The sequence below is a fragment of the Marinifilum sp. JC120 genome, from assembly GCA_004923195.1.
Lineage (GTDB): Bacteria > Desulfobacterota > Desulfovibrionia > Desulfovibrionales > Desulfovibrionaceae > Maridesulfovibrio.
This window is the reverse complement of sequence record RDSB01000002.1, coordinates 1-115,343: the sequence shown is the minus strand read 5'-3', so window position 1 is coordinate 115,343 and position 115,343 is coordinate 1. Positions and strand designations below refer to the sequence as shown.

Below are 115,343 nucleotides of genomic sequence, written 5' to 3'. Positions count from 1 at the left end.
AACACGGAGGTTTTTATGTCTTTAGTAATCAATAACAATACCGTTGCAAATGCGACCGCTAGACACCTTAATGATTCCTACAGTGCACTCAGTTCTTCTACTGAGAAGATGTCTTCAGGATTGCGTATCAACTCTGCTGCGGATGATGCAGCAGGGCTGGCTGTGCGCGAACTCATGCGTTCGGATATCTCCACCCTGCAACAGGGTGTGCGAAATGCCAATGACGGTATTTCCATGATTCAGACCGCTGACGGTGCCCTTGGTGTTGTGGATGAAAAGCTCATTCGCATGAAGGAACTGGCAGAGCAGGCTGCAACCGGTACTTACACCTCATCTCAGCGTGCCCTGATTGATCAGGAATATCAGGCCATGGCTTCCGAGATTACCAGAATCGCCAGTGCTACCGATTTCAACGGTATTCACCTGCTTAACGGTAATGTTTCCGGTGATAACGCTGTTACCATTCACTTCGGAACCGGTAACGATAGTGCGGAAGACAAGTATGATGTTGAGATCGGTAACTGCACCGCATCTTCTCTCGGAATCGGCAATAACAGTGCTGTGAATGCCGGGTACACCGTATCCACTCAGGAAGCGGCTCAGGCGTCACTCGAAGCTCTCGATAATGCCATTACTTCCAAGGATAAGATCAGGGCAAATCTCGGTGCTCTTGAGAACAGGCTTGAGGCTACTATTTCAAACCTTGAGATTCAGGGTGAAAACCTGCAATCAGCAGAATCTCAGATCTCTGACGTTGATGTGGCAACCGAGATGACCAACTATTCCAAGCAGCAGATTATCACCCAGTCCGCTGTATCCATGCTCGCGCAGGCGAACTCTCTGCCCCAGATGGCATTGTCTCTCATCGGTTAATTAGACAGTTTTAAGATCTTGATCGACCCGGTTTATACCGGGTCTTTTTTTGGGCGGGAAGTTCAAGGCCGTACTCCTTAACTGCTGGGATTACGGCCTTTTTTGTGTTCTGCGCCGGGGTGAAACATGCGGCAAATAATTCCCTTTCTGTCGATTCGTGCTGCTGAAACTTTCTTCAATTATCTGAATGGCTTTCTCGACTTAAGAATCGTTAATTTCGGCCATTTTTTATTAATTCTCCTACAGCTATTTAACAAACCATAAATCCAATCTGTTCTATTCTGAATGTAATATGTTTCTAAGTTAATGTTGAATGGAATGTAGGTTGCTTCTTTCTAACCATTAGGAGGAACTATGAATACTTACATTGAAAACAAATACGATTATATTTCTGAAAGAGAAGTTAATTGTTTTTTTGATGGCAACATTAACTATATAAAAAATGTGGTTAATAAATTTTTATTTTCTAAATATATTGGTGTTAATAAAAGTGATGTAGATGAAGTATGTCAGGAAGTAGCATTAAAGATTTTAAAAAATAATTACATATCAAAGTATTCCTCTAAGAAAAGTTCACTCAATACATGGCTATATATCATAAGCCGCTCTGTCGCTGTCGATTATATGAGAAAAAACAATCGCATATATATTAATGTAGAAGATTTAAGCGATATTCCTGAATTAGAAAAAGATAAAATTGATTTTAATCTACCTGAAGGACTTTTGTCTAAACGTCAGGATGAAGTGGTCAGGATGATTTTTTGGGGAGATTTAAAGGCTGTTGAAGTTGCAAAACAGTTGGGGATCACCTCCTGTACAGTACGCTGCATTAAGCATCAGGCAATACAAAAGCTCCGCCGACACTTTTCAGCGGCAAGTGAGAGGAGGGTTGTATCATGACCATTGAAGGCATCAGCTACACCACCGACACAACAACTTCCACTGCCACAGCCAGCGACAATACCTCTCTTGATCAGGTCGATTTCCTGACTCTGCTGACAACTCAGCTGGAATATCAGGACCCTACAAACCCGGTGGATAACACGGAAATGGTCAACCAGATGACCAGCTATTCGATGCTCGATGAAGATGTGCAGCAGAACGAAAATCTGGAGACCATCATTAATAAACTGGATGCCATCTCCGCTCTGAGTACTTCCAGCTACATCGGCGAGGAAGTCATGGCCGACGGCGGGGTCATCACTGTTGAAAGCGGTGATGCCACTAACGTGACCATTGATCTTCAGGAAGACGCATCCACGCTCGGTCTCAATATTTACAACTCTGACGGAACCCTCGTGGACACCGTTTACTACACCGACCTCGAAGCTGGTGAGTTTGAAATTTTCGGCAAAGACCTGCTCAGCGATAGCAATCTCGAATCAAACGGAACTTACGTAGCTATGGTCTTCGCCAATGATGCCAATGACGCTTCCGTACCTGTCTACATCAAGTCCCCCGGAACCATCACCGCAGTGAACCAGGATGATTCAGGCAAGACCACTCTTACCCTTAATGACGGCCGGGAAGTTTCCATTACCGACGTTTCATTCATTTAAATAAATTTTACAAACACAGGAGCATAAAAATGAGTGTCACCAGTTCTTTGTACACAGGTATTTCAGGCCTTAATGTCAACTCTCAGGCAACATCCGTGGTTTCCAACAACCTCGCCAACTCTTCCACCGTAGGGTTCAAGAGTTCGGACGCAGTTTTTGAGGATGTCTTTTACTCCACCATCACCACAGGAGGAGGGCTTTCACAGGTCGGTAACGGGGCCGGGGTTTCCACTATTAATACCGATTACACTCAGGGATCTTATGAAGATTCCAGCATTTCCACCAACGTTGCTCTCAATGGTGACGGTTACTTTGTAGTAGTGGACCCGGACACCAGCACAACCTACTACACCCGCGCAGGGAATTTTGATTTCGATAAAGACGGCTATCTGGTCGATCCCTACGGTAATCAGGTGCAGGGTTGGGAAATCGAAGACGGAACCGCATCCGGTTCACTGACCACAATTCAGCTGGACCAATCCCAGTCACCGCCGAAAGCTACTTCTGAAATCAGTCTGACCATGAATCTTGATTCCCAGAGTGTGGATGAGGCTAAAACAACCAATCCTTACACATCCCTCTTCGAGCTTTATGACGGTACCAACAATCCTCCACTTGATGATTCGCAGTACAGTTATTCAACCACCATGACTGTTTATGATGAAAACGGTTCCGCCCATGACATGACCTATTACATGGACCCGGTGGATGTGGATTCTGACGGTAATATTATCTGGGAATATGTGGCTGCTACTGAAGCTGAAGACGATCAGCGTACCGGATCGGGGGGCAATGCTTTGAATACTACCAGCGGTGCAGGTCTGAGTATGACCGGAACCATGACCTTCAATTCTGAAGGGCAGATGACTTCCATGACTGCTTTTACTCTCTCCAATGCAGCCACTTCTGCCGACACCAAGGACCCCGATCAGTGGGGCTTGGCTGACCTCAGCCCCGAAGGCTACCCGGAGGTAAATCTCAACTTTACCGGAAGTACCAGCGGGCAGGATGTTGCCATAAATTTCGGCATGTCCAGCGATGATGCAACATGGGATACTTCCGGGGGGATCAATACCCTTGGCGATATAACCGCAGCCACCGCTTATTCGGATCTGCCTTCATTTTCTGATTACACCCTCGAGCTAGGAGCGACAACCAGTTACAGCGACAGTTCTTCCGCCACCTACAGCGTAGGGCAGGACGGTTATCCCACCGGGTCCCTCGTTTCCGTGGAAGTGGACGAAAACGGTATCCTTGTGGGTAATTATTCCAACAGCCAGTCCATCGAACTATACCAGCTCGGTCTTGCTGATTTCACCAACGAAGGCGGACTGACAGCCGAAGGCGGAACCCTGTTCCGGGCCACCACCGAGTCCGGTGAAGCCATCATCGGCACAGCCGGGTCCGCAGGGTTCGGAACCGTTGTTTCCAATTCACTCGAAGCTTCCAACGTGGATCTCGCAGCACAAATGACTGAGTTGATCATCATCCAGTCCGCCTATCAGGCCAACAGTAAGGTCGTAACTACAGCAGATACTCTGTTACAGACTGCGATTTCATTGAAGAGTTAGTTGATGGGTTGATTAGCCGGAGGCATAAAAAATGAGTTTATCAAATGCAATGTCCATAGGTGAAAAGGCCGTTGCCAACGCGCAGGTCTCGATCAACACGACCAGCAACAACATCGCCAATGCCGAAACCGAAGGGTATCAGCGCGCCGATGCTGTTTATGACAGCACAGGCAATATTAATGTTTACGGCGACAGCCTCGGTACAGGCGCGGATATTGTTGCAATTCAGGCCAATTGGGACAGCTTTATTGAAAAGCAATACCTTGCGGCCTCGGCGGATCTGGCCTCCAGCGAAGCACAGAATAAATATCTCACCCAGATGGATTCCATATTCAACCAGAGTGAAGGGCAAGGGCTGGCTGCGGCGCAAGATGAATTCCTGAGCGGCTGGAATGACCTTTCTACCTACCCGGATTCTCTTGCCGAACGTGAAGCTCTGTTGGGCGAAACGGATTCATTAATATATGCACTTAATTCCACATCCTCGGAACTTAAGGATATGTCTGCCAGCGTGGAATCGGAGATCGTCGATCAAGTTAATACCGCCAATGAACTGATTGATTCCATCGGATTGCTAAATGAGCAGATCGGGGCCAACCCGGATAATTATGAACTGGTTGCCAGCCGCGATCAGGCCATACGTGAACTGGATGAACTCATCGGTGTGGAAGTGCTCAGCTACAGCGACGGGCAGACCAAGATTTATACCGAGACCGGACAGCCGCTTGTGGAAGGGGAAGAGACTCATTACCTCGCAGTCGCATACGATGATGATACTTCAAAGACCGGGCTGTTCTGGGAAAGCGGCTCCGGCGGTCTGGTGGAGATAACTCCCATGACCGATGATAGCGGCGACCCGGTTTCCGGGCGTACTACCGGAGGCTCAATTGCCGGATTATTCATCACTCGCGACGAATACATTGAGCCTACTCTGGACAGCCTTGACGATTACACTTCGGCCCTGATCTGGGAAACCAATGTGGCTCATTCACAGGGCGCAGGGCTGGAATCACATACTGCTGTTGAGGGAACTTACGACGTGAATGACCAGACCGCAGCCCTTTCAAGCAGCGGGCTGGATTATGAAGACAAGATCACTTCCGGCGAATTCTCCATCTACACATATGATGTCGACGGCAACATGACCGCTAGTTCCGCCATACCCATCGATCCTGCAACGGATTCCTTGGATGATGTTGTGGCAGATATCAACGTAGCCTTCGGAGGAACCCTGACCGCTTCAGTTAATGCTGATGGGGAGCTCGAAATTCAGGTCGTGGGTGATGCCTCGTTTGAATTTGGGGATGACAGTTCCGGTTTTCTGGCTGCTACCGGGATCAATACTTTTTTTGATGGCAGCTCCGCGGGAGATATCGGGGTTAACGATTACGTTGCTTCCGATCCTTCGCACCTCAATGCCGGGGAGGTTGGGGATGACGGAACAGTATCGTCAGGTAGCAATGATACTGCCAAGTCCATAAACGATTTGCTGAACCGGACCGTATCAATAGGTGAGGGCGTGTCATCTACAGATGCATCTCTGACTGAATATCTGGCTGCAATTGTTTCCGGTGTGGGGGCAGCTGCGTCTAAGGCTGAAACTCAGGTTACCTGCGACACTGCCGCTGCCCAGATTTATGCTGATCAGCAGGAATCCGTCAGCGGTGTGAATGTGGACGAGGAGCTGGTTAACCTTACCAAGGCCCAGCAGCAGTATTCGGCAGCCTGTCAGATTATTTCCGTTACCCGCGATATGATCGATACCATTTTGGGCATTATGTAGGGAGGCATTCATGAGAGTAAGTACATCACAGATTTATGACCAGAGTATGGGTAATGTCAGTAAGTCGTTGTCTGATTATATGAATGCCACCAATCAGGTAGCGACACAGAAAAAGATTAACGCTCCTTCTGATGATCCTGCGGGCATGGGTAATGTGGTTAACCTGCGCAGTTATGACCAGACCCTTGAAAGTTACCAGAATAATGCCGGGCTGGCCGGGAGTCTGCTGGGAGCGGCTGACGGTTTGCTGGGCGAAGCCAGTGAAATCATGATTTCAGCCAAGGAACAGGTAGAGCAGGGGGCCACGGGAACTTATACCGATGAACAGCAGCAGGCCATGTCCATAAATATGATCGGCTATCAGGATTCCATGCTGGCTATTGCTAATTCCGAAATGGGCGATGATTATCTTTTTTCCGGTCAAGCGACGGATGCCGCTCCTTATGAATATATACCCGGAGTGACCGTTACCGGGGATTCTCCCACCAAGAGTGATTTTGCTAGTTTTGAAGGGGAGCTTGATGATCCGGTCATCGTAGAATTTACTTCTGATGGAACTATTGGGACCGATGCCGTGGATTATAGTTATTCCCTTGACGGTGGCAGCACATGGTTGAGCGGGACTATGGATGGTACGGCTGTTCCGCCTGATACAACTATGGAACTGGGCGATGTGTCTGTGGAAATGAATTCCGGTACAGCGGTCACTGCCTATGATTCGGATGCCAAGACGGGCGGGCAGTTCGTGGTCCGTAATTCCCTGCAATACAACGGTGCTGACGAGGCCATATCCATCAATATTTCTGAAAGTACGGATCTGGAAGTTAATTCCGTGGGCAGTGATATCTTCGGAGGTGTGGACCCGGATACAGGAGAGCCGTACCCGGAACCCAATCTTTTTGAATCCATGAGTGATTCCATTGCCTACATGTGGATAGGGGATGAAGAGGGGACAGCGACTACCCTTGAAACCATTGACGACGGCTATAACCGGATGCTGATCGAAACCTCCAATGTGGGTGCCCGTGAGGAAAAGGCGGATTTTACCTCTCAGAGTATTACGTATTCCCGCGAGCGGGCGGCAAGTGCCATCAGTGATGAGGAAGATGCAGACAGTACTGCGCTGACCTTGGAATTGAGTAAGACTCAGTACGTTTATCAGGCAGTGCTCAGTTCATCGTCTGAAGTGATCAATATGTCCATTATGGATTATTTGTAGGAGGCTGTTATGGCTGTCGCTTCTGTTTCAACTACCAATTATTCTTCCAACACCACTTCCGGGGGCTTTACCATTAACGGACTCGGTGACGGGACGGACTGGACTGACTTGATAAATGCCTCTGTGGAGGCTGAAAGTTATGAGTTGGATCAATATCAGGATGATCTGAAAGAGGCAGAAGCTGTCTCAGAGCTTCTTGAGGCATTGAATGAAGAAGTGATTACTCTTTCCGGGATGTTACAGGGTATGGATGAAATGGATGAGTTTTTAGCCTATTCTGTGTCTACTACCGGGGATGGCGAAGTTCAGGCGTCCATTGAGGACGGAGCCACCGAAGACTCCTACAATGTGGTGGTGAACCAACTGGCCCAAAAAGATATCTGGATTTCTGAGGGAATATCCATAAATTCGTCGGATCAGACCATAGTTTCCGCTGATTCATTCGTCACCCTTTCCTATGCCGGAGAGGATATAACCATGGATGTCACTGCCGGAACCACAGCACAGGAATTGGTCGATCAGATTAACAGCGACCCGGATTTTGATGATAAAATAACCGCTTCTCTGATCAGCGACGGCGATAATTATTATATTAAGTTCAGCGGACAAGATACCGGAGCAGATAACGCTGTGGGTCTTACTGATTTGAGTGCCATTGACGGATACACTGCCGGATCATTCACTAACACACAGACTGCCCAGAATTCACAGCTGAAGGTGGATGGTTTTCCTTCCGGTGCGGATGAATGGATAGAGCGTGATTCCAATACTGTTGATGATGTTATCGACAACATGACTATGACCCTCAACACCACTACGGATTCTGCGGGGATCAACATTGGGATCTCCTACGATACGGATGCCATGGTCGAGACCATTGAAACTTTTGTTTCCGAGGTGAATCAGCTTTTGTACGATTTGCTGGATATTACCGGGGAACTGGCTGCTGAGGATGATGACGATAACGGCACGGTTTATATTAAAGATCCCACTCTTGATCTTGTTTATGACTCAGTTAAAGACTCACTTACGTCCGCCGGGTTGGGTTTTTTGTATTATGACAGCGAGACCGGGGAGGGAGATAAATATGCTTCACTGTCAGCTATTGGGATAACCACGGACAGTACCGAAGGTTCGTCCACTTTCGGCCAGCTTGAAATAGATTATGATGAGTTGGAAGATGTTTTGGCTGGTGACCCTGAAGCGGTTGCCATGCTTTTTGCTGCAAACGGCGAGGCAGAGACCGACAGTTCGGATCTGCGGGTAATCTCCACCATTTCAGGATTAACCGGAGCCGGGGAGTATAATGTGGAATATACGATTTCAAGCGGGACTATAACGTCAGCCACCATTGACGGGCAGGAAATGTTTATTGAAGGTAATACCTTGCTTGCCGGGAGTGACAGCAATGCCAACGGACTTTATCTGGAAGTCTCGGATTTGACCGATGGATCATATTCCAGCACAGTTACAGTAAAGCAGGGCAAGTGCGGACAGATTGCTGATTTGTGTTCAGACCTGACCGATGTCTCCACCGGGAGTATTCCGCTGCTCGCAGCAAGTTATGATGATCTGACCGTGAAACTCGAAAATGATATTTACAACGAAGAAGCAAGACTGGATACTTATCAGACGAGATTGGAGGAGAAGTATTCTGCTCTAGATACAATGCTGGCTTATTATTCAGGGGTAGAAAGCCAACTTGAAATGACTCTCGCCTCCCTTGATTCAAGCTAGCAGAAACGGTTTCCATTTATGACATGAAAAATGACGGAAAGATTATCTATTCTTCGCCCGTGGAGGGGCTGGAAGTGCTTTCATGCAGTAGTGGGCGGGAATTTAAAAGCCACCTGCATGACGGCTACGTGCTGTGGCTTAATTCCGAGTCCGGGGAAAATTATAGCCTGAAAGGTTGTTCCGATGTTTTGCAGCCCGGTTCCGTAAGTATAATCGAACCGGAAACCGTCCATTCCAACAGTCCCTGTTGTACCGAGCGCAGGCATTTGCGCAGCTTTTATTTTTCTGAAAAATTCGTCCGTTCGCTCAATCTGAAATTGCTGGGCAGCGAAACTGCATCCTCTCCGTTCCGTAACAAGCTGCTAAAAGATAAGCGGCTCTGGCGTGCTTTATCCGGTTTGCATCATAATCTACTTTATCCCGCTGATCAGTTGGGAGTGGAGGAAGGAATCCTTTCGGTTCTTTCCGGGCTTTACAGCCAAGCAGACGGTAGAGCAATTCTGCCCGGAAGCGAAGATGAGCGGGTAGCAATGATTGTCGATTACCTGCACGCCAATATAGATCGCAACCTGAGTCTTGCGGAACTGGCCGAGCTGGCCGGGTGCACTGAATTTCACCTGATCCGTATTTTCCGCAGCCATAAAGGATTGCCGCCGCACTCTTTTTTGATCCAGTTGCGTCTTGAAAAGGCCCGCGCTTTAATCGCTGCGAATTCTTCAATTGCCGATACCGCCGCACAGTGCGGTTTTTCCGACCAAAGTCATCTGACCCGGCTGTTTAAAATCAGGTACGGACTTACGCCTCGCCAGTATCAGAAAGCATTTTGATGCGCTTCGCGCTTTTTGATAATTTGATTTTGCTTCCGGCGGCTTAGTTCTTTTTGATTCGCCCCGTCCTGGGGCTCACCCCTACGGGGCGTTGCCTGTTCGGCAACGTCCAAATCCGCTTTCCTGTGGATTTGTGTAAAAAAGTTTTTTTGGACTCTTCAAAGTTTTTATTCAGTTTCACTACCTGAATTTTTATAATCGTCCTCTATGTCAATTTTATTCAAGATTCATGATGCCGATACAGCTATTCTTTCCTCACGATAACAATTTCTGAGGAGGAAATAATGGATACAATCAGTTGGAATGATTTTGAAAAGGTAGAACTTAGGGTCGGTAAGATAATCGAAGCGTGTGTTTTTGAAGAAGCGCGAGTTCCCGCTTATATCCTGCATATAGATTTCGGCCTCGGCATCGGGCTGCGTAAATCCAGTGCCCAGATCACTAAACTTTATTCAGTAGAAGAGTTGCCCGGTAAATTAGTCGTAGGTGTGGTCAATTTCCCCAAAAAGCAGATCGGGCCGTTCATGTCCGAATGTTTGGTGACGGGATTTCATGATGAAAATGGAGACGTGGCTTTATGCGTGCCGGATAAGAAGGTGCCGCTTGGTGCCAAGCTTTGCTAAGAAGGTCAAAACTTTAGTAGGCTTTGCCGTTCGTATATTCGAAGGTCGTTTTATCGCGCTATATGCGAAGCAAACTGAAAGGTTCTGAAGGGGATGGGGTCTGGGGAAGGGGAAACTCTTGCAAGAGTTTCCCCTTCCCCAGCCACCGGAGGCAAAGTTAATTAGCAACAGCCAATTTCTGCTGCTTGGACGGTTCCCACCATGCTGAGTGGGTGCTGGAACCGGGGATGCTGATCTCACCCAATTGCGGGGTCAGCAGATTAATCCCTTGTTCTGCGGCCAGAGCAGATACTCTGCGGATGGGCTCATCCCACTTGTGAAAAGCTAAATCGTAGGCTCCCCAATGTACCGGGAGCATGTGTTTCCCACCCAGTTCAATATGTGCCTGTACGGACTCTTCGGGCATCATGTGTACATCCTTCCAGCCTTTGTCATAGGCACCGGACTCAATCATGGTCAGATCGAATGGTCCGTACTTCTGACCGATTTCCTTGAACCGTCCGTCATATCCGCCGTCGCCGGAATAATAAGCGCGATGATTGCTGCCTTTAAAGACAAAGGACGCCCAGAGGGTCTTGAATCTGTCTCCTAGCCCACGCCCGGAAAAATGTTGCGAAGGGGCAGCGATGATTTCCACATCGCGGATGATGATGGATTCGTTCCAGTTCAGCTCAACAATCTGCTCCGGCTTGCAGCCCCACTTGCGCAGGTGGGAACCAACGCCTAATGGGACGATGAACAGCTTCACTTTCGAGGCCAAGTACTTGATGGTACTCATTTCCAGATGGTCGTAATGGTCGTGGGAAATTACTACCGCGTCCACTTCGGGAAGCTCCTCCCGTTTGATGGGCGATGGCTGAAAACGGTTCACCGTGAATGGTACCGGAGATGCGTTTCCGAAAACCGGATCGATGAGCAAACGCACCCCGTCAATGTCGAGGATCATGGATGAATGGCCCAGCCACGCAACCTGTAAATCAGCAGGATCAGGAGAGAATGAATCCTTGGTCAGGTGATAGTATGGCAGTTCTTTGTCCGGGGTGCGGCTCAGGTCAAAGAAAAAATTTATTGCCTTGGCAAAAGTAAATCCTTCGACAGTCATGTTTACCGGGGTCTCGTTGGCGAAGGTCCCATTATGGTAATTGGCTGATTTTTCGTACATTGTGCTTTCCTCCATAGAAGGTGCATGTCCCATCTTGGAGCAGGCCGGGATTCCTATTGAGATCCCGGCCGCTGCCAGCAATGTGAATATGTAAAGTATTATTTTTTTCATTTTTGTGCTCTGCCTGTTAAGTTAATCAATATGAATTTAACAGGTAATTAAACTATGCTCATCATACATTACTCTAATTCTGGGGCTGCGCTGCCAATTTAGCGGCTTTGCGTCTGGCGACCCGTTCCTTCCAGCTTTCCTGCAAAGAACAGAGTGTGGGTACGACCACCAGCGTGAGAACAGTGGCAATTGCCAGTCCGAAGATTACCGCTACGGCCATGGGGCCCCACCATTGTGAGGTTTCGCTACCCATATCGAGGCGCATGTTGATGAAGTCGAAGCTTATTCCGGTTGCCATGGGGATAAGTCCCAGCACGGTGGTGATGGCGGTAAGCAATACCGGGCGGAAGCGGGTCAGTCCGGCTTCAATGAGTGCTTCACGGGCGGAGCGGCCCTGTTCCTTGAGTTGTTCAAAGTAGTCGATAAGCACGATGGCATTGTTGACCACAACCCCTGCAAGGCTGAGCACTCCGACTCCGGTCATGATAACCCCGAAGGCCGTCCCGGTTATGAGCAGCCCGACCATAACCCCGCCAAGGGAGAGGATGACCGCAGTCAGGATGATAAACGGGGTGGCAATGGAGTTGAATTGGGTGACCAGTACTATGAAGATCAGGAACAATGCTCCGGCAAATGCTCGTTCAAGAAATGCCGAGGCCTTAGCCTGTTCTTCCTGTTCTCCGGTGAATTTATATGAATATCCGCGCGGAAGTTCGATGCCGGACACTGCCTTGTTGATGTCTCCAATGACTTCCTCGGCAAGACGGCCCGATACATCGGCGGAAAGGGTAACGACCCTTTTCTGGTCAATGCGGTTGATACCGCCAAGTCCGCCGCCCATGGTCACTTCTGCAAGACTGGTGATGGGCACAGGTTCACCCTTGGGGCCGGATACGGTGATGCGCTTGATGTCCTCAAGGGAATCGCGGTCATGCTTGGGCAGACGGGCGATGATGTCGTATTCGTCCTTGCCTTCGCGATATACCCCGACCTTGAAACCGTTGATGGCGGTCTTTACTGTCTGCGCGATGGTGAAGGCGTCGAGGCCCATTATGGCCGCTTTTTCCTTGTCCACATCTACGCGGATTTCCGGCTTGGCCGAGATGTAGTTGTCCTTGAGGTCAACAAGTCCGGGAATATCCTTGATGCTCCGTTTGAATGCGGCGGCAATGGTTCCAAGCTGACGCAGTTCCTTGCCGTATATTTCCAAGTTAATGGCACTGCCTGTGGGCGGTCCCATTTTTTCCGGCTCGGCACGCACTTCAGCACCACGGATTGAATTCTGCAAGCGGTCACGGATTTCATTGGTGATCTCAGATGAAGGGCGGCTGCGGTCCTGAATGTCTACGTAATCAAGCTTCACAAGGCTGTAATGGGTTCCGATTTCATCGGACTGCCCGGATTCCCCGGTATTGGCGATAACGTATTCGATATCCGGGTATTCAGAGGCTACTTTTTCCACCACTTTTACGAACTGGTCCGAGGCTTCAAGATTCGTCCCCACCGGGGCTTTTATTTTTACGTCGGAACGCTTGGGTTCAGTTTTGGGCAGGAATTCCACGCCGCGCCCGAACATGCCGAAGCTGACCGTGGAAGCGATAAGGAAAACAAAGGAGAAAAGCACCACCAGAAACCTGTGGTCCAGCGACCATTCAAGGATAGGGCGGTAAATTGCTTTGAGGGATTCCATCATGCGGTCGATAAAACCGGGCTTCGTGTTTTCGTCCTGCTTAGGGACACCCTGGAATTTTGCTGAGAGCACCGGGTTGATAACCAGCGCCACGAACAGCGATGCAATCAGGGCGATGATAACGGTTATGGGCAGATAACTCATGAATTCGCCCATGATTCCGGGCCAGAATATCATGGGAAAGAATGCGCCCACAGTGGTCAGGGTGGAGGCGATAACAGGCCAGGCCACCTCGTCTGTGGCATCCATTGCCGCCTGATAGCGGGATTTTCCCATACCCATGTGGCGGTAGATGTTTTCAACCACCACGATTCCGTTATCCACCAGCATACCGAGGCTCAGGATCAGGGAGAAGAGGATAACCATGTTCAAGGTGTAGGAGAAAATATCCAGCACGGTGAAGGTTATCAGCATGGACAGCGGAATTGCCAGCGAGACGAACAGGGCCGAGCGTCCGCCGATAAAGGCGAAAACCACAATGAGTACCAGCAGCAGGCCGGTGATGATGTTGTTCTGCAAATCCGCAACCATCTGGCGGATTTCATCAGACTGGTCGGCGGTGAGGTTGATTTTGAGTGTAGGCGGCAGAATCTGCTGCTCTTCTTTCAGGATATCCTTAACCGTATCAATGATGCGGATGATGTTTTCCCCGGCTCTTTTTTTGACTTCAATGGTTACACTGCGGATTCCGTTGAAGCGGCTTTTGGAGGTCGGGTCTTTGTAATGGTCGCGGATACTGGCGATGTCGCGCAGGTAGATGGGACGTCCGTCTTTCTCGTAGACCACGATTTGATCAATCTCATCCGGGTGCTTGAAATCTTCAGGCACACGTACAAGGTATTTTGATTTGCCGATTTCAACTGATCCGCCGGGGGTGTTCACGTTGGCGTTTTTCAGCGCATTGAGCAGGCTGGAAATAGGAATATTGTAGAAGGCCACGCGGTCCATATCGAATTCCACGTGGATTTCACGTTCAAGACCGCCGATTATTTTTGCATCAAGCACACCCTGCACAGATTCAATGCGGTCTTCAAGCTGTTCGGCAAAGACTTTCATCCGTTTAAGGGAAAACGGTCCTGAGAGAACAACGTTCAGGATGGGCTGTTCCGAAAGGTTGACCTCGTTAATGACCGGTTCGTCAGGCAGGTCTGAGGGCAGGTCCGGCTTGGCCTGATCAACTTTGTCACGCACTTTCTGCAAAGCGTCGTCAATGTCTATATCCGGGTTGAATTCAACCTTGATAATGGAAACTCCGTCATCGGAAATGGAGGAAATCTCCTTGGTCCCGGAAAGTCCTTTCAGTTTGCGCTCAATGGGCATGGTGATCAGGGTCTCCATGTCCTCCGGAGCCACTCCCTCAAAGTTTGTCTGCACAAAAATATAGGGAATGGTGATGTCCGGATCGCTCTCGCGGGGTAGGGATGCGTAGCTTGATATCCCGGCGATGATGATGAACACAAGCAGGACCATTACGGTGGACTGCCTGTTCAATGCTGCCTTGTTGATAATCACTGGGTCACCACCTTGGTACCGTCTTCAACCATGGTGTGTCCGGCTGTGATCAGCTTTTCACCGGCTTTAAGTCCTTTGGTTATCTGGGCACGGTTGCCTTCGATGACACCAAGTTCGATGGTGCGCACTTGGGCTACTCCGTCTTTTTCCACGTAGATGATCCGCTCACCGCCCTGATTGATGATGGCGGATAAGGGAGTGGTTACAGCACCTGTCACAGTGCGGCGGAGCAGGGAAACACGGGCCAGCATGCCAGCGCGGATTTCCCCGTCGGAGTTGTCGGTGATGACTTTTGTTTCAAAGGTTTTGGAAAATTTATCAGCTTTGAAGGATACGAAGTCGATAACTCCGTCCCATGTTTTACCGGGCAGGGCGTCAACGGATACGGTAACCTTCTGACCTTTTTTGATATAGGAAATGTCCATTTCCGGCACGTTGATGAAAGTTTTGATGATGGAAGAATCTACAATATCAACGACCTGAGAACCGACTTCCAGACGTTCCCCAGGGTCAATGTAACGTTTATTGACCACACCGGAGATGGGAGCACGAACAATACCGTACTCCACGTTGACCAGCATTTCCTTGAGCGAAGCTTCGCTCTGTTCAAGCTCGGCCTTGATCTGGTCGTACTCTTCCTGCGCCAGTACTCCTTTGCTAAGCAGTTCTTTGCGGCGGCGCAACTGTCCGGAAGCCAGTTTTTTGGCTGCCTTGGCCTTGTCAAATTTTGCTCCGCTGGAAGCTCCGTCAAGACGGGCAATGAGCTGACCTTTCTTGACGTGATCACCTTCTTTTACGCCCAGCCAGACCACAGTCCCGGCTGATTCGGAAGAAACGCAGACGTCTTTGTCCGGCTGGGTTTCTCCGGGCAGGATCAGCATATCCTTGATGGTCACCGGCATAACTTCAATAGTGCCGACGCGGACAGCTTTTTCCGGGGGCGCGGTGTTGGCTTCGGTCTGTTTATCAGACTCGCAACCGCAGAGGGCCAAAAGAAAAATAGCCAGTGTAAGCGGGATGAAATATTTATTTTGCATGATATGCTTCCTTGATGGCTTTCAGAGAGCCGAGAATGAATGTGGTATAAAAATCGGCCATGAATTCCAGTTTCTCCTCGGATTCAATTTCACCTTCCGGGTAATGGATGATTCCGAGAAAATGGTGAACCAGCACTCCGCTGGCAGCTATATGGGCTTGTCGAAGGATTTCTTCATCTTCGATAGGAGCAAGAATCTCACGAATGATCGGGGTTAGCAGTTCCCCATCAATTTCTTCATGGCACTTGAATAATTCCGGGTCACACTCTTCGGAAACATATTCTTCAAAAAGCAGGCGGATTTTGCTTTTTTTGATTTTCCCCGGATCATCATAGGTGCACAGTGCCCTGAGTTCTCCATAAATATAGGCACGTAAACGTTCTTCAAGTGTTGATGCTTCAGTTATTCCATTGAGTCTGTCCGCGTCCTTGAACATCCCGTCCATCCAGGATTTCAGGACCTGAATATAAAGTTTGCGCTTGTCCCCGAAGTGGTAGTTGATGGCCGCCACATTGGCGTCAGCTTCGGTGCAGATATCGCGCACAGTGGTGGCCTTGAATCCTTTTTCGCAGAAAACCCGGCTGGCGGATTCCAGAATTCTATCTTTGGTGTTTTGGTCGCTCATATATTATCTCCAACAGTGATTTAAACTTTGTTTGAAATCTTGTATGATTGTCGGTTAAGCCAGTCAAGTAAAATCTTAAACAATGTTTTAATCTGTGTTTAGCAATATTGTAAGCATTGCCGGGGTGAAATGTTTGTGAATGGTAAACTGATAAAAAACTGGTCTGCCATGCTGTTTTCAGGTTGACCTGAATTTCTGTCGGGAATAAAGTCTGAATTCATTTTGAACTTCACTCCCACCAGAAAAATCTATTTCCCCAATTTATTTCCTCCATTTATCTGAGTTGATCAGAGCCCATTTAATTTAAAATCGGTACAGTACAGTTATGCCAAATTTTTTGTTTATCACCATGCTGGCGGCTTTCCCCGCCCTTTCCACGGATATGTATCTTCCGGCACTGCCAACCATTCAGGAGCAGTGGGGGATTTCCCTTGCGCAAGTGAACCTGTCGCTGGTCCTGTTTTTCATCCTGTTCAGCTTTTTCATGCTCATTTACGGTCCGCTGTCTGACAAATACGGACGCAAACCGGTGCTTATCTGCGGTGTGGGGATATATGTGCTGGGCAGTCTTCTTTGTGCTCTTTCAACCAATATTTGGTTTCTGGTGGCGGCCCGTATTGTTCAGGCAGCCGGGGCGGCCTCGGCGTCGGCCCTTTCCATGGCATTGGCAAAAGATCTTTATACCGGGACAGAGCGTCAGAAAGTACTGGCCTATATTGGGGTAATTATTCCCCTTTGCCCCATGGTGGCCCCCATGATGGGTAGTATGATGCTTGAATATTTGTCTTGGAAATGGATTTTCGGATGTCAGGCCGTGCTGGCTTCCATGGCATTTTACGGCACTCTTGTGTTCAAAGAACCCGAGTTTGAAAAGACTTCAGGTGGTATCTTGTCCATGTTTTCCCGCTATTTGGTGGTGCTTAAAAATGTTGAATTCAGCACTTACTGCTTTGCTTTTTCTGTTATCGGGGTCGGATTTTTCGGGTTTCTGGCTGGCTCAGCGGATATCTACATTCGCGGGTTCGGGATGAATGAGCAGCAGTATGCCATGTTTTTTGGATTCAATGCCATCGGGTTCATGACCGGATCATTCACCTGTTCAAGGCTTTGCGTTGGCTACTCATCCATGTCTATCCTCAAAGTATCACTGGTCGGGGTAGTGCTGGCCGGCATCGGATTGCTGTTACTTGGCGGGTCGGAATACCTCTTTGCTGCGCCCATGTTTTTAATGACTTTTTCCATCGGGGTCAGCAGGCCAATCAGTAACCATATGATCCTTGAAACTGTGGACCGGGATATCGGTGCGGCTTCGTCATTACTCACCTTTGCCTATTTCATATTCGGTGCAGTTGCCATGGAGCTTATTTCTTTTGACTGGCCTTCAAAGATCAATGTGATTGGTGAAATGGGAATTGTCGGTGGCCTTGTTCCATTGTTTGCGTTGCTTTGGATGGCGCGGAGAAAGCAGAAGGCGTAACATTTTTCTAGGCAAATCAAAGGATATTTGTAAACAAAAGCCCGCGTATGTTTGCGCGGGCTTCGTTACGTGTTTTGTAAATGAAGCAATTATTCAGGAATAGAATCAATCAATTCCATCATTTCAAGTTCACCTTCACCTGCGCTTAGTTCACCGATTTTTTCAACGGCTGCTTTGAAATGTTGGGAATTGGCATGAAAGTCGAACGCAGCCTGATCCTTGAATTTTTCCACAAAGCGGAAAGCACCGGGGGTATCTACCACCCTGTGAAGCCTGTATTCTACTGAACCTTCTTCGGTTGCGGTGGCTTTGACCAGTTCGCGCAGGACTGCTTCAAGTTCCTGCTCCTTGCCTGCTACTGCCTGTACTTTTGCGGTAAGAGTTATCATTTTGTTCTCCATGTTGAATGTTTCATTTCTTGTATGTCAGTTTGTAGAAAATTATGCCATCACATAGATCAACAATTTAGCTGAAAGGGGCGGTTTATTTTTATTTGCATCTTGCAAAATGTTATTTAGTGTCAGTTTGAATATAATTTGCGGAAAAAGAGCAAAAGTAAATAAGGGCAATTAATAGTTATGACCACATTCTATACAAGATTCATGACCCCGCTTTGCGAAATTATTTTGGCCGGAAACGAGGAAGGGCTATCTCACCTGCATATGCAGACCGGAGAAGGGAAGCGAGTTTTTGATATTGCCCCTGATTGGATGCTTAATGATGATTTTTTTATTGATGTCAGGACCCAGATTGAGGCGTTCATGGCGGGGCAGCGGACCGAGTTTGATGTGAAATTGAATCCGCAGGGAACTGATTTTCAGAAGCGGGTCTGGGCGGAACTTTGCAGGATCCCTTGCGGTGAGACACGATCATATAAAGAGGTTGCTATTGCGCTGGGTAATGAAAATGGGAGCAGGGCTGTGGGGACGGCAAATGGGAAAAATCCTGTGCCGCTGATTATTCCTTGCCACCGCGTGATAGCGTCCAATGGCAGTCTGGCAGGATTTGCCCACGGCACAAAAATCAAGCAAAAGCTGTTGGATCTTGAGAAATCAAATTAAGGTCTCGAAATTATTCCTCAAGTTCGTCGTCAATTTCTACTTTCGGATAGTTTTCTTCCGGGGTGGGATTCTCTTTCTCCTGTTTTTCAATCAATTTGACGATCTGTGAATGCATATTCCTTGCGGGTTCGAGACTGGAATCAAGACGCAGGCTGAGCTCTGTGTAATTCAGTGCGCTTTCGTAGTCCTCAGCATAAGTGTATGCACGGGCCATGTTATAATAAAGATTGGCGTCATTGGGAGTAAAGGTACAGGCCTGATGGTAGGCTTTGATGGCTCCGTGATAATCCCCGTCTTTGCGGAGTTTTACTCCGAGGCGGTTAAATGGGTTTACTGCGTCAGGTTCGTTTTTAAGAATTTCAATGAACAGATCCTTGACGTCATCAAGCTTGTCCTGAACAGCGTATATATCCGCAGCCTTGGTCAGGAATTCCTGATAATTGCCCATGTCGCCCTTGCCTTTGTATGCATCGGCAATTCCTTTGTAAGCCTCGGCATACATTTCATTGAGGGCGATGGCCTTGTTAAAGGCGATGATGGCCTTGCCGAATTTGTCCTGTGAAAGGAAATTTAAACCCTTATCAAAATATTCTTCAGCGGGGTTTTTATCCGCATCAGTTACTTCATCAATGATTTCGGAAAAACTGTCGATAGCTTCATCAAAACTTCCGTTAGCTACGAGATCCCAAGAGGATGTAAGCAGTTCTTTTTCAATTTCATCGGGACTGACACTCATGTACGCGGCAAAGACGTGACGTTTGAGGGTCTCCATGCTGTAGGGGCGCAGCACATAGCCCCCGACTCCGGCAGCAATGGAGTTGAGTACGGATTCCTTGCGTTTATCCGGGGTGACCATGATTACCGGAAGTGAGCGCATGGCATGCTTGCGCATCTTCCTTACACAGTCCGCACCGGACGCATCATGCAAAGATTCGTCAACAAGTGCGACATCAATTTCTCCATTTTCCAGTGCGGTGATAGCATTATCCCACGTGGAATAAACATATATATCAGATGCTCCAAGTCCGACCAAAGTCAGTCTGTCATTGGATATGTGCTTGGAATTATTGGAAAAAATACCATAGCGAAGTTCTTCAAGCATTCCCCGCTCCTGAAGTGGTTAATTTAACAATATATTACCTTTTCGTCAGGTTTGATTCAACTAAATTTCTATTATATTTACGTGATTTTGTTTTTAAGTGAGTAAAGGCCCGCGTCCCTTTGTGGCGGGAGCGGGCCTGATTTGAATCAAACACGATAAATTACGCTAACTTAGGCTGATGGAAAGCGGAATTACATGTAGTTCTCTGCTTTTCTCTTGGGTGGCACCAAGTTTCCAGCTTACATTTTCCGGTTTGCCTAAAGTTTCGCCTACTTTTTCAGCTACACCCTGGATGTTGATAATCGGATGGCGTGAGAAAACCTGCGGCAATCCGTAAGTCAGATTGCAGGCCAGACAGCAGCCTGGGCGCTGCTTAAGCTGTAGTTCGAAATGAACTGTATCGCCGTTATCACCAGCGTAAGCGAGTGAAATATCATAGCTACCTTCCTCGGCATCGCCGAAAAGAGCTTCGAAAAAATCATTGGTTTTGTTTTTCGGGAAAAGGGTAGTCATCATTTCTTGATTAAAAACATCGGCATATTGAGTCATAATAACTCCGGTCATTTGTTTTCGTTCTATTTGAGTAATCCGCCAAGTTACAATAGATGCCTTTGAAAATGCCTTTGTGTCAACTGTTTCAGGAGGTACTTCTGGCTGACTGAACGGGTTAAGTCCTGCGTGCTGTTCCTGCAAGAATTTTTTTTAGATCATCCATTTCATACGGTTTACAAAGGTAGCCATTGACTCCGGCCTCAAGGGCGGAATATCTGCTCTCCTTATTCGCATGGGCGGAAAGGGCAATGATGGGGATTTCTCTAACTTTAATGAACTCTGTTGATGTGCGGATGGTCCGGGTTGCTTCAAGGCCATCCATGACCGGCATCTGAATATCCATGAGGATTACATCAAAACGATTCCTGCTTAAGGTGTTAAGGCAGTCGGCTCCATTTTCTGCACAGCTGACTTCATGCCCCATTCTTTCGAGCAGTTTGCGGGCCATCATTCTATTGACCGGTTCGTCTTCTACCAGCAGGATTTTGAGTTTAGATATTTTTTCGGTACTGTCTGTCTGTTTGATCTTTTCGGTTTTGTATGATTTTGAGATTTTGAGGGGAATATTAAAATTAACAGTGGTCCCCTCGTCAGGTGAGCTTTCTATTTCTATGGACCCGTCCATAAGTTCAATAAGTCTTTTTACAATGGAGAGTCCTAGTCCTGCACCTTTGTAGCGGCGGGAAAGTGAGCCGTCCACCTGTGTAAATGAATCAAAGATCCGCTCATGATAAGTTTTGGGTATACCCACTCCCGTATCACGCACCGTGAAAGAAATATTGAGTTTTCCATGGCAGGTTACCGGGGCAGGTTTTACTATAATTTCCACGGTCCCTTGGTCTGTAAATTTAATACCATTCCCGATCAGGTTGAACAGAATTTGCCTGATGCGACCTTCATCTCCTAAATAGAATCCTTCCACTTCTGGATGGATGGAATATGATAGAACAAGGCCTTTTTCATCGGCTTGAAGCTTGAATAGGTTTGCACTTTCCAGCAGTAGATCGTTTAGGGAGAAGTTTTCTTCAAAAAGATCAAGAGTACCCATTTCCACTTTTGATAGGTCCAGAATATCATTAAGAACCCGGAGCAGATTTCGTGATGATTGCAGAGCCACATCGATGCAATTCTTGTGTTCTGGCTTCAAATCCGTTGAGTCCATGACCTGTAGCATACCCATGACTCCGTTGAGTGGAGTCCTAATCTCATGGCTGATATTAGCCAGGAATTCGTCCTTGGCCTTGTTGGCTAGTATGGCTTCTTCTTTGGCCTCGGAAAGCTCTTTTTCATCTTGCAGCCGTTTAGTTATGTCATGGATTATGGATATGAGGAGAGTTTTTTCTTTGTGTTTGAAAGGACCTGAGAATACTTCAACATCCTTTATCGTTCCGTCTATGCAACGGTGCTTAAATATGTATTTGCTCAATTGCTTGGATTTGGCTTTGTGCATTCTTGCCTTGAGTTCATCCCGCGGCAGTTGGTTTAGATCGTAAACAGTTTTTGTTTTTAGTTCGTTACGGGAATAACCGTAGAAGTTGGCTGAGGCCCTATTGGTATCGAGTATTCTACCGTTTTCAGGGTCAATGATGAACATTGCTGAGTGGTTGTCCTCAAAAAAAGCGCGGTATTGTTCTTCACTTGCCCTGATGGTGGAATCATACTTTTTTCGTTCTATGGCCAAGGCTATCTGGTGGGAGCAGGCTGAAAAAAGCTGAATGTCTTCTTCTGAAAAAATGTCGGGATCATTGTAGTCCTGAATAACCAACACTCCTATGGGGGTATTATGAACTTGCATGGGAACCCCTATCCATATTTCCGGAATCCGGCCGGCTACTTCCAACGCACCGTCTGCAATATAGTCAGTTATAGTTAGGCGGTCCAAGCGGATAATTTCGTTTTTCTGGATAGGCAACAGGCTGATTCTGTTGTTCGTCGGATCGTAAATATTTTGAATAGGCGGATAGTCAGCAAATCCCTCGTCAACGCAATAAGTGAAGACCAATTTATCCTGTTCCGGCTCAATTAGGGCGATGTAGAAGTTTTTAGCATTGAGCTTTTCAAGCATTATTACATGGATTGAGCGCATCAACTCACTTAAGGTATTGGCCGAATTGAACTGACAGGTAATTTCATGGAGCAGAGACTGGAGCTGTTTGCTGCGTTCAAGTTCTCTTTCTTTGAGAGTTCTTTCGGTTATATCTTCAGCGTAAATGGCCACCCGCACGACTTTTCCATCTTCAAGAATGGGGTAGTGGGAGTGTTTTATAATCCTGTCGCCTCGCATATCCTGAAATTTTGTGGGCTTCCCACTTTCAATTACTTGGTCAAAGAATTTTCGTCTTGAGCTGGCCAGTTCAGGTGCTAGGTAGCTAAATATATTCTTTCCGGTCAGTTTTTGGGGGGTTGTTTTTAGAATTTTTGCAACGGTACGATTGACGTGGATAACTGTTCCGTCACTTTCAAGAAGAAGTATGGACTGAGTGTTTGCGTCAAGAAGTGCTTTTAAGTTTCTTTCCGCGTCTAGAGCCTGCTGCCGGGCTTTTTTCAGTTCTTCCTGTGATGACATAATATTTACCGAACCATCCATGAAAGCAATTGCGTTTGGAGAAGTTGCCGTGAATTTTTATAATATTATATAATTGAGTGATTTTCCATTAAAGACTTGAGAAAAAGTATTTGTAAAGTTCCATTATTTAGGATGGTTTTCATTTTGTATATGAGTTATTTTGCATAAAAGATAAATTCTTAATTGCGGAAGTCGGTGATTGTCCGGTTACCACGCTTAATCATTCTGTCCGTAAAGATGAAAAGGTGTATCTTATTTAAATCCGTATTCAGCTGAACTCATGCTGAGGAACCATGTCTGATCGTCAAAATAATTTGATTTGCGTGTTAGGGGCCACCGGGTATGTGGGTGGGCGTCTTGTTCCGCAACTTCTGGATAAGGGTTGGAAAGTCAGAGCCGTGGGGCGATCAAAAGCAAAACTACGTACCCGTCCGTACAGTTTTCATGAAAATTGTGAACTTGCCGAGGCCGATCTTTTTGATAGCGAATCCTTGCGGGCAGCTTTGCAAGGCTGTTCCGCTGTTTATTATTTGGTGCACTCAATGCAGCCGGGCAGTTCTGATTTTGCAAAACAAGACCGGATTGCCGCTCAGAATACCGTTTCTGCCGCAGAGCGGGTGGGAGTGAAGAGGATAATTTATCTTGGTGGTATGGTGCCTGACGATCCGAACATCAGCCTTCACCTTAAATCAAGAGCCGAGGTTGGCGATATCCTTTCCAAGGGAAGTGTCTCCTGTACCACATTAAAGGCGGCAGTCATTCTCGGGTCCGGTAGTGCTTCATTTGAAATTCTGCGTTATCTGGTGGACCGCCTTCCTGTAATGATCACCCCACGCTGGGTGCGTACCGAAAGTCAGCCTATCAGTATTCGCGATGTTTTGTTTTATCTTTCCGGATGCCTTGAGCATCCTGAAACTGCCGGTGAGAGTTATGATATCGGCGGGCCGTTTTTCGAAACATATGAAAAGTTATTTCGCATTTACCAGCAGGAGGCCGGGTTGCGTAGGCGGCTTATCCTCCCGGTCCCATTTGTTTCACCTAAGTTGTCATCATACTGGCTGGGGTTTGTTTCTCCGGTTCCTGTCTCACTTGCGGTTCCGCTGGTTATGGGGTTGCGTAACCGGGTTGTCTGTAAGGATTATCGTATCCGCGAGATCATGCCCCATGAATTGACTGATTGCCGCACCGCCATCCGTCGCGCTCTTAATAAAGTACAGCAGGAGGTGGTCGATACCTGTTGGTCTGACGCTGGGACTATTGAAACCCCGGAGTGGGCCATCTGCGGTGATGCCGGATATTCCGGGGGGACAGTTTATCATTCCGCGTACAGGATTAAGTTGGAGGGATGTGCGGACGACCTTTGGAACAAGATTATCTCCATCGGCGGTGATGAAGGCTGGTATTGCTGCAACTATCTCTGGTCCCTGCGGGGGTGGCTGGATAAGTTTTTTGGAGGCGTGGGCTTGCGGCGCGGTCGCAGACATCCTTCAGAGGTCAGCATTGGCGATGCCCTTGACTTCTGGCGGGTACTGGATGTTCAGCCCTGTGAAAGGCTGCTTCTACTTGCTGAGATGAAGTTGCCTGGAGAGGCCTTGCTTGAATTCAGTCTTGAAAAGACATTGGTCGGGGATACCGAATTGACAATGACCGCACGGTTCCTGCCTCGCGGCTTGGGGGGAATTCTTTACTGGTGGGCGGTTTATCCGTTTCATGCGCTTGTTTTTAAAGGGATGGCTCGTTCGTTGGCTGAGAAAAGCGGTTGTCGTATAATGGAAGGCCCGGAGCTTCTGGAAGGCCCGGCTCCGCGCTGTCGTCTTCCCGGTAACAAGGGCGGGGTAAATGATTAAAGTAGACGGCAGGAGAATTCATCAGCTCAATTCTGCTGAAAAATCTGATGGGCCGATAATTTACTGGATGAGCCGGGAACAACGCGTTCGTGACAATTGGGGGTTGCTTCATGCTTATGAACTTACCGAGGGCAGAGTTCCTCTAATCGTTGTCTTTTGTCTTGCTCCGTCATTTTTGGGAGCGACCCTGCGTCATTATGACTTTATGCTTAAGGGATTGCAGCAGGTTGAGAGGGATTTGAGGTGTTTGGGCTATGATTTTGTCCTGCTAAGCGGAGCCCCGGATAAAGTATTGCCGGAATTTGTCAGTAAGGTCAGGGCAGGGGCGGTGGTTACTGACTTTGATCCTCTGCGCATCAAGCGACAATGGCAGGATAATCTTAGTCGAATCATTAATATTCCGTTAATCGAGGTAGATGGGCATAATGTGGTGCCGGTTCGTTTTGTTACCGACAAGCGGGAGTATGGAGCACGAACTATCAGGCCGAAGATTCATAGACAGCTTCCAGAGTTTTTGGAGGAATTTCCAGAGTTTGGTCCAAACGGGATAAGAGGAGATAATTTTCCTGCCGTAGATTGGGAGCAGGTAAGAAAATGTATTGTCGTTGACGAATTAGTCGGTCCCGTTGACCTTCCTTCCGGCGAAGCTTTTGCCCATGCGGCATTAAATGAGTTTGTGGCTTACGGACTTGGGGATTATGCCGATAAACGAAATGACCCTAATGCCGAAGCAACCTCACGACTTTCAGCCTATTATCATTTTGGGCAGCTTGCTCCGCAGCGGGCTGCATTGATTGTCGCTGACTGTCTTCCGGGAGAGGGAGCGCAGTCATATCTCGAAGAACTCATCGTCCGTCGTGAACTTGCGGATAATTTTTGCTTGCATACTCCGAATTATGATTCGCTGGATTCAGCCCCAGAGTGGGCGTTGAAGACTTTAGCGGAGCACTCTGCCGATGCTCGGGCCTACCTTTATACTTATGATTATTTCGAGCAGTCCCGCACCCATTCCGCGCTTTGGAATGCAGCCCAGAATCAAATGGTGCGATCAGGATTCATGCATGGTTACATGCGTATGTTTTGGGCCAAGAAGATTTTGGAATGGTCAGCATCACCGGAAGATGCTTTAAAAATCACCATAGCTCTTAATGATCGTTATGAACTGGATGGGCGTGATCCTAATGGTTACGTGGGGGCGCTTTGGTCCGTTGCGGGTCTGCATGACCGAGGATGGAAAAAACGTCCTGTATTTGGTTCTATCCGCTATATGAATGAGCGGGGGTGCCGCCGGAAATTTGATGTTGATACATATATTGAGAAATGGAACTCTGTTGTATGAGAAATAAGAGCTACGTATTGGTTTGTAGTGCGTGCCCGCTTTTTTTGAGAAGATAAGTTCAGTAATTATGAATATTTATCAGAATGGGTGTTTTTTTAAAAAATAATGTGGATATGTGTATTCTATGTTAGAATTAAGAGGTTTCTAAATCTATTATTTGGAGGTCTCTTATGGCTAATATGGACTATCCCGGACCTTGTCCCAGTTGTGTCGGTATTGACGGTTGCAGCACTGAAGAAGCAAAAAAACAGGCTGTAAATCATTACTGCAAGGGCTTGGAAATGGAGCTTAATTCTTGGAAAGCTCGTCTTTATGATGTTTTGGCTGATGATAAGTCCGAAAGTCTCAAAGATCAGATTATAATGCTCAAGTCGACTATGAGAGAACTGGAGGCAGTAGTGGAGCAAATGCAGGAGATTTGTCCTACCAGTCTTGGAGAGCAGGAAAAAATGATTTCCGGTAAACTGGAAGATTTGCGGGTCCATTACACCAAAGCCATGGAAGTTCTGGCTCCAGGCTGGTTCGGTGGCTGATTGCGGTTAAAGTCTATGATTAAGAGGGCCGGTCTGTTGTTGACTGGCCTTTTTTATTTTCAGATTTACGCTTTTATCAGTTAAAGCAGATAGCGCAGTGGGATTTTTCATCTGTAGACAGTTTTCGCAGACAGCGCAGGGTTAAAGAAAGCTCTAAATTGTCTTTGGTTATTATAGTTGTCGGGCTTTCCATTTGTTTTGGAATATTTATGCCATTGATCAGATCAACTGCAGTTTTAATTCCGAAGTAGCCCATCGCGTATGGTTTTTGAGTGATCAGGGCTTGAATTTTATTATTTTTGATCCCTTGGAGAAGTTTCTTATTATAATCGGAAGCCACAAAAGGGATATTCTGTTCTATTTGTTTTTCCAGAACATGAAGAACTCCATCGGATGTGGGTTCGTTAACCGCAAATATTCCAGCAATATCGGGGATTGTTGATAAGATTTCTTCTACTGCAATTCTTGTTTCTCTTGCACTGCCGTCTCTCATATGCAGCCTGATAATTGTCCTGCCTGGATCTAGCTGGGCAATCCTATTTATAAATCCATTTTCCCGAGAAAAAGAAGCTCCGTTTGTTGATGCATGTCCTACCAACAGTAGCGAACCTTTGTTTTTTATATTTTCGAAGAGCAGTTCAGCTCCATGTTCTCCTGCTTTGTAGTTGTTTGTCGCAATATAGCAATGTGGAGAGTCTGTTGTTACCGGAGAATCTATGACAATTACACTTATTCCTGCATTGACAGCTTTCTCAATGTCTTTATTGAGTGCTGTTTTGTCTGCCGGGGCAAGAACAATAGCGTCCACTTTTTGTTTAGTGTAGTGTTTAAGCAGGTATTGCTGCGCCTTAGCTCTGTTTTCAACTCTGGGGCCGCGCCAGATAAGATTGATGTCGTGATCTTTTATGGCTTCGTGGGCGCCGGTGCAGACAATTTTCCAGAAGTTGAGGATAGTGGCTTTGGGAATTACTACTATTGTTTTTTGCGCATGGCTTGCACATGGAAAGCACAGTATGTAAATAGCAAGTATTAAGCTCGTAATCAGTCTGCATATTGAAACATGCTTATCGGGGTGGGCCTGTTGAGTTGATTTTCTCATTCTAATTGGAACCATCTTTGTTGAACTGACTGATTTATAAAAAAAGTATATTCATTTGGGTTTTCCCGCAACGGATTTTGTCAGGATTCATAGTTGTTGTGGGAAATAGGAGGGTTGATGCGTTTTATAAAAAGGATCATATTGTTTGTTGTTCTGAGTGCGCTTTTGCCGGTGGCGGTTGCTTTTAGTGGTGGAAATGAGTTGCCGGATGAGTTTTGTTATCTTGATAAAATTATTCCTGATGCTGTTTATGATGCCCGTTATTTCAGCAGCAATAATTTTGTCGGTGAACCTATCGACGGTTATCATGTTTCGCGCATCATCCTCACTCGTGATGCTGCCGCAGCCCTTGCCGGGGTGCAAAATGATCTTGCTCCGTTCGGTCTGGGGTTGAAGATTTTTGACGGCTACCGCCCACAGGATGCTGTGCTTCATTTTGTGCGCTGGGCAAAGGATCTGGGCGATATCCGTATGAAGCAGCAATACTACCCGGATGTGCAGAAAAAGAATCTTTTTCGAGACGGGTACATTGCTGCAAAATCCGGCCATTCCAGAGGTTCCACTGTGGACCTGACTATTATTGACCTTAAGACTGGGCAAGAACTGGATATGGGGACGGGTTTTGATTATTTCGGCCCCAAATCATGGCCGAATAACAAAGATATGAGTTTGCAAGTACGGGCCAACCGCGCTCTACTGCGCGAGACAATGGTCCGTAACGGATTCAAGCCTCTGAAGGAAGAGTGGTGGCATTTTACACTTGAATTTGAACCTTTTGCAGAAACTTATTTCAATTTCTCAGTCAAGTAGCGGAACTTCAAAGATTGATTCAGTAAAGCGCAGTCCTTCCGGGCTGCGTTTTTTTTATTGAATTGACACTTTTTAGTAAGAACTTATTTTGTTAGTAATAATTCCTAGTAGAGGGGTGTTTATGATAAAATTACTGTCAGTACTTTTACTTGTTGTTTTGGGTGCGGGTCAGGCGTTTGCCACTGAAAATAAGGGGGAAGAAAATATGCAGAAAGTAGTGGAAAACCATGAAATTGCAACTCTTGCCGGGGGCTGTTTCTGGTGCGTTGAGTCTGATTTGGAAAAAGTGCCCGGTGTGCTTGAAGTCGTTTCCGGTTATTCCGGCGGGCATGTAGAAGACCCTACCTATGAGCAGGTCAGTGCCGGGAATACTGGACATCTGGAAGTTGTTCAGGTTCGCTTTGACCCTAAGCAGGTAAGTTATGAAGAAATCCTGCGGATATTCCTAAAGCACCATGACCCCACTGATCCGGGGGGATCATTTAACGACCGGGGCAGACAGTATACGTCGGCTGTTTTTTATCACACCGATGAGCAGAGGGAGATTGCCGGGCTGGTGTTGGCAGATATGGATGATTCTGGTGTTTTTGATCGTCCTCTTGCCACAAAGTTACTGCCTTTTGAAAAGTTTTACCGGGCCGAGGAATACCATCAGGATTACTACAAGAAAAATCCTGTACGCTACAATTGGTACCGCTTCATGTCCGGTCGGGATTCATTTATAGAGGAGCATTGGAACGAAAAGGAAGGCCGCAATGATTCTGCTGGCGAAGTTGACGGTTACAAGCGTCCCGATGATGCACAGCTTAAGGAAATATTGACGCCAATACAGTTCAAGGTGGTTCGCGAGGATGGCACTGAGCCTGCGTTCAGCAATGAGTTCTGGGATAATCACCAAGAAGGCATTTACGTGGATATTGTTTCCGGTGAGCCTCTTTTCAGTTCGCGTGATAAGTTTGATTCCGGTACGGGCTGGCCCAGCTTTACCCGGCCTATTGCAGAGCAGGGTGTGGTTGAAAAGAAGGACCGTTCTTTTTTTATGACCCGCATTGAGGTTCGTTCCCGCAAGGCGGATTCCCATCTGGGGCATGTTTTTGATGACGGACCCCAGCCCACAGGATTGCGTTATTGCATCAATTCCGCATCTCTCAGGTTTGTTCCAGTAGGAGAGCTGGAAGCCGAAGGGTACGGAGAATATTTGAAGCAGTTCAAGTAACAGACAGCAGCCCGGAACAATGAATGTTTCGGGCTGATTGATTTTAAACGGTTTCCAATTACAGTCGGGTGGTGTATCTATTCTGAAAAAGATCTTCCAGAATGGATATATCCGAATGACCCTGCTTTCCATCATCATACCTAATTATAATTACGGACGTTTTGCTGACCGTTTCTTCGGTTCTCTGGCTGCGCAGACCATGTCTCTTGCGGATGTGGAAGTCATTTTTGTGGATGACGGCAGCAGCGATGATTCTCTTAAACAGGCCCGTAAATGGGCTCTAGAGATTGAGTGCCTTGAATTCAAAATCCTGACCCCGCCGAGGTCCGGCAGGCCCGGTCCGGTGCGCAACCACGGTTTGGAGCAGGCCACGGGCAAATATTTGCTCTGCTTTGATCCTGATGATGAGCTGCTACCGGAATTTCTGGCAACCTGTATTGGTTTTTTGGAAGCCAATCCGAAAATTTCTGTCGTTTTCAGCGACTATCTTGAAACCAGTCCGCATAAGTCCTTCCATCGTTCCCTGCCGGATTTTAATCCTCTTCATTTGCGGACCCAGAACACCATTGCAACAGCCGCACTTTATCGCCGGGAATTGTGGGACGGAGGCGTTCGCTACCGGGACAACACCGTTTATGAAGATTGGGAGTATTGGGTGCAGTGTTTGATGGCCGGAGGCAAATTTAAGCGTATTGGACAGCCCCTCTATATTCATCATGTGCACGAGAGCAATTTTTCCCATCAGGCGGAAAAAGAGGACGGCGCAGCCAAGGCCCGCATTGTTTTGAATAATCCCGGATTTTTCCACCAGTCCGTAGTCCTGTGGGCCAATGAGCATTTGCGCGGGCGTGCCCATGCTCCTTCTTTTCAGCGAGGCTACATTCCTACTGCTGACGATCTCCTGAAGCTTTCAGCCACGATCAGGAACAGCGAGATATAAACGTATTCACGGAGATTTTAATGCAGATTATCCTGACCGGAGTTCTTGCGGCTTTGTTCTTCAGCACCACTTTTGTACTTAACCGGGCCATGAGTATTGAGGGCGGGCATTGGGTTTGGTCAGCCAGCCTGCGCTATTTTTGGATGTTGGGATTTCTTTTTGTCGGTCTGGGGATTTTTCGTCGTAAACTGTTAGTCCGTTCTTTCAAACTTTATCTTAAACATTTGAAGTTCTGGACTCTTGCTGGTGGGGTCGGATTCGGTGTTTTTTACGCCCTGATCACCTTCAGCGCGTCATACACACCCGGCTGGGTTGTGGCCGCCACATGGCAGACCACCATCCTTGCCACACCGTTGGTTTTGTTGGGATTCGGCAAGAAGATCCCCTTGCGGGCAATGTTGTTGACCCTGATAATCTTCGCCGGAGTGCTGCTGGTTAATATTGAGAGTATGGAGCAAAGTTCGTTGAACGCTGTCCTGTTTGGGGCGATTCCTGTGTTTATCGCCGCTTTTGCCTATCCTTTCGGGAATCAGCTGGTCTGGGAAGCACGTAACGGCGGTAGCGGGCGCATTCCAGCTCTGGATGATCCGGCTATGGATGATCCGTTCTGCCGCGTATTATTGCTGACTCTTGGTTCCTTGCCTCTCTGGGCCGGGCTGATTCTTTTTACCCAGCCTCCATTGCCCCAAAGCGGGCAGATTTTTAATACCGCTCTTGTTGCTATATTTTCCGGCATTGCCGCGACCAGTCTGTTTCTCTACGCCCGACACAAGGCCCGGAACGCAGCTGAACTGGCCGCAGCAGATTGCACTCAATCCATGGAAGTGCTTTTTTCGCTAGCCGGGGAGGTCGTTCTTCTACATGGAATCCTGCCCGGAATGCTGGGCTGGTCCGGTATCGGACTGACCATGCTGGGACTCGTACTTTATATTCGGGTCCAGAATGTGCGCTAAGCTATAAATTCTTCCGCGCTGACCATTTGCGCATAGAACATACCAAGTGAACCCATAAATCCTGCATGGACTTCAGCTGCCCCGGCTTTCACTCCATCAAATTCAAGGCTGGCCCCGCAGCATGCGTCATGCACAACTGTGCATTTGTAGCCCATGTCCGCAGCTGCCCGGGTGGTGGCGTCCACGCACATGTTGCTCATCATTCCGGTTATCACCAATTCTTCTACTTCCAGCGCTTTGAGTTCAGCCTTAAGGTTGGTTTCCCGAAAGCTGTTGGGAAAATTCTTAAGAATTACAGTTTCGGTTTCCTGCGGTTTGACGCAGTTGTGGATTTCAGCCCCTTTGGTTTCAGGCAGAAAGAAGAATGCTCCTTCTTTTACGGAAATATGCTGGATGTGGATTACTGATTGTCCGGTATTCCTGAAATATTCGAGGGTTTTTGCAGCCTTGGCCCCGGCTTTTTCGCTGTTGTCGAGGGGGAATTTTCCGCCGGGGAAATAGTCGTTCTGGATATCAATGATGATGAGTGCTCTTTTGCTCATTATATTCTCCTTGGTGAAGATTTGCGTTCAAGTTGATTTCATGCTGACAGAATCGCCATAAATATTAAGTGGCAGTATTGACAATAACCATGCTGAAAAGGACAATGCGGACATTATGAATGTTGCAGTTCTTGCTTATGATAATTGTCTGGTCAGTGCGGTTTCCGGGGTGCTTGAAATTCTGAGTATCGCTAATTCACTTGCGCTGGAGTCCGGTTGCGACGAGCAGTTTAGCGGTTTGGAAATAGTCAGCCCGGACGGGAAAAGCGTAACCGGATATGTGGGGATTCCTTTGCTTGTCAGCGGGAGTATTCAGGATGTTAAGCCCGATATTCTGGTCATTCCTCCGGTTTTTGGTGAAGTCGGGGTGCTGCTGGAAAACGTACCGCTCATAGAACGCATTACTGAGCTTGCGAGGAAAGGGACTGTTCTTGCCTCGGCTTGTGCCGGATCATTTCTTATTGCGCAGGCCGGATTACTGGAAGGCAAACCTGCCACTACTCACTGGAAGTTAGCCCCGGATTTTGAGAATCGTTTTGAAAACGTGAATCTTCAAGCCCGGCGCATGCTTATCGACGGTGGAAGCTATATCTGTGCCGGGGGAGCAATGGCTTGGCAGGATCTTGCCTTGCACATAGTTGCCCGGTTTATGAGCAGGGAAATCTCCTCAGCTTGCGCCAAGGTGCTGGTTATGGATTCCACCCGTGATGTGCAGACTCCCTATTTTATGTTCGAAAGCAAGTCTGTGGAGGGAGGTTTTGCGGATAAGGAAATTATCCGGGTTCAGGAGTGGATGCAGGAGAACTATCAGTTCGCATCAAATATAAAGTCTTTGGCCGTAAGGGCGGGCCTTGGTGAGCGAACATTTCTACGCCGTTTTAAACGGTCCACAGGTATGACTCCCAACAATTATTTACAGCAGTTACGTATTGAGGCTGCCCGTCACTTGCTTGAGGTAAGCTCCAAGGGAGTGGAGGAAATTACCTCGCTGGTCGGCTATGATAATCCATCATCATTTCGTAGGTTGTTCAAGACTATGACGGGCTTAAGTCCACGTGAATACCGCAGCCGTTTTAGCAGATTGGGCTAGTCCTATCTTTTATGTCGAATAGAGAGTTAGTGTTTAGTCCTTGAAAATGAAAACGAATTTCGTTACCTGTCACTAACCTCGTGTAACTGTAACAAGTAAATTAGGATCGACAGATGTTTAAAAAATTGCTCTCATTTATTTTGGTTTTCAGTGTGCTTGTTCCTGCTGCGGCTTCAGCCCATTCCTTGTATATTCAGGCTGGGCGTTACCATGTTGACGAAGGAAAAAAGTCACCGCTGTTTTTTTGCTACGGTCATCATATCCCGGTTGATGATGCTGTGCGCATGAAAAAGCTTAATCACATTACGGTGCAGAAGCCTGATTCCAATACTTACGGGATTAAGCTTCGGGATGAAAAATCATTGCACTCATATATTATTGATTACGACATGCCCGGAACATATGTTCTGACCGCTGCCACTAATCCCGGTCATTTTACAACTTGGCTGGATAAGAAAGAGCGCAAGCGTCATTCCATCAAGCCCATGAGCAGCGTGGCTGATCGGGCTTCAAAGATTGTGACCAGCTTGCGCAGTAGTCAGTGGACCAAGACTTACGTGGTCTGCGAAAATCCTTCCGCAGTGTTCCCGGCAGTTGTGGGTATGCCCATGGAACTGGTCCCTGCACAGGATGTGTCTATGCTCAAGAAAGGTGAGGTGCTGGAAATGCAGGTCTACATGGACGGCAAACCCTACCATGGTGACGGCTATTGGGATGCAACCTACAACGGTTTTTCCACTCAGTCTGAGGATATGTACATCCAGCGTCAGGAGATTTCAGATGGCAAAATAAAGTTGCCCATTGATGTGACCGGAAGATGGTTTGTGCGTTTCTTCACCAAGAAGAAGCCGGCAAAAGCAAGCCCAGATTTCTTACAGGAGAAGAAAACGGCAACTTTGGTTTTCGAAGTGCCTAACGAGCGTATACGGTCTAAACTTGATAGTCATTAAATAAACTTTCCAGCGGCGATGCCCTAATAAAAGTTTTAGGAGAGTCCAGAGAACCCTTTTTCAAAAGGGTTCTTTGGACGCCGGAGGCATCTTATTGTTTAACTGGCTCTCGGTTTCTGCGAGGGGTATCAAATTCCTTTTTCATGTACGGCTTGCCCTCGGTGGAAGAACCCAATTCTTCGCGTTCCATATCAAGCTCACGTTTCTTGGTGTACAGGAAGCGGACCAGATCGTACTCAAATGGTGAACCTGTCTGGTAGTAGCGGAAAGGTACGTTGGCGCGCAGGTTCAGCCCGCGAATTGTTGATTCCCCGATACCTATGGCTGTACGTCCTTCTTCAACCCCGGCAAGATCGTAGACCCAGTTCATTTCGTACCATAGCAGGGCAAAATCACCCAGTGAACCGCCAGTGTCTCTCACGCTGGAAGGACCGAGCAAGGGAAGAACAACGTAAGGCCCGGGCGGAACTCCCCATACGCCGAGGGTGTCCGCGAATCCGGTTTCCATTCTTTTTATGTCCCACATGGTGGCTACATCGAATATCCCCAGAAGACCTATGGATGAGTTGATCACGAAACGGGAGAAGGCCCGTGTGGTCTTGTCTCCATTAAATTGCAGGATGCCATTGGTGAAAGACTTAACTTCGTTCAGGTTATCTACTGCATTGGTCACGCCCTTACGTACCGGAGAGGGCAGGATGGTGGTATAGACATCCACCGCCGGAATGTAGATGGCCCGGTCAAAGCGGGCGTTAAAAGAATAAATGTGGCGGTTCATGGAATCCCACGGGTCATAAACATCAAGAAATTCCAGATCCGCATTCTTGGTTTTGTGCTGCCCTGCTATGGGGGCATGGGAGACCGGAGCAATGAATCCTTGCGGTTTCAAGTTTAGCGACGGATCATTTTTGCTGATTGTGGCGCACCCTTGAAGCAGAAGAAAGAGCAGAGCTAAGCTGAATAATTTTCTCATCGGAGCAGCTCCTGCGCTTTCAGGGCATATGGTTTAAACATCATGTTGCCGCAATGTCCTCCGCGGGGAAAGAGAATAGCCCGGTCCCCGAAAGTTTCCCGCAGGAAATCCACATCCGCGCTGTTCAGAATTATATCGTCCTCATTTCCCAGTACGAAAATTTTATCCGATTTGCTCAGGTACTCCTTAATACTGCCGAGATCGCAGTTTCGGACCAGTTCACCTTTTGTGCTCCCCGGCTTGAGGAATTGCAGGTAGGGCAGCAGATATTCATCCACATAGTCATTAAAGGTGATGGCCGCTGCTACCCGTGTGTAAGGCATGAGGTTGTCGCCCACACCAAGCTGTTTGTTTACCGGGACGACATACCCGGCATTGAGGCAGACATCGGAACTGAAGATCATGCTTGAGGATGACATCCTGAACGCAGCGGCAATAATTGCTTTCATGTCCATATCGGAGAAATCAGTATGCTGTGAAAGCGCGTAGAGAAAGTTATCATCAAGGTCGACAATGTCGGAATGGACGTAAATTTCAGAAAAAGCTTCGATGAGGTCGTCAATGACTTGGCGGGGTGTCTTGTTGCCGAGATTTTCCGGGCTAAGCCATGAATCAAAGCGCAGGGCGGAAGTATACAGGCTTACCGGAGGGTTGAGCATCAGTACCCGCCGGAAACGGAAGTCTTTGCGTTCTTCATCCAGCTTGGCGAGGAAGGCTGAGTGCAAGGCTCCGAGGCTGTATCCGGTGATACTGATATTTCTGATTTCGTAATCCCTCTCGAGATCAGCCTTGATCCATTTTATGGCCCTGTATAAGTCTTCCACATCGTGGGGAACGTAGCCGGGGGCACCGTATTTAGAAAAACTGACTACGAAATTCATATGTGTTGGAGATGAAAGAGCGACTACGTGGAATCCGGCTTCGTGGAAAAGCTGGGTAAGGAAACGCATTTTCGTGGAGTCGTGCTCCGATCCTGTTCCGGCAATGATGAAAAGCAACGGGGCTTCTTCTTCCTGCATGGCCGTGGAATAGTAAAATTTTTCATTATACCAGAAAATGTCCGGAATATTGCGGTCTTCAATGACTATTTCGCATTCATCCGGCTTGGTCGGCTCTTTTAATTTATACATTAATTCCGGCGGAGTGCCGAAGATAGTAGCCTTGTACGGGTCGGCAATGGGAAATTGCACCGTTTCAGCTGCTACAGGGCGGACCATGCATAGTAGCGGAATCAGCAATATTAAGAATAAAAATAAAATTCGTTTTTCCAGACCCATAAATGCTTTTTTCATGCTTTATTTGTAGCAATAGTCACTGGTATTGTAAATTCGCAGTTGACAAAAAGCTGTTTAGCTACTAAACACTGTAGTTGTGAAGGACATTGAAGAAATAATTCCCCATATGCGCGAGTTCGGCAGGGTGCTGGTCAAGTACAATATGGTCGAGCGGAAAATTTTTGATTTTGGTGTTGGTGTAAAACTATACCCATCAGAAATTCATACTCTTTCTGCTGTTGATCAGTTGGGGGGCTGCGGTGTAACTGCGCTGGCCCGTGAGTCCGGGGTAACTAAGGGAGCTACTTCTCAGTTAGTCAGCAAGCTGGTTAAAAAAGGGCTGCTGCTCAAAGAGCCTGACCCGGAAAACGGATCAAAGGTGGTTTTGCGTCTGACTGAGCTGGGCAAAGAAGCCAGCGACAACCATTATAAATTTCATCTGGACCATGATCGGAAATTTATTGATTTCCTGCGGTCAATGTCTGAGGAGGAGCTTGAAATGTTCGACGGTATCTGTAGTAAAATGAATGATTGGATGGACAGTTACTTGAAATAATTTTTTTTAACTACGGTGTTTAGTTGCTAAACGCTGTCGGAGGATGTAATGAATTATCCTAAGCCTGAACAAGATTTTTCCCCTATTCACAACTTGATCATACAGAGTGTTTCATCGCAGGTTGTAATGGAAGCGGTTAATTTCAAATTATTTGATACTCTTGAATTGAAGCCTGCCAGCGTGAAGGATCTGGCTGAGTATTTCGAGTTTGATGAGTTGAAATTGAGCTCTATGTTGGATCTGCTTGAATCCTACGAACTGGTGCAGAATGAACAAGGACTTTATTCGAATAGCCACCTAGCCACGGAATATCTGGTCAGCTCGTCTCCTCTATATCAAGGATTGGCTATGGGATTGACCATGGATTTCTGCTCCGAGGTAATTCAGGATATGCCCGAACTACTAAAAGGGAAGAAAAGCCAACGGGATGACAGCGATAAAAAATGGGCAGCCACAGATGCCATGGAAGGGACTGCGCAGGAATCACTTAGCGGCGGATTGCATGCTACTGTCGATGCCATTTGCGAACTTCCCGGTTTCGATGATTTCAAGCTTATGGGCGACCTTGGCGGTAATCACGGAAATTATACTATGTCTGTGCTTGCCCGAAATCCGCAGTTAGAAGGTGTTATTCTTGATCTGCCTCATGTGGCCCCTTTAGCGGAACAGCGTTGCCGGGATAATGGGTTCGGGGAGCGTGTGTGCGGTATTGCTGTTGATATGCGTGAAGAGGAGCTTCCGCTTCTGGATTTTGACTTGATTTTCGCCTCCCACGTACTTTATGCCTGCCGTGGAAACCTGAAGCCTGTGCTGGAAAAAATCGCCAAATCCATTAGGCCCGGCGGCTGGTTCTGCGCTAATCACTACGCCAAGACTGGCAGCCCCATGTCTACTCAGACCATAGCCTCGTTAGAGGTCATAACTACTTTTGCTGGATATTTCTCTCATTTCATTGAGCCGGATATTCTTGAGAAGGAGTTGGCAGAGTGCGGATTCGGTAATTTCCGCAGAACGTGGAGTGATTCAAATAAGGGCATACTGCTGGTTTCAGCTCAGAAGATTGGATAGTGGTTAAAAATAAAACAGGCCCGGTCCCGTAATTGGGTCCGGACCTGTTCAAAGTTACAGGAAAAATGCTTAGCTTACTCTTCAAGGTCTACCAGCATACGCGGTTCGGGTAGATATTCGATAAGCCACTTGGTCCATTGTTCGGGTTTGACCAGTTCCAGAATTTTCTGGGCGACTTCGTGTCCTTCAAAAGGTTCCTTGTAGTCATCTAGCACTACCGCACCTTTGAAAACTGGGCAGAATTCTCCTTTAATGTAGTGCTCTATTGTGAAATCAAACATGTCGATAAGATAACCGTCCAGATTTCCTTTTGCCACCCAGTCAAAAATTATTTCATAGCCCGGTTTGCTGTGACGGGAAAAACCGTAGACCTCAGCAACTTTTTCTATCTCTCTGTCCTCATCACCCATATGAAAATTTTCAGCAGTTACTTCCACATACGGCTCAAGAGTGATCATTTCCAGTGTAAGGTCTTGAAATTGCTTTAAAGTAAGAACCTTATTCATCATTGGTCCTTTTTATATATTTTGCTGCGTCAAGCAGGTCGTCAGCGATGTAGTCAGCTTTATCAACGCATTTGGGTTCTTCTTTCATCCCCTTGCCGGTACGGACTAGAATTGAACGGGCCTTACGAACCATACCCAGTTCCACATCGCAGATTTTATCACCAATGACAAAACAGTCTTCGGGGTTCATGCCGAACTGCGCAATGGCCTGATCAAACATACCGGGAGTGGGCTTGCGGCAGTCGCATTCCTGATCCGGGGCGTGCGGGCAATGGTAAACGGCCTTGAATTCAATGCCGTATTCAGCCAATAGGTCTGCCATACGTTTATTGACTGCTTTCATGTCTTCTTCAGAATAGTAGCCCCGGCCGATACCGGATTGGTTGGTGACTACAATCAGGCCGTATCCGGCATCCTGCATGGCTTTCAGACCCTGTCCGGCATTAGGGCATAATTCAACGCCGTCCGGGTCGCACAGGTAATGCTTGTCCTCAATAATAGTCCCGTCACGGTCCAGCAAAATATATTTCATGCTTAGTCTCATTAAAAAAGGAGGACTGAAAAACAGTCCTCCTTTTGAATTTATTTTAAAAGACGCCTAGCCACGCTGGTAGCGATAGCTCACTAAAAGTTTTAGGAGAGTCCAGAGAACACTTTTTCAAAAGGGTCCTCACCTATAGCCGTTAGGCGAGAGCTTTTTGCTCGAGTCTTACGGATATAGAGAGCATCGCTGGCCCCCGGAGGGCCGCCGGAGGCATCTCTTTTATCACATTTTCTTCTGGGCGAACTTAAGCATCTTCTCAGCTTCAGCAAAGTTGGGGTTGATGGCAAGGGCTTTTTGAGCTGCCTTGGCCATGCGGTCCCACTTTTTCCAGTCGTAATAGAGGCGACCGGTATTGAAGTAGAGATACTCATCTTTGTTGTTTATTTTGAGGGCTCTGAGATAGTATTTTTCAGCAGCCTCAAAGTCCTTCATTTTGCGCAGTACAATTCCGATACGGTTATATAGAAATATCGCATTGGGATCGTTTTTCAGCGCATCTTCCAGATACTCAAGAGCTTCATTGTAAAGCCCGGATTTAATAAACTTATCGGCAATCTCAGCGCGAAGTTCAGTGTCATCCTTAAATTCTTTGATCAGAGCATTAAACAGTTTCTGCGCTTCAGAAACATCATTCGCTTCAATGAGTGCCTGACCTTTTTCCAGCTGCTCTCTTTTGCGCTTTTCCATGGCTTCAAGAAGCTGCTGGGCCCCTGCACTGACGTTCTTCTGCAATTCCTGCAAAATTTCCCGCAAAGTTTCAAGCAGCCCTTTTTCTTCGCCGTGAGCATAATTGATGATAAGCGGATAGTCTTCCCGGAGCTTTTTATCGCTGTTGAGAATATGGACGGTGCTGTCTAGCAGCTCCTGAAACTCCTCTCGCTCAGCTTTCATCAGAGAGCCTTTAAGCATAGCAAGCACAGCATCATAGGCAGACTGAACTGCTGCCATAGCTTTCTGCTGTTTTAGCAGGGAAGGGACGCTGGCCAGTTTTTTTCTGGCATTGGTAAGTTCACCGGACATATTTGTCTCCGACGTAGTTATTAGCGCAGTTTATTTTCCGGTAGCTTCTTTTACCAAATTACGGAATCTGGCGAAGAAGTAGCAGCTGTCATGCGGACCGGGAGCTGCTTCCGGGTGAAACTGGATGGCGATGACCGGCTTGGTTTTGTGAGCAAAGCCTTCAAGCGTTTCGTCATTCAGATTCTTGTGGGTAATCTTAAGATCGGAACAGTCGGAAATGTCAACGCAAAACCCATGGTTTTGTGAAGAAATTTCAATTTTTTTACTTTCCATATCCATAACCGGGTGGTTGCAGCCGTGATGACCGAACTTCAGCTTAAATGCTTTACCACCGAGAGCCTGTCCCAGAATCTGGTGTCCGAGGCAGATTCCAGCCACGGGCAGATCTTCGCAATAGGACTTGGCGTTCTTTACTGCCTGATCAAGGACAGCAGGATCACCGGGGCCGTTGGAAAGGAAAATAGCATCAGGGGCAAGGGCTCTGACCTGTTCTTCGCTGTAGTGGGAAGGAACGGAGAGGACTTCAAAACCCTGTTCATCCAACAGACGCAGGATGTTCCATTTTACACCGTAGTCAACGAGCACAAGACGGGGGCCTTTATCGCTCCATTTGTAGCCGGAGGAAACATCAACCGGAACGGGTTTGTTGTCCTGCCATGTGTAGCAGGTTTCAGATGTTACGGTATCAGCGAGGTTCTGGCCTTCCATGGTGGGCAGCTGTTTTGCTTTTGCCGCCAGCTTTACCGGGTCCAGTTCCTTGGTTGAAATAATGCCGCGCATGGCACCGTTGATGCGCAGGTGGCGGGTAAGAGCACGGGTATCGATGCCTTCGATTCCCATGACTCCGGCTTTTTTTAGGTATTCGGGCAGAGACATAATCGACTGCCAGTTGGAAGGATGCTTACAGCATTCCTTGACGATAAATGCGGCAACGTGGATTTTTGATGATTCGATATCTTTTTCGGTGATGCCGTAGTTGCCGATAAGTGGGTAGGTCATGCAGACCATCTGTCCGGTGTAGGAGGGGTCGGTTAGGACTTCCTGATATCCGGTCATGCCGGTATTGAAGATAGCTTCACCGCCGGATTCGCCGGGGCCGGTAAAGGAAGTTCCTTCGAACCAGGTGCCGTCTTCAAGTGCCAGTATGGCTTTCATATTTTCTCCCTCTCAAGAATCTTAATGGCTGTATCCAAGTCTTTGGGACGGTCCACTCCGTGGCAGGAGTGTTCAGTGATGGTGACATGGATGGGTATTCCGTTTTCCAGCAGTCGGAGCTGTTCCAGCCGCTCTCTTTTTTCAAGAGGCGAAACATCCGTGCCGGCAAAGGTTTCAAGGGCTTCCATGCGGAAACCGTAAAGGCCGATATGTAGAAGGTAATCCCCGTCACCCTGATGGGAAAATGGAATGGGTGAGCGGGAAAAGTATAACGCCCGACCATCTTTTGCAAGCGCTACTTTTACCCGGTCGGGACTTTGCGCTTCTTTTGCGCTGATGGGAGAGGCCAGCGTTGTCACTCTGACCCCGTCTTTGGCAAAGGGGGAAACCAGCTCGGAGATCATTGCCGGTTCAAGGCAGGGTTCGTCGCCCTGAATATTGACCACCACGGAATCCGCAGGAAGATCCAGCTTGCGGGCCGCTTCCAGAACTCGGTCGGTGCCGCTGGTGTGGTCCGCTGCGGTCATCACTGCCGGGACACCATGTTTTTCCGCTGCTTCCATGATGATTTCACTGTCCGTGGCCAGAACCACCTTATCCATTTCCGGGCATTTGGAAGCCCGGTTCCAAACATGCCAGAACATGGGCTTACCGCAGATATCTGCCAGCGGCTTGCCGGGAAAGCGGCTCGAATCATAACGGGCCGGTATGATTCCGTAACATCCGTAAACTATACTCATTTAATAATTAGCTCTCTTAACTAATAAGGATTCTTAAGGGGCTTAGCTCCTTAAGCCGCCGGAGTTGAAGTCACCTAACAAAAGCGCGAAGCGCATCGAATTTATAGGTTTCTCTTAATAGTCTCGCAGGAAGCTTCGGTTCCGCCGCGCATATCTGCGAGATATTTTTCAAAATCTTTTTTAACTTTTTCAGGCTTGAAGGCTTTTTTGCTGATGTCGAGAAGACCTTTCAGCACACCTTCCCAGTCCTGTTCCTGACGGGCCAGCTTCTTTTCGAAAATTTCTCCGCCGACCCATGTGAAATTGGACCAGTAAGGCCCGATTACCGGAGTGACGCCGTATGAAAGCGGCTCAAGGAAATTCTGTCCGCCCACCGGGGCCAGTGAACCTCCGATGAAAGCTGCACGGGCGAGTGAGAATGCGGACTGCATTTCACCGAACACATCCCATAGTACCACATGTCCGAAGGGAGCGGTGGATTCAATTTCAGAGCGCAACACCCAAGGCAGACCCGCGTCTTCGAGCATCTTTTTCCATGCCTCAATGCGATGCATGTGGCGCGGGAAAAGGCCGATTACGGTTTTGGGTCGTTCTTTTTTCAGTCCCTGAACCAGCTTGAGTACCTGCGATTCCTCTTCTTTACGTACTGACCCGAGGATAATGAACGGGGTCTTGGGGCGGAAGATGGAGGAGAGCGGGTTGGCGGTGTAGGGTACTGGCGCAGCTGTCCCGGTGCTGTCAAACTTGACATTGGGCATGGTCGAAACTTTTTCAATTTCAAAAAGGGTCTTGAAACGGGTGGCATCGTCTTCGGAGATGGCGAGGATTTCTTCAGGGGCCACGGAGCGGAAAAATTCAGGCAGGGCCATATATCCGGCAAGGCTCTTGGTGGTCATACGGGCATTGATAATGATCACTTTTACGCCGAGTTCTTTGCAGGCGGAAAGAAATCCGGGCCAGATTTCAGTCTCAATGAGCACTACCAGCTTCGGGCAGACAGCTTCAAGGGCCTTGCGGGCGATCTTCGGGCTGTCAAATGGGAAATAAGTTGCGGATGCGGAAACATTGCGCGGATTGGGATTCAACCTGTAAGCAGTCCGTTCAAGTTCGGACATTCCCTGCTCGGTGTTGGTGGTCAGCAGGAATTTTGTGGGGCTGCTCATGGAAATATTCTCCATGATCCGGGTGGCTATTTTAGCTTCACCGGCGGAGGCGGCCTGAATCCAGACATCCGCGCGCGGCGGCAGGCTGTGCTTGAGGGTTCTGCGGTCAAATCCTTCCCTTAATCGTTCATTTTTCTTGAGAAAAGGGAGAGCGGCTTTCCAGCCGAGGCCGTAAAGAAATGATGCAGCTTTGAGTTTGAGAGATACTGACATGTGTTGATCCTGACGTTTCCGTTTGAAAAAGTTACTTCCGCTTGCGCTGTCCCAGTTCGATAAGCTTGGCAATCAGCTCATTGAAAGAATAGCCGGCTTCCTGTGCGGCTTGCGGGACCAGACTTGTAGGAGTCATGCCGGGGAGTGTATTTACTTCCAGCAGGTAGGGTACTCCTTCAGAAATGATAAAATCAGCCCTGCTGTAATCGGTGAGACCCAGCAACTTGTGGGCCTTTACGGTTATCTGCTGAATCTGTTCAGTCAGAACCGGGTCGATGGGGGCGGGGCATATTTCTTCCGCCCCGTCTAGGGCGTATTTGCTGTGATAATCAAAGAATTCAGCGTTATCCGGGGGATTGATCAGGATCAGCGGCAATGGTTCTCCGTCGAGAATGCCGCAGGTAACTTCGATTCCTTTGGTGTATTCTTCCACAAGGGCGCTGTCGCCAAGTTCGAATACGGTATCAATCCCTTTTTCCAGTTCTTCGGTGGTCCGGGCAAAGGTCATGCCTAGGCTGGAACCGCCGGAATTGGGCTTGATAAAAACCGGAGGCTTAAGCTCTTCAAGTCCCTTGCAGTCTTCTGCCGGACAGACCAGTTCCCAACGTGGGGTAAGGATGGAATGCTGATCAAAAACAGTTTTGGTCGCAGCCTTGTTGAGGGTCAGGAAAGAGCTTTCCGGCTCTGCGCCCTGATAGGGGCAGTTGACCTGATTGAGCATGGCCTGAATCAGGCCGTCTTCGCCCGGTGAACCGTGGAGGTTGATGAAGGCAAAATCCGCATGTTCAGCAAGCGTGAGAATATTCTTAAAATCTTTTGCAGGATCAAGGAATTCAACATCGTGCCCAAGTTCGAGAAGAGCTTGTTCAATGCCTTTTGCTCCGCTTAGGGATACTTCCCTTTCCTCAGACCAGCCGCCCGCAATCAAGAGAACATGCATTCAGATCAACTCCGATAAGTTTACCGAGCCGTTCTTCAAGATGAAGTGCCTGCTCGTAAGTTTTGTGAATTCTTTGTTTGATTTTTTCAGTCTTGCCGTAGCGGACCTTCAAATCATTGAATCGTTTTTCAAGCGTAGTGAATGTGTCGTGCATTACGCGTTTATCAGCGTAACTTATGACCAGCGGAAGGAAATATTTGTCAGCTTCCGGCTCAAAAGGCCAGAATACGTGGTGGAGCACGCCCATGGATATTGCCGGGTTTCCGGTTAGCTGCATGGTCCATGCGGCTCCGATCTGGCTGTGGTTGCCCCCGTGATAAATACAGTAGCTCTTGGCAATGTCGTGCAGTAGGGCAGAGGCTTGTATAGTGGGGATATCAACATCAACACCTGATTTCAAAGCCATGGTCGAGGCTTCAACCGCTACTTTGGCCACAAGCATGCTGTGGGATTTGATATTTTCCAGCATCTCGTAATCATCCCACCATGCGATGCATTGCTGTGCGGATGGAACTGTCCACGACGGGTCTATTACCACAGGTGGCGGAGGAGTCAGGGCGGACTCCATTGGCGGGTATCCGGGGGTAGGTTTGTCCGGAGATTTTATCAAGTTGATTTTATTCATAGAAAATTGTCGTAACCAGTTATGGGCTGAAACTTCCTTTCATTACCATTTTGCGTACAAAAAGGCAAAGCCCCGAATACAGTAAATTCGGGGCTTTGCCTTTTCAAAAAATTGAACCGCTATGTTCAATGAAAATCGTTTTGAGGAATGACTTTTTATTCCGGAATATCTTCCTGAAGCAACGGATCGGAAAGAAGTTCCATGATTCGTGCCATGTTAAAATCGTGTGCTCCGTCAATAGCACCTTCCTGTGCGCTGGCCTCTACGGTCTGTTCCAGCAGCTGGGTTGGATCTTCTTCGGCTGATTTGAGACCGGCTCTTATGTTTCCGGAAACGGAGTCAAGTTTTTGCTCGCGGGTAACGGTAGCCGGGGCGACCTGAGCGGAATGTTCATTTCTGAGAGGCGTATTTGCTGATTTGTTAACAAAACTGATTTCCATTTTATTTCCTCCTGATTTTATGGAGAACTATTCAGCAGGAACTGTTCCTATGAAAAAATATACAGTTATTTTAATGTGATAGTCTTTTGTTGAGGGATATAAATTCCGCTTTTTGCCATTAAGCCAGAAAAAGAAGTGTAAAGATTTTCCGCTTTTTGCTTAAGAAGGAATTAATTTTGAACAGGAAATTGTGCCTAATGGAGTGGTTTGCCGCTCCCGGTTTGGACATTTTTGTGTGAAATATGCAAACTAGCACAATATTTTTCTTGAAATTTTCTTGCCAAGGTTTTAATTGGCACGTTGGGTGAGTGAGAAATTTTCCTCGGAATTGGATTTCGGGAAAGTCACTATATCCTGTTGTTAAAGTGCCAGGTGCGCTTTTACGATTAATTTTTTTTAGGAGGTTTTACATGGCAATCGTTGAATTCATGGGAAAAAACTTTGACGTAGATGAAGATGGTTTTCTGCTCAAGTTTGAAGACTGGTGCCCCGAGTGGGTTGACTTCTGTAAAGAAGGCGAAGGCATCAAAGAACTGAACGAAGAGCACCAGAAAGTTATCGACTTCTTGCAGGACTACTACAAGAAGAACGGTATCGCACCTATGGTCCGTATCCTTTCCAAGGTTACCGGATTCAAACTTAAGCACATTTATGAGCTGTTCCCCTCCGGTCCCGGTAAGGGAGCTTGTAAAATGGCTGGTCTGCCTAAGCCTACCGGCTGCGTATAGTTTTATAAGTTAATTAGTTTGTGAATTGTGAAGCAGTCACGTTGGCTGCTTCACAGCGAGTCCAAAGTCAGAAAAACCCCGGGGATCGGCTCCGGGGTTTTTTTTGTGCATTCCAGTGTTTTTCTTGCGATTTGTAGTTGGTACTTTCTAGTGCTGAATGAAATTATTTTTAGATAAGAAAGTGAGACGATTCTAAACCATTCAGCGCACTATCTTATCAATCTGTCGATTCAAAGGCAGAAAATCCGTGAATGTATACCAAGGGTCTTCAAGAATCACGGCATTCTCTATCTTCTCTTCCACATCGCCTTGCTGATACTTATTCATGATAAGTACGGTCTCTGCTCTCTTGTCAAAAGCGGCGAAAAAATCTTTCTGCGCCTGAGTCAGTCCACCGTAATTTGATGAACTGAATAGTTTTTTAGTCAGGGCTGGATCAACTTTTCCGGCATAGCCGATGGAAATTTTTTGTGCAGGGGATATCAGTTTGGTACATATACGCACTGCCGTGTATCCGGGCAGGGAGGCCAGACCGCTTTTTCCTGAATCGGGCGGGACGAGAAAGGTGCGGCAGTAGTAGCTTTCATTTGCTATTTTCCGCGTATAAATGCCTGTATTGGGCAATTTCTCGCCCGGCACTTGCTTGGGGCGTACAGTCCAGCCCTGTCGCATGTTGATGATCTCAACCCATGCTCCGTTCCCGCCGTCCCGGTCAGAATAAAAATAGGTATGGACGCTGGCTTTGCTCTTGTTCTCTTTGTACTCACCCTGATATTCCAGACCATTGAACTCTATGGTCAAAGCTGGTGATTTGGTCGAATAAAAACCATGCTTGCCGGGAACTTTCTGGGCTACGCATCCGCAAAGGATGAGGTTTGCCAGCAAAATGAATATCAGGAAAAGTTTTTTCATAGTGATTATCCGGTGACTCTCTTTCAGGTTGTGGTTCTACAAGTTTTTTAAATCCTGCAAAATCGTTTCTGCTGTCCGTGCAGCCACTCCCGGTTCTCCTATCATTTCACGCAATTCTTTTAATTCAGACCTTACTTTTTCCGCTGACTCAGGAAAACCCACCCACTGGCGGATTTGTTTGTAGAAGTTATCCGCAGTGGCGTTTTCCAGCAAGTACTCTGGAAGGATCAGCTTGTCCGGGATGATGTTGGCAAGGCTGACGTATTTTATGTTGACTATTTTCTTGGCCAGAAAACCACTCAGAGCGGACATCTTATAGGCCACCAATGTGGGGGTTCCGATGAGGGCGCATTCCAGTGTGGCGGTTCCTGATGCAGCCATTATTACATTGGAATTGCGCATTAGTCTGTATCTGTTTTCCGGCTGATTGATGGTCACCGGAATGTGTTCCGGCCAGAAGTGGCGCAACTTTTCTTCTTTTACTCCCGGCGCGCGGGCAATGGAAAACTTTAGTTCCGGGAAATCTTTGGCAAGCCTTTCTGCTGCTATGGCGAATTCCGGTAACAGAGATGAAATTTCCTTGCTCCGGCTACCCGGCAGGATGCCCACCAGATTCGGGTCCGGGGTGATGGCATCCAGTTCATCTAGGGGCATGAGGTCCAGCAGGGGGTGACCCACGTACTGGGCATCAACCCCGCGTTCTTTGAAGAATTGCTGTTCAAAAGGCAGGATGCACAGGATTTTACGGACATGCTTTTGCAGGAATTTTGCGCGTCCCTGCCGCCATGCCCAGATTTGCGGGGTGATGTAGTAGTATATTGGAATATCCAGTTTGCGGGCAATTTTGACCAGCCTGAAATTGAAGTCCGGGCAATCGATGAGGATGATTGCTTTGGGGCGTTCTGCTTTGAGAATATCCTCAATCTGGCCGAAAAGTTTCAGCAGCCGGGGCAGTTTGGGCAGGACTTCGGTCAGTCCCACCAGTGAAATAAGCTGCATGGGGTAGCGGATGTCGCAGCCCGCATTTCCCATGGCCGACCCGCCCATACCCATTACTTTCAGGCCGGGGTCGCGCTCCATGAGTTCTTTTGCCAGCCGTGCTCCGTGCATATCGCCGGAAGCTTCGCCTGCGTTGATCCAGATACTATTATTTTTAACGGTCATTTTTAGTTCTCATAATGGTGGTTTAAAGCGGAACAATACGTTTGCAAGAATGAAAAAGCAATGTTTGTGGAGATCACGAAAGTCTGCTGAGATTTATTTGCGAATTTAGCCGTTATAAGGGGAACTGCTTGCAATGATGGATTAAATAGTGTTAATGCCAAATATGGTTGTGAGGTAGTTTTTTTAGAATTTCATTTTATTAAGGAGTATTAGATGGCTCAAAAGAACGTAAAAAATATGATGGGCGTTCTGTCCGGGGTTTTTGCCCATACCGGTCACCTTTCTAAAGAAGAAGCCATGAAAATGGCTGGCATGGACGAAGCTGAGTTCAAAACAGTTTACGACAAAGCAGCAAATGTTGTTAAAAAGCTGGAAAGCTACGACAGTGCAGCTGAAAAATATGATAACTTTTCAGAGCATCTCTGGGAAGAACTTCAGGAATACGTTAAGAAGTTCGGTCCCTTCGGTGTGTAATTAAATTTCCGTTTTTACGGGATAAAGGGGAGATCATGCGATCTCCCCTTTTTTTATATTAAGTACCAGTTCCAGAACGGTTCAGCGTAAAGAATTGTCAGCATGGAACCCAGCGCGAGGAATGGTCCAAAGGGGATCATTGAACCGTATTCCTGATCTTTATCAACCACCATCATGATCACCCCGGCTACAAGTCCGGTGAATGCTGAAACCGTGATCACCAGCGGCAGGTTCTGCGGTCCGGCCAATGCTCCGATCATGAACATGATCTTAACATCACCTAGTCCAAGGCCTTCAGTCCCCTTCAGTCCCCGGTAGAGCAGCCGTAGAGACCAGAACAATCCTCCGCCGATGCCTGCGCCGAGCAGTGCGCCCTCCCAGCCCACCTGGGTGAACATGGCTGCGCAGGGAATAGCTGCAAGCGAACCGGGGATGGTGATAATATCCGGCAGAATGAAGGTTTGCAGGTCGATGAACGAAGCCACAATCATCAACCCTCCGAAAAACATGTAGACCAGCCATTCTGTGGAAGGTCCGAAGGTCAGCATAAGCAGCACTGCCCATGCAACGGAAACTAATTCGATCACAGAGTAGATGGGGCTGATATTTTGTTTGCAGGCGGAGCATTTGCCGCGCAGCAGCAGGTAGCTGAACAGGGGAATATTTTCGTACCAGCGGATGGTATGGCCGCATTCTGGACAGGTGGAGCGGCGTGGATTGGTCAATGTCTGACCGTTGATGTAGCGAAATACTGCGCAGCCGTAAAAGCTGCCCAGAATTGCTCCGATTAAGGCTGCTGCCGCGATCTGAAAAATATTTATGGAAATTAGATGCATGTTGACCTTGGATAACTTGAAGATTTAGGGTGTCCCTGCAAAACAATTGCGTCTGACTTATTAGTAAAAAAGTGGATACGACACTTAAGATAATTGAACAAGCTTTCTACGGAGACATAAAATGGGCGGCAAATATAGATTCATACCGGAACTCAGTACTCAGGAACTGGCTGATAAGCAGCTGGAAGGATTGAAATGGACCGTAGCGCATACTGACGCAAACAGCCCTTTTTATCAGGCGCAGTACAAAGAGCAGGGAGTTGCACCGGGCGACATCAAATCCCTTGATGATTTGCAGAAGCTTCCCTTCACTACTGCCGACCATCTCAAAGAAGGCTATCCTTTGCCGCTGCTTTCCGTGCCTGAAGAGGATGTTGTGCGTATTCACGGCTCCAGCGGAACCACTGGGAAACGCAAAATTCTTTCCTACACCCGCAAGGATATTGAGACATGGAAAAACATGTTTGCCCGCTGTTACGAGCTTGCCGGATTGACCACTCTTGACCGGGTGCAGGTCTGCGTGGGCTACGGTTTATGGACTGCCGGGGCTGGATTCCAGCTCGGTTCAGAGCATTTCGGGGCCATGACTCTGCCTGTGGGGCCGGGAATGCTTGAGATTCAGCTCCAGATTTTGGAAGATCTCGGTGCTACCTGTCTTTGTTCCACCGCATCAATGGCTTTGTTGCTCGGCGAGGAAGCACAGAAAGCGGGTATAGTGGAACGGCTTAAGCTCAAACGTTGTATTTTCGGCGGTGAAGCCTGCTCCAGCAAGATGCGCAAGCAGTTCGAGGAATCCCTCGGACTTGAATCAAGCCATGATATTTCCGGTATGACTGAACTTTACGGTCCCGGTGCGGGGATAGAATGTAACGCCCACGAAGGTATTCATTACTGGGGAGATGAGTACATTGCCGAGATTATTGATCCGGTGACTCTAAAACCCGTACCTGACGGTGAAGTGGGTGAGCTTGTCGTAACCACGCTGAACAAGGAGGCCTCGCCACTGGTCCGTTACCGCACTCGCGACCTTACCCGGATCATTCCCGGTGAATGTTCCTGCGGTTGTGCCATGCCTCGTCACGATACTATTTCCGGCAGAAGTGACGATATGTTCATTTTTCGCGGGGTTAATATTTATCCCGGTCAGATTGCGTCGGTGCTGGAGTCATTCCCGGAAGCAAGCTCCGAGTATCAGATTTTCCTTGAGCGCAGGGAAGGTCTGGATCATATGTCTGTGCGAGTAGAGCGCATGCCCGGTGTATCCGAGGCAAATGATGCCAATCTCGCCAAGGCTATCTGCGATGAGATTAGGAAATTCATCCTCGTGCGGGCTAATGTGGAAATTCTCAAGCCCGGGTTGCTACCCAGAAGTTTCGCCAAGACCAAGCGTGTCTTTGACGAAAGAGGTTAAAAATTAAACGGGGATGTCTAGCGCATCCCCGTTTTTTTATTTCAACCCATCATAAATTTTATCAAGATTTTCCGAATATAATCCCAACAGCTGCTCTTTAGCAGACTGACCCGTTGATCTCGATGCAATCAGCGTGCGTAGGACAACTGGCTTTGCTCCGTTACTGACGATCGCTTCATATATTTTGCCTTGCGGCATGCGATTGCAGAGCACTGATTTAATTTCGTTTTTGCGGATGGATTCTTCCAAGATCGCAATATCCGATTCATCCCAATCAATCTGCTGTTTCAGGAAATTCTCCACTATTTCAATTCCGAATTCAGAGATCAGGTAATCGAAATTCCCGGTTATACTGATGGCTTCAACTGATTCAAGTTCACTGAATCGTATTTCGTAATTTGTGCGTAGCTTGAAAAGATCCTGTTTCAGGGATTTCAGGTTGCTGTCGATTTTTACGGCCTGATCCGGATAAAGGGCCATGAGGTCTTTGGCTACGAAGTCCGCCATTTTGGTCAGGTTGCCGGGGGATCTCCAAATGAAGGGGGAAACATGTCCGCTTTCCCTCTCTTTTATCAGCTTGACCCCGGCCTGTGTTTTATCCACCGGGGCGGAAGCATCGATTTCGACGATGCGTACATTGCCCCTTCTGGCGTAGGGATACAGATCATCATCCTGCCAGATAGAGCGGATAGTCACGCAGGCTGCGGCATTTACGGCTTGCTCGTTGAATTTTTTGGCGTGCTTCTTAAGGTATCTGGCTTGGGAATTCATGGAGTAAGTCGCAGGTACAGTCTGAATTATTTTAATTCCAGTTCCCTCGATCAACGTCTGGCTAAGCAGCTTAGTGGCTTCAAGCGAAGTCAGTATTTGCATGCCTGAAGTTTGAGGATGGTTGGTCGATTGCTTGGCGCATCCCATGAGGCTGAGCAGCATAATTAAAGTAAGTATTTTTCTCATAATGTATCCTTATTCTAAATCGCAGCTTCCCGAAATGAGGGAAGCACAGTGCGCACCAACGAAGTAAAAGCAAAAAATACCGCAGCCACGATGATAATCGCCCCGCCGGATGGAACTGGAATCTCGTACTGCATGGGAATCAGCACACCCAGCAGGCAACTGAGGGTTGCAAAGATCATGCTGTAAAAGAAAAATCCGCGCATGGACTTGCTGATGTTCCGCGCTGCCGCAGCCGGGATAATGAACAGTGCCTCCACCAGCACAGCACCAACTATTTTCAGTGCTGCCACGGTTATGACCGTTATGATGAGGATGAACATGTAATCCACCAGCTTGACGTTGATGCCGCGCACATGGGCAAGACTGGGGTTGAAGCTGGCCAACAGGATTTTATTGAACATGGGCAGGCAGATAGCAACGCATAGGGCGCAAATTATCGCCAGTACGTTTATGTCGGTATTGTTCACGGTCAGGATGGAGCCGAAAAGGATGTTGTCGAGTACGTGCATGTTGACCTTTCCGGTCACGTAGAGCAGCACGCAGGCACCTACGGCAAGGGATATGGACAGAAACACCCCTATGACCGTATCCGAGGACATACGGGTCCGGTTGCGAGTGTAATTCATGAGCAGTCCGAAAAGGATGCAGAAGCCGAACAGGGATACATAGGGCGCGGTGTAAGGCTCGCCTAGTACTATCCCCAGAGCCACCCCGGTCAGGGCTGCCTGTCCCACGGCCTGTGAGAAAAAAGCCAGACGCTTGGCGACCACCATGGTTCCGATGCTACCGAGGATGGGCCCGGCCAGCAGAGAGCAGATCAAGGCATTAATAACAAAAGCATATTGGAAATAATCGGGCAGGACACCGCTTCTGCCCATCTCCATGAGCGGGGTTCTGATGAGGTCGTAGATAAATTCCATTATGCTGCCTGCCTTGCTGAGCTGAATATGTTCAGAATGCGGTCCGGGGTGAGCTCTTCTGTGGGGCATCCTGAGAAAAGGACTTCGCGGTTGATGCAGGTCACGCAATCACCGATCTCCTTAACTTCCATGAGATCGTGATGGATGATTATGATGGTTACGCCTTTCGTCTTCAGCTCTTTCAGGAGTCCACGCATGATGGCTGCTCCGGCCTTATCCAGTCCGGTGGTGGGTTCATCAAGGATCAGCAGGGAAGGTTCCGGGAGCAGGGCCTGTGCCAGCAGCACGCGTTGCCTTTCCCCGCCGGAAAGCTGTCCGAAAATGCGTTTTGCTTTCCCGGCCATATTGACCCGTTCAAGGGCTGCTCCGATAAGTTTGCGGTCCTTTGCGGATGGATTCATGAAGGCGGGCCTGTTCTGACAGGTCATGGACATGAAATTTTCCACGGTAACGGGCAGGGTGGTATCGTAGTTAAGGGTCTGGGGCACGTAGCCGATTGTGCGGTTTTCCTGCCAATCTATATTGATATTCCCCGAATGAGGCATCTGGCCCAGCAGCGAACGGAGCAGGGATGTTTTGCCGCCGCCGTTGGGACCGATGATGCAATGCAGGGCCCCGGAATATATTTCAAAGCTCAGATCTTTAAGAATCCGGGTGTTGCCCAGAGTCAGACTGACGTTCTCAAAGCTGATTGAAGGTCCGTATTTTGTATCAACCATGGTGTTCATCTATTTTCTTCTTTGATTTGGTTAGCCTCGATGAGGGCATCAGTCAGGGCTTTCATATTAGCTTCGATTCCCTTTTCAAAGTCTTCAGGAGAATATGAACCACCTGTAAGATGGGAAAGGTGGCGTATGCGTATGCCGGTTTCGTCGTGGATGGTTTCCACGTATTTGTCCGGGAAATGCATTTCCGTGAAAATTACATCCACGTTGAGGGCTTTGATTTTTTTGATTGTCTTGGCAAGCTGGTTGGCGGTGGGCTTCAGGCCGTGGTTTGGTTCGATAACTGCTGTGACCTGAAGACCGAAATCCTGCAACAGATAGTCGTAGCCGCCGTGGATAGTGGCGCAGCGGAAATCCATATCTGGCAGGTCGGCGATGCGCTTCATATATTTGGCTTTGAGCTTACGCAGCTTGCGTACGTATTTGCGCCCGTTTTTTTTGTAGAATTTAGCATTCTCCGGGTCGATATCAGCCAGCGCAGCGGCAATGGTGTAAATCTGCTGGATGGAGGTGGTCACGGATATAAAAGTATGCGGGTTGACGATTTTAAGATCATCCATGTTGCCGGCCACCGGGATGAGTGAAACATCCTTGTTGGCGAAGATGAGTGGAATTTTGCCTTTCATCTGGGCTGCACCAAGGATTTCCATGGCGAATTCATCATGGCCGATGCCGTTGAATACCAGTACGTCAAGATTCATGACCCGCTTAATGTCTTCGGGTTGCGGGCGATAGTTGTGCGGGTTGAATCCTTCGCCGATGAGTGGTTGCACAATTGCCCGGTCTTTAACGATGTTGGTCACAAAGCTGTAATAGGGATGGAGAGTGGTGCCGATGACCAGCATTTGGCTTTGAGTCCGGGCATGGGCCTGTGCTGAAAATGAGAGGAGCAACAGGGTGGTTAGTACGAAAATTTTTAGGCGAGACATGGTTTATCCTTTTATCCTTTTGACTTCATCTTCTCCGCTGTAGGCGATGACTTCTTTCCAGCCGGCTGAGATGAAACCCTGATCGGTTGCGATTTGCGGAGCAGGTTTGCCTGCTGAGGTGTGGTACCAGATTTCATAGGGGGCGTGGCTCGGCTCTGTGCGTGCGTTGCCTTGTTTTTGGGTATGGTTGTGAAGGAAGAGTAGGATGAAGGAACCCGTCTCCTCTCCTTGCTTCGGATGTCCGGTGTAGAGGGCAATGTCCATGGAACCTGACGGGCGCAGTGAACGGGTCCAGTTGAAGCGTCCATTGTTTTTCCACGAGGTGTCCTTGGTGAAGGGGGGCATCAATTCCTCTTCCAGTTGAGGCACAGTCAACCACTCTTCTTCCTCGCTATGAATTGCATTGATTTCCACCGCAGCGGTGTAAAGACCGTTGAATACCGCCAGTTCTTTTTCATTCAGATCGCTGAAGGCCCTGATCTGGAAATCTGCCAGATTTGCTATCTCAGACTGCTTTTGGTTCACCAATATGAGAGTCGCGCAGCTCACAGTAACCAGTATGGCCGTAAGCAACACGTACATGGTTTCTTTGCCCTTACCGGATGGTGAAACCAATTGTCTGGATGATTTATTCATATGAAATCCTATTGATTTGATAGTGGGGATGAAAACCATTATCGCTATGTTGCAGGCGCGTCAAGAGAGGAGTTCAATTATAAGCTGTGTTGACAAGGCACAAAAAAAGCCACCGGGGAAATACCCGGCGGCTTTGAAGATGGTCTGATTATATTAGATTAGAGAGATTTGTATCTCTTGTATTGTATTAATTTAATTTGTTATTTTTGAGAATTGTTTTTATTGTTTCATCCAACGCTTTGTTGAATTCGTCTGGGCGGGCGAGCATAAGAAAGTGAGCAGCTCCCTTCAGTGTTATTGCTTCAAAGGAACTCATGTGCCTGCGGTTAGCTTCATAATTAATGGGCCACAGTTCGCCACTTACGCAATAAACTGGCTGGCGAACCTCGTCAAAAATAGTAGCAGCCTCTCCTGTTATATATCGATCGAAATACGCGTGGTTGGCACTAAGTGCGACTTTTGGCGGGGCGGATGACATATCAGCAACTACCCAGTCCCGAATGCGCTGTGAAGTAGAATTTGAAAACATCATGTTCACCATCCTGCTGCTTCCTGAAGGGAAGTCTTCTTCAAGTGGGGCGAGGAACTCACGTTTCCCTTTTTCATCAAGTGGATATTCGATATTTTCGAACGTATCTATTCCTATCAGTGCGATTACCTTATCTGGCATTATTCTCGCGGTTTCAGCTATGACAGGACCGCCCATGGAATGTCCGATCAAGATTGCTTTATTGGCATTGATAGCAGTGATTACAGCTGCAACGTCTTCGCCGAATGACTTCATTGTATAGTTTGAACGCTCAGCAGAAGAGTGCCCATGTCCAGCGAGGTCAACAAGAACGATTCTGTCTTTTTTTGAAAAAAAAGGAACCTGTTTTCTCCAGTATCTACTGTCACAACACCAACCATGTACAAAGATGAGGGGGATCTTTCCTTCACCGTATATCTCATAGGATATAGTACTTCCGTCTTTAGAAGTAGTTGTTCGCGGTATATCGTTTTCGGCCTGTACATTTCCGGGACTGACATTGAGCCAAAAGAGGCAAAATAAAATTGTTGTTAATAGTTTGAGGTGTGAAGATAAAAACAATTTTTTTAAAATTTTTCTCTGTGATTTCATCATGGTCCTCATCAGTCTGTGGTGATGCGATTATTAGAATTGCAATACTTTTGTAGGTATATTTATTGGGTTGGTCAATAGGTGGGATATCTTATCGTAATCCAATAAAAAAGCCGCCGGGTGAAATACCCGGCGGCTTTGAAGATGCTTATGTCTGCGGTGTCTATCTGCGACGTCCGCCACCGCCACCGCGTCTGTCGTCGCGGCGACCGCCATCACGTCCGCCTCTGGGACCACCGGGGCGTCCGCCGCCCATCTTGAAAGAGTCAAGATTGACTTCCTGTCCGGCCTGCTCCATGAGCCATGCCTTACGGGAAAGACGGATACGTCCGTTGGGCTGTACTTCAACAACCTTAACGGTGATTTCCTGACCGAGCTGGACAACATCGGTAACTTCAGCGATGCGTTCAACGTCGATCTGGGAGATGTGCAGGAGACCTTCGAGACCGGGCAGGATTTCAACAATCGCGCCGATTTCGAGGATTTTCTTAACAGTACCCACGTAGTTTTTGCCCAGTTCTGCGGTCTGGTCGTAGTACTTAACCATCTCCACAGTTTTCTTGAGGGACTCAAGGGTAGGTGCGAAGATGGAAACCTTACCGGAATCTTCAATGTCGATATCGGCTGCAGTTTCAGCAGTGATTGCTTTGATGTTTTTACCGCCGGGTCCGATGAGGTCACGGATCTTCTCGGGGTTGATCTGCAATACTTCCATCTGCGGAGCGTTAACGGAAAGTTCAGCTCTGGGTGCTTCAATGACTTCCTTCATATCATCAAGGATGATCTGACGGGCTTCTTTAGCCTGACCGAGTGCGTTGCGCAGAACCTGAGCGGGAATACCGCTGATTTTGATATCCATCTGGATTGCGGTGATACCTTCTTCAGTACCGGCAACCTTGAAGTCCATATCGCCGAGGGCATCTTCGTCGCCGAGGATGTCGGTGAGAACGTAGTATTCATCGCCTTCCTGGCAAAGACCCATGGCAATACCTGCAACAGGCGCGCTGATGGGTACACCGGCATCCATGAGGGACAGGGTGGTGCCGCATACGGAAGCCATGGAGGAAGAACCGTTAGAGTCCATTACTTCGGAAACTACACGCATGGTGAAGGGGAACTTCTCCGCAGCGGGCAATACCGGGGTAAGAGCGCGTTCAGCCAGTGTTCCGTGGCCGATTTCACGACGGGAAGGAGCACGCAGGAACCTAGCTTCACCAACGCAGTACGGAGGGAAGTTGTAGTGGAGCATGAAACGCTTGGTGTCTTCACCGATCAGGGTTTCAAAACGCTGCTCATCACGGGTGGAACCCAGTGTGCAGACAGCGAGAGCAGAAGTCTCACCGCGGCGGAACAGGGCGGAACCGTGGGTCATGGGCAGGCTGCCCACTTCCATGGAAAGATTACGGACAGTGGTCAGGTCGCGACCATCGATACGTACGCCGTTATCCACAATGCGCTTACGCACGATTTTCTTTTCAAGGTCGCCCATTACATCGCCGACAGCTTTAACTCTGGCAGGCTCTTCGGGGAATTTTTCCTCGACCAGTGCCTTGGCTTTAGCTTTAACCTGAGACTTGGCGTCTCTACGTTCCATCTTAGCAGGAATGGTCAGGGCTTTGTCGAGTTCATCAGCGAAGTTTTCAGTAACGAGAGTGATGACTTCTTCGTCTTTTACAGGCGCAGCCACTTCCATCTTGGGGCGACCGACTTTTTCGCGCAGTGCGTCCTGAAGGTCGAACATAGGAGCCATCTGTTCGTGACCCCATTCCAGTGCTTCTGCAATGGTGTTCTCAGACAGGAACTGGGAGCTACCTTCAACCATGATCACTGCGTCGCGGGTTGCGGCGAAGACGAGGTTGAGATCGCTCTGTTCAGCAACACCCTTGTAGGTGGGGTAGAGTACGAAGTCATTGTCCACAAGGCCGACGCGGGCTGCTGCAACAGGACCGTTGAAAGGAAGGTCGGAGATGTGCAGTGCTGCGGATGCACCGGTCATTGCCAGAACATCGGGGTTGGTGTCGGTGTCAGCGGAAAGAACGGTTGCGATAACCTGAACTTCATCGCGGTATCCTTTGGGGAACATGGGGCGTACAGGGCGGTCCATGAGACGGGAAACCAGTGTTTCACGGTCGGAAGGACGGCCTACTTCGCGGCGGAAGTAACCACCGGGGATGCGACCCGCGGCGTATGTTCTTTCAAGGTAGTTACAGGTCAGCGGAAAAAAGTCGCGCGGGCCGTCAGCGGGCATGCCTACGGCAGTAACGAGAACAACGGTGCCGCCGGACTTGATCAGAACGGTTCCGTTGGTCTGGTTCGCCATACGTCCGGTTTCCAGTGTGATGTCGAGATTACCGACACGACCGGTTACGGAAGTGGGTTCAAAAGGTACTAACATTTAGATTCCTCTCTAAAATAAGTTGTAATAATGGAACCCGATGCTGTCCGAATTTTCCAGCCGGCTAAGGGAGGATTTCATATCGGGGATGAACCCCTTCCTCAGCCAACTAAAAATCCATTGCAGGAGAGCACGGATCCCTTCGTTTAATCAGATCTAACTACCATCTATATGATGTAAAGTCAGATGAAAACACAAATGTGTGAATATAATAAAAAGGGGAGGGCAAGCCCTCCCCTGAAACTGCTTATTTGCGCAGACCAAGTCTTGCAATAAGATCGCGGTAACGCTGAACGTCTTTAGACTTCAGGTACTTGAGGATGTTTCTGCGCTGGCCAACCATTTTCAGCAGGCCGGTGCGGGAGTGAAAATCCTTTTTGTGGCTCTTGAAGTGGTCGGTCAGGTACTTGATTCTTGCGGTAAGAATAGCAACCTGTACTTCAGGGGAACCGGTGTCACCAGGTTTGGTCTGGTATTCTTCAATTACTTTTGCCTTGTCTTCAGCAGTCATAACCATAGCGTTATCCTCCAATTCACGTTTTGAACGCGAATGTTTAGTTTGTGCTGGAAGTTGAAATTCCCGCGGGGAATCAACCCCACAAGCCGCGAAGTATTACCCAGAGAAGCTTGCCGTCGATCTGCTTTGTCTCCATAAGAGCCAGAGCTGTACCGTTGGTATCAAGGAACATAGCCCTCTCGCCTTCGATAATTTTCTGATCAGCAGCTACATCCTCAACAGGGATTCTTGTTCCGTTCTTGATGGCTCCTGACATGATTTCCGAAACGGTAAACCTGTGCCAGTGAGGCAGGGCTTCCGCAAGCGGAATTATCCGTGCCTCGAATCCTTCAGGATCGGCAAGAACCTCATCGAGGTTGTGCGCTTCGCTCAGCCGATATGGCCGGCTTTCTTCGCGCCTAAGTGATTCCATTACCGCGCCGCATCCGAGCCGCGACCCCAAGCTATGGACCAGGGAGCGTATGTAGGTGCCGGCAGAGCACCCAACTCGGAAATGGGCCAGTGGCAGACTCACTTCCAGCGGTTCTGCATCAAATATTTCAATGCTCTTGATTTTGACCGGGGTTTTTTCCCCTTTTCTGGCCAATTCATAGAGCGGTTTACCTTTATGCTTTGCAGCCGAATAGGCAGGAACTTCCTGACTAGTCAAGTCATTCCAGTGTAAAATTTCGTTTTCCACCATTTTTTCCGTGATCTCGGAAATATCTCCGGTGGAAGTCTCAGCACCTTGAATGTCATAAGTATCTGTAGTTCTTCCGATACTCAAACTTCCGGTGTATACTTTATCATGTCCCAGCAGATAAGGCCCGAGTTTTGTGGCCTGACCGAGCATTACCAGCAGTACGCCTTCGGCTAAAGGATCAAGTGTTCCTGCATGGCCAATCTTGGATTGCTTCAGCTCACGCTTAATAGAATTGAGGCAGTCGGTTGAAGTCGGACCGGATGGTTTATGTAAAACCAGAACACCGTGTTTTTGAAAAGGACTTTTTTTAGGTTTTCTTCCCATAATCTAATAAGCTTTTAATTTATAACTTTATCACCGATAGCGGAGATGAGTCTTTCACGTACGGTATCGGGGTTGTTTTCAATGAGTCCGCCGCTGGCATTCTTGTGTCCACCGCCTCCGAAGAGAGAGGCCACAACCTGAACGTTGTCGCGGGATTGTGAGCGTAAGCTGAATTTGTAGCGCATAGGGCTGTCTTCACGGATGAGCACGGCAACGCGTACTCCCTGAATGCGGAGGATAAAGCTGACCAGACCTTCACAATCAGGTCCTCCTGAACCGGATTCATCAAGCATTTCCTGCGGGATGAAGAGCAAGGCGGTCTGCCCGTCATGATGCATCTCAACCTTGCCCAGTGCTGTGGCCCAGAGATTGATGCGTTTCATGGTCCACTGGTTACGGATTTTGGGTACAAAATCACCTAAATCAAGACCATAGCGAATGATATCTGCGATTATTTCGAGGGTCTCAGGTTTGGTGTTGTTGTAGGTAAAGAATCCGGTATCAGTGGCAATGGACAGGTAGATGGATTCACCAAGCTTGCCGGAGAGGGAAATATTAAATTCACGGGCAATAAGAGTTACCATCTCGCCTACTGCAGGGCGGTTGGTGTCTACCCAGTTTACGGCAGCGAACCCGGAATTGCCCATGTGATGGTCAATGTTTATGGATTTTTCCTGATCCATGGCGTTCATGAGCGTTTCGCCCATGCGTGGTGCATCACCGCAATCAAGGATGATATACCAGCCATCAAATCCTTTGGGGATTTCAGTGAGAATAGGGGAGGGAGTCTCGAACCAATTCATGGCTTCGGGCTTGCCGCTCTGGTTGTAGAGGCGGTAACGCTTACCGAGCTTTTCGAGGATATAGCCCATGGCGGCGGTTGAGCCTAAAGCATCACCGTCCGGATTAAAATGGGCTGCTACGAGAAAGTCGTCCTCTTCTTTAAGAATCCGACATATCTCTTTTAGTCGAGCTTCCATAAACCATCTCCTCAAGGAAGTTGTCGTGCACGAACCTGAGTTCGGGGATTTGACGGACGCGGATACGTTTGCTCAGTTTACTGCGAATGAAACCCTTGGCTTTATCCAGAGCCTTGACCGCAGCAGTGATTTTATCCTTGTCCCCGGCCATGGTGAACATCACCTCGGCTATATTATTGTCTTTATTCATACGCACCCCGCTGATGGAAACCATCTCGAGGCGTGGGTCGGCAATCTCTTCAATGAGCATTGTCGCAATTTCGCGCATGATCTGGTCGCCCATTTTAACGGAACGGCGTGATGTCGAAGTCTTCATTTTATTTACCTCTAAAATCTGTTTGCCTTCAGCGGCTTAAAACCTTTTTACATGGCTTTACCGTCGTCAGCACAAAAGCGTATTTTAAAATTCTTTCAAAAAAAGTAATCCTGACCATAGTGGTCAGGAACTGAAAATTTCTGTTTCGCAATGAATCAATTCAGCCGGGGCCATGGCTTCGATCATTGCCAGTGCTTTTGACAAAGTTGATTCAACCTTGCGTGTTTCATTGGCTACAGTCACTGCGGCGAGTATGAGCCTTTCGTGGGAGTCCATTGCTTCAACTTCAGAAATCGAGAGGTTGAATTTGTTTCGAAGCTTTTGCTTCAGGCTGAGGGATATTTTACGTTTTCCCTTGAGAGATCTGTTTCCGTGCAGTCTGAATTCCAGTGACAGTACGCCGATTATCATATCAAATTTATAAATCAGGGGCGGAAACAATGCTTCCGCCCCTGATGTTTTATTCTTATTCGAGGGTTCTTGCTACTTCCACAACCTGGAAGGCTTCGATAAAGTCGCCTTCCTTAATGTCGTTGAACTTCTCAAGACCGACACCGCATTCGTAGCCTTTGGCAACTTCTTTAGCGTCATCTTTGAAACGTTTCAGCGAGGTCAGGGTTCCGGTGTAGATAACTACGCCGTCACGCAGCAGACGAACCTGAGCATGTCTGGTCAGCTTGCCATCCGCAACCAGACAACCGGCGATAACACCGACTTTGGGTACAGAGAAGGTCTGGCGAACTTCTGCCTGGCCGAGGTACTCTTCCTTGATATCCGGAGAGAGCATGCCGCCCATGGCGTCTTTGATTTCGCCAACCAGCTTGTAGATGATGTCGTAGAAGCGGATTTCCACTTCTTCGCGCTCTGCGATTTCCTTGATCTTCACAGTCGGTCTTACGTTGAAGCCGATAATGATTGCCTGTGAAGCGGAAGCCAGCAGGATGTCGGATTCAGTGATTGCACCGGCACCGCCGTGGATGACTTCAACCTTGATCTCATCAGTAGCCAGTTTGGCAAGAGCTTCGTTGATCGCTTCAAGTGAACCCTGTACGTCAGCCTTGAGGACAACGTTAAGAGTCTGTACTTCCTGGTTCGGTTTGGAAGCGAGGAAGGATTCAAGGGTAACCTTGGATTTTCCTGCCAGTTCGCGTTCGCGGTGCTTGAGCTTACGCTCCTGAGCAATGCGGCGGGCGATTTTGTCGTCTGCTACGCAGATAAACTCATCACCGGCTTCGGGAATACCGTCAAAACCCTGAATCTCGACCGGGAAGGCCGGGCCTGCGCTGTTGATCTTTTTGCCGCGGTCATCAAACATGGCACGAACACGTCCATGGTAGAGGCCGCAGACAAAAGGGTCGCCCTGATTGATGGTACCTTCCTGAATGAGGACGGTTCCGACCGGACCACGGCCTTTGTCGAGTTTTGCTTCAACAATGTTACCGCGTGCTGATTTGTCAGGGTTGGCCTTGAGTTCAAGAACTTCAGCCTGCAACTGAACCATTTCAAGCAGAGTATCGAGTCCGGTACCCTCTTTGGCGGAAACCGGAACGAACATGGTATCGCCGCCCCAGTCTTCGGGAACGAGGTCGAAATCGGACAGCTCACGCTGAACTCTTTCGGGGTTGGCTCCTTCCTTATCCATTTTGTTGACAGCAACAACAATGGGAACGCCGGCAGCTTTAGAGTGACTGATAGCTTCACGGGTCTGATCCATGACGCCGTCATCAGCTGCAACAACGAGGATAACAATATCAGTTACCTGTGCTCCACGCATACGCATGGTGGTAAACGCTTCGTGACCGGGAGTATCGAGGAATACGATCTCACCGCGTTCAGTGGAAACATGGTACGCACCGATATGCTGAGTGATGCCGCCTGCTTCTCCGTCGGTAACAGTACTGTGACGAATGGCGTCGAGCAGTGATGTTTTACCGTGGTCAACGTGACCCATAATGGTAACGATGGGCGGGCGGGCTTTGAGATTCTTCTCTTCATCCACTTCGCTGGTAGGCACAAGCAGCTCTTCTTCGGAGTAGGATACGTTTTCAACTTCGTATTCAAACTCTGCTGCCAGCAGGGTGGTGGTATCAAGGTCCAAGGACTGGTTGATAGTCGCCATTACACCGAGACCGAAAAGGGTCTTGATGAGTTCCTGAGCTTTAAGTCCCATCTGGTGGGCCATATCGGAGAGGCGGATAGCCTCGTTGAACTTGATTTTACGTTTTGCAGCCTTGAGAGGTTTCTGAACAACAGGAGCCTGTTCAACACGGTTCCTGCCTTTCTTGCCTCTTTTCTTGCCGCGAAACTTACTTTCAAGATCTCTTTCCTGATCAGTCTTGCGACGATCTTTGCCGAACTCAACGACGCGTCTGTCCTTCTTGAATTTCTTCTTCTTGCTCTGATCATTACCGGGAGCTGGTGCACCGGGAACAGGTCTTCCGCCACCGGGACCGCCGGGACGTCCTCCTCCGGGACCTCCGGGACGACCTCCACCGGGACCGCCGGGACGACCTCCACCGGGACCGCCGGGACGACCTCCACCGGGACCGCCGGGGCGTCCGCCACCGGGACGACCACCGCCGGGTCTACCGCCGCCGGGACGACCACCGGAGGGTCTGTCACCGTCGGTAGGACGACGTCTTGCTCCACCCGGGCCTTCTGCTGCACGCTGGGCAGCCTGAAGGTTGGGATCAGGTCTGGAAATAATTTTTACTTTGGGCGCTTCGATTTCTTTTTTCTTCTTGCGCTTTTTCTTCTTGGGTTCGCCTTTTGCTTCAGCTTTACCAGCAGGTTTCTTTTCCGCTTCGGCTTTAGGGGCTTCCGCGGATTTTTCTTTTGCTGCCTTGGCTGTTTTTTCAGCCGGAGCTTCTTTAGCTGGCTCTTTGCTTTCAACTTCCTTTGCGGCGGGGGGAGTGTCCACTTCGGAGGCTTTGGGCTCTTCAACTACGGGGGCTTCTTCTTTCTTTTCAATTTCTTCAGGCTTGATCACTTTGACCATGGGCTTCTCGCTTTTAGCGGGGGCCTTTTTGGCAGGTTTTTTCTTCGCTGGAGCCTTTTTCTCTTTAGCTTCCTGCTTTTTCTCTGCCGGAGCTTCTTTTTCTTCTTCTTTTGCGGGAGCCTCTGTTTTTGTTTCCGCTTCTTCAGCTTTCGCTTTGCCGCGACCGCCTTTGCGACGGCGCACGATTACACCGGGCTGAACCTCGCGCTGTTCAACTTTGCCGGACTTGCCGGAAAGTTCCTTGCGGATGGTATCTGCCTGTTCCGCGTCAATATTGGCTACAGTGCTTTTTGCCTGTACGCCAAGGTCGCGGAGTTTTTGAAGGATGTCTTTGGTATTAACCCCGAGCTCGGTGGCTAATTCCTTTACTTTGATTTTTGAAGCCATATGGTGCTACCCCCTGAAGTTCTTCTTCCGTGGTCGAAAAAATTTTAATCTTTCAAGGCATTTTTCATTGTCGCAAATATAGTATCCGCGACCCTGCATTACCTTTTTTTCATCCGGAATAAGCTCGCTGTCGGAAGCCCCCTTGCCCACAACGAACCTGAACAGTTCTTCTTTGGCAAAACGCTGCCTGCAAATGACACATGACCTAGTGGGTACATGTTTTTCTGTGCTGTCCATTCCGGTCAAATACAACTGCCTTTATCGAGTCTCCGGGGTTTCCCCCGGAGTGTATTATTCATTTTCTGAAGTCTGAGTTTCAGACTCTTCGTTGACAGAATCTTCAACCTGTTCTTCCACTTGTGCAGAAGTTTCGGTTTCAGGTTCTTCTACCGACTCTTCTGTTTCTACAGGAGCTTCGGTTTCTATTTCTTCAATCTCTTCAATTTCTTCATCTTCAAGATCGCCGATACCCAGCAGCATGATTGCGGACTTCATGTCGGAAACTTTAGAGGAAGTCATGCCGGAAATAGACAGGAGAATTTCCTCGGAAGCGTTGGCTACCTGACTTACGGTTTCGAAACCGGCGGAGAAAAAGTTGTCCACCGGAATTTCGGCAACACTTGCCAGCTGGTCAAGGCCCTTGCTTGCGGCGTTTATTTCGCCGTAGCGGCTTTCAGTAAATACGTCTATTTTCCAACCCAGCAGCCTTGAAGCGAGTTTTACGTTCTGCCCTTTGCGTCCGATTGCAACAGTCAGCTGATCGTCGGGAACAACCACTTCAAGGGTCTTCTCGTCTTCATCCACTGCGATTCTGGTGATGACCGCAGGGGAAAGTGCGTTCTGGGCGTACATGGCTATATCCTGACTCCAGACAACGATATCAATGCGTTCGCCGCGCAGTTCCTGAACAATGTTCTGGATGCGGGAACCGCGGATACCGACGCATGCGCCGACAGGATCGACATCACGGTCAAGGGAGTTAACTGCCACTTTGGCGCGCAGTCCCGGATCACGGGCAACGCCCATGATTTTGACGGTTGCGTCATCCACTTCAGGTACTTCCCTTTTAAAAAGTGAAGTCATGTACTCGGGGTGGGAGCGGGATACTGTGATCTGTGGACCACGGGATTCTTTCTGGACATCAATGATGAATGCCTGAACCCGGTCGCCACGTTTGTATCTTTCACGGGGAATCTGCTCGCCCTTGGGCAGGACAGCTTCGGTGCGGCCGAGGTTGATGATCCAACCGGTACGGTCACGACGCTGAATGATGCCGCTGACGATTTCATGCATGCGGTTTTTGAATTCATCGTAGATGATTTCCTGTTCCGCATCACGCATACGCTGGATGATGACCTGCTTGGCTGACTGAGCGGCTATTCTGCCCAAATCTTCGATTTTGAGCTTGAAGCCCATTTCGTCGTCAAGCTGCACGTTGGGATCATGTGCCTTTGCTTCCTCGAGGGTGATCTCGCTGATCTCGTCTTCAACTTCCTCGGCAACTACCTTGAACTGGTATACTTCGATTTCACCGGCATCTTCATTGAAGTTGACTTCGATATCCATGGCGTCGCCATATTTGCGGGCCACTGAAGAACGTACCGCTTCTTCAAGGGTATCGATGAGCAGGTCTCTGTCGATCCCACGGTCCTTGCTGATCTGGTCAATCGCTTTTTTGAGTTCAGAACCCATATCGCTCCTCCGCTTCGGCACAATTTCCATGGCACATAATTTGTGCCGGCTAGCCGAATGACTGCCTTATTAATTTATTTAAACTCGTGGATGAGTTTTGCTTTCTTTATTCTATCCCATTCTATTTTGATGGGATCTTCCTGATCTTCCAGCTTGAGCAGGAGCCCTTCCTCGTTAGTTTCCTGAAGAAGTCCTTTGAACTTTTTACGGCCTTCAATAGAAAATACGAGGGCGATGTCCATTTTCTTACCGATGTAAGCGGACATCTGCTCCGGTTTGAAAAATTTTCTTTCCAGTCCGGGAGAGGAAACTTCAAGAACGTATGCGCTGTCGATTACTTCTTCGGCTTCAAGCATGAGACCTACGTCCCTGCTTACTTCTGCGCACTGTTCAATGCTTACGCCTTTTTCGCTGTCAATATAAATGATAACAGCAGGGCGGTTGGCGGAAGTCACTTCCACGCCCCAGAGGGTCAGCCCCATTGATTCAATGGTAGGCTCCACGAACTGGCTTACTTTTTTGGCTAATGAGCCCTGTTCCACGACTTACCCCGTGTTTCAAGTTTTCAGGCGGACAAAATAAAAAAAAGTGGACCCGAAAAAGGCCCACCTCAGCATCTTAACCCAACGAAAGGTTGCAAATTGAGGCTTGATGCGAATGTATGAGGCTCGCCTGAAACTTCATAAAGTCAAGATGTATACCCGTTGGGAACACTGAGATACACCCGCACCGAGTTCAGCAACTTAGGCGTAACCAGATTCAATGTCAAGTGCTGAATGAGTGTTTGCGAAGGGGAAAGGGAAAACGATTTGGAACTGGCTTCGATTACGGGACCGTAAATGAATATCATTATATTATAACACTCGCAAGTCCTGTAGGTTTTGACTTTGCTTGTTCATGCAGGTAGATTTGACTTATCACGTTCCGAGCTTATCATTAAACTATAAGGAACATATAAACAGGATAAAGAAAATGCCGGTACTTACTGACAATATCGTTGCAGGCCCCGCAGGGCACGTACAAGCTGCTCCGGCGGCGACCTTTAGTGCCGGTCCGGCAGGCTCAACTGTTCCCGGTCCGGCCGGTCATGTGGAAATAACTCCGGCTACGCAGGGAATACGTAGTCTTGATGCAACTGTTGCTTTTGAGGTTGAGGATGCCACCATAGGGTATGTTTCTCCCGACGTAACTCAGGGCATCGTCCCTGAACTCAGGGTGGGGGTCGTGGTGCATCACACCGCATAGTCTCACATACCGATATAATTGAATATGTCCCGGTCAAGCTTTTTGCTTGGCCGGGATTTTTTTGTCTCTATGTTTTTTTGGCCTGCACTTTGCATTGATAGAAGCAGCAACTAATGCGGAGTAAATCCTCTTTCAGGAGAAAAGACATGCGATCCAGTATTTTCAGTGCCCTTTTTGGGGCCATGTCCAACGAACATAGGATTGATATTAGCGCCAATAATTTGGCGAACGTCAATACTACCGGCTTTAAACGTGACAACTGTGCTTTTCAGGACACGTTTATCAGGTTCGCCCATGACAATGTGGCTGATGCCAAAACTTATCTCAGGGATAAAGACCTATTGCCGGAAGCAAAAATCATGGCCCGTCCCAGACTTTCCGAAGAAGTGATCGACATGTCTCAGGGTTCTTTTCAGAAAACCGAGAATCCTCTGGATCTCGCCATCCGTGGTGATGGTTTTTTCAAGGTCCAGAAGGGCGACGGAACCTATCTTACTAGAAGCGGTGCCTTTACTCTTACTCCTGAAGGAACCCTTATAACCGAACAGGGCTACCCGATCATGGCTAACGGTGGGGAAGTCAACCTTCCGCCACGTTCCAATGTGGTGATTGACGGGGAAGGTGTGATTTACGCTGACGGCCAGGAAGTTGCCAAGCTCGATTTTGTACAGCCCGCAGATTACCGCGAACTTAAGAAGAACGGGGAAAACCTTTTTGTGAATGAAGGGGACGAAGTTCCCGCTGAAGGCGAGGTTGTGCAGGGCTACATTGAGAAATCCAATGTTGAAGTCGTTAATGAAATGGTTGCGATGATCGAGTGTCAGCGCAGCTTTGAAATGTACCAGAAAATGATTACCACCACCGACCAGCTTGACCAGAAGGTTATCCAGCAGGTTGGTCGTGCAATGATGTAATAAATTAAAATAGGGGGATACAATTATGATGCGCTCACTCTGGACCGCGGCCACAGGTATGGTTGCCCAGCAGTCTCACATCGATGTTCTTTCCAACAACCTTGCCAACGTGAACACTCAGGGGTTCAAAAAAAGCAGGGTGGAGTTCGAAGACCTCATGTACCAGACCATGAGAATTGCCGGTTCTGAAACTCAAGGCGGCAACAAGCTACCCACAGGTATGCAGATTGGTATGGGTGTAAAAGAGGTCAGCATTCACAAATTCTTCAGTCAGGGATCTTTTGAAAGTACCGGGAACCCCCTTGATGTCGCTATTGAAGGACAGGGTTTTTTCCGCATCGACCGTAACGGCGAAGAGGCATACACCCGTGCCGGTGCATTCAAACTCGACAATGAAGGCCGCGTGGTCACTTCCAATGGTTATGCCTTGCAGCCTGAGTTTATCGTTCCGCCGGAAGCCGTGAACGTGGTTATTTCTGAAAACGGCCATTTCGCCGCTCTGGATAAAAACGGTATAGAACTGGCTGCTGTTGATATTCCCATTTATGACTTTATCAACGAAGCCGGGCTCAATGCCGCAGGTAAAAACCTTTATCTGGAAACCGAAGCTTCTGGTGCTCCAGTAGAAGGAACTCCCGGTGATGACCGTTTCGGTACTCTTGCTCAGGGTTACCTTGAAGGCTCCAACGTTGAACTGGTTGATGAAATGGTCGGACTTATTGTCGGGCAGAGGGCTTATGAGACTAACTCCAAAGCCATTACCACTTCAGATTCCATGCTTCAGACCGCCATTAACGTGAAACGATAGCAAGTAGCTGACAGGACGGTTTATCATGACTAAGGCAGATTTTATAAATATGGTTCGCAGGTTTGCGCTGATGTTTGTTGTTGTGGCAGGAGTGGCTGTTTTTGCTGCTGCTCCGGCTTCGGCCACAAAGCAGAACACCAACTGGCGGATCAAGATTAAGTCTGCCGCCGTAGTCAAAGGTCCGAGAGTGGTGCTTGGCGATGTTGCCGAATTTTACGGCGACCTCCCGGCGCAGACCAAGGCTGACCTTTCACAGGTTGAGCTGTGGAATGCTCCTGTCAGAGGACGTAAGCCGGTCACAGTGAATCGCAGTAAGCTCAGGGTTATCTTGCAGCATTATCTTGGTGAATTGGTCGGTAATTGTATTATTCCCGCTACTTTGACCATGCAGACCGGCGGCAAGGTCATGACTCAAGAGCAGCTTAAAAGGGCGGTTGTCAAAGTCTTGACTCCTCAGGCAGCAGCTTTGGGTGGTGACCAGAAGTTCAGAGAATTCAAAATTCCTACCCACCTCTTTTTCAATGATTCCATGGATAGTTTGAGGGTCCAGATCCCCCGGGCCCTTAAGCCGGGTAGTAATGGTTTCAGGATGGAGGTGGTCAGTGTGGACGGACGGGTGTTACGGCAATTATCCGGTTCGGTTTTCGTGGATATCTGGAAGCCTGTACCCTGTCCGATTCGTCCTCTGAACCGGAAAGAGATTGTGACCCCTGATTTAATTACTTGGAAGAGTAAGAATATGGCTCATCTGGGCAATCGGGTCTGGGATGGAAAGGGCGGGCCGTGGCGCATTAAGATTCCCATAGGGACCGGGCAGCCCATCATGCGTTCATCCATTGAACCCGCACCCGTTATCGCAAGGGGTGATAAGGTCACTCTTTTGTTTAGAAGTAAGCATCTGAAGCTTACTGTTCCGGTGGAAGCCCTTGAAGACGGCGGTGTTGGTCAGACTATCACGGTACGCAATTTGCAAAGTAAGCGTAAAGTGGTTGCGACAGTTGTCAATGCCCAGACTGTTCAGGTTAAGTAATTAAGCGGAGGAATGAATAAAATGAAAAAATCAATGCTGGCAATTATGCTTCTTTCAGCCGTATGCGCTGGGTGTTCTCCTGCCAAGCAGGCACCGACCCCCATGCCGGTTATGACTCCGCCTGTCCAGTACGAACCGGAACCCATGAACAATCCCGGTTCTCTTTTTGCGTCTACTGATTCCGAATATCTTTTTGATGACAACAGGGCGCGCCGGATCGGCGATATCGTAGTTGTCACTGTTACTGAAACCAGCAAGGGTAAGCATACTTCGAATTCAAAGGCTGAAAAAGAGAATACTACGGATCTGAGCGTATCCAGTTTTAGTGCCGGTCTTGCTACTGCAGTTGATCCTTTCAATATGAAAGGTGGTGCCGGGAATACACCGCTTATCGGTTCCGCACAGTCCAACAAATTTAAAAGTACCGGTGAAACCAAGAATGAATCGACCCTAACAGCTTCTGTTGCTTGCAGGGTGGTCAGGGTTCTTCCCGGTAATGTGATGCAAGTTGAAGGGGCACGTCAGGTTCGTATTAACGATGAAACACAGGTGCTGGTCGTACGCGGCCTACTCCGTCATCGTGATATCGGTCCCAGCAACACCGTGGCATCAAGTTATCTTGCTGATGCACACATCGAAGTCTACGGGCGCGGCATTCTTGCTGACAAGCAGAGACCCGGATGGCTTTCCAGAATTCTTGATAATGTCTGGCCCTTCTAATTATTGGGCAAGGTATCTATAAGGTTTTATAAGAGTCACTCGATTAATGGAGGAAAGGATGAAATTCGTTAACAGGATGAACAGCACAACAGCAGGGCTTGCGGCAGCCGCATTGCTTTTGTTCATCGTACTCATGAGCGCGCAGCCCGCTGAAGCGGTCAGGCTGAAAGATATTTCATCTTTCAGCGGCGTCCGTGACAACGATCTGGTCGGTTACGGTTTGGTTGTCGGTCTTTCGGGAACAGGTGACGGAACCAACTCCGCATTCACAATTACTTCCATGATCAACATGCTGGAAAAAATGGGTGTTCAGGTTGACCGTGCTTCCATCAAGCCGAAGAACGTTGCCGCAGTTATGGTTACCGCCAAGATGCCTGTTTCTGCCCGGCCCGGTGCACCACTTGATGTTACTGTCTCATCTATTGGTGACAGTAAGTCCCTGTTTGGCGGCGTACTGCTGATGACTCCCCTTAAAGGTATTGACGGTAAGGTTTATGCTCTTGCTCAGGGCGCGCTTACTGTTGGTGGTTTCTCAGCAGGCGGCGAAGCTGCCAGTGCATCCAAGAACGTGGTTACCGTGGCGCGTATTCCTTCCGGTGCCACCATCGAACGTTCTGTTCCTTTTGATTTTAATCGTCAGCAAAAAATAACCATTAATCTCGGTATTTCTGATTTCGGAACTACCATGCAGGTTGTGAAGAGAATTAATAATGTGGTCGGTGGTTCTTATGCCAGTGCAGTGGATGCTTCCACAGTTGACCTGGCTATTCCTGAGCATTTCCGAGGTAATATGGTTCCGCTCATGGCCTCTCTTGAGAATATTGAAATTGCTCCTGACTCCAAGGCTAAGGTTGTGGTTGATGAGAAAACAGGAACTGTGGTTCTTGGTCGCAACGTGCGCTTGAGTAAGGTCGCCATTGCTCACGGTAATTTGCAGGTTGTCATTGCAGAAAGCGTGGACGTAAGTCAGCCCGGACCCTTTGCTCCTGAAAATGCTGAGACTGTGGCTTCTCCCGAAACCGATCTTCAGGTTGAGGAAGATAACAACAAGTTAATGCTTGTCGAAGGCGCAACCTTGCAGGAACTGGTCGACGGACTCAATGCCATCGGTGCAACTCCGCGTGACCTCATCTCGATTCTGAGAACAATGAAGGTAGCCGGAGCATTGCATGCAGAGCTTGAGGTAATCTAGGGTAGATACCTCTTTCAACTTACAACAGTTTTTAAATCATGAAGAAGCCCGGCATTAACCTGCCGGGCTTCTTTGCTTGGAACAGATTTAATTTATAGCGGACCAGTCAAAGTCCTGACTTGGCATGATGGAGGCGGCTTCTCATAGAAAAAAAATATTCGTGAAAGCGGGCGTTAAGCAAGAGTTTTCAAAGGTCTGTTCAGGACGGTACGCTATTTGCAAAATTGGAGAGAAAGCGGTTGTGGCAGTCGTCAGGACTCAGGCCGCGTATGAACTGGAGGTAGTTTTAGATGATAGACAGCACAATGAATACAGCCAATGCACAGGCCAAAGCTGAAAGCAAGGAACTACAGGGATTCAAGCGTAAGCTTAACTCCCTGAATGACCGTCTTTCAGGTGGGGAAGATCAGGAAAAGTCCCTGCGTGATGCGTGTAAGAAATTCGAAGCAGTCTTTATGGGTAAGATCTGGCAGCAGATGCGTAAGAACGTACCCAAGAGCGGTTATCTGAGTAATCGTTATGAACAGCAGTATACTGCCATGTTCGATAAAGATTTTTCCGAGAAGCTGGCTGAAGGCGGCGGCATCGGATTGGGTGACATGCTTTACGATCAGTTACGCGCCAAGCTTGAAAATGCCAGCAAATCTACCTTGCGTGGTACAGGCAACTCCACTGCACTTAAGACTCTTGATGAAGTAGGGCGTCAGGGTTCCGTTCATGGCACTCATCTGGCTGCCGTTAATAATGGGAAAGATGGCATGCCCGGAATTCCCTTGCCCAAACCCGGAATCTCACTTGAAGATGAAGATTTCAGTTTTGGGCAACGAGTCGAGCGTAAGGTTGCCCGTGAGAATCCAGCAGGTTCCGCTTCTACTTCCACTGCTTCCAAGCCCATGAGCAGGACCGAGGCCATGGCTAAGATTGAAGAGTTGGCTCGTAAGATTGAGCAGGAGCACGACACAAAAGTTTATGTGCAGGGTGTAACGGCTGAAGAAATTGGCAAGAAACTTGCTGGTATATAATCAAGGTTTTGTTAAGAAATCTTTGAGAAATATAAAATTTAATAAATATCAGGTTGTTAAGTAGGGAGGAGAGGGAAATGATCAAGCTTATACAGGCAAATCTTGACAGGCAGTCGAAAGCGGTCTTGTTGCTATCTATGCTTCTTCAGGAAGAATTTTCCTTACTTATGAGCAAAGATCCGCACGGAGTTACCGGAGTAGAACTGGTAATTCAGGAACTTATGAGACAAATTTCCGCAGAGCGCATGTCCATGAGAGCTTTTGTCCAAAAATTTGACCCTTCCGCTCAGCGGCTCGGTCAGATTCTTCCCGCTATCGAGGACGGGCAGCGTAAGGATATTGAAAAACTGCTCGCTAAAATCGATGAATATGAACAAAAGTGCGGCATGCAGGCCACCAAGAATCATCAGCTTGCTCAGGCCCTGCTTGAACAGTCTTCTTCCATGCTGGATTTTCTGCACAAGGAAATCACTCCCAAGGAAAAGAATGTTTACTCTGCACGTGGTCGTTATTCTAATCCCAAGCCTCAGGCTTCATTAATTAACGGGAGGCTGTAATGCCCGGTGTTAACTCTCTTCTGAATCTGGGCACAGGGGCCCTTTTTGCCTCACAGTCGGCGATTGCTGTAACCGGTGATAACATTTCCAATGTTAACACTAAAGGTTACTCCCGTCGTAATGTGCGCCTTGAGGAAGGGGTCAGCATTAACTATAATCCGGGCCAGATCGGTACCGGTGTCCGCGCTGCTGAAATCTACCGCAACTTCGACCAGTTCGTAGAAAATAGTTACAATGACAAAGCTACCAAGCGTGAACGTTGGGATACTCTTCAGAACACCTTGAGCAGTGTTGAATCCCTTTTTAATGAATCAAAGGGATACGGCCTTAACTCAAGCATAACCAAATTTTTCAATGACTGGCAGGAACTCAGCCAGCGTCCTAACGATGCTGCTTCCCGCCAGCAGTTGCTCAGTGATACCACTAACCTTGTCAATTCTCTGCACTCCATGCAGAGCGACATGACCCGCTATCAGCAGCAGGTTGAGGATTACATCAAGCAGGATGTGAGCAAGGCTAATGATATTATGACTCGCATTGCCGAGATCAACCAGCGCATCAATGTGGAGCAGGTTGACGGGCAGAACAATCCTAATGCCCTTTATGACGAAAGGGCCACTTTGATCCGTAATCTTTCCGAGATCATGGATACCAAGATGATCGATAACGGAAGGGGCGATGTCACCATCACCACCGGTGCAGGACAGACTCTGGTGGACGGTGATAAGCACTTCAGTCTCTCCTATGATGGACCGCAGAGTCAGAATAACCTGACCCCGGCTTCCAATTTTGACGGTAAGGCCTACTTCGATGGCTCCAGCGAGTTTGAATACACTCTGGAATGTGTCACTGCGGGTGGCGTCGGCGGTGCAACCCCTGCTGAGTATAGGGTTTCCCTTGATGGCGGAACCACATGGCTTAAAAACGACGATGGTACCGTAAAAACTTTTACTGCCAGTCCTGAGACCGGAGCCCTTCAGGTCGACGATCTTAAAATCTGGTTCGGAACCGGTTCGGACGCTTCTGTTACGCCTGCTAACGATATGTCTGTGGGTGACAAGTTTAACATCGTGCCCAAGAGCGCTTTGTACTGGGTTGAGAATACCTCCACCAAAGAGAACATCACTCCGCAGATTAACTTCGCAGGGCAGGACAATACCAGAAGGGTTACCGGTGGTTCGCTGGCCGGATATTTCAACTTTCGGGACAACGCAGTGGGTAGATACAAGGAACGCATGGATGCCCTGACCAATGAACTCGTCTGGCAGACCAACCGTATCCACTCACAGGGTGCCGGACTCAAAGCCCATACTTCTTTGGAAGGAACTTACGGAGTGACTACTGACAGCGCGGCTCTTGGTGGCGGGACATCCGGTTTACCTTTCGCTGACAGACTTCAGTCCGGTAACTGCATGATGTATTTCTACAACTCCACTACCGGGGCCATGGAAACTTCCGGGCCAATCGATTTTGATTCCGGTACTGCCGGGGTGCAGCCTTTTGATCCGGCTACACATTCTATTGAGGATGTCCGGGATGCCATCGATGATACTTTCGGTACCTATGTGGATGCTTCCATAGTGAACCATAAGCTGCACATTACTGCTCGAGATGGATATAATTTCCAGATGGGGACCGATACTTCTGGTCTGGCTGCGGCTCTTGGCTTGAACACTTATTTCAGTGGCTCGGATGCTTTGGATATATCGGTTAACGGCGGGGTTAACGGAGATATTGATTTCATTAATGCCGGGCATGTTAACGGTGCTGGTGAGGCCAATGAAGGTGACAACACCAATGCTCTCAAGATGAAGCAAATGGGGATGACCGATCTGGATATCACTACTTCATTTGACGGCACCACCAAGCAGACTCTGGTTGAATACTACGACGGTACGGTAGCAGTTGTCGGCGCAGATACCGGAACTGCTAAGTTTAATAAAAATTTTCAGGAAACACTCGCATCTGATCTTGACGACAAGCAGCAGGCTGTATCGGGTGTCAATATTGATGAAGAGATGAGTAATCTGATCAAGTTCCAGCATTCATACACAGCAGCTGCAAAACTGATCACAACCGCTGACCAGATGCTTCAGACCCTGCTTGGGATGAAGAACTAAGGTTTTTAAAGGCTGAGGGAGAAAGGCTATGAGAGTATCACAGCAAATGCTTTTCAACACATATGTGTCCAATATGAATACGTCTTTGACCGATCTGGTGGAGACTAATATTCAGGCACAGACCCAGAAGAAGGTTAACAAGCCTTCTGATGATCCTGTGGGCATGGCCCGTATTCTTGACCATCGTGAGACATTGGCTACAGTCAAGCAGTACCGGGATAATGTCGATACTGCCAAGGGTTGGCTTTCTCTTTCCGATTCCACTCTTACTCAGGTTTCTACTATTATCACCCGCGTCAAGGGATTGGCAGAGCAGGGTGCGTCAGGAACCATCACTGCTGACAACAGGGAGCAGATCAGTTACGAAGCTCGTCAGCTTTTTCAGCAGTTGGTGTCTCTTGCCAATACCGAATATGAAGGCAAGAGTATTTATGCCGGGCACAAGGTGGAAGACAATGCCTTTGTTGAGAAGCTTTGGATGACCACCAACGACGCCAATGTTTCTTCGCGTAATTTCTCCATTACCGGAAGTGCGGACAAGACTATAGTGGTGCAGTTTCTTGACTCCGGTGATATTGGTGGCGGTGCAGATCTTGATTACCGCTATTCCAAGGACGGTGGAAAGACTTTTACCACCAAGACTCTGGCTGCCGGTGCTACTTCACTTGATTTCGATGGTGTGGACATGGATTTCGACCTCGGTACTCCTGCGGTCAATATTCCGGTTGTTGCCAACGCGGCTGACAATACCAACGATTCTTCCGGTACCTGGATGTGGGTTCGTCCCACAGCCCAGTACATGGGTGATGATGCAGATCAAACTAATGTTGTCGGGTTGAATACCACCCTGAACGGTCCTTTGAATCAGGCTGAAGGTGCTTTTACTAAAGATGTGGTTGTCCGTATTGATAATACCACTGATCTGGCCAGCCAGATAGAGTATTCCTACAGTCTTGATGGTGGGGTTAACTGGGTTGGCGGTAATGTTAAGCCTGCTGACGGGGTTACTTCCAATGCAGTATTAACCATTCCCGGCGGAACTTTGACTATCCACTCTAATGGTGGCTCAAATGCTCTGGGATCAGGGGCGCAGTTTCTCGTTCATCCTGATACTGCGGCGATGGATGTGCAGATTCAGGAAAATGAATTTGTGCGCATCAACGATGTTGGTAAGGATATTTTTGGCGGTGTTTATCAGCAGCCCGGCGCAACCGGAGCCAGTGTTGTTTTTAACAACAACAGTACGCTCACGGGTGATGGCAATTCGCCCACTCAGAACCTGCTTGAAACCATGGGGAATCTTGTGGCCTTTCTGGAAACCAACAACCAGAGCGGCGTACAGGAGTGTCTTGATAGTTTGAATTTATCCCATAAGCACGTATTGACCAAGGCTGCCGATGTCGGTGGCAGGGAGAACAGGCTTGCGGTTGCGGATCAGGTTCTTTCAAGTCTTGAACTGAACGAAAAGGAACGTATCTCGCACATTGAGGATGTGGATGTGGGTGAACTCATGACCAGGCTTTCCCAGCAGCAGATTGTATACGAGGCTGTGCTTAAGAGTTCCTCCATGATCATGAAGATGAACCTGCTCAATTATGTTTAAGAAATTTATTTAAATGTAGATAGTTGTGCTTGCCCGCAACCCCTGTCTTGCGCTACTACTTACCCAGTGCTGAAAATATTTTCCATGGTGGCGGATGTTTTCAATTAAAGCAGAAACGATCCAAAGGATTATTTACACACATATTTATATGCTTATTTTGACCCGGAGACCGGGGGAAGCCCTTTACCTGGATGACAACATAAAGATTACGGTATTAAGCGTGCAAGGCCGACAGGTTAAGCTAGGGCTTGAAATACCGGCTGAAACTACTGTCTATAGGGAAGAGGTTTACCTCAAGATTAAAGAACAGAACCGTTTGGCGCTTGAAAACACAGAGCAGGACCTTCTTGCTGCGACCGAGTTATGGCAAAAGAAAGACAAAAAATAATCAGGACCCGTATCGGGGAAAGAGAGATTACCGAGGAAGGTATCATCTACTTTTCCCGTGGATTGATCGGCTTTGACGATAAAAGGGATTTCGCTTTGATTCAACTTAGCGAGGATTCTCCCTTTCTCCTGTTGCAGAGTCTCGAAGATCCGGGTCTTGGGCTGCTGGTGGCTGATCCCTACAGTTTCATGGACGATTATGAAGTTCGTTTAAATGAAGCGGAGAAGAGAATTTTAAGAGTGGAAAATGTCCGCCAGCTTGCAGTGCTGGTTACAGTTACCATTCCTCCGGGAAGACCTACTGAGACTACTCTTAATCTGGGTGGTCCCATTGTCATCAACTCTGAGGCAAGACGCGGCATGCAGATTCCGCAGGTAGACTCCAAGTACCCGACACACTTCCGCCCGGCTAACGATTGATCCTTCGTAGTTTCGGGGTGTCAAATTAATAATTTTAATTTGATGTGTTTGAAACTTCAGGCGTTGCCGGGACAGCGTGCGGGAAAACTCCCATATATTTAGTCACTAAGACGGTGGAATCCTTAAGCGGGTTTCACCGTTTTTGTTATCTTAAGAAATCAACTTCGTCGCGCACGAGGTTCATGGCCGTCTTGCGAATATCCGGCTTGTATGTACCTGAGCGAACCTGCTCTCTCAGCTCTCTTACCTTTTGTTCTCTGGTGTCCGGGCTTTCGGTGGCAGCTTGACGTGCTGTGCCGAGAAGCTTCGCCTGTGACGAAACATTAACCACGTCACGGGTGGCGGCTGAACTTTGCTGCTGGCTCTGGGGCTTACCTGCAATGTCCTTTGCCCGGTTGTCAGAGTAGGCCTTGAGAGGGGTCTGGCTATACTGGTTAATCTTCATAATCCCCTCCGGGGTTACCAAATTTACAATAGTTTGAGGTTATGTCGAACGGCTCGTATCAGAGCATGGTCCGATCTACCTTGTCCAGCGTGATTTCCCAGAGACGGTTCATGACCTGCGCTTTTTCCTCGCGCGGCAAATCAAAAACACCTTCCGGGGTCTCTTTTAGAACTTGTACATCGCTGCCATCGAGCGGGTACTCGAAAACAAAGCGATCACCAAAATCAAGCTCCAGCTGTTCTAGTATATCGGACACTACTGGATTTTCATTACCCGAGACGATGAGATTTTCGATAATTTCCCGAGAAACTTTTTCGATCAGTTCGCGACGCCTTGCCTGTCTCGAAATAGTGACCGTGTCAGGAGACTCGGACCTTTTCAGGGCACGCCTGAATCGGGCCAGTCGTTTGGCGCTGGTCAGCTGCTTTCCATAGGTGCGCAGCATATTTCGTATTTCAGCAGGGTAGTGAGCCACGATACATAATCCTCCTCATACCCTGTATCGGCTGGTTTCAATATATTCTTTAGGGTTATTTAACAAAAAAAATGAAAATAAATTGATACATTTTTCAGGTAGTTATGCCTGGATGGAGAAATAAGCTTAAAATTTGTCCCAAAAAAAGTATAGTGAGGCTGATTATTTTCTTTGTTTTTTTAAAAAAGCAGCAAACAGTTGAATCTTGGGCCTCTTTCTAATAGGAGAGTTGTCTATGTCAGATAGTCAAGGTTCTATTTTAATTGTTACCAAGTCCGGGGGAGGCTCCGCGGCTGAATTGGGTGGAGAAATTGCGCGCTGGCTCAGCTTGCGCGGTGTGGACTCCGATATTGTCGAGCACCCTTATCCTCCGGCCCGGATCAATGTTTCCGCATATCGGGAAAATACCATGCTGGTTCTCGTTCTGGGCGGAGACGGCACATTTATCAGTGTTGCAGGTAATGTTCTTGATTGGGAAGTACCGGTGCTGGGTATCAACCATGGTCGGGTGGGATTTCTTGCCGAGGTCCTGCCGGAAGATTGGGAAACTGCGTTGGAAAGATTTTTCAGTAATGAACTGGATATTTCTCCACGAACCGCCTTTGACTATGAAGTCCAGCGCGGAAACGGCATTGTAGCCCGTGGGGTAGCCATTAATGATCTGGTTATTTCCCGTGGTGCTGTGGCCCGGATAATCTCCCTTGATATAGGTCAGAAGGGCCAATGGATCAGGAATCTTCGTGCGGACGGGCTTATTGTTTCCACTCCCACCGGGTCTACTGCATATAACGTTTCCGCAGGAGGTCCGTTGGTGCATCCTGAGCTTGCGGCCATGTGTGTGACCCCGGTCTGTCCTTTTCTCAATGGCATCAGGCCTATGGTTCTGCCTGTGGACACCCCGTTGACCATCGATATCGGGGAAACCTCCGGTGATGTCTACCTCACCGAGGACGGGCGTGTTCCTTATCCGCTTAGTCAGGGTTACCGGGTTATTGTTTCCCGGCATAAGAAAGAGCTTACCCTGGCTCGTATCCGCAGTAATACTTTTTTTGAAAAATTGAGAAGCAAAGGCTTTCTTACGGAGTAACCCATCAGTGAGCATCCTGCCTGATTTTACATCTATTAAAGATCTCAAGTACGGTGAAGATCCGGTTTTTGACGCCTGGCTTCTCCATTTTATGACCGCCAACCATCTGGAAAGCATTATTGATCCGGTTAAGAATGCTTCTCCTGAGCAGTTGCGCTTCATGGTTGCCCTTGATGAGAATCAGGTTTTTGCTCCCTGTTCGGACTGGCAGTTCAACAGGCTGGTCACTCCGGGGCTGGAGTCGGACCTGCTTGATGTCTATGTTTTTGTCTGGCGGTCTTTGGTCAAGCTGGTCAAGAATCATGTTGCCGACCGTTATCAGCGCAGGTTGATTCTCAATCTCTGCCGCCACAAATTCAAGCAGGCACTTGATTCATCCATCATGATTCCTCTGCGTTTGCTCAAGAACATGATTACTATTTTTCTTTCCCGCAGCGGTCTGGACGACCCTTACCGTAATCGTAAGGAGTTGCTCTTCAGCCGGGGTAAGGCTTTTGTGGAGAGTGATTTTTTTAAACATGCTATGGAGTCCTGCCCATATCCTGTGCCGGACTGCAAAAATCTTGCTGATATGCGTTTCGAGCTGGACATGATCGAGCTGGAACGTGTTTTTCGTCTTTCCAGTTTACCGGATCAGTGGAGTCAGGCTTTATTCGCTGAAGATTACAAACTTTATTCAAAGATGTATTCGCGGGATAAAGCTGATTTTACCCCGGTACGCGAAGCCTTTCACGGCAACGAAGGCGGCCTGAAGATTCTTTTTATCCCGGATGAAACCGGGGGCTTGATGGCCGATCTGCTGATGATCAAATCTTTGCTGCGTCAGGGACACAGCGTTATTTTGGCATTGAAGGAAGGGTTCTGGTTTGATTCACCTACATTTTGGGATCGTGAGAGCAACCACCAGTTAGCTGAAGCCCTTAAAGATGCACTGTTTATTTCTGAAGAGCGTATTTCCAAAAATGACTTGCTGTCCAGTCTGCGGGAGAATCCGTTTGTGGTCATCTCCGACGGCACAAGGGAGCGGCTGAACCTGATCCGGTGTAGCGTGACCTTTGCCCGGGCATGGAAAGAGTCCGACCTGATTATTGCTAAAGGGTGGGGGAACAGGCGCAGGCTCATCGGCAACAGCAATCTTTTCACCCGTGATATTATTTGCTTTTACCGCAATCTTGAAGGTGAATTTAAACTTGAACTTAAGGCCAAGTCGCCCAAAGTTCATAAATTCACCGAAGCGGGAATTTCCGCCAAGGCCAATGAGATCATTGCCGAGATGCAGCAGGCCCGCAGTGAGCGCAAAGCTGTTATGTTTTACAGTGCCGTCGTTGGCAGTATCCCCGGTCAGGTGGATACGGCAATCAAGGTTTTGAATACTTTTGTAGGCCACCTGCGTGACAGGCTTGCTGATACTTACATCATCAATCCGGCTGAGCATTTTGAAGAAGGAATGGATGCCGACGATCTCATGTTTATGTGGGAAAAGGTGCAGCGCAGCGGTTTTATTACCATCTGGCGTTTCCAGACCTATGCTGATATCGAGAAGAGTTTCGAGCTTATGGGCGAAAAAGTACCTCCGGTCTGGGCAGGTAAGGATTCCACTTACTCCACCGGATGTACCAAGGAAATGCATATTGCGCAGGATGTACAGAAACGTCACCGCGAATTGCAGATCATCGGTCCCGGTTCTGAGAAATTTTTGAGACGGCGTGAATACGGAGTCGGAAGATTTAGCGACGTGGTTATCGAACCATAAATCAAAATGAAAAAAAATATTTCTATCATTAGATTGCTGGTGGTGTTTTGCCTGTTTTCAGTCCTTCTTTGCGGGTGTGCTACTAAGATCAGCTCTTTTCCTAAAAAGAAAGTTGTCTCTCAGCGCACTAAAACCAAGGTCTGGAAAAGCAAGAAGGCCAGCGGGAAATTTATTTCCGGTCCGGTTCGTTATGCAAAGCTGCCGGAGCAGTCCTCGGTCTTGGCTGCACGCAGGTTATCCATAAAAAGTCAGAGCATGCGCACATGGCGTGATCTGGGACCTCAGATTCGTAAGTCCATTGAATACGTGCAGCGAAACCCTTCCGGGGGATTGGCGCTCAGGCGCAAGGAACTCAGACTCACTTGGGGACAGCTACGTAAGTCACTGGAAGATCTTGAAAGATTACTGCCCCGTCTGGACAGAAACCCGGAGTTGCTTGGCAAGTATTTTGTCTGGTATGAACTCCAGTCCGGTGCGGAAATGACCGGTTATTACACTCCGGTTATTGAGGCCAGTCTGACCAAAAAAGGGCCATACAAATACCCGATTTACAGACTTCCTCCAGATTTGCGTAAAGCCCGTCCGGGGCAGACTCATCCGTGGTCGGAACAGTTGCGTAAGGCTTACCGGGTTGAAAACGGAAAGATACTTCCGTATCATTCCCGCCGGGCTATCGACGTGAACAAGGTTCTCGCAGGGCGGGGACTTGAAGTTGCTTGGTTCAAGGACCCCGTGGACTTGTTTTATATGCATGTGCAGGGGGGCGGTGTTTTACGGCTTCCTGACGGACGGTTGCGGACCGCAGTTTTCAGCGGTAGTAACGGCAGGTCTTTCAAGGGACTGGGCAGCATAATGCTTCATAGCGGAGTGCTCAAAAAGAGCCAGCTTTCCCGTGAAAAGATTAAAGCATGGCTGCTCAAGCATCCCAATCAGATGTGGGAGTTGATGGCCAAGAACGAGAGCTATATCTTTTTTAAGGTGACCCGCGGACAGCCGCAGGCCGCTATCGGCAAATCATTGAAATCAATGGTCAGCCTTGCCACAGACCCCCAGTTGATTCCGCTTGGTTCTATTGTGGGATTCCGCACGGATATTTATCCGAAGAAAGGTCGGCCGTCACGCAGGGTTAACGGTGTCGGTTTGGCTCAGGATACCGGGAAGGCAATCAAAGGGGCGCGGCTCGACTACTACATCGGGACCGGGAACGATTTTAAATATCCGGCGCATCACCTGAAGACTCACGTGCCTGTATACTTATTGATCAGTAAATCTGCTTTGAGAAGATAGATCAAAATTTAAGGAGCTTATATATAATGACTCAGTTTGAAACAGTAATCGGGCTTGAGGTTCACGCCCAGCTTAAGACTAAAACCAAGATTTTTTGTGGTTGTTCCACCGAGTTCGGTAAAGACCCTAATGAGAACGTTTGTGAAGTTTGCTCCGGTATGCCCGGTGTGCTTCCGGTTCTTAACGAGAAGGTCATGGAATACGCCGCTAAGATGGGGCTGGCAACCAACTGCACCGTGAACCAGAAATCCATCTTCGCCCGTAAGAACTATTTCTACCCCGACCTGCCCAAAGGGTATCAGATTTCCCAGTTCGACCTGCCTATCTGTGAGCACGGTCATCAGGACATTGTTTTTGAAAATGCGGACGGCGAACAAGAGTCCAAGCGCATCGGTATTACCCGTATCCATATGGAAGAAGATGCTGGTAAAAATATTCACTCCGTAGCTGAAAATGCGAGTTTTGTAGATCTGAACCGTACTGGCGTGCCGCTTATCGAAATTGTCAGCGAACCGGATATGCGCAGTGCAAATGAAGCTGTGGCCTATCTTAAAGGGCTACGTTCCATCCTGCTTTACCTCGGCATTTGTGATGGTAACCTTGAAGAAGGCTCCTTCCGCTGTGATGCAAACATTTCTGTTCGCCCTGTCGGTCAGGAAGAATTCGGCACCCGTGCGGAAGTTAAGAACCTCAACTCTTTCCGCAACATTCACAAAGCCATCCGTTACGAAGTGGCCCGTCAGATCGACCTCATCGAGGATGGCGAGAAAGTTGTTCAGGAAACCCGTCTTTATGACGCGGACAAGGGTACCACCCATTCCATGCGCGGCAAGGAAGAAGCACACGATTATCGTTATTTCCCGGACCCGGATCTCGTGCCGCTGGTTATCGCTGATGAATGGATGGCCGAGTGGCAGGCTTCTCTTCCTGAACTGCCCGCAGAACGTAAAGCCCGTTTCATTGATGACATGGAGCTGAGCGAAGATGATGCGGAACTGGTCAGCTCGGAAAAAGATGTGGCTGATTACTTTGAAGCTGTTCTTGAGACCCATGATGCTCCCAAGAAGGTGGTCAACTGGATCAAGGGCGACTTCTTACGTGAACTTCACCAGTCCGAAATGACCGTGGCTGGCTGTAAGTTTAAACCGGAAATGATGGCTAAGCTGATCCAGCTTGTTGATAAAGATGTGATCAGCATCAAGATCGGTAAGGACATTTTCAGCGATGTCTTCACCGAAGGTCTTGATCCTGAAAAGTACGTCAAAGACAAAGGGCTGGTTCAGATTTCCGACAGCTCCTCCCTTGAAGCTGTGGTCGACAAAGTTCTGGCTGACAACCCGGATGAGGTTGAAGCTTTTAAGGGCGGCAAGAAAAAGCTGATGAGTTTCTTCATGGGCCAGATCATGCGTGAGACCAAGGGTAAGGCCAACCCCGGTATGGTCAGCAAGATGATTTCCGAAAAACTTTCATAACTAAAGAGAGATAGTAGATGACCGAACATATTCAGTTTTCCTCTGAGAAAGACGCCCTCGTACTGCTGGACCAGCGTTACCTGCCCACCCGCGAGGATTGGTTCGACTGCAAGACCACTGACGATATTGTTGAAGCACTCATAGTCATGGTTGTGCGCGGTGCGCCTGCTATCGGCGTGACTGCTGCTTACGGTTGCTACCTTGCTGGTCGTGAAGTTGCCGGAAGTGCGGACTGGAAAGCCGATCTGGAAAAGAACCTTGATAAGATTGAAAATGCCCGTCCTACCGCAGTAAACCTGCGCTGGGCTGTGCGTGAAATGAGACGTATCTGGAAAGAAGCAGGGGATGTTTCACTTGATGAGCTCTGCGCTATCTGGCTGAAGCGTGCCAAGGAAATTCACGTGGATGATATCCGCATGTGCGAAGACATCGGCAAGTTCGGTGGCGCGCTCATGGATGACGGTGACACCATCATGACCCACTGCAATGCAGGGGCACTGGCTACCGCCGGTTATGGTACCGCACTGGGTGTTGTGCGCGGCGCGGTTGATCAGGGCAAGAAGGTCTCCGTTATTGCCAATGAAACCCGTCCTTTTCTTCAGGGCGCACGTCTCACCGCATACGAGCTGCATCGTGATGGCATCCCGGTAAAGGTTGCCTGTGATAACGCCTGTGCACTGCTCATGAAAAAAGGTCTGGTCCAGAAGGTTGTTGTGGGCGCGGACCGTGTTACCGCCAACGGTGATGCTGTGAATAAGATCGGAACCTACGGCGTAGCTCTGCTGGCCCGTGAGTTCGGTATTCCGTTCTATGTTGCCGCTCCGGTTTACACCATCGATCCCGAAACTCCCACCGGTGATGATGTTCCCATCGAAGACCGCACCCCCACCGAAGTTACCCACGTGGGCGATCACCGCATCACCCCTGAGGGCGTGGAAGTTTTCAACTTCGCTTTCGATCCAACTCCCAACGAACTCATCGCCGGGATCATCACCGAAAAGGGCGTGCTGAGACCTCCTTACATTGAGGCTATTAAGAAGCTTTTTGAAAAAGAGTAGCCTTTGGCGGGTCTGCCGACGGCCTTAAACCCTTTTAGGAAAAGGGTTTAAGGCTTCCAAAACTTTTTATTAGGGCTTCGCCTGTAGCGCGATTAAATTTGTTGTAAAAAATAAAAACGCAGTGTCGAAAGATACTGCGTTTTTTTATACGGCTACTAATAACCCCCAATAAACTCTTTACAGCCCCCACACCTTGTGACATAGGACTCCTTTAAGAAGATTTTATTAGCGGGAAGCGGATGTCTTCCCGCTTTTTTTGATATATAGTGCTGTTCACGGAGACTGGAATTCCAGCGGACCGCATGCTCATATTTTTTCGGAGGCCAGCCATGCTGCCAACTATTGCACTTATCGGACGTCCTAATGTAGGAAAGTCCACATTATTCAACAGGTTATTGAGAAAGAAAAGGGCAATCACCCATGATATGCCCGGCATTACCCGTGACCGTATTTACGCTGAAGGTAATTTCAATGGTGTACAGTACGCCTTGATCGATACCGGCGGTCTGGTCATGGAAAGTGATAATGATTCAGAAGAATTCCAGGGTGATATCTTTGAGCAGGCCCGCGAGGCCATTGAAGAAGCCCATGCCCTTATTCTTGTTGTTGACGGCCGGACCGGACTTACCCCGCTTGATGAGCAGGTTGCCGCATATATCCGTCAGAGCAACAAGCCTATTTTACTGCTGGTCAACAAGATTGATGGTTCGGAGCTTGAAGCCCCGGGTACTGCTGATTTTCATTGTCTCGGCTTTGAGATCCTGCCTGTCTCCGCAGAACACGGGTTCAATCTTCTTGAACTGCGTGAAAAAGTAGCTGACATGGCCCTTGCCACCGGGATTGAACCCGAAGACGAGGAAGACGAGGAAGCCAAAGGCCTCAAGATTGCCATGCTTGGTCGTCCTAACGCAGGGAAGTCTTCCATGGTCAATGCTTTGACCGGGGAGCAGCGGGTAATTGTCTCTGATATCGCCGGAACCACCCGTGACAGCGTGGACGTTACTTTTGAAAGCGGCGGTAAGGTTTATACTTTTGTAGATACCGCCGGGGTGCGCCGCCGGACAAACATCACCGATACTATTGAGCGGTTCAGTGTTGTCCGTGCGTTGAGGAGCAGTAGCAAGGCTGATATCACCATCATGGTCGTGGACGCGATTGCCGGGATCACCAAGCAGGACAAGCGTCTGCTTGAGTATCTGCTGCGCGAAGCTATTCCTTTTATTATCACCGTAAACAAGGTCGACCTTGTTTCTAAGCAGGAACGGACCGCACTACGTGAAGGTTTTGAACGTGCACTGCGCATGGCGCATCACGTCCCTGTTGTTTATACTTCTTGTATTTCCAAGTCCGGTCTGGGCGGGATTCTGGCTCTTGCCAGTCGGCTGAAAAAAGAATGTGCCATCCGTATCTCCACCGGACAGTTGAACCGGATAATGAAAGATATCGTAGAGAAGCATCAGCCTCCTGTCGTGAAACGAAGAAGGGCTAAGTTTAAGTATATCACTCAGGCGGACGAAGAGCCGCCAACCTTTATTTTCTTCATTAACGACGAGAAGCTGATCAAGCCTACTTACCATCGTTTTCTGGAAAACAGACTCAGAAAGCTTCTGAATGTGAAGAATGCACCGCTTAACGTCGTCTTCCGCTCAACTTTTAGAAAGAAAGAAGACATAGTTCATAAATAATTGTAGAAAAGTAGAAATTGTTGTTGACAATCAAGAGGGGCGGAGATATTACAACGCTTCCTGAGTGAGTGAAGCGGATTACGCTTCTTCACCACATATACGGAGAGGTGGCCGAGCACGGCTGAAGGCGCTCGCCTGCTAAGCGAGTATAGGGCTTAAAACTCTATCCGGGGTTCAAATCCCCGCCTCTCCGCCACATGAAAGTTTGAAGGCAGCTGGAGTAATCCAGCTGCCTTTTTGCTTATGTAGAGTTGAATGCGTAAATCATTTGAATGCGGGTATTGGTTGCTATTAGTTATGCTTTCCTGCTAAGAATGAATCTCAATTGTTGTGGCTTTTGTTTTTACTTATTTATTCTTTTCAGGTGCTTAATGCTAAATTTGGTAAAAGTTATTATTGCTGATGATCATGCGCTGGTCAGGGAAGGGTTGAAGACAATACTTAAGTCTCAACCGGGAATCAGTGTACTCGGTACGGCCGAGAATGGTGAGGAGGCAGTGCGCCTTTGTAGGCGTTTGAATCCGGATGTGGCGCTTATGGATCTGTCTATGCCTGTTAAAAGTGGAGTACAGGCTATTCAGGAACTCTCCGGGGAAGGTAAGACAAAGTTTTTGGCTTTAACCGCTCATGTTGAATCTGATCATATCTTTTCTGCCCTCGATGCAGGGGCCAGTGGGTACGTGCTCAAAACGTCATCCAGTAAGGAACTGGTAATGGCAATTGAAACGGTCATGGAAGGCAAGGTTTATCTTGCGCCGGATATTTCAGCTGAAGTTGCCAAGGGCTTCTTGCAAAAGGAAAGAAAGAACAGTTGTGAAAGTCTGGATTCCCTGACAGGGCGCGAGCGAGAAGTTTTAAAACAAGTCCTTGCCGGGTATAAGAATCGGGAAATCGCCGACCTTTTGGTTATTAGTATCAAGACAGTAGAAAAGCATCGTTCCAACTTTATGAGGAAGCTCGGCATGCGTTCCAAAACAGAACTGAAGACATACGGCGCAGAACTCAAGGGTAAGGGTATATATCTCTAAAAAGGGATGCAGGGCGAATATTTGGGGCTAGGAATGCTACTCTGTAACGTTCAGCCTAAAGTCTGATAGTAGTCTACGAGTTAAGATCACAAATTTTCATGGATTATTTTTAAAAAAAGATTGACATCCGAGGCAAGTTCGGGAAAATTCTTTTCTCACGTTTTGGAGAGGTGGCAGAGTCCGGTTGAACGCGGTAGTCTTGAAAACTATTGAGGGTGCGAGCCCTCCGGGGGTTCGAATCCCTCCCTCTCCGCCAGTTAATAATTCCACTCGATAGCATAGAGTGGCGAAAGCCCTGCAATAGCAGGGCTTTTTTGTTTTCTAGGTTTCACGAGATTTCATGCGGTAGGTTGATACAGACCTTTTTATTGAGTAAGAGTTTGAGTAACCAGTTTTTTGGCTAAAACGTTACTCAACTTTTAAAGTATGGACTCTTAAATGCCTTTAACTATAAAACAAATTGAATCATCCAAGCCCAAGAAGAAGCTATACCGAATCTCCGACAACAACGGTCTTTGTTTAGAAGTTACTCCTAACGGGTCTAAAAGGTGGCGGCTCCGCTATCAATTTAATCGCAAAGCAAAAATGATTTCTTTAGGATTGTATCCAGAAGTAAATCTAAAAGATGCTCGCAATCGAGTGTTTGAGATGCGCCAGTCTCTAGCGAAAGGGGTAGACCCATCCCGAGAGCGACAAGAGCAGAAGGCGAAGGTGGACGGCAGTTATAGTTTTAAAGTTATTGCAGATAAATGGTTTGCGAAAAAATCCTTAACTCTGGCAAACAAAAAAGACAGGCAGACCATATACGGCAGACTTGTGAATCATGTATTCCCTTTCATAGCCGATAAATCCATTTTTGAAATAACGAATAAAGATATGGTTGTGATTCTTGAGCGTTTGGAAGCCATGAATCTGCACGAGACAGCCAAGCGAGTTAATTTAACTTGTGTACATATTTTTAACTATGCCCGCGTATCAAATCCAGAATTGAGTAACCCTGCAAGCGATACCAAAGCGTTACTCATTCCCGCATCAAAACGTGTTAAACACTTTCCTGCTATAACGAAACCTGCCGAGATTAAGAAACTTTTGCGGAAGATAAATAATTTCAAAGGTACTTTCAGTGTTGCCCAGGCATTAAAATTTATTCCGTATACCTTTGTACGCTCTGGGGAATTACGTAGTGCCGAGTGGTCAGAAATTGATTGGGAAGCAAGAGAATGGCAAATTCCAGCTCATAAAATGAAAGCTCCGAGGCCTCACATTGTCCCGCTCTCCACACAAGTCATAGACATATTAAAGAAAACCCATCTTGTAACAGGTCATAATAAGTATATTTTTCACAGTGATCGTAGCAAGAAAGGGATATTAAGCGAGAACACTATAAATAAATCCTTACGTAGTATGGGGTACGCGAAGGATGAAATGTGCTGCCACGGGTTTAGGACAACCGCGAGTACCCGTCTAAATGAGGAATTAAAGTACATGCCAGACGTCATAGAGCGTCAATTGGCCCACGGTGAGGCAAATAAGGTTCGGGACGCTTACAACCGTGCTGAGTACTTAGAGGAGCGTCATAAAATGATGCAGGAGTGGTCTGACTACTTAGATGGGCTGGCTAGATAGCTTACTTATATTTTTTAGTGCGCCTTCTGGGAGGACTGCAATCGGGGCGATCGCTTCATAGGCTTTCAGTCCTGTCTCTCCTGTAAGAAGCTCAGCTTCTCTGTCCATGTTCTGCAAGGCACAGGTCAACAGGTTTCAAACAGAATCGACTCATTTTTCAGCATTTCAATATCGGCACGCTTGCTTATGGCTGCGGTATTGCCAAAACACTGATTGGAGAAAGATATATAAGCAGAAGCTGCCGCTCTCAACGATCGTTAAGATAGCTTGGATACTTTGTCACCCACTGATGAAGTTCACGATGAACCTATCATAATTCCTAAAGACGTATTGGATAGCGTAGTGAAAGAAGCGCTGTCTGGGTAGTCACTCTAGCAATGGCTGGAAGTCTCCTGCTGAATTTGAAATCAACTGTCAGGATAGTATATTTGTGGCTTAACTAACTGTCCAGAAAAGTGTGGCAGGATCACACGATCTTGTGCGCATATTCATGGACAGAATGTCTGTAAGTGTTATGATGATTGGGGGGAATTCTGGTCTTGATAGTTGCGGTGATTTCTAATAAATACACTTGATTATGTATTTCACTCAATAGTCTAAGGTACAGGTGCTTTTGTGGATAGCAGTATTAAAATTATGATCATAGAAGACGATGCTATTGATGCACGCTTTATTAAAACCGTTCTGGGTGCAGCAGGCTATGACGCAGATGTCTCGCAACATCCAAATGAAGCTCTTATGGTATTAAACCAGCATCCATATGACTTGATCTTAGTAGACCTGAAAATGGTCGACATGAATGGGATGCAGATTCTTGAGCTGATTAAAAGATATTACCCCACTACAGAAGTTATCATTATTACAGCGCATGCATCCATTGATACCGCAGTGGAAGCTATTCGCATGGGTGCTTATTCTTATTTTGTTAAAGGAGACCCCGCCCGCAAGCTGCTCGCTGACATTAAAACTATTGCTACCCGCAAGATGGAAAAAAACACTGGGATTTATGGCGAGAGCTCAGCCGGGGCATCTCGCCTGAAAACCAGAGGGGCCACCTTTACTAATATTTTATCACAAGCAGATCAACTCGCTGCTGTAGGCATGAATGTCCTGCTTGTCGGGGCACCGGGGACTGGAAAGAAAAACTTTGCGCAACATATGTGCAAAAGCACTCCGCAGACTGACGGTCCTGTATACGAAACCGATTTTTCGGTTGATGGAGAAAGTCTATCCCAACAAAACGCGAAAGACAGATTAAACATTTTTCTAGACCAATACGGAAGCACGGGCACTTGCGTTTTATTAAACATTGATCAGGCTGATCCAATAATTCTGTCTGAAATGCTAAGTATACTGGAGACACGTATATCCCGTTACTCTTCGAAAAAGGCGCTAATTTCAGTAATCTCAACCAGTACATTGCAGTCAATACCGAAGCTCAAAGCAACCTATGGTTCAGAATTCTTTTTCCTCTATTGGGGAATTAAGCTCGAACTGCCGGAAATTAGAGAACGCAGGGAAGATCTGCCATTAATCGCTGAAGATATAGTGAAAAAGTTGAGCGCAACATTCAATGTTCCTACCCCGGATGTTGACAACAGCCTGTTGGAATACCTCTCCGCCGCTACTTTTGTCCGTGAATTTGAGGGATTGGAAACATTGGTCCAACGTATATTTAAAGTTTCTTCAGGAGCAGCACTTACTTCAGATTTGATAGAACAAGTTGAAATCGGTGATATTCTCCTGAAAGAGGAATACCTTATTTTCCCATCAGAACCGTCTTCGCTGAAGGAGGCTCGGGAGCAATCCGAACGGGAATTCATCAAAACTGTCTATGCCCGCAGCGGCGGTAACAAGACCAGAACGGCTGCCGCACTGGGCATATCTTCCCGCCAGCTCTACAATATGCTTAAAAAATACGATCTGGAAGATTAATAAATACTGCTGAACTGCCGCCGCATTACTAGTGATGAAAGGAGTCATCAATGCTGGATCTTGATTTGAAAACACTGCTGATTTCCCTTGCACTAATCTCTTTGGTTAATGGGGTGGCTTTGTTTTGGCTCGGTAAACATTTCACCAGACACAAGTCTATTAATTGGTGGAGTGTGGGGTACTTGTTTGTAGGTTTTTCAGTCACCTTTTTAGCGGTCAGGCCGGATATTCCGGTAGTTGCATCTGTTTTTCTCGGCAACTCACTGGCTTTTTTCGGATCGCTTCTCATCTGGAGCGGATTCAGAATCTACCTGAACAAAGCTCCTCTCTGGTGGGTAATTCTGGCAGTTGCAATAATCCCCGGTATTATATTGAGTTATAACGTAGTCTCTGCTCCTGACCTCAAGTTCCGTTTTACGCTTGGTGTCTGCATAATGAGTCTGTGTATGTTTCTTTCCGCGCAGGAACTTTATCGCGGCCCGCGCCCGCTCCACAAAAAAACTTCAATTGTATTTATTTGTTTTAGCCTGTTTTATCTGGTCTGGATGGTTTTTATGCGCATAAACCTACAGACCAATACCATGCTTGAAGCTTATTCGCTTATGGTTGGGTTGTATTTTGCGACCATTATCTTCCACGTCATGGAGATCGCCGTAATGGCCCTGCTGCTTAGCGATAGGGCAAGGGAAGTTCTCTCCAGAGCTAAGGAGGAAGCGGAGTCTGCAAACAAAGCCAAAAGTGAATTCCTTGCCAATATGAGCCATGAGATACGCACACCCATGAACGCGATAATTGGTCTTTCCGAGATGCTGCTCAACACGGAAAAAGACCGCAGTCGCGCTCATGACCTGCAAAGTATCAATTCTGCGTCCAGTTCCTTGCTCGGCCTGTTAACCGACGTTCTTGATTATTCCAAGATAGAATCAAACGAGATGGAAATTGAAACGGTTCCATTTTATCTGGACACAATTACGGATTTGGTCCTTGATGTGGCTAACGGTTCTCTTGCCTCAGAAAATGTTAAGTTAACCCTGCTGACGGGAAAAGATGTTCCGCCACGCCTTGAGGGCGACCCATTACGTTTGCAGCAGGTTCTCCTGAATCTGGTGAACAACTCGGTAAAATTTACTCCCAAAGGCAGCATAACCATAGATATCGATAGTGTCTCCCGTTCCGCCGACTCGGTATTGTTGAGCTTTACGGTTACGGACACTGGAATCGGAATCAGTTCCGAAATACAAGCGTCTATTTTCGCACCTTTCACACAGGCAGATACCTCGACCACGCGTGAATACGGTGGGACCGGTTTGGGACTGGCTATCAGCGCGCGTCTTGTTGAACTTATGGGGGGCAGGCTTGAGGTCTCCAGTGAGGCAGAAACCGGGAGCACTTTCAGCTTCATCCTACCATTCAAAACTCTTGAAGTTGATGCGCAAGAAGAAACTGAATGCTGGAATGGACACAAGGCTATTATCTTGGATAATAGCTCCCAGCAGAGCTTGCAGGCTGTAAATCTGTTGCTGACTTTCGGATTTGAAACCATCCAGTGTACGGATATTCAACACATGGCTTCACTTTTAGAAACAAGTCAAGTATCTGCTTCGCTGGTCATAGTTCCAGACACAGACTTTATCAAGGATCTACCTATAATAAAGAATGAAATTTGTAAGTATTTCTCTGTTTCGCAAGCTCCATTTATGCTTTGCTGCACCCCACAGGTAGATACTGAAATATTTGACTTTACGGGATATGGTGTAATCAAATCACCCATCAGGGCCAAACGTTTATTTTTAGAAATTGCGCACGGATTTGAATTACCGGAAGAGCAAATACCATCACGATTCCGTAAAACAGCAAAAGGGAAGGTGGGACTTTTTTCCGGTTCAGCTAGAATTCTGCTGGTCGAGGATATAGCGATCAATCGCGAAATAATTGAGAGAATGCTTCAGTCCGTGGGGCTGGATGTAGATACTGCCGAAAACGGAGAACAAGCCGTACACAGAGCTTCGCAGAACCATTATGACATCGTAATTATGGATATTCAGATGCCGGTGATGGGCGGTTTTGATGCAGCCAAAAGAATCAAGGAAAATACCGGTGAAAAATCACCCGTATTTATCGGCCTTTCCGCGAACGCCACCCGTAAAAGCATTGCAAGGTCCGAACACGAGGGCTTTGCTGCCTACCTTACAAAACCGGTTACCAGAAGCACGCTCCTTGACTGCCTTGCAAACTGGATTCCAACCCGGCAGGCACCCATGCCTTTAACTGAACATGACTTAGATATTCCCGGAATTGACGTTGAAGCGGCCATGGAAGACTGTCAGGGAAACATGAATTTTTACAAGGCCCAGCTAAAGGACTTTTCTCTGTATATCAAAGATTTCCTTATAGATTTCAAGCAGGCTAATGCTGCCAGAGACACAGAGAGAATGATGAGTATTCTCCACTCCTTGCGCGGCACAGCATCATTGCTGAAAATTATTGATTTTGCACAAAGTATAGCCGCTCTTGAGGCAAGCTTGTCCTCTGAAAATGAAATAGAAACAGAAGAAACTATGAACGCTTTATTCAGTGCTGCCGAAAACCTGGAGAGGGTTCTGGTAAAACTGTAATACTATTCCTTAATAATACCGACAGATATCTAATGCGCTTCCAACATGATGGGAGCGCATTCTTTTTTTATTCATATGAAAATATTTCAATTTGTTTTTAAGGAAATTTTAAGAATTTTTTTTCATTTTTATGAAATTTAGAAAACTAAAGCTTCTCGCTTTTGAATTATTTTTCATTAAATAAGTCGTCCCGCTCTTCAAGTATGAAATTTATTTCAAAATACAGAGAAATATAAGCAAAAAATGTCGATCTGTGAATTATATTTCCGGTTTGACATGAATAAATCAATAATAATATTAGCCTGTTGCATAGGTGGAGATCCAATTTTCTGGGGTTAGTTAGTAAGTTTAATAAGCAGGAGTATTTATAAATGAAAATGAGCAAGAAAATGAAAGCGGCCATTACAGTTGCTGCTATCGCTGGTACATGCGCGCTATCCAGTCCGTCTTATGCGGCTTGGACTTCTGATGCGCCTAGCAAACTGGCTGTGGATATTACAGCCGGTGCTGTTACTAATTCAGGCAATGAAGGCATGGTCATCGTTGGGGCCGAAGGTAAAATTTACCGTATGTCTCAGGATGCAATGAGAGGAAATGATCCGCAATGGTCCAAAAGAACAACCTCCGTGACCGGAGATTTTGCAGATGCCGTATACGAGACAACCTCTTCAGGATATTTTTGGGCTGTTACGACTACAGGAGAACTTGTCAGCAGTTCCGATGGCTCCATGTGGTCAGTTGTAACTATAGCTGATCCTGCCAAAGCCGCAATTGCAGGTAAGACTATTGCTGGACTTGCCACCTGCGGAGACGGTGCAGGTGATAGCGATATAGTTATCGCGACTCAAGATGGTGTTGTCGTCTACTATGATCAGTCCGAAACTTCATGGAAAGTGACAGCAGCAGACCTCGTCGGTGAAAACATTGCCACAGCCGGAATCACCGGCATTAAAGACCTGACCGGAGAAGACGGCAAGGTCGTTGTTTTCGGTAAAGGTGGCGGCAACGGTAACGCCAACAACCTTTATACACTTACCCTTGGAAGTGACTCTGTCGTGGGCTTCAATGTTGAAAACTGCCCGAATATCAATGATATCTCCATTCAGGCCAAAGGCGCATGGTATGCTGTCGGTGACACTGCCACAGCCGTTAAAGGCTCGCAGGACCTTACCGGACTGACTGCCAACATCACAACCGCAAAGCTAGCGCCCAAACAGGCAGACGGTACTACCGCCTATACCGGAACATCCAACCTGCTTTCAATTGAGTACAGCAACTCTGACAGCCTTGGCTATATCGCCGGTGCTGAGGGCAGTCTGTTCAGACTTTCAGGTGAGGAAGTAGTCTCCAAGTCCAGCGGTACATCCGAAGACCTGAATGATGTAAACCTTGTTATCAATGGTGCAACCAAGAGGGCTTTTGCTTCCGGTAACAACGGTGCATCCATGTACGGTTCCGAGTCCTACTGGTCTGATATCAGTTCTGTGACCGGACTACCCGGCTCCGGAACTCCTGATCCTAGAGCAGTTCTGTCCTATGGCTCAACTTTTTATATGGCTGACGGTACTACCAAGAAACTGTACACTTCCACTGATCCCAACTCTTCATGGACTGAGGCATCAATAGAACCCGCACGAAGCGCCATCCCTAATACAGACTCAAAGCCCGTGGCCGGCACAACTTCCGGTGGTGACACCTACGTAGCTGTCACTGGTGGTGATGGCATAGATAATTATATCCTTATTTATAAAGCAGGTGAAACAACAAAGCAACCGGGGGCGGTTAACGTAGGTGGGGGAATAGCAACATCTCATTTAGCTGTTGTAAATTACAATAACGAACCGGTTTTGTTTAAAGCTGTCAGTACAAGCTTTGGGGCAAGGGATCTTGGAGTAATTTCATCTTTTGAATCTTTTATGGGGTCCGGTAGTGGTCTTAGCGGGGGGGTACAATCCCTTGCCGCATCAACCAATGGTCTTTACGGGATTGATTCAGGCATAAAAACTACTGTTTACGCCCGTGTTACCAACGCTGGTGCTGATGATCATTTAGATGTGAGTAAAACCGAAGTCGGTCCGGGATGGACAGCTGTAACCGATATCACCGCATATATCGGTAGCCTTGGCGCAACAGCTGAAAAATTATTTTCTGTGACCAATGGCGTTGTTCTGGTTACCTCTGATGGCAAGTTGCACTTGATCACTGATCAGGCCGGAGCTGATGTAACCAGCAACCAAATACAAATCAAAGCCCTTAACTGCCCTGCAACCGGAATTGATGCTGCGAATGAAATTCGCGATATTTCCGGTTCTGCAACTGACATGGCTATAGTCACCAAACCCGGCGGAGCAGATGACCCTGAAATCTGGCGTTATACTGAGAGCGGCGGCTGGGAAAACTATAAAGACCTTGAAAATGCTTTAGGAATCAGCTTCCCCCTCGGTGTTGCAGCTTCCGGAGCCAAAGTAGTTACTTTTGATTTTGACGAACTCGGCTACTCCGCAGGTAACACCTTCACCGCCGCAGTGCCCAGCGGCGCGCTTCCGGTGGGCACAAGAATCAGCAGCGTCTTCAACGCAACCAAGAGTGAAATCTATGTAGCCGGTCAGGACGGTCTGCTCTACAACGGTACTCTGAAGGAAGGTGCTGGCTCCATCGTCTGGAAGGAAAAACGCTATAATGATTCATTCTTCGGTGCTAACGACTTCAATAAAGTAAGCGGTGCCGGAGATAAGGTTGTCGTTTCCTACGGGACCACAGGTGACGGCCTTGCGTGGAAGGATTTGAGTGCAACTGAATGGACTGAAATCGGAGTAAATTCAGGAGCCACAGGCACTGTCCTTGATATGCAGGCTCTTGACAGCTCTACTGTATACTTCGGTACTAGCGGGCGTGGCTTGGTAAAAGGTATTATGAGTGGTAACCAGATTACCTACACCGAGCAGGGAACCGGTGGCGGTGCTGCAATGCCTAGTCGGCTCGATGCCTTGAGCATTCTGGATGCAGACACCATCTATGGTGTAACCTCAGACAAATTGTACAAGTTCGACTCACCTTCAGGCGTTAACTGGACCGTCACTGATGTAAATCTGACCAGTCCTCAGACTTTGAACGATGTCGTCGCTATAGCAAGCGATAAAATATATGTTGTAGGTAACAGCGGTTACGCTGCAAGCTATGATGGCAGTTCTGCAACCAATTTGCCTGCAATCACCGGCAACCCGAACCTGATTTCCTGCTGGGCATACGAAGGTTTCCTTTATGCTGCCGACGATGCTGGTAAAGTTCATACCTACAACGTTGAAACCAAAGCATGGTCCACTGAAACTGTCAGGGATGGTGTAGCTCTCACAGATATCAGCGGTTCTTCCAAAGGCCAGTATCTCCTCACAGTAGGTGCCGATAGCACTTCATATCTTGATGAGATCAACTCTTCCGGCGGCGGTTCTAAAAATAACTACGTCAACCCGAACAGCGAAGACAGTGCTGTTGTAGATTCCGAGGTTCCGGTAAAAAGAACCCCGGAAGTTCTGGCTCAGACTTACGGAACTCCCCCGGATATGGCTGTTGTAAGTGATGTACAGAAATTCACCACTACCGGCGGTGTTGTCAGTGGTTCAACCCACACCTTTACTTTCAACTTCACACCTACTGAGAATTACGCTTTCAACGATGTAATTCTTTACAAGCTAAAGGCGACCGGAAGCAACCTGACTTACAATCGCTTAAGCTCCGCTCCGGCAAGCCCCAGTTCCGGTGATTTCTGGATCACCACATCTACTGGTGGAGCAATAGGCGCAGGTGATACCCTCACTACCGGCACTACCTACGCCGTTTACTTTGCGCTTGCAGACGGCAGCCAGTATGATGATGACAACGTTGATGGTAAAATCACCGACCCCGCTGTTCTTGGCACCACTTCCGGAGGTTCATCCGGTTGTGTCTTCAATCCGGCTCAGACTTTCGGCATGGAATGGCTGTTGCTGGCATTCGCACCTGTTGCAGCATTCTTCCGCAGTAGGTTCAAGAAATAGTAAACTATGTGATTTGTGTATTACATAAAATGCAAAGCCCCTCTTTCAGGTGAAGGAGGGGCTTTTATAGTTAGGCCGACTGAGACCAAATAAAAAGATGATTCCTTGTCATTGCCGAGCTATGGTATATCGAATGCGCACGTCTTTGATTCCTTCATTGAACATGGGGTCAATTATTTTGCTAAATACATTTGATATGCTGGACATCTTTTCGCCAGTAGTGGACGGGAAAACGAGGTCTGAGTTTTGTCCGTTATGTTTTTCGCGACGATTTGAAAGCATTAAGAGCGTATCTTCCAGCAAATATGCTTGGCGGTTAACCTTTCCTTTTGTGTCTCGGATTGAGAGCAGCTTTCCGGCAAGGTCAACGTCATGTCATGTTAGGGCGGCGATTTCTCCGAAACGCAGGCCGCAACGCAAGGCAAGCAAGGCCATGTCGTGAGTATGTCCGCCGTGCTGTTTAAGCTCGGTAAGTAAGGTCTGGGCCTCTTCAAATGTGAGGAAGCGTTCCCGGCGGTTGTCTTGCTTGGGAATTGAAACTTGCTGAGTAGGGCTGCTGCCATGAACAGAGTTGTCTCGGCGTGCTTGATTTCAAAGCTGGGAAATGACAGCGAACACATATTTGATTTGTATTAGTTCCGACTTGATCTGACAGTCAGCCTCTTTTACAAAATCCCCAACTTATACAATATAATTACCACACCAAACAAAACCCCAGCTAGTGAAAAAAGAAATGTAATTCCGATGTTTATGTAGGTGTTTTTCCGCACTTCATTTTGCATATAGTTATAGACTTCGCATGCCTCCTCATGAGCTTTTCCGGCTTGCTTGTTGACTAGCTTACATATCGCTATACAGCGGCTTACGTCTCTTTCTAATAACCTTACGGCCTTAACGGGAAAATCCCTTGTTTCTTCGATGGTTTTTTCTACTGTCCGAGTTGATTCCTTGATTACTTTTTGAAATTCTTTCAAAAGCTTGATCAACTCCATATTGCTCTCGATTTTGTGTTGCTCCTGCTGGCTCAGCAATCCCAAGCGGGCTTCCATCATTGTGATTTCGTCCACTTCTGGAGTCTCTTCTTTCGCAGCCGATAAATTCTTTATTCTTTTCATTTTGCTCATATAATCCTCTTTTTTGCAGTCCGTTCCAAGAGTAACCTTTACCTAGGGAACTGCCTTTCATGGTTATTCCATTCAGCGCAAAACTAATGCCTCTGATATTTCCATTTTTGGCTCGGTTGAGTCGAACTTCAATATTGTTTTCTTTTAGTTTCTTTATGAATAAATTAAGGTCTTTGTTCGTGTTTAAAGTTTCTTTTACCTTGTTTTGCAGTTGCATTCTGATAGGCAATTCTCCTGTTCGGAGAGCTTTTTCAACTTCATTTTTGGTTAATGCTTTTGAATCGACTTCTTTGCTGTTTGCAACAATTTGCAGGTCGTATTTTTTCTCAAGTTTTCGCATTAATTTTTCTTGCTTTCTGAAATCATTACTGTCGCTTACGACTTCTCCTTGCATGGTTACTCGGTTAACTACAATGTGAATATGTGGATGTTCTGTGTCTGTATGTTTCGTTGCAATATATTGGCAGTCGCTAAACCCCATTGCTTGTATGTATTTTTGCGTGACGTCACGCCATTCCTTGTCTGTTAGGTTTTCTTGCGGAGCCAGACTGATACTTGCATGGCAAACTACTTTTTTTAAATTGGGCCGCAAATTACGAATAGCTCCAAATTCCTGCGCCAACTCTCTCGGCTCTTTTTCAGCCATATTGGTTGTTAAAATAGATGCACCAGCTTTCCCGAGGTCATAATCCAAAGCTCCGCGAAAACCTGTGCCTTTTACGAGTTTAGCTATCATTCTTCGCAGCCTTGTTTAGGCCTAGCAGTTCACAGCGTAGTTTTGTGACAGCTTCGTGCGTTTCGTTGATTAGTTGCTCTGGGATTGCGTTCCTATCTAAACGATAGCTAAGCTGCAAAAGCTGATTAAGATTGCTCCCAAGCTTTGATAATTCGGCGTAAGCTTGTCTGTTTACGGCTGGGACAACTAAGCGTTTTATGTCCTTTTGTATGGATAGCTCTCGTAAGCATTGCGAAAGAGATAAATTTAACATTCGGGCTTTGCTGGCTAGCAGTGTCCGCTCTTTTAAATTCACACGGACGCCAATCACGTACTGTCTGACATCCTCGCTTGGGAGAGTGGGACGACCTGTTTTTTTCTGATTGTTATTTTTCATCTTGTGATTTTGCTTTTTGTGCTTTGATTTATTTCTTCCCCGCAGGGCAAGCGTTTAAGTGAAACGAAAACATGGCTTGCTCCTTACCTCTGACAATCCCGCACGACTATAATGTGTCAATTGCGACTGCCATCTATATTCATTCGAAGACGCCGAAACAGAGTCAGGATTTAACTGTCCCGCGTCCTCTCTGCTAGGATGTGGTACAGTGGGACAACGCCGCATTTTGCTTTAATTTAGTGCTTGGCAGAGTTCTATTTCAGCTTCATTTGCTAATTTCATTTTTTCCAACAGAGAACTTTAATCAAGGGGATAGGGGGCAAATATTCTCTCATAATTTAGGAGCGAATTTTATTGTCCCAGTGTCCCGAACCCCATAGAATTTAAAAGCGGGACTGGCAGTCTATTTTGCTCTCAATTCGTGGCTTCCAATCTCTTTTTTAGCCTGTGTACTGCGGATTTGGATTTTCCCATTTCTTCAGCACAATCTCGAATACTCAGGCCTTCTGATAAAAGAACTTTGAGTTCGTCTAATTCAGCATCTTCGATATCTTTAATCTTCCAGTAAAAGGATTCTTTTTCGCTGCATAGGAGTGCTTCAAAGGGCTTCACGTCTTCGCCAGAAATTCCACGAGCTTTGGTCAAGTGAACCTCGAACCTAGCCCCCTCTGTCATTTTGTATTGTTTAGGGCGGCGTAGGCTGATCACAGTGTCCATGATATCTTCTCTGGCACTTGTGCCTCGTTGGTCGCCAGATTTACCCGCATGATGGATAAGTAGAACTGCAATTCCTCTGCGCCTTAAGTCCAGCAGCCACGACTGCATACTTTGCCACGACTGAGCTTCGTTTTCCTTACCTGTCCGGCATAGGGTGGCAATATTGTCTAAAACCAAGAGAGAAATGTCTTTTAACAGCGGTTCAAGGGCTTGTTGTCCTGCATAAGTAGATAGATCGGGCATGGGGCAGGGCTGAATGTCCGGAGTAACAAGGACAAGGTTGTTCGTGGCATTAGGAGGAACGTTATTTCCCATAGCAAGGTATGCTAACCGTTCCTGCATTGCTCTTGCTGGCATTTCACCATCAACATATAAAACTCTACTTTGATTGGATGCTCGCCATTCAAAAATTTCTCCTCCACCGGAAATAGCCAGAGCCATGCTTAACGCTGCAAAGGTTTTACCTATTCCACGAGGTGCATACATAATGACTAACCCTTGAGTCGGAATAACTGGTTTCAATAGAAATCCTCGTTCTGGTAGGGGCATTTCTAGAAAATCTCCTAGTTTAATTGCACATAGTGCTTGCGATTTCTGTGCTTGAATATGTGTAGAGTAGGCCGCTTCAATCTGCGTTGAAACTTCTCCAAGTCCTTGGCTTAAATGCAAGTCGTTAAAATCTGATCCTTCAACAGATAAAAATGAAGGAGTTGCTATGGACAAATTAGCGATGGTTAAACACGTTCCAGCGTTCTTTTGACCAGCTTCATCCGCATCGGCACATATGATTATGGGGATTTGTGGATTTTTTTTACGCAGGAATAAAGCGACAGCCTTTAAATTGTTGGCTGAGAAGGATAAGTAAGTTGTCTCTTTTGAGGCGAGATAGATGCTTGCAGCCGTGGCATAGCCTTCACATAGATAAATTACTTTTTCAGGGTTTTTGCCAAGGTAGAAGAATCCGCCATTTATTTTCCCGCCAGTTAGGAACCGCTTTTTACCATCTGGAAAAATACGCTGTAAACTTTGTACGGACTCACTTTCTGAAAGAATGGGGATTATGAGTTCGCCATTTCGACCTTGGAAAAGGTTGTCATTTATAGGCAGCTTCTTGCGCTGTAGGTATTCACTGTGTGTGCAGGGTAAACAGCTTTGTAAGATGCTTGCAGCTCGGGCTCTCGCTTCTTCGTGACGTCGCTCTTGCTCTAGTCGCTGCTGTTTTCTGATGCCAGCTAACCGTTCCTGAGCTTTTGCTTGATTCGCAGGTGTGTCTGTGGTGTTTTTGGGGGAATATGAACCCTGATTTCCCGTTTCCCAATTGCACCACCACAAAACGGCAGGATCGTTGTTATGGATTATGTAGGCTGCGTTCTTCTTATGAGGCTTGGTGTGTGTTGCAGTCCGGTGCAGCTGGCCGTCACGAATTAAATTTTCGCTTGAGATTCCATGCTCTTCTAATATCTGTTTGAATTCATTCAGGTAAGGCATTATTCATTACCCTCGGCAAAAGGATAAGAATTTCCGGTTTGAAGCTTCTTAACAAGTTCATAGATTTCAGCCGCATTCCAAGCGACGGTTCTCTCAGATAATTTTATTGATCGGGGATACCTTCCGCTCTCAACTCCGCGCAACCATGTACTTCTGGCCACGGGTATAATTTTGAGGACATCCTTGAGACGTAGGAATCCTGCATGTGGATTTAAAAGAAGTTCTTTTTCATTACCTTTCATTAATTTTCTCCTGTGTTGTGTTTTTTGACATCAGGAGAAACCATACGTTTTCTTATTAATTCAACAAGATACTAAATTTATTTTAGGGCTTAAACTTTTTTAAGGGGTGTTCGGGCGTTCTTTCTGCTGGCTTTTAGCTGTTGTTCCGCCAAGTAGCTTTAAATCTACTGGAAGATATTGCCACGCTTCTGTGGCTCTTTTTTCAATGAATTTTATTGAAGGGGTCTTTTTCATAATATAGTTACTTACATCTGTGATGAACATTTCTCTAGATACCGTAGGAACTCCGTAAATGAAGTACGAGCTAAAAAAATTCCGAGAGGCATGAATGAGTGCTTTTTTATGTACTCTAACCGGTTCATTTACAGATTTTTCCCAAGTAAGAATCTTATCGAGGGCTATGGCGTAGTGATTTTTTAAGTCTTTATCCTTTTCCCATTTATCAACTCTGCTCGGTTTAACTCGGCTGTTTTCCGAGCATGGAAGCGGAATAGCGATAGTTGCTTGTTGTTTTCTCAGTTTATTTACGATTTCGGTTTCTGTCTTGGTCAGGATATTTTTTCCTTTAAGGTCGTATTGTAAAAGAATCACAAAAACCACGGACAGAAGAAGGTAATGTCTTAAGATTTTATGCCCGTTAGGAATGCAAAGTCGGCCATTTGCGCAGGCAATTGGCTGCTCTTGTAGTACTTTTTTTTGTCGAGCTTTTTTCTTTTTTATTCGGCTTCTTCCTTCCAAGAAAAATCCGGTTGGAAATATAGCGAGAATAGTGGCGAATCGGCAACAACGAGCTACCAAATCTGTTTCAAGTGCTACCCCCATTATAAGAAGTACTAACAACTTAAAAGTATCAGAATATTCCTTTTCCGTGAAAAGTGGTGGTTTTTCCATGTCTGCTCCTAATTGGTGCGTGTGCGTAATTGAAATGTGGAATTATATGAAAGCAATTGATACCATATAAAACTAATTAATCCAATTAGGTTAGTGCGTTACTGAATGACCTCAGGGGACGCTGTGGGACACTAAATGACGTTTTCTGAAATAAAAAATTAATTTATTTTTTTGAGTAGGGGTTGTGATGCGGTTTGAAATTTTTATGCTTCGTTCGACTCAGTTTTTATCTTTCTATGAAAATCTGATAAACAAAGACTTGGCTTTCGTATTACAGTGTAATATGTTGTAATACAAATGGAGGGCGTAAAAAATGATAAGCAAAGAACCGAAGAGTGAAGTCGTAACAATTCGTATGACTTCGGAAATGAAAGAGCGCGTTGAAAAGCTAGCTCAGGCAACTAATAGATCGAAGGCCTTTTTGTTTGGCGAAGCTATTTCCAGTTACCTTGATGTGAATGAGTGGCAGGTCAAAGCGATTCAGGAAGGACTGGACGAAGCCAGAAGCCCAGAAGCCAAGTGGACCTCTCAGGAAGACTTAGAGGCAAAGTATGCCGAGGATTAAATGGCTTGAACGGGCCGTTCAGGATTTGGATTCAATTTCCGAATACATAAGTCAAGATGATCCGAAGTCAGCTAGAAAAGTCGTCACAGCCATATTAAAAAATGTGAAGAGTTTGGAGCAGCATCCCCAAATAGGACGAGCTGGCAGAGTTTCGGGAACTCGTGAGTTGATCGTGCTTAAAGGCGCGTATCTCGTGGCTTACTGCTGTAATGAAGATGTCGAGATTTTGAGGGTGCTGCGGCATAGTCAGGATTGGCGGGGTGTTTTGGAGTAGGTGGGAAAACCAAAGGAGGAAGCTTTATGGGAAAAAAATTAGCAATACTGGTTGGCGTTGATAAATATGTAAATGAAAATGATTTGCCTCCATGTGGCAATGATCTTGAATTAATGTCTATATTCGTAAAAAAATCTAACCATTATGATGATTGTTTAACGGTTGAGTTGAGCCCAAAAGCATCCCTAGTAAAAAGTGAACTTTCTAATTTTATTCGTAGGTACCAAGAAGAAGATATTGAAGAAGTTTTCTTTTATTATACTGGGCATGGAACTACTATTGCTGATGATTTTTTATATTTATTTACAGATTTTGATAAGTCAAAGGCAGGACAGACTTCATTAAAAAACAGTGAACTTGATGGTATGCTTAAGTCGCTGAATCCTAATTTGGCCATTAAAGTTGTGGATGCCTGTCATTCTGGAACGGAATACATTAAGTCAGACATTGATTTACAACGTGTTTTTGAAAAATCGCTGGATCAAAAATTTGAAAAAACATATTTTCTTTTTTCATCAGCTAAACATGAAAGATCATGGGCACTTTCAGACTATAGTGTGTTTACAAAGAGCTTTGCACAATCATTGTTGGATTTTGAGAATAAAGAAATTAGATATAGAGATATAATGGATTATATTTCAGATGATGTCGCGGTCAAAAAACATCAAACTCCATTGTTTATACAGCAGGCAGATAATACGGAGCTTTTTGGGGAAATCTCATCGGAATTAGTTAAAGAGATAACAAATAAAATTTCAGAGCATTCCACTCCGGCAACTGGCGAAGAAAAGAATCAGTTGCCGGAAAGTGAAGAGGATGTTGATAGCAATTCTCAGCTGGATGGCGAATTTATCAAATTGGTAAAAGATTCGAGTCGAAAATATTGTGATGAAGAAGATGCTTTGAAATCTATTGCTAGCATTGCTAAATTTGTTAATGGGTATAAGTGGTCTGAAACATTACAGAAACTTTATGATATTGAAGTTGAGGAGAAACAGGGGCAGTTTCAGTTAAAAAGTTTAGCTAAAGTAGCTAAATGGATTCATGAGAATGGTGAGAGATATTTTGTTCAGATCAAATACAAGGACGAGAGCTATCAAGCTAAAGAAAAAGTAGAATATGAAAACGGTTACGGTTACAGTCGTGGAATGTTAGGTCTTTCAAATCTTTTTAATCAAGAAGTAAAATATAAAACAGTGACTAAAAGTAGAAAGGTTATATGCGGTTTTGAACATTCTGTAGAAGTGCCTTATTCTTCCCTTTTGGTTGTTTTTACTCCTAAAGAAAAAGCGTTACTATGGTTCAGTATATTTATTACATATGCATTTTCAAAGTCTAAAGTGACTATGTTTTCAAAATTTGAATTTGACGAAGAGGTTACATGGCAAGATAGGTCTGCTCGGGATGTCAACCAGTGGAAGATTGTTCATTGTGAGTTGAAAGATGTAGAGGCAATTAAAGCGAATGTTGAGCAATCCTTACTGGAGATCGATGAAGCTGTTATGGTCGAGTTGAAGGCTATGTTTCAACAAGTGTAAATATTATTTTCAACTTTTTTTCATAAATTTGAGTAACTCCCTGAGTAACTACAAAAATATAGCCCTCTAAATTCCATTAAAACAACCTCTTATCGTATCTATTCGAATCCCTCCCTCTCCGCCAGAATGTTATGAGGCCCTGACTGAAAAGTCAGGGCCTTTTTCGTTGTTAGCCCCAATCTATCTTTCCCCGTGCCCCATTCTTTTATTTCTGTTATCCTCCTCTCAATTCTGTCCATAATTTCCGGCGGCAGTGAACTTATTTAATGGGGGATGATATGAAAAAGATTTTTTGCTTCAGCCTTTTCTTTTTTTTCTTTCTTGCTTCTTCACTTTTGGCGGGCCCGCCTTGCCCGGACTGCTGCTCCCCGGAATACGGTAATACGGTGATGGACAGCTACCGTAAGCTGATGTTCAAGGACTCAGTTTATGGAGAGTTACCGGAAGCTGGCAAGGGAATACGGCTGGGTGTTTATCAGGCGCAGGCTGATTGTGGTCCCGGTGCATCTGTCAAGAATATGGACCGACTGGAAAAGGTTGCCGGACTGGCGAAGAAACGCGGCGTGCAGTTGCTCTCTTTTCCTGAGCTTTATGTGACCGGATACTCCTTAAGCCCGGAGCAGGCTAAGAAAGTAGCTGAATTTAAGGATGGTCCCAGCATTAGCCGTGCCCGCGCTGTTGCCAAAAGATTGAACATGGCTCTGATCGTTCCCTATGCTGAAAAGGCGAAGACCAAAGCGGGCATGCAGTATTTCGATTCCATTGCCATCATCAACGAACATGGCGAACTTTTGGACAGCTATCGCAAGGTCCAGCTGTATGCCGGGCAGGAGCGGGCAAACTGGGCATTCGGCGATACTCCGCCCAAAATGTTCAAGGTTTTCGGATTTCCGGTGGGTGTTCTCAATTGTTATGAAAATGAATTTCCCGAACTGGTGCGTTCCCTTGCTTTGCAGGGTGCAAAATTGATTGTAGGGCCTACCGCCGCAGACTGCTACTACACCATGCCAAGCGGCAAGCGTAGTGATGTTCCTTATCCTGATATTTCAACCCTGCTTTTGCCAGCATTCGCTTATGCTAATAATGTCTTTTATGCCTACAGCAACCGGGCTGGATATGAAAAGCGTGAAACCGGGGAATGGCACTATCGCGGTAACAGCATAATTATCGGTCCCCACGGTGATGTGATCGTCAAGGCCGGGCACCAGCAGGATACCATGCTCATTGCCGACATAATCCCTGAATACTATGGTGCAACCCATCCTGAGCAGGAGTATTACTACCTGAAAGACCGCAGGCCGGACCTTTATAAAGAACTTCTGAAAACAAAAGTAGATTTCCTGAAGGGCGGGTATGAATATCCTGTCCATAAAGATGGAAAGGAAATTCCGCGTTAGATTTTACTTTGCTTATACGTAGCGCAATTAATCCCGGTTCAGCTTTAGCTCTGATCCGGGATTTTTTGTAAGTAGAGCTTTCCAGCACGCTCCATAGACATACCCTCGGGATATAAGGTAACTCAACAATTATAAGGGATTTGCCAGTGTGAACGTATTTTTTTCTCTAGTTGAATTTAAATAATCAGGCGCAACAATAAGTGATTGAAAATAATTTATCATTTGGGTTCATAAAACACCCCGGCTGGTGGTTGGCATTAATGCTGTCGCCTGTTGCAGCTTTCCTGCTGGGGTTCTTTTTACCTTTTGAGCAGTATCAATGGTTAACATTGGTGGCGTTTGTCCCTTTGGCTCTCGTTTTGCGAGGGGCAGGGGGCGTTTCCGGTTTTCTGGCTGGCCTGCTTTTTGGGGCGATTTTCTGGGGGACAGGGACATGGTGGTTGCTGAATTCCATGGACTCTATGCTTCATTTATCCCCTGTGGAGGGATTTGGAGCTTCAGCCCTGTTTTGGGGCTATCAGGCTTTGCCCTTTGCCGTTTTTGGTTGCATTTGCGGATGGCTGAACAGACGAGGATATGTGGCTGGGCCTTTTTTTTGTGCCAGCCTGTTTACATTACTTGTTTTTTTGCGCCCTGTGCTGTGTCCTGCCTCCTGTGTTCTTTCTGTCGCGCTCTGGCCTGAGTTTATTCAGGTCGCAGATTTTGGTGGAGAATATCTGGTTTTTTTCTTTTGGGTGCTGCTCAATTGGCTACTGGCTGAAGTCTTTGTCGCGCTCCGTCTAGGAAATGTTCGAAGGGCATTTTTCTGGGCTGTTACTTTCACTGTGTTGCTTGGTGGTGTGCTTGCGTATGGCGAATTGAAGCTTAACGAGTATGGGGTGAATGCTGAAATTCCAGTCAATCGGACTTTGAAAGTTGCTTCAGTCCAGCCCAATGTTCCGGTCCGCTGGGGGACAGATGATGCTCCAATTTCAGCTTTTGCTACTGATGAAGAGATGTGCGCGCGAACTTTGACTGAGTATATGGATATTGTAAAAGGGGGCGACCTGATTGTTTTTCCTGAATTACCCCGGCTTAATTGTGCGGGCAATGAATTTGCTGCAAGCGGGCTGAATTCAGAACTACAAAATTTGGGAATTCCAGCACTTATTCCAAGTGACGAATACCGCTATGCCTCGGAATCCAAACAAAATTTATTGGAAGATGACAAGCAGCGTCAAGTTACGTCACAGGAGATTCTTGCCAAGTACAATTCAGTATTTGTTTTTCGGCCCGGAAAAGGTGTAATTCCGGTTTACCGGAAGGTTCGGCTTGTGCCTTTTAGTGAAGCAACACCCTTGCGTGATTTTTCATTCGTGCAGGGAATGTTGTGGCAGGGGATTGAAGTAACCCAAGGGGATGGGCCGAGGTTAATCTCCGTACAAGGGCTTGAAGTGCAGCCCCTGATCTGTTTTGAAACAGGTTTTTCCGGACTAGTGCGGCAGGGAGTTGCTTTGGGAGCGGATCTGTTGGTGGAAGTTTCCAACGATGGCTGGTTTGCTTCAAGAGATGCGGAAATGAAGCATCTGGGCATGGGGATTTTTCGCACAATTGAGTTCCGGCGTCCTTTGGTGCGCTGTAGCAACTCCGGCAGTGGCGTTTTTGTCCGGGCCAGCGGAGAACTTGATTATGCTACTCTGACGGAACAGAATAGCTCTGTAGTGATCAGTGCGGAAGTGTTTTCTCCTGAAGTGAGGACTGTTTACGCAAAATGGGGAAAACTTTGGATCTGGTTTACCGTGTTGGTTGTTCTCTGGAGGCTGAGCAGGGTGGTCTTGCGGAGTTATTTTTAACATTGAAATATTTAATTAGTCTTGCTATTGATTGAGCTGTGATATGTATAATAACTAGGAGGGCTCAATGAAGTCGCAAAAAAAGATACTAATAGTGATGCTGTTTACCTTACTTTTGTGCGGACTGGTCTCAACTACCTTTGCGTCAAAGGAAAAAAGTCCGGTGACCTGTCAGGAAGTAGGTGCTGTTACAGTAAAGTGTTACGACTGTTCTTCTGGAAAGGGAAAGTATCTTGGGAATGTTGCCATACTGGCTCGCTATGAAGAATCTCAAGGGAAAAAGTTTTGTGTACCTGCATCCGAAGCGCGGCAGCTATGCAGTAATAAATTTAATATTTCTAAATATAACATAGGTTATTCAGCCCAATTTAATTATCGAGCCAGCACTTCTACAGAGTATTATGATACATCTTGTGTTAAATGATTTGAAATTAATCGAAGTGTAAGCTTTGGTTTAAATGTAAGAATCCCGGATCAGTATCAAAGCTGATCCGGGATTTTCAATTTTTGTAAAGATATTAGGTTTTTTATTTCATAAGATGGGTCTTCGGCACCCTCAGAAGTGCTCCGGAACTGATGCCGCTCTGATTGATCAGTTTGAGGGTGACCATCATTTCATCCTCAAGGATGTAGCGGGCCCGGTCAGCTTTATGTCTGCGGAAGTCATCTTCGTACAGCCTGACCAGATCGACCGCGTTACCCATGGAGTTGATGGAGCTGCGTAGTATCCGGTGATATGATTCCATAGTCGGCTGCATGCTGAATTGATAGGTTCTGCCAGCAATTATCAGCGGTTCTTCAATGATTGTAAAAGGCTCGACAAGGGCCAGCCGCACGCACATATCCCAGCCTTGCTCATTCTCATTGGGTGATCTGAAAATTCCCACATCATTATGCATTCTGCGTTTATAGAGCAGCCCTCTAAGGTCGCAAATCTGGCAAAACATTTCCCGGACCTGCCCCATGGCCTGTACGGTTTGGGCGGCATTGTCTTTCCCGTGCAGTATGTGTCCGCATTTAACCGCCGTAATCTCGTCTTTGCCCTCAATTTGTTCCAGTAAAGTTGAAAGGCAGTGCGGCAGAAGTTTATCTGAAATGTCCGCCCAGAATATATGCTCTCCACGGGCTGCGAAAAGGCCGCTGTTAAGCAGTTCATGAAATTCGTTTGACCGATTGATTTCCCGGATCTTGAGGTCTGGAAAATTTGCAGCCAGAGCAGTGATGAAATCAGTTTCTTCAGTTTGGTTAAGTAGCAGCAGTTCAATTGATTTCTCGGTCTGTTTGGAGAGCATACCCAGAAATATGGGCAGCATTTTGAGCTCAGCAGCTTCTTTCATGGGAACCAGAATACTGATCTTGAAGTCGTGACTTCTCTCAGGCTGGGGCATGGTCGGTCTGAGGATGGTTTTATCTTTGGAAATAACCAATCCTTTGTTTACGTGCCTAATTCTGCCGTGTTTGTTCAGCTTATGCCAAGTCTTACCCATAACGTCTGTTACGCTTTGTGCAAATCCCCCGGCATTGCGCAGGGTGTCCGTTTCAAACATGGCGCAGGCACCGATCTCGTTGAAATGAGGCAGGGAATATGCTGCGGTACTTGCCTTGTGTTCAAAGCCGGAACCAAGGCGGGAAAACATAATTTCGTCAAAGCAATCATCGCTGCCGATGTATTCCATTTCCCGGTTGTCGCTGATGAGTCTTTTCAGATTCGGATAGCTGAGTACGGTATCTTTTTTGGTAAGAAAAATGTCTCGCAGGCTGTAGCAGAAATTTTCCGTGTACTGGCAGTCCGGTGTGGCTGTAACCGTGAACGGACCTGATGCTATTTCAAGTCCTTTATTCAGCATCTTATGGAGGTCTAATTGATTGGCATCCACATGGCGCAGGTAAAGGCGGTCTTTGTATTTTTCTTTTATGTTTGCTTCAATTTCGCCACTTTCATCCGTATCGAGGAGGATCAGCTCAGTGTGCAAAATCTGATCAAGCAAGGCTTCAATGCACAACCTGGTCTCATCATTCCACCTGTAGACAGGCAGCAGGATACTAACTTCAATCTCGCTTCTTATCTCATCAATGGATAGAGCTGCCTGCTCATAAAATTCAGTCGCAGTCTGCGGGCCTTCGAGAGCCAGTTCCCTGTAAAATTGATGCAGTTCCTCCTCGATATTTAAGCCCTTGCCCAAGTGATCGGTTACGTTTGTTCCTTCTGAATTATCGTATAGGGCCATGGGGGCGCCATGGTGAAAGTATAAGGACCAATGTTCCTTTCTTACGCATGCATAATCAGGGATACTTTTTACTTCCAACCCTACACTGCGTTCAGAAATCCCGATCAATTCAGGGGTGGGCTCGCCTAGAAGGGCCGGCTTCAGGCTGATGCCTTGCGCTTTCATGTCTTCACCGAGAGCAAGGTCGAGAAGGGTAGGGGCTATATCCATTGCCCTGATCAGTTCATGTTTTTTGCTTGGAGCAATTCCTTCTCCGAGGAAGGAGGCAAAGACACGGGTCTTGTTATTGGCAAATCCCCAGGGCATATTTTTATCATATTCAATGTAGTTTTCATTGAGAATGCAGCCATGGTCTGAAGTAATAACAACAATGTCGTCCGGGCCGGGAGCGAGTTTGTCCCAAAGAGCTTTGAAGTCAATGGCCTGCTTGGCAACGACCTTCAGGTATTCATCCGTAGTCCAGCGGTCTTTCTTGGTCCCGCCGAAGTCATGGATATGATAAAGATGGAAATTAGCAAAAAAAGGTTTCTTGCTCTGGCGGACCCTTTTGATGAAGTTGTCCCGTTTTTTATTGTCGTAATCCCGATTTGGAGTATGCATGAGAGTCGGATAACCGGCTTCAAATACGTCAAAACCGTGTTTGGGCTGGCAGGAGTCTAGGTTGCTGTCGGCCCAGCGGAAGGTTTGGTAGCCGTGGTGTTTGAAGTATTCGGTAACAGTCAGCACATCATCTTTAAGATTGCGGATGGATTGCACTTCATGGGTGATCATTCCGGTCAGTCCGGGGCGTAAACCTGAAAAATAGGATGGGGCTGATATGCGTGTTGAGCCTCCGCTGGTCATGACATCGGTGAACAGAGCACCCTGTTCAATAACTTCGTCAATTTCATTATATTCGGCTGTATCGGAAAGGCAGGAAGCCAGCATATCCGATCTTAGAGAGTCGATTACAATCCAGATTACGTTTTTCATGTGATGTACCTTTTTTGTTGTCCACTTCCTGTTGCCAGATATTTAACACGCATAACAAATTTCATGTCAACCAAATGGCAATAGTAAAGTACATGAAGCAAACTCTATTCCAAAGTTTGCTTAAATTTGATTTGCGAAAATCAACGGAGTTTTTGTGAATATTGATCAGTTCTTTTCTTTTTTGGAAAGAGCGCAATGATACAAATAATTGATTTCTATTGAATGAAGTGTTTATCTTGTGATAATTGGTATATTATGAATTCGTGTTGATTGAACGTCAAAATATATTTGAATCTAAGGAGTTGAGTGTGGAGGGACTTCCACTTTGGTTAATTTGGCTTGGTGCTGGGCTTGTTCTGGCTTTGCTTGAGCTTGCTGTTCCGGGAATGATTTTGATTTTCTTCAGCCTCGGTTGTCTCTTATCAGCGGCAACCGCGTATTTTCTTCGTGATGCACTGGTTTTGCAGATTATTGTTTTTTGTCTGGTCTCGGCTGGTTCATTGCTGGTCCTGCGCAAAACATTAATGGGCTGGTTTCAGGGCCAAGTCACTGATATTGTCGATGACGGGTACGATAGCTCTCCTGAAGGTGCGCTTGCAGAAGTTTGCAAGGACTTTACATCGGACGGTTATGGTCAGATAAGGTATCGGGGGTCATTCTGGAAGGCTGTTTCGGAAAATGGTCACGAGTTTAGCATTGGTGATAAGGTCAGGATTGTTTCATGGACTGATAAAAGTAAGACTTCGTTTTTAGTTAAAAAACTTTGACAGATGAGGTAAAGATATGGCTCCCGGTTTGATTGCTGTAATTTTCATTGCGCTGGTTCTAGTCGTAATAATAATAAAATCCATACGTATCGTTCCCCAGAAGACAGAGGCCATCGTGGAACGACTCGGTAAGTATCGGGTTACTCTCGGGGCTGGATTTCATGTTCTTTTTCCATTTATCGACCGAGTGGCATACGAATTTTCGCTTAAGGAAGAAGCTCTCGATACTTTGCCGCAAACCTGTATCACCAGTGATAACGTAAGTGTCGTGGTGGACGGTCTCATCTTTATAGAAGTTCAGGATTCCAAGGCCGCGGCTTATGGGATTGACAATTATCGGTTTGCAGCATCTCAGCTGGCTCAGACAGCACTTCGTTCCTGCGTTGGTAAACTTGCATTGGATAAGACCTTTGAAGAACGTGATTCTATTAATGCGCAGGTTGTTGAGGCTATTGACGCCGCCGCAACTTCTTGGGGAATTAAGGTTTTACGGTATGAAATCAAGGACATCACCCCGCCTGAAAGCGTGAAGGCGGCCATGGAAACCCAGATGATTGCCGAACGCAAGAAGCGCGCGGACATTGCCCGCAGTGAAGGTGAAAAGCAGGCCACAATTAATAAGGCTGAGGCGGCAAAGCTTGATGAAGTCCTTAAAAGTGAGGGTGAGCGTGAAAGGCTCATGAACGAAGCTAGAGGTAAAGCTGAAGCCATAACCACGGTCGCTGATGCCACAGCCAAGGCCTTGCATACCGTTGGTGCAACCCTGAATACATCAGGCGGAGCAGATGCAGCATCGCTCAGGGTGGCTGAACGTTACGTGGAAGCTTTCGAAGGTCTGGCCCGTGAATCAACAACTCTGATCCTTCCTGCCGAGGCCGGTAATGTCGCTTCCATGGTTAGCACTGCCATGAGCGTTTACGGTAAGGTTAAGGGAAAGAGCGGCAGCGTAAAA

At 47.3% G+C, this 115,343-nt stretch carries 104 protein-coding genes and 2 tRNA genes; 58 read left to right on the top strand and 48 right to left on the bottom strand.

The window, feature by feature from the left end; translation table 11 throughout:
* Window positions 1-15 precede the first annotated feature (15 nt).
* The 9 genes from D0S45_03180 (at window position 16) to D0S45_03140 (ending at window position 10,192) form a co-directional block, all read left to right on the top strand.
* Entirely contained in the window at window positions 16-873 is an 858-nt protein-coding gene (locus D0S45_03180) for a flagellin (protein TIH19197.1), read from the top strand.
* 354 nt (window positions 874-1,227) lie between these two features.
* Window positions 1,228-1,773 (top strand): sigma-70 family RNA polymerase sigma factor, encoded by a 546-nt coding sequence (locus D0S45_03175; protein ID TIH19196.1) that lies wholly within the window; start codon window positions 1,228-1,230, stop codon window positions 1,771-1,773.
* A complete protein-coding gene (locus D0S45_03170) occupies window positions 1,770-2,432 on the top strand; it encodes a flagellar hook assembly protein FlgD (protein ID TIH19195.1) in 663 nt (220 codons plus the stop codon). The genes D0S45_03175 and D0S45_03170 overlap by 4 nt, the downstream gene beginning before the upstream one ends.
* A gap of 29 nt (window positions 2,433-2,461) precedes the next feature.
* Window positions 2,462-4,003, top strand: a complete 1,542-nt coding sequence (locus D0S45_03165; GenBank protein ID TIH19194.1) for a flagellar hook protein FlgE — start codon at window positions 2,462-2,464, stop codon at window positions 4,001-4,003.
* 31 nt (window positions 4,004-4,034) lie between these two features.
* Window positions 4,035-5,786 carry a flagellar hook-associated protein FlgK gene (gene flgK / locus D0S45_03160; GenBank protein TIH19193.1) on the top strand — a complete coding sequence of 584 codons (1,752 nt, stop codon included), beginning with the start codon at window positions 4,035-4,037 and terminating at the stop codon, window positions 5,784-5,786.
* A gap of 10 nt (window positions 5,787-5,796) precedes the next feature.
* Window positions 5,797-7,005 carry a flagellar hook protein gene (locus D0S45_03155; GenBank protein TIH19192.1) on the top strand — a complete coding sequence of 403 codons (1,209 nt, stop codon included), beginning with the start codon at window positions 5,797-5,799 and terminating at the stop codon, window positions 7,003-7,005.
* Window positions 7,006-7,014: 9 nt separating this feature from the next.
* Complete coding sequence (locus D0S45_03150; protein TIH19191.1) at window positions 7,015-8,742, top strand: flagellar hook protein; 1,728 nt, start codon at window positions 7,015-7,017, stop codon at window positions 8,740-8,742.
* 23 nt (window positions 8,743-8,765) lie between these two features.
* The gene (locus tag D0S45_03145; GenBank protein TIH19190.1) at window positions 8,766-9,569 is read left to right on the top strand and encodes an AraC family transcriptional regulator; all 804 of its coding nucleotides are present in this window, start codon (window positions 8,766-8,768) and stop codon (window positions 9,567-9,569) included.
* 284 nt (window positions 9,570-9,853) lie between these two features.
* Window positions 9,854-10,192 (top strand): tRNA-binding protein, encoded by a 339-nt coding sequence (locus tag D0S45_03140; GenBank protein ID TIH19189.1) that lies wholly within the window; start codon window positions 9,854-9,856, stop codon window positions 10,190-10,192.
* Window positions 10,193-10,349: 157 nt separating this feature from the next.
* On the opposite strand, the gene D0S45_03135 is transcribed toward D0S45_03140, so the two are convergent.
* The 4 genes from D0S45_03135 to D0S45_03120 form a co-directional block, all read right to left on the bottom strand.
* Window positions 10,350-11,465 (bottom strand): hydrolase, encoded by a 1,116-nt coding sequence (locus tag D0S45_03135; protein ID TIH19188.1) that lies wholly within the window; start codon window positions 11,463-11,465, stop codon window positions 10,350-10,352.
* Between the two features lie 73 nt (window positions 11,466-11,538).
* Window positions 11,539-14,667 (bottom strand): efflux RND transporter permease subunit, encoded by a 3,129-nt coding sequence (locus D0S45_03130; protein ID TIH19187.1) that lies wholly within the window; start codon window positions 14,665-14,667, stop codon window positions 11,539-11,541.
* Window positions 14,664-15,704 (bottom strand): efflux RND transporter periplasmic adaptor subunit, encoded by a 1,041-nt coding sequence (locus tag D0S45_03125; GenBank protein ID TIH19186.1) that lies wholly within the window; start codon window positions 15,702-15,704, stop codon window positions 14,664-14,666. Before D0S45_03125 ends, D0S45_03130 begins: the two co-directional genes overlap by 4 nt.
* On the bottom strand, window positions 15,694-16,329 hold the full coding sequence (locus tag D0S45_03120) for a TetR/AcrR family transcriptional regulator (protein TIH19185.1): 636 nt from the start codon (window positions 16,327-16,329) through the stop codon (window positions 15,694-15,696). Before D0S45_03120 ends, D0S45_03125 begins: the two co-directional genes overlap by 11 nt.
* 325 nt (window positions 16,330-16,654) lie before the next feature.
* Here D0S45_03120 and D0S45_03115 point away from each other — a divergent pair, with 325 nt between their 5' ends.
* Window positions 16,655-17,806 (top strand): Bcr/CflA family efflux MFS transporter, encoded by a 1,152-nt coding sequence (locus D0S45_03115; protein TIH19184.1) that lies wholly within the window; start codon window positions 16,655-16,657, stop codon window positions 17,804-17,806.
* Window positions 17,807-17,895: 89 nt separating this feature from the next.
* Here D0S45_03115 and D0S45_03110 read toward each other — a convergent pair whose 3' ends face one another.
* The gene (locus D0S45_03110; protein ID TIH19183.1) at window positions 17,896-18,195 is read right to left on the bottom strand and encodes an antibiotic biosynthesis monooxygenase; all 300 of its coding nucleotides are present in this window, start codon (window positions 18,193-18,195) and stop codon (window positions 17,896-17,898) included.
* 189 nt (window positions 18,196-18,384) lie between these two features.
* Here D0S45_03110 and D0S45_03105 point away from each other — a divergent pair, with 189 nt between their 5' ends.
* A complete protein-coding gene (locus tag D0S45_03105; protein TIH19182.1) occupies window positions 18,385-18,867 on the top strand; it encodes a methylated-DNA--[protein]-cysteine S-methyltransferase in 483 nt (160 codons plus the stop codon).
* Window positions 18,868-18,877: 10 nt separating this feature from the next.
* Here the strand turns inward: D0S45_03105 and D0S45_03100 are convergent, their stop codons facing one another.
* The 3 genes from D0S45_03100 to D0S45_03090 all read right to left on the bottom strand — a co-directional run bounded on the left by D0S45_03100 (window position 18,878) and on the right by D0S45_03090 (window position 23,108).
* On the bottom strand, window positions 18,878-19,969 hold the full coding sequence (locus D0S45_03100; protein TIH19181.1) for a tetratricopeptide repeat protein: 1,092 nt from the start codon (window positions 19,967-19,969) through the stop codon (window positions 18,878-18,880).
* Between the two features lie 165 nt (window positions 19,970-20,134).
* Entirely contained in the window at window positions 20,135-20,518 is a 384-nt protein-coding gene (locus D0S45_03095) for a pancreas/duodenum homeobox protein 1 (protein TIH19180.1), read from the bottom strand.
* A 118-nt stretch (window positions 20,519-20,636) separates the two neighbouring features.
* A complete protein-coding gene (locus D0S45_03090; GenBank protein ID TIH19179.1) occupies window positions 20,637-23,108 on the bottom strand; it encodes a PAS domain S-box protein in 2,472 nt (823 codons plus the stop codon).
* 272 nt (window positions 23,109-23,380) lie between these two features.
* Here D0S45_03090 and D0S45_03085 point away from each other — a divergent pair, with 272 nt between their 5' ends.
* From D0S45_03085 to D0S45_03075, 3 genes are all read left to right on the top strand, one after another.
* A complete protein-coding gene (locus D0S45_03085) occupies window positions 23,381-24,934 on the top strand; it encodes an SDR family oxidoreductase (GenBank protein ID TIH19178.1) in 1,554 nt (517 codons plus the stop codon).
* Complete coding sequence (gene phrB / locus D0S45_03080; protein TIH19177.1) at window positions 24,927-26,273, top strand: deoxyribodipyrimidine photo-lyase; 1,347 nt, start codon at window positions 24,927-24,929, stop codon at window positions 26,271-26,273. The genes D0S45_03085 and phrB overlap by 8 nt, the downstream gene beginning before the upstream one ends.
* Before the next feature lie 170 nt (window positions 26,274-26,443).
* Window positions 26,444-26,806 (top strand): hypothetical protein, encoded by a 363-nt coding sequence (locus tag D0S45_03075; protein ID TIH19176.1) that lies wholly within the window; start codon window positions 26,444-26,446, stop codon window positions 26,804-26,806.
* Between the two features lie 76 nt (window positions 26,807-26,882).
* Here the strand turns inward: D0S45_03075 and D0S45_03070 are convergent, their stop codons facing one another.
* Window positions 26,883-27,821, bottom strand: a complete 939-nt coding sequence (locus tag D0S45_03070; protein TIH19370.1) for a sugar ABC transporter substrate-binding protein — start codon at window positions 27,819-27,821, stop codon at window positions 26,883-26,885.
* A gap of 201 nt (window positions 27,822-28,022) precedes the next feature.
* Between D0S45_03070 and D0S45_03065 the strand changes: the two genes are divergently transcribed.
* From D0S45_03065 to D0S45_03050, 4 genes are all read left to right on the top strand, one after another.
* Window positions 28,023-28,715 carry a peptidase M15 gene (locus D0S45_03065; GenBank protein TIH19175.1) on the top strand — a complete coding sequence of 231 codons (693 nt, stop codon included), beginning with the start codon at window positions 28,023-28,025 and terminating at the stop codon, window positions 28,713-28,715.
* Between the two features lie 121 nt (window positions 28,716-28,836).
* Window positions 28,837-29,931 carry a peptide-methionine (R)-S-oxide reductase gene (msrB, locus tag D0S45_03060; protein ID TIH19174.1) on the top strand — a complete coding sequence of 365 codons (1,095 nt, stop codon included), beginning with the start codon at window positions 28,837-28,839 and terminating at the stop codon, window positions 29,929-29,931.
* A 115-nt stretch (window positions 29,932-30,046) separates the two neighbouring features.
* Window positions 30,047-30,871 carry a glycosyltransferase family 2 protein gene (locus D0S45_03055; GenBank protein TIH19173.1) on the top strand — a complete coding sequence of 275 codons (825 nt, stop codon included), beginning with the start codon at window positions 30,047-30,049 and terminating at the stop codon, window positions 30,869-30,871.
* 20 nt (window positions 30,872-30,891) lie between these two features.
* Window positions 30,892-31,824: a multidrug resistance efflux transporter family protein gene (locus D0S45_03050; protein ID TIH19172.1), complete on the top strand. Its 933-nt coding sequence runs from the start codon at window positions 30,892-30,894 to the stop codon at window positions 31,822-31,824.
* Here the strand turns inward: D0S45_03050 and D0S45_03045 are convergent.
* Window positions 31,821-32,366, bottom strand: a complete 546-nt coding sequence (locus D0S45_03045) for a cysteine hydrolase (protein TIH19171.1) — start codon at window positions 32,364-32,366, stop codon at window positions 31,821-31,823. The two genes, D0S45_03050 and D0S45_03045, sit on opposite strands and share 4 nt — an antisense overlap.
* A gap of 115 nt (window positions 32,367-32,481) precedes the next feature.
* Here D0S45_03045 and D0S45_03040 point away from each other — a divergent pair, with 115 nt between their 5' ends.
* Both D0S45_03040 and D0S45_03035 read left to right on the top strand, forming a co-directional pair.
* Window positions 32,482-33,456 (top strand): helix-turn-helix domain-containing protein, encoded by a 975-nt coding sequence (locus D0S45_03040; GenBank protein ID TIH19170.1) that lies wholly within the window; start codon window positions 32,482-32,484, stop codon window positions 33,454-33,456.
* Between the two features lie 113 nt (window positions 33,457-33,569).
* Complete coding sequence (locus D0S45_03035; GenBank protein ID TIH19169.1) at window positions 33,570-34,406, top strand: DUF4198 domain-containing protein; 837 nt, start codon at window positions 33,570-33,572, stop codon at window positions 34,404-34,406.
* Window positions 34,407-34,497: 91 nt separating this feature from the next.
* On the opposite strand, the gene D0S45_03030 is transcribed toward D0S45_03035, so the two are convergent.
* Window positions 34,498-35,379: a VacJ family lipoprotein gene (locus D0S45_03030; protein TIH19168.1), complete on the bottom strand. Its 882-nt coding sequence runs from the start codon at window positions 35,377-35,379 to the stop codon at window positions 34,498-34,500.
* Window positions 35,376-36,671 (bottom strand): alpha/beta hydrolase, encoded by a 1,296-nt coding sequence (locus D0S45_03025; protein ID TIH19167.1) that lies wholly within the window; start codon window positions 36,669-36,671, stop codon window positions 35,376-35,378. The genes D0S45_03030 and D0S45_03025 overlap by 4 nt, the downstream gene beginning before the upstream one ends.
* A gap of 79 nt (window positions 36,672-36,750) precedes the next feature.
* On the opposite strand from D0S45_03025, the gene D0S45_03020 reads away from it, so the two are divergent.
* Window positions 36,751-37,209 carry a MarR family transcriptional regulator gene (locus D0S45_03020; GenBank protein TIH19166.1) on the top strand — a complete coding sequence of 153 codons (459 nt, stop codon included), beginning with the start codon at window positions 36,751-36,753 and terminating at the stop codon, window positions 37,207-37,209.
* 48 nt (window positions 37,210-37,257) lie between these two features.
* Complete coding sequence (locus D0S45_03015) at window positions 37,258-38,277, top strand: methyltransferase (protein TIH19165.1); 1,020 nt, start codon at window positions 37,258-37,260, stop codon at window positions 38,275-38,277.
* Window positions 38,278-38,351: 74 nt separating this feature from the next.
* On the opposite strand, the gene D0S45_03010 is transcribed toward D0S45_03015, so the two are convergent.
* The 9 genes from D0S45_03010 to D0S45_02970 form a co-directional block, all read right to left on the bottom strand.
* Window positions 38,352-38,783, bottom strand: a complete 432-nt coding sequence (locus D0S45_03010; GenBank protein ID TIH19164.1) for a hypothetical protein — start codon at window positions 38,781-38,783, stop codon at window positions 38,352-38,354.
* A complete protein-coding gene (locus tag D0S45_03005) occupies window positions 38,776-39,315 on the bottom strand; it encodes an HAD family hydrolase (GenBank protein ID TIH19163.1) in 540 nt (179 codons plus the stop codon). Before D0S45_03005 ends, D0S45_03010 begins: the two co-directional genes overlap by 8 nt.
* A gap of 234 nt (window positions 39,316-39,549) precedes the next feature.
* Entirely contained in the window at window positions 39,550-40,347 is a 798-nt protein-coding gene (locus tag D0S45_03000) for a tetratricopeptide repeat protein (GenBank protein ID TIH19162.1), read from the bottom strand.
* A 30-nt stretch (window positions 40,348-40,377) separates the two neighbouring features.
* Entirely contained in the window at window positions 40,378-41,502 is a 1,125-nt protein-coding gene (locus D0S45_02995) for a carbamoyl-phosphate synthase small subunit (protein ID TIH19161.1), read from the bottom strand.
* Window positions 41,499-42,242: a 3-deoxy-manno-octulosonate cytidylyltransferase gene (kdsB, locus tag D0S45_02990; protein ID TIH19160.1), complete on the bottom strand. Its 744-nt coding sequence runs from the start codon at window positions 42,240-42,242 to the stop codon at window positions 41,499-41,501. Before kdsB ends, D0S45_02995 begins: the two co-directional genes overlap by 4 nt.
* Window positions 42,243-42,343: 101 nt before the next feature.
* Window positions 42,344-43,618, bottom strand: a complete 1,275-nt coding sequence (locus D0S45_02985) for a 3-deoxy-D-manno-octulosonic acid transferase (protein ID TIH19159.1) — start codon at window positions 43,616-43,618, stop codon at window positions 42,344-42,346.
* 31 nt (window positions 43,619-43,649) lie between these two features.
* On the bottom strand, window positions 43,650-44,558 hold the full coding sequence (locus D0S45_02980; GenBank protein TIH19158.1) for a D-alanine--D-alanine ligase: 909 nt from the start codon (window positions 44,556-44,558) through the stop codon (window positions 43,650-43,652).
* The gene (locus D0S45_02975) at window positions 44,524-45,183 is read right to left on the bottom strand and encodes a phosphohydrolase (protein TIH19157.1); all 660 of its coding nucleotides are present in this window, start codon (window positions 45,181-45,183) and stop codon (window positions 44,524-44,526) included. Before D0S45_02975 ends, D0S45_02980 begins: the two co-directional genes overlap by 35 nt.
* A 155-nt stretch (window positions 45,184-45,338) precedes the next feature.
* Window positions 45,339-45,623: a hypothetical protein gene (locus D0S45_02970; GenBank protein TIH19156.1), complete on the bottom strand. Its 285-nt coding sequence runs from the start codon at window positions 45,621-45,623 to the stop codon at window positions 45,339-45,341.
* Window positions 45,624-46,033: 410 nt separating this feature from the next.
* On the opposite strand from D0S45_02970, the gene tusE reads away from it, so the two are divergent.
* Window positions 46,034-46,351: a TusE/DsrC/DsvC family sulfur relay protein gene (gene tusE, locus D0S45_02965; protein TIH19155.1), complete on the top strand. Its 318-nt coding sequence runs from the start codon at window positions 46,034-46,036 to the stop codon at window positions 46,349-46,351.
* A gap of 201 nt (window positions 46,352-46,552) precedes the next feature.
* Here the strand turns inward: tusE and D0S45_02960 are convergent, their stop codons facing one another.
* Together D0S45_02960 and D0S45_02955 are read right to left on the bottom strand one after the other, a co-directional pair.
* The gene (locus tag D0S45_02960) at window positions 46,553-47,263 is read right to left on the bottom strand and encodes a hypothetical protein (GenBank protein TIH19154.1); all 711 of its coding nucleotides are present in this window, start codon (window positions 47,261-47,263) and stop codon (window positions 46,553-46,555) included.
* A gap of 36 nt (window positions 47,264-47,299) precedes the next feature.
* A complete protein-coding gene (locus tag D0S45_02955; protein ID TIH19153.1) occupies window positions 47,300-48,427 on the bottom strand; it encodes a lipid-A-disaccharide synthase in 1,128 nt (375 codons plus the stop codon).
* Between the two features lie 213 nt (window positions 48,428-48,640).
* Between D0S45_02955 and D0S45_02950 the strand changes: the two genes are divergently transcribed.
* Complete coding sequence (locus tag D0S45_02950; protein ID TIH19152.1) at window positions 48,641-48,901, top strand: hypothetical protein; 261 nt, start codon at window positions 48,641-48,643, stop codon at window positions 48,899-48,901.
* Window positions 48,902-48,954: 53 nt separating this feature from the next.
* Here the strand turns inward: D0S45_02950 and D0S45_02945 are convergent, their stop codons facing one another.
* Window positions 48,955-49,737 (bottom strand): prepilin peptidase, encoded by a 783-nt coding sequence (locus D0S45_02945; protein TIH19151.1) that lies wholly within the window; start codon window positions 49,735-49,737, stop codon window positions 48,955-48,957.
* A gap of 121 nt (window positions 49,738-49,858) precedes the next feature.
* Here D0S45_02945 and D0S45_02940 point away from each other — a divergent pair, with 121 nt between their 5' ends.
* Complete coding sequence (locus D0S45_02940) at window positions 49,859-51,148, top strand: phenylacetate--CoA ligase family protein (GenBank protein TIH19150.1); 1,290 nt, start codon at window positions 49,859-49,861, stop codon at window positions 51,146-51,148.
* Between the two features lie 36 nt (window positions 51,149-51,184).
* Here D0S45_02940 and D0S45_02935 read toward each other — a convergent pair whose 3' ends face one another.
* The 16 genes from D0S45_02935 to D0S45_02860 form a co-directional block, all read right to left on the bottom strand.
* Window positions 51,185-52,105: a zinc ABC transporter substrate-binding protein gene (locus D0S45_02935; protein ID TIH19149.1), complete on the bottom strand. Its 921-nt coding sequence runs from the start codon at window positions 52,103-52,105 to the stop codon at window positions 51,185-51,187.
* A gap of 14 nt (window positions 52,106-52,119) precedes the next feature.
* On the bottom strand, window positions 52,120-53,025 hold the full coding sequence (locus D0S45_02930) for a metal ABC transporter permease (protein ID TIH19148.1): 906 nt from the start codon (window positions 53,023-53,025) through the stop codon (window positions 52,120-52,122).
* Window positions 53,025-53,753, bottom strand: coding sequence for a metal ABC transporter ATP-binding protein (locus D0S45_02925; GenBank protein TIH19147.1), 729 nt, complete (start codon window positions 53,751-53,753; stop codon window positions 53,025-53,027). Before D0S45_02925 ends, D0S45_02930 begins: the two co-directional genes overlap by 1 nt.
* On the bottom strand, window positions 53,750-54,679 hold the full coding sequence (locus D0S45_02920) for an ABC transporter substrate-binding protein (GenBank protein ID TIH19146.1): 930 nt from the start codon (window positions 54,677-54,679) through the stop codon (window positions 53,750-53,752). Before D0S45_02920 ends, D0S45_02925 begins: the two co-directional genes overlap by 4 nt.
* A 3-nt stretch (window positions 54,680-54,682) precedes the next feature.
* Window positions 54,683-55,315 (bottom strand): hypothetical protein, encoded by a 633-nt coding sequence (locus tag D0S45_02915; GenBank protein ID TIH19145.1) that lies wholly within the window; start codon window positions 55,313-55,315, stop codon window positions 54,683-54,685.
* 187 nt (window positions 55,316-55,502) lie between these two features.
* Complete coding sequence (locus D0S45_02910) at window positions 55,503-56,438, bottom strand: alpha/beta hydrolase (protein ID TIH19144.1); 936 nt, start codon at window positions 56,436-56,438, stop codon at window positions 55,503-55,505.
* 160 nt (window positions 56,439-56,598) lie between these two features.
* Window positions 56,599-58,830 carry a polyribonucleotide nucleotidyltransferase gene (gene pnp, locus D0S45_02905; protein ID TIH19143.1) on the bottom strand — a complete coding sequence of 744 codons (2,232 nt, stop codon included), beginning with the start codon at window positions 58,828-58,830 and terminating at the stop codon, window positions 56,599-56,601.
* Window positions 58,831-59,077: 247 nt separating this feature from the next.
* A complete protein-coding gene (locus D0S45_02900) occupies window positions 59,078-59,347 on the bottom strand; it encodes a 30S ribosomal protein S15 (protein ID TIH19142.1) in 270 nt (89 codons plus the stop codon).
* A 73-nt stretch (window positions 59,348-59,420) separates the two neighbouring features.
* Window positions 59,421-60,353 (bottom strand): tRNA pseudouridine(55) synthase TruB, encoded by a 933-nt coding sequence (gene truB, locus D0S45_02895; protein TIH19141.1) that lies wholly within the window; start codon window positions 60,351-60,353, stop codon window positions 59,421-59,423.
* A 14-nt stretch (window positions 60,354-60,367) separates the two neighbouring features.
* Window positions 60,368-61,333 (bottom strand): bifunctional oligoribonuclease/PAP phosphatase NrnA, encoded by a 966-nt coding sequence (locus D0S45_02890; GenBank protein ID TIH19140.1) that lies wholly within the window; start codon window positions 61,331-61,333, stop codon window positions 60,368-60,370.
* Entirely contained in the window at window positions 61,296-61,649 is a 354-nt protein-coding gene (gene rbfA / locus D0S45_02885) for a 30S ribosome-binding factor RbfA (protein TIH19139.1), read from the bottom strand. The genes D0S45_02890 and rbfA overlap by 38 nt, the downstream gene beginning before the upstream one ends.
* 123 nt (window positions 61,650-61,772) lie before the next feature.
* On the bottom strand, window positions 61,773-62,060 hold the full coding sequence (locus tag D0S45_02880; protein ID TIH19369.1) for a DUF503 domain-containing protein: 288 nt from the start codon (window positions 62,058-62,060) through the stop codon (window positions 61,773-61,775).
* 55 nt (window positions 62,061-62,115) lie between these two features.
* Entirely contained in the window at window positions 62,116-65,034 is a 2,919-nt protein-coding gene (locus D0S45_02875) for a translation initiation factor IF-2 (protein ID TIH19138.1), read from the bottom strand.
* Window positions 65,035-65,040: 6 nt separating this feature from the next.
* On the bottom strand, window positions 65,041-65,271 hold the full coding sequence (locus D0S45_02870) for a DUF448 domain-containing protein (GenBank protein ID TIH19137.1): 231 nt from the start codon (window positions 65,269-65,271) through the stop codon (window positions 65,041-65,043).
* 54 nt (window positions 65,272-65,325) lie between these two features.
* Entirely contained in the window at window positions 65,326-66,726 is a 1,401-nt protein-coding gene (gene nusA, locus D0S45_02865) for a transcription termination/antitermination protein NusA (GenBank protein ID TIH19136.1), read from the bottom strand.
* A 74-nt stretch (window positions 66,727-66,800) separates the two neighbouring features.
* The gene (locus tag D0S45_02860; protein ID TIH19135.1) at window positions 66,801-67,268 is read right to left on the bottom strand and encodes a ribosome maturation factor RimP; all 468 of its coding nucleotides are present in this window, start codon (window positions 67,266-67,268) and stop codon (window positions 66,801-66,803) included.
* Window positions 67,269-67,698: 430 nt separating this feature from the next.
* Here D0S45_02860 and D0S45_02855 point away from each other — a divergent pair, with 430 nt between their 5' ends.
* The 12 genes from D0S45_02855 to fliW all read left to right on the top strand — a co-directional run bounded on the left by D0S45_02855 (window position 67,699) and on the right by fliW (window position 78,744).
* On the top strand, window positions 67,699-67,971 hold the full coding sequence (locus D0S45_02855; protein TIH19134.1) for a hypothetical protein: 273 nt from the start codon (window positions 67,699-67,701) through the stop codon (window positions 67,969-67,971).
* Window positions 67,972-68,117: 146 nt separating this feature from the next.
* Window positions 68,118-68,885 carry a flagellar basal-body rod protein FlgF gene (gene flgF, locus D0S45_02850; protein TIH19133.1) on the top strand — a complete coding sequence of 256 codons (768 nt, stop codon included), beginning with the start codon at window positions 68,118-68,120 and terminating at the stop codon, window positions 68,883-68,885.
* 25 nt (window positions 68,886-68,910) lie between these two features.
* On the top strand, window positions 68,911-69,693 hold the full coding sequence (gene flgG / locus D0S45_02845; GenBank protein ID TIH19132.1) for a flagellar basal-body rod protein FlgG: 783 nt from the start codon (window positions 68,911-68,913) through the stop codon (window positions 69,691-69,693).
* Window positions 69,694-69,718: 25 nt separating this feature from the next.
* Window positions 69,719-70,723 carry a flagella basal body P-ring formation protein FlgA gene (gene flgA / locus D0S45_02840; protein TIH19131.1) on the top strand — a complete coding sequence of 335 codons (1,005 nt, stop codon included), beginning with the start codon at window positions 69,719-69,721 and terminating at the stop codon, window positions 70,721-70,723.
* A 21-nt stretch (window positions 70,724-70,744) separates the two neighbouring features.
* Window positions 70,745-71,443 carry a flagellar basal body L-ring protein gene (gene flgH, locus D0S45_02835; protein TIH19130.1) on the top strand — a complete coding sequence of 233 codons (699 nt, stop codon included), beginning with the start codon at window positions 70,745-70,747 and terminating at the stop codon, window positions 71,441-71,443.
* Window positions 71,444-71,501: 58 nt separating this feature from the next.
* A complete protein-coding gene (locus tag D0S45_02830) occupies window positions 71,502-72,635 on the top strand; it encodes a flagellar basal body P-ring protein FlgI (protein TIH19129.1) in 1,134 nt (377 codons plus the stop codon).
* Window positions 72,636-72,925: 290 nt separating this feature from the next.
* A complete protein-coding gene (locus D0S45_02825; GenBank protein ID TIH19128.1) occupies window positions 72,926-73,657 on the top strand; it encodes a metalloendopeptidase in 732 nt (243 codons plus the stop codon).
* A gap of 77 nt (window positions 73,658-73,734) precedes the next feature.
* Window positions 73,735-74,214: a flagellar protein FlgN gene (locus tag D0S45_02820; protein ID TIH19127.1), complete on the top strand. Its 480-nt coding sequence runs from the start codon at window positions 73,735-73,737 to the stop codon at window positions 74,212-74,214.
* On the top strand, window positions 74,214-76,334 hold the full coding sequence (gene flgK / locus D0S45_02815; GenBank protein TIH19126.1) for a flagellar hook-associated protein FlgK: 2,121 nt from the start codon (window positions 74,214-74,216) through the stop codon (window positions 76,332-76,334). Before D0S45_02820 ends, flgK (D0S45_02815) begins: the two co-directional genes overlap by 1 nt.
* A 28-nt stretch (window positions 76,335-76,362) precedes the next feature.
* A complete protein-coding gene (gene flgL / locus D0S45_02810; GenBank protein TIH19125.1) occupies window positions 76,363-77,937 on the top strand; it encodes a flagellar hook-associated protein 3 in 1,575 nt (524 codons plus the stop codon).
* A gap of 148 nt (window positions 77,938-78,085) precedes the next feature.
* Window positions 78,086-78,325 carry a carbon storage regulator gene (gene csrA, locus D0S45_02805; protein TIH19368.1) on the top strand — a complete coding sequence of 80 codons (240 nt, stop codon included), beginning with the start codon at window positions 78,086-78,088 and terminating at the stop codon, window positions 78,323-78,325.
* On the top strand, window positions 78,301-78,744 hold the full coding sequence (gene fliW / locus D0S45_02800) for a flagellar assembly protein FliW (protein TIH19124.1): 444 nt from the start codon (window positions 78,301-78,303) through the stop codon (window positions 78,742-78,744). The genes csrA and fliW overlap by 25 nt, the downstream gene beginning before the upstream one ends.
* A 145-nt stretch (window positions 78,745-78,889) precedes the next feature.
* Here the strand turns inward: fliW and flgM are convergent, their stop codons facing one another.
* Both flgM and D0S45_02790 read right to left on the bottom strand, forming a co-directional pair.
* The gene (gene flgM / locus D0S45_02795) at window positions 78,890-79,189 is read right to left on the bottom strand and encodes a flagellar biosynthesis anti-sigma factor FlgM (GenBank protein TIH19123.1); all 300 of its coding nucleotides are present in this window, start codon (window positions 79,187-79,189) and stop codon (window positions 78,890-78,892) included.
* Window positions 79,190-79,247: 58 nt separating this feature from the next.
* Entirely contained in the window at window positions 79,248-79,664 is a 417-nt protein-coding gene (locus D0S45_02790; GenBank protein TIH19122.1) for a hypothetical protein, read from the bottom strand.
* Window positions 79,665-79,899: 235 nt separating this feature from the next.
* On the opposite strand from D0S45_02790, the gene D0S45_02785 reads away from it, so the two are divergent.
* The 13 genes from D0S45_02785 (at window position 79,900) to D0S45_02725 (ending at window position 99,244) form a co-directional block, all read left to right on the top strand.
* A complete protein-coding gene (locus tag D0S45_02785) occupies window positions 79,900-80,751 on the top strand; it encodes an NAD(+)/NADH kinase (protein ID TIH19121.1) in 852 nt (283 codons plus the stop codon).
* Window positions 80,752-80,758: 7 nt separating this feature from the next.
* Complete coding sequence (locus D0S45_02780; protein ID TIH19120.1) at window positions 80,759-82,504, top strand: DUF89 family protein; 1,746 nt, start codon at window positions 80,759-80,761, stop codon at window positions 82,502-82,504.
* A gap of 6 nt (window positions 82,505-82,510) precedes the next feature.
* On the top strand, window positions 82,511-83,791 hold the full coding sequence (locus D0S45_02775; GenBank protein ID TIH19119.1) for a murein transglycosylase: 1,281 nt from the start codon (window positions 82,511-82,513) through the stop codon (window positions 83,789-83,791).
* A gap of 26 nt (window positions 83,792-83,817) precedes the next feature.
* Window positions 83,818-85,263: an Asp-tRNA(Asn)/Glu-tRNA(Gln) amidotransferase subunit GatB gene (gene gatB / locus D0S45_02770; protein TIH19118.1), complete on the top strand. Its 1,446-nt coding sequence runs from the start codon at window positions 83,818-83,820 to the stop codon at window positions 85,261-85,263.
* A 17-nt stretch (window positions 85,264-85,280) separates the two neighbouring features.
* Window positions 85,281-86,321, top strand: a complete 1,041-nt coding sequence (gene mtnA / locus D0S45_02765; GenBank protein TIH19117.1) for an S-methyl-5-thioribose-1-phosphate isomerase — start codon at window positions 85,281-85,283, stop codon at window positions 86,319-86,321.
* Between the two features lie 329 nt (window positions 86,322-86,650).
* Window positions 86,651-88,006 carry a ribosome biogenesis GTPase Der gene (locus D0S45_02760; GenBank protein ID TIH19116.1) on the top strand — a complete coding sequence of 452 codons (1,356 nt, stop codon included), beginning with the start codon at window positions 86,651-86,653 and terminating at the stop codon, window positions 88,004-88,006.
* A 101-nt stretch (window positions 88,007-88,107) separates the two neighbouring features.
* A tRNA-Ser gene (locus D0S45_02755) sits at window positions 88,108-88,202 on the top strand.
* Window positions 88,203-88,377: 175 nt separating this feature from the next.
* Complete coding sequence (locus tag D0S45_02750; protein ID TIH19115.1) at window positions 88,378-89,034, top strand: DNA-binding response regulator; 657 nt, start codon at window positions 88,378-88,380, stop codon at window positions 89,032-89,034.
* Between the two features lie 164 nt (window positions 89,035-89,198).
* A tRNA-Ser gene (locus D0S45_02745) sits at window positions 89,199-89,290 on the top strand.
* Window positions 89,291-89,472: 182 nt separating this feature from the next.
* A complete protein-coding gene (locus D0S45_02740; protein ID TIH19114.1) occupies window positions 89,473-90,660 on the top strand; it encodes a DUF4102 domain-containing protein in 1,188 nt (395 codons plus the stop codon).
* Between the two features lie 615 nt (window positions 90,661-91,275).
* Window positions 91,276-92,595: a sigma-54-dependent Fis family transcriptional regulator gene (locus D0S45_02735; GenBank protein TIH19113.1), complete on the top strand. Its 1,320-nt coding sequence runs from the start codon at window positions 91,276-91,278 to the stop codon at window positions 92,593-92,595.
* A 50-nt stretch (window positions 92,596-92,645) separates the two neighbouring features.
* Window positions 92,646-95,210, top strand: a complete 2,565-nt coding sequence (locus D0S45_02730) for a response regulator (GenBank protein TIH19112.1) — start codon at window positions 92,646-92,648, stop codon at window positions 95,208-95,210.
* Between the two features lie 371 nt (window positions 95,211-95,581).
* Complete coding sequence (locus D0S45_02725) at window positions 95,582-99,244, top strand: hypothetical protein (protein TIH19111.1); 3,663 nt, start codon at window positions 95,582-95,584, stop codon at window positions 99,242-99,244.
* Window positions 99,245-100,135: 891 nt separating this feature from the next.
* Here the strand turns inward: D0S45_02725 and D0S45_02720 are convergent.
* The 5 genes from D0S45_02720 to D0S45_02700 form a co-directional block, all read right to left on the bottom strand.
* Window positions 100,136-101,104, bottom strand: a complete 969-nt coding sequence (locus D0S45_02720; protein ID TIH19110.1) for a hypothetical protein — start codon at window positions 101,102-101,104, stop codon at window positions 100,136-100,138.
* Window positions 101,094-101,480, bottom strand: a complete 387-nt coding sequence (locus D0S45_02715; protein TIH19109.1) for a hypothetical protein — start codon at window positions 101,478-101,480, stop codon at window positions 101,094-101,096. The genes D0S45_02720 and D0S45_02715 overlap by 11 nt, the downstream gene beginning before the upstream one ends.
* 414 nt (window positions 101,481-101,894) lie before the next feature.
* Window positions 101,895-103,685 carry a toprim domain-containing protein gene (locus D0S45_02710; GenBank protein TIH19108.1) on the bottom strand — a complete coding sequence of 597 codons (1,791 nt, stop codon included), beginning with the start codon at window positions 103,683-103,685 and terminating at the stop codon, window positions 101,895-101,897.
* Window positions 103,685-103,927, bottom strand: a complete 243-nt coding sequence (locus tag D0S45_02705) for an AlpA family phage regulatory protein (GenBank protein TIH19107.1) — start codon at window positions 103,925-103,927, stop codon at window positions 103,685-103,687. Before D0S45_02705 ends, D0S45_02710 begins: the two co-directional genes overlap by 1 nt.
* Window positions 103,928-104,026: 99 nt before the next feature.
* A complete protein-coding gene (locus D0S45_02700) occupies window positions 104,027-104,818 on the bottom strand; it encodes a hypothetical protein (GenBank protein ID TIH19106.1) in 792 nt (263 codons plus the stop codon).
* 313 nt (window positions 104,819-105,131) lie between these two features.
* On the opposite strand from D0S45_02700, the gene D0S45_02695 reads away from it, so the two are divergent.
* The 6 genes from D0S45_02695 to D0S45_02670 all read left to right on the top strand — a co-directional run bounded on the left by D0S45_02695 (window position 105,132) and on the right by D0S45_02670 (window position 110,848).
* Window positions 105,132-105,383, top strand: coding sequence for a ribbon-helix-helix protein, CopG family (locus tag D0S45_02695; GenBank protein TIH19105.1), 252 nt, complete (start codon window positions 105,132-105,134; stop codon window positions 105,381-105,383).
* Complete coding sequence (locus D0S45_02690; protein TIH19104.1) at window positions 105,370-105,657, top strand: type II toxin-antitoxin system RelE/ParE family toxin; 288 nt, start codon at window positions 105,370-105,372, stop codon at window positions 105,655-105,657. The genes D0S45_02695 and D0S45_02690 overlap by 14 nt, the downstream gene beginning before the upstream one ends.
* A 26-nt stretch (window positions 105,658-105,683) precedes the next feature.
* Window positions 105,684-107,195 carry a caspase family protein gene (locus D0S45_02685; protein ID TIH19103.1) on the top strand — a complete coding sequence of 504 codons (1,512 nt, stop codon included), beginning with the start codon at window positions 105,684-105,686 and terminating at the stop codon, window positions 107,193-107,195.
* A 266-nt stretch (window positions 107,196-107,461) separates the two neighbouring features.
* Window positions 107,462-108,592 (top strand): nitrilase, encoded by a 1,131-nt coding sequence (locus tag D0S45_02680; protein ID TIH19102.1) that lies wholly within the window; start codon window positions 107,462-107,464, stop codon window positions 108,590-108,592.
* Between the two features lie 260 nt (window positions 108,593-108,852).
* The gene (gene lnt / locus D0S45_02675; GenBank protein TIH19101.1) at window positions 108,853-110,424 is read left to right on the top strand and encodes an apolipoprotein N-acyltransferase; all 1,572 of its coding nucleotides are present in this window, start codon (window positions 108,853-108,855) and stop codon (window positions 110,422-110,424) included.
* A gap of 67 nt (window positions 110,425-110,491) precedes the next feature.
* Window positions 110,492-110,848, top strand: a complete 357-nt coding sequence (locus D0S45_02670; protein ID TIH19100.1) for a hypothetical protein — start codon at window positions 110,492-110,494, stop codon at window positions 110,846-110,848.
* A gap of 103 nt (window positions 110,849-110,951) precedes the next feature.
* Here D0S45_02670 and D0S45_02665 read toward each other — a convergent pair whose 3' ends face one another.
* Window positions 110,952-113,624 carry a glycosyltransferase gene (locus D0S45_02665; GenBank protein ID TIH19099.1) on the bottom strand — a complete coding sequence of 891 codons (2,673 nt, stop codon included), beginning with the start codon at window positions 113,622-113,624 and terminating at the stop codon, window positions 110,952-110,954.
* A 245-nt stretch (window positions 113,625-113,869) separates the two neighbouring features.
* Here D0S45_02665 and D0S45_02660 point away from each other — a divergent pair, with 245 nt between their 5' ends.
* On the top strand, window positions 113,870-114,391 hold the full coding sequence (locus D0S45_02660) for a hypothetical protein (protein ID TIH19098.1): 522 nt from the start codon (window positions 113,870-113,872) through the stop codon (window positions 114,389-114,391).
* Between the two features lie 16 nt (window positions 114,392-114,407).
* Window positions 114,408-115,343: paraslipin (locus D0S45_02655; GenBank protein ID TIH19097.1), on the top strand; the 936-nt coding region annotated here is incomplete at its 3' end.

Bases quoted from the DNA above. Each gene is read 5' to 3' on its own strand.
- D0S45_03180 (TIH19197.1), top strand. From the start codon at position 16: ATGTCTTTAGTAATCAATAACAATACCGTTGCAAATGCGACCGCTAGA.
- D0S45_03175 (TIH19196.1), top strand. From the start codon at position 1,228: ATGAATACTTACATTGAAAACAAATACGATTATATTTCTGAAAGAGAA.
- D0S45_03170 (TIH19195.1), top strand. From the start codon at position 1,770: ATGACCATTGAAGGCATCAGCTACACCACCGACACAACAACTTCCACT.
- D0S45_03165 (TIH19194.1), top strand. From the start codon at position 2,462: ATGAGTGTCACCAGTTCTTTGTACACAGGTATTTCAGGCCTTAATGTC.
- flgK (TIH19193.1), top strand. From the start codon at position 4,035: ATGAGTTTATCAAATGCAATGTCCATAGGTGAAAAGGCCGTTGCCAAC.
- D0S45_03155 (TIH19192.1), top strand. From the start codon at position 5,797: ATGAGAGTAAGTACATCACAGATTTATGACCAGAGTATGGGTAATGTC.
- D0S45_03150 (TIH19191.1), top strand. From the start codon at position 7,015: ATGGCTGTCGCTTCTGTTTCAACTACCAATTATTCTTCCAACACCACT.
- D0S45_03145 (TIH19190.1), top strand. From the start codon at position 8,766: ATGAAAAATGACGGAAAGATTATCTATTCTTCGCCCGTGGAGGGGCTG.
- D0S45_03140 (TIH19189.1), top strand. From the start codon at position 9,854: ATGGATACAATCAGTTGGAATGATTTTGAAAAGGTAGAACTTAGGGTC.
- D0S45_03135 (TIH19188.1), bottom strand. From the start codon at position 11,465: ATGAAAAAAATAATACTTTACATATTCACATTGCTGGCAGCGGCCGGG.
- D0S45_03125 (TIH19186.1), bottom strand. From the start codon at position 15,704: ATGCAAAATAAATATTTCATCCCGCTTACACTGGCTATTTTTCTTTTG.
- D0S45_03120 (TIH19185.1), bottom strand. From the start codon at position 16,329: ATGAGCGACCAAAACACCAAAGATAGAATTCTGGAATCCGCCAGCCGG.
- D0S45_03115 (TIH19184.1), top strand. From the start codon at position 16,655: ATGCCAAATTTTTTGTTTATCACCATGCTGGCGGCTTTCCCCGCCCTT.
- D0S45_03110 (TIH19183.1), bottom strand. From the start codon at position 18,195: ATGATAACTCTTACCGCAAAAGTACAGGCAGTAGCAGGCAAGGAGCAG.
- D0S45_03105 (TIH19182.1), top strand. From the start codon at position 18,385: ATGACCACATTCTATACAAGATTCATGACCCCGCTTTGCGAAATTATT.
- D0S45_03100 (TIH19181.1), bottom strand. From the start codon at position 19,969: ATGCTTGAAGAACTTCGCTATGGTATTTTTTCCAATAATTCCAAGCAC.
- D0S45_03095 (TIH19180.1), bottom strand. From the start codon at position 20,518: ATGACTCAATATGCCGATGTTTTTAATCAAGAAATGATGACTACCCTT.
- D0S45_03090 (TIH19179.1), bottom strand. From the start codon at position 23,108: ATGGATGGTTCGGTAAATATTATGTCATCACAGGAAGAACTGAAAAAA.
- D0S45_03085 (TIH19178.1), top strand. From the start codon at position 23,381: ATGTCTGATCGTCAAAATAATTTGATTTGCGTGTTAGGGGCCACCGGG.
- phrB (TIH19177.1), top strand. From the start codon at position 24,927: ATGATTAAAGTAGACGGCAGGAGAATTCATCAGCTCAATTCTGCTGAA.
- D0S45_03075 (TIH19176.1), top strand. From the start codon at position 26,444: ATGGCTAATATGGACTATCCCGGACCTTGTCCCAGTTGTGTCGGTATT.
- D0S45_03065 (TIH19175.1), top strand. From the start codon at position 28,023: ATGCGTTTTATAAAAAGGATCATATTGTTTGTTGTTCTGAGTGCGCTT.
- msrB (TIH19174.1), top strand. From the start codon at position 28,837: ATGATAAAATTACTGTCAGTACTTTTACTTGTTGTTTTGGGTGCGGGT.
- D0S45_03055 (TIH19173.1), top strand. From the start codon at position 30,047: ATGACCCTGCTTTCCATCATCATACCTAATTATAATTACGGACGTTTT.
- D0S45_03050 (TIH19172.1), top strand. From the start codon at position 30,892: ATGCAGATTATCCTGACCGGAGTTCTTGCGGCTTTGTTCTTCAGCACC.
- D0S45_03045 (TIH19171.1), bottom strand. From the start codon at position 32,366: ATGAGCAAAAGAGCACTCATCATCATTGATATCCAGAACGACTATTTC.
- D0S45_03040 (TIH19170.1), top strand. From the start codon at position 32,482: ATGAATGTTGCAGTTCTTGCTTATGATAATTGTCTGGTCAGTGCGGTT.
- D0S45_03035 (TIH19169.1), top strand. From the start codon at position 33,570: ATGTTTAAAAAATTGCTCTCATTTATTTTGGTTTTCAGTGTGCTTGTT.
- D0S45_03030 (TIH19168.1), bottom strand. From the start codon at position 35,379: ATGAGAAAATTATTCAGCTTAGCTCTGCTCTTTCTTCTGCTTCAAGGG.
- D0S45_03025 (TIH19167.1), bottom strand. From the start codon at position 36,671: ATGAAAAAAGCATTTATGGGTCTGGAAAAACGAATTTTATTTTTATTC.
- D0S45_03015 (TIH19165.1), top strand. From the start codon at position 37,258: ATGAATTATCCTAAGCCTGAACAAGATTTTTCCCCTATTCACAACTTG.
- D0S45_03010 (TIH19164.1), bottom strand. From the start codon at position 38,783: ATGAATAAGGTTCTTACTTTAAAGCAATTTCAAGACCTTACACTGGAA.
- D0S45_03005 (TIH19163.1), bottom strand. From the start codon at position 39,315: ATGAAATATATTTTGCTGGACCGTGACGGGACTATTATTGAGGACAAG.
- D0S45_03000 (TIH19162.1), bottom strand. From the start codon at position 40,347: ATGTCCGGTGAACTTACCAATGCCAGAAAAAAACTGGCCAGCGTCCCT.
- D0S45_02995 (TIH19161.1), bottom strand. From the start codon at position 41,502: ATGAAAGCCATACTGGCACTTGAAGACGGCACCTGGTTCGAAGGAACT.
- kdsB (TIH19160.1), bottom strand. From the start codon at position 42,242: ATGAGTATAGTTTACGGATGTTACGGAATCATACCGGCCCGTTATGAT.
- D0S45_02985 (TIH19159.1), bottom strand. From the start codon at position 43,618: ATGTCAGTATCTCTCAAACTCAAAGCTGCATCATTTCTTTACGGCCTC.
- D0S45_02980 (TIH19158.1), bottom strand. From the start codon at position 44,558: ATGCATGTTCTCTTGATTGCGGGCGGCTGGTCTGAGGAAAGGGAAGTA.
- D0S45_02975 (TIH19157.1), bottom strand. From the start codon at position 45,183: ATGAATAAAATCAACTTGATAAAATCTCCGGACAAACCTACCCCCGGA.
- D0S45_02970 (TIH19156.1), bottom strand. From the start codon at position 45,623: ATGGAAATCAGTTTTGTTAACAAATCAGCAAATACGCCTCTCAGAAAT.
- tusE (TIH19155.1), top strand. From the start codon at position 46,034: ATGGCAATCGTTGAATTCATGGGAAAAAACTTTGACGTAGATGAAGAT.
- D0S45_02960 (TIH19154.1), bottom strand. From the start codon at position 47,263: ATGAAAAAACTTTTCCTGATATTCATTTTGCTGGCAAACCTCATCCTT.
- D0S45_02955 (TIH19153.1), bottom strand. From the start codon at position 48,427: ATGACCGTTAAAAATAATAGTATCTGGATCAACGCAGGCGAAGCTTCC.
- D0S45_02950 (TIH19152.1), top strand. From the start codon at position 48,641: ATGGCTCAAAAGAACGTAAAAAATATGATGGGCGTTCTGTCCGGGGTT.
- D0S45_02945 (TIH19151.1), bottom strand. From the start codon at position 49,737: ATGCATCTAATTTCCATAAATATTTTTCAGATCGCGGCAGCAGCCTTA.
- D0S45_02940 (TIH19150.1), top strand. From the start codon at position 49,859: ATGGGCGGCAAATATAGATTCATACCGGAACTCAGTACTCAGGAACTG.
- D0S45_02935 (TIH19149.1), bottom strand. From the start codon at position 52,105: ATGAGAAAAATACTTACTTTAATTATGCTGCTCAGCCTCATGGGATGC.
- D0S45_02930 (TIH19148.1), bottom strand. From the start codon at position 53,025: ATGGAATTTATCTACGACCTCATCAGAACCCCGCTCATGGAGATGGGC.
- D0S45_02925 (TIH19147.1), bottom strand. From the start codon at position 53,753: ATGAACACCATGGTTGATACAAAATACGGACCTTCAATCAGCTTTGAG.
- D0S45_02920 (TIH19146.1), bottom strand. From the start codon at position 54,679: ATGTCTCGCCTAAAAATTTTCGTACTAACCACCCTGTTGCTCCTCTCA.
- D0S45_02915 (TIH19145.1), bottom strand. From the start codon at position 55,315: ATGAATAAATCATCCAGACAATTGGTTTCACCATCCGGTAAGGGCAAA.
- D0S45_02910 (TIH19144.1), bottom strand. From the start codon at position 56,438: ATGATGAAATCACAGAGAAAAATTTTAAAAAAATTGTTTTTATCTTCA.
- pnp (TIH19143.1), bottom strand. From the start codon at position 58,830: ATGTTAGTACCTTTTGAACCCACTTCCGTAACCGGTCGTGTCGGTAAT.
- D0S45_02900 (TIH19142.1), bottom strand. From the start codon at position 59,347: ATGGTTATGACTGCTGAAGACAAGGCAAAAGTAATTGAAGAATACCAG.
- truB (TIH19141.1), bottom strand. From the start codon at position 60,353: ATGGGAAGAAAACCTAAAAAAAGTCCTTTTCAAAAACACGGTGTTCTG.
- D0S45_02890 (TIH19140.1), bottom strand. From the start codon at position 61,333: ATGGAAGCTCGACTAAAAGAGATATGTCGGATTCTTAAAGAAGAGGAC.
- rbfA (TIH19139.1), bottom strand. From the start codon at position 61,649: ATGAAGACTTCGACATCACGCCGTTCCGTTAAAATGGGCGACCAGATC.
- D0S45_02880 (TIH19369.1), bottom strand. From the start codon at position 62,060: ATGATAATCGGCGTACTGTCACTGGAATTCAGACTGCACGGAAACAGA.
- D0S45_02875 (TIH19138.1), bottom strand. From the start codon at position 65,034: ATGGCTTCAAAAATCAAAGTAAAGGAATTAGCCACCGAGCTCGGGGTT.
- D0S45_02870 (TIH19137.1), bottom strand. From the start codon at position 65,271: ATGGACAGCACAGAAAAACATGTACCCACTAGGTCATGTGTCATTTGC.
- nusA (TIH19136.1), bottom strand. From the start codon at position 66,726: ATGGGTTCTGAACTCAAAAAAGCGATTGACCAGATCAGCAAGGACCGT.
- D0S45_02855 (TIH19134.1), top strand. From the start codon at position 67,699: ATGCCGGTACTTACTGACAATATCGTTGCAGGCCCCGCAGGGCACGTA.
- flgF (TIH19133.1), top strand. From the start codon at position 68,118: ATGCGATCCAGTATTTTCAGTGCCCTTTTTGGGGCCATGTCCAACGAA.
- flgG (TIH19132.1), top strand. From the start codon at position 68,911: ATGATGCGCTCACTCTGGACCGCGGCCACAGGTATGGTTGCCCAGCAG.
- flgA (TIH19131.1), top strand. From the start codon at position 69,719: ATGACTAAGGCAGATTTTATAAATATGGTTCGCAGGTTTGCGCTGATG.
- flgH (TIH19130.1), top strand. From the start codon at position 70,745: ATGAAAAAATCAATGCTGGCAATTATGCTTCTTTCAGCCGTATGCGCT.
- D0S45_02830 (TIH19129.1), top strand. From the start codon at position 71,502: ATGAAATTCGTTAACAGGATGAACAGCACAACAGCAGGGCTTGCGGCA.
- D0S45_02825 (TIH19128.1), top strand. From the start codon at position 72,926: ATGATAGACAGCACAATGAATACAGCCAATGCACAGGCCAAAGCTGAA.
- D0S45_02820 (TIH19127.1), top strand. From the start codon at position 73,735: ATGATCAAGCTTATACAGGCAAATCTTGACAGGCAGTCGAAAGCGGTC.
- flgK (TIH19126.1), top strand. From the start codon at position 74,214: ATGCCCGGTGTTAACTCTCTTCTGAATCTGGGCACAGGGGCCCTTTTT.
- flgL (TIH19125.1), top strand. From the start codon at position 76,363: ATGAGAGTATCACAGCAAATGCTTTTCAACACATATGTGTCCAATATG.
- csrA (TIH19368.1), top strand. From the start codon at position 78,086: ATGCTTATTTTGACCCGGAGACCGGGGGAAGCCCTTTACCTGGATGAC.
- fliW (TIH19124.1), top strand. From the start codon at position 78,301: ATGGCAAAAGAAAGACAAAAAATAATCAGGACCCGTATCGGGGAAAGA.
- flgM (TIH19123.1), bottom strand. From the start codon at position 79,189: ATGAAGATTAACCAGTATAGCCAGACCCCTCTCAAGGCCTACTCTGAC.
- D0S45_02785 (TIH19121.1), top strand. From the start codon at position 79,900: ATGTCAGATAGTCAAGGTTCTATTTTAATTGTTACCAAGTCCGGGGGA.
- D0S45_02775 (TIH19119.1), top strand. From the start codon at position 82,511: ATGAAAAAAAATATTTCTATCATTAGATTGCTGGTGGTGTTTTGCCTG.
- gatB (TIH19118.1), top strand. From the start codon at position 83,818: ATGACTCAGTTTGAAACAGTAATCGGGCTTGAGGTTCACGCCCAGCTT.
- mtnA (TIH19117.1), top strand. From the start codon at position 85,281: ATGACCGAACATATTCAGTTTTCCTCTGAGAAAGACGCCCTCGTACTG.
- D0S45_02760 (TIH19116.1), top strand. From the start codon at position 86,651: ATGCTGCCAACTATTGCACTTATCGGACGTCCTAATGTAGGAAAGTCC.
- D0S45_02750 (TIH19115.1), top strand. From the start codon at position 88,378: ATGCTAAATTTGGTAAAAGTTATTATTGCTGATGATCATGCGCTGGTC.
- D0S45_02740 (TIH19114.1), top strand. From the start codon at position 89,473: ATGCCTTTAACTATAAAACAAATTGAATCATCCAAGCCCAAGAAGAAG.
- D0S45_02730 (TIH19112.1), top strand. From the start codon at position 92,646: ATGCTGGATCTTGATTTGAAAACACTGCTGATTTCCCTTGCACTAATC.
- D0S45_02725 (TIH19111.1), top strand. From the start codon at position 95,582: ATGAAAATGAGCAAGAAAATGAAAGCGGCCATTACAGTTGCTGCTATC.
- D0S45_02720 (TIH19110.1), bottom strand. From the start codon at position 101,104: ATGATAGCTAAACTCGTAAAAGGCACAGGTTTTCGCGGAGCTTTGGAT.
- D0S45_02715 (TIH19109.1), bottom strand. From the start codon at position 101,480: ATGAAAAATAACAATCAGAAAAAAACAGGTCGTCCCACTCTCCCAAGC.
- D0S45_02710 (TIH19108.1), bottom strand. From the start codon at position 103,685: ATGCCTTACCTGAATGAATTCAAACAGATATTAGAAGAGCATGGAATC.
- D0S45_02705 (TIH19107.1), bottom strand. From the start codon at position 103,927: ATGAAAGGTAATGAAAAAGAACTTCTTTTAAATCCACATGCAGGATTC.
- D0S45_02700 (TIH19106.1), bottom strand. From the start codon at position 104,818: ATGGAAAAACCACCACTTTTCACGGAAAAGGAATATTCTGATACTTTT.
- D0S45_02695 (TIH19105.1), top strand. From the start codon at position 105,132: ATGATAAGCAAAGAACCGAAGAGTGAAGTCGTAACAATTCGTATGACT.
- D0S45_02690 (TIH19104.1), top strand. From the start codon at position 105,370: ATGCCGAGGATTAAATGGCTTGAACGGGCCGTTCAGGATTTGGATTCA.
- D0S45_02685 (TIH19103.1), top strand. From the start codon at position 105,684: ATGGGAAAAAAATTAGCAATACTGGTTGGCGTTGATAAATATGTAAAT.
- D0S45_02680 (TIH19102.1), top strand. From the start codon at position 107,462: ATGGGGGATGATATGAAAAAGATTTTTTGCTTCAGCCTTTTCTTTTTT.
- lnt (TIH19101.1), top strand. From the start codon at position 108,853: ATGCTGTCGCCTGTTGCAGCTTTCCTGCTGGGGTTCTTTTTACCTTTT.
- D0S45_02670 (TIH19100.1), top strand. From the start codon at position 110,492: ATGAAGTCGCAAAAAAAGATACTAATAGTGATGCTGTTTACCTTACTT.
- D0S45_02665 (TIH19099.1), bottom strand. From the start codon at position 113,624: ATGAAAAACGTAATCTGGATTGTAATCGACTCTCTAAGATCGGATATG.